Origin of the sequence: Methylobacterium sp. UNC378MF, from assembly GCF_900103195.1 — a bacterium.
Classification (GTDB): Bacteria; Pseudomonadota; Alphaproteobacteria; order Rhizobiales; family Beijerinckiaceae; genus Methylobacterium.
The window spans coordinates 1-112,128 of sequence record NZ_FMWU01000013.1 but is presented as its reverse complement, the minus strand read 5'-3'; the positions used below and the strand labels follow the sequence as shown (position 1 = coordinate 112,128).

Here is a 112,128-nt window from a genome sequence, read left to right as displayed (position 1 = left end):
CGCATCGCCCTGCAAAGGCGGCTCCGGGGCGATTCCTTCGACTTCTGGCGGCCCGAGCGGGTCCTGCGGGCGCTGAACGGCGAGGCCCTCGCGCTGGTCGAGGCGGTGGGACTCTCGGACTTCGCCGACGTGCTGGCGGTCGAACTCTCCTACGGTCGCAAGCGCGCGCTGGAGATCGCCACGACGCTCGCCCTCGATCCCGAGATGCTGCTCCTCGACGAGCCGATGGCCGGCATGGGCCACGAGGATGTGGACCGGACTGCGGCCCTCATCCGGCGGGTCTCGAAGGACCGAACCATCCTGATGGTCGAACACAACCTCTCGGTGGTCGCCTCCCTGTCAGACCGCATCACCGTCCTGGCCCGCGGGCAGGTGCTGGCGGAGGGCGATTACGCCACCGTCTCGAAGGATCCGCGCGTGGTCGAAGCGTATATCGGGGCGGGACATGCCTGAGGCGGCGCTGAAGACGGTCGTGCCGGCCGCCGCAACCGGCTCGCTCCTCACGGTCCGCGGATTGGAGGGCTGGTACGGCGAGAGCCACGTCCTCCACGGCATCGACATCGATGTCCGGGCGGGCGAGGTGATCACGCTGCTCGGGCGCAACGGCGCGGGCAAGACCACGACGCTTCGGGCGATCATCGGCATCCTCGGCAAGCGCGCCGGCTCGGTCGTCTATGAGGGCGTCGAGACCATCCGCATGGCCTCGCGCAACATCGCCCGCCTCGGGCTCGGCTATGTGCCGGAGGAGCGCGGCATCTTCGCGAGCCTCACGGTCCACGAGAACCTGATGCTGCCGCCGCGGGTGAAGCCGGGGGGCATGTCGGTGGCGGAGATTCACCAGCTCTTCCCAAACCTGAAGGAGCGCGCTGGCAGCCAGGGCACCAAGCTCTCCGGCGGCGAGCAGCAGATGCTGGCGATCGGGCGCATCCTGCGGACCGGCGCCAAGCTGATCCTCCTCGACGAGCCGACCGAAGGTCTTGCACCGGTTATCGTCCAGCAGATCGGCCGGACCATCCAGCAATTGAAGACACAGGGCTACACCATCGTGTTGGTGGAGCAGAACTTCCGCTTCGCCCAGACCTTGGCGGACCGGCATTTTGTGATCGAGCAGGGGCGGGTGGTCGACATGATCCCCAATGCCGAGCTTGACGCCAATATCGACAAGCTGCACGCCTATCTCGGCGTCTAACGAGATGACCGAGATCTGTTCAAACAGCGGATCACGGTCGATGGGGACGCCGTCATTCCGGGGCTTGCCGCAGGCGAGAGCCCGGAATCCAGAAAAACCGCGGGCTCGGAGTGTCGCGCAACGAACATATCCGGCGGCGGCTCTGGATCCCGGGCTCCGCTGCGCGGCCCCGAAATGACGGTGACGGTTATCTGCTTGATAATACGGCAACGTAATACGTTTCAATAACTCCCCCGTCAGTCCGAATACCGGGCCGGCGCGAATGGGTGCATAAGTTCAAGGATGGAAACGAACATGTTCGGACGTATCGCCCGGCCTGTGACCCTCGCCGCCCTCGCTGGAGCCCTGACGATGGGCACCGCAGCGGCCCAGACGAACGTGAAGATCGGCATCCTCGGCGACCGCTCGGGCGCCTATTCAGACATCAGCGGCGAGGGCTCGGTGGTGGCCGCCAAGCTCGCGGTCGAGGATTTCAAGCCGGAACAGCACGGGCTGAAGGTCGAGATCGTCTCCGCCGACCACCAGAACAAGCCGGATGTCGGCGCTGCCATCGCCCGGCAGTGGTACGACCGCGACGCCGTCGACATGATCACCGACGGCGTGACCTCCTCGGTGGCGCTCGCCATCAGCCAGGTCACCAAGGAGAAGAACAAGGTCTTCGTTGATACCGGCGCCGGCACGGCTGATCTGACCGGCCCGCAATGCACGCCGAACACGATCCACTGGGTCTACGACACGGTGGCGCTCGCCAACGGTACCGGCGGCGCCATGGTGAAGCGCGGCGGCAACACGTGGTTCTTCCTCACCGCCGACTACGTCTTCGGTCAGACGCTCCAGCGCGACACCAGCGCGGTCATTGCCAAGAATGGCGGCAAGGTTGTGGGTTCGGTCAAGACCCCGTTCCCGACCTCGGATTTCTCGTCCTTCCTGCTGCAGGCGCAGGGGTCGGGCGCCAAGGTGATCGGGCTTGCCAATGCCGGCACCGACACGATCAACTCGATCAAGCAGGCGGGCGAATTCGGCATCACCGAGGGCGGGCAGGCGCTCGCCGGCCTCCTGGTCTTCTCCTCGGACGTCCACTCGCTCGGCACCAAGGTCGCGCAGGGCCTCGTGCTCACCGAGCCGTTCTATTGGGACCTGAACGACCAGACCCGTGCCTTCTCGGACCGGTTCGCCAAGCAGATGAAGGGCGGTTCGAAGCCCACCGCCAACCATGCCGGCGTCTATTCCGACGTACTCCACTACCTGAAGGCGGTAGCCGAGCTGAAGTCAACGGCGGATGGCGCTGCTACGGTCGCCAAGATGAAGGCGATGCCGACTGACGATCCGCTGTTCGGCAAGGGCGTGATCCGCGCCGACGGTCGCAAGATCCACGACATGTACCTGTTCGAGGTCAAGAAGCCCGCCGAGTCGAAGGGCGAGTGGGACCTCTACAAGAAGCTCGAGACCATCCCCGGCGATCAGGTCTTCCGCCCGCTCAACGAGGGCAATTGCCCCCTCGTGAAAGGCTGAGCATGCGATCGGGGCGCGGAGAACGGCCATGACCACGATCTTCGGTGTGCCGACGCAGGCTCTGTTCGGACAGCTGCTGCTCGGCCTGATCAACGGGTCGTTCTACGCGATCCTGTCGCTCGGGCTCGCGATCATCTTCGGGCTCCTGAACATCATCAACTTCGCCCACGGCGCGCTCTACATGATGGGCGCGTTCGTGGCCTGGATGCTGCTCACCTATTTCGGCCTCGGCTACTGGTGGGCGCTGGGCCTCGCGCCGCTCGTGGTGGGTGCCTTCGGCATCGTGCTGGAGCGGGTGCTCATCGCCCGGCTCTACAAGCTCGACCACCTCTACGGGTTGCTGCTGACCTTCGGGTTGGCGCTGATCATCCAGGGCCTCTTCCGCAACCAGTACGGCGTCTCGGGTTTGCCCTACGCGATCCCGGCCGAGCTGTCCGGCGGCCAGCGCCTGCCCTTCATGTTCCTGCCGAACTACCGGGCCTGGGTGGTGGTCGCCTCGCTGACCGTCTGCATCGCCACCTGGCTGGTCATCGAGAAGACCAAGCTCGGCGCCTATCTCCGGGCCGCTACCGAGAACCCGACCCTGGTCCAGGCCTTCGGCGTGAACGTGCCGCTGTTCCTGACGCTGACCTACGGGTTCGGCGTGGCGCTCGCTGGCTTTGCAGGGGTGCTGGCCGCCCCGATCTACTCGGTGAACCCCAATATGGGCGCCGACATCATCATCGTGGTCTTCGCCGTGGTGGTGATCGGCGGCATGGGCTCGATCATCGGCTCGGTGATCACGGGCTTCGCCCTGGGCCTCGTCGAGGGGCTGACCAAGGTGTTCTATCCGGAGGCCTCGGCCACCGTGATCTTCGTGATCATGGTGCTGGTGCTGCTCGTCAAACCCGCCGGCCTGTTCGGGCGCACGGCCTGACCGCGAACTGAGGCTCACACATGGCCGACACCGCCGCCCTCGACGCCGCCCCGATCGCCGCCGCTTTGCCGACGACCCGGGACGACAAGGCGCTCCACCGCCTGATCTTCGTCGGCATTGCCGTGCTGCTGATCGCGGCGCCGCTGGTCCTCTACCCCGTCTACCTGATGAAGGTGCTGTGCTTCGCGCTGTTCGCGCTCGCCTTCAACCTTCTGCTCGGCTACGGCGGCCTGCTCTCCTTCGGCCACGCCGCCTATTTCGGCATGGCGAGCTACCTCTGCGCCTACACGGCCAAGAGCTTGGGTTTCACACCCGAGCTCGCGATCCTCTCCGGGACGGTCACGGCCGCGCTTCTGGGGCTGGTCTTCGGCGCGCTGGCGATCCGCCGTCAGGGGATTTACTTCTCGATGATCACCCTGGCGCTCGCCCAGATGGTGTTCTTCTTCTCCCTGCAGGCGAAGTTCACCGGCGGCGAGGACGGGATCCAGGCTGTCCCCCGCGGCGCCCTGTTCGGCATGTTCAGCCTTGCGGACGACCGGGCGATGTACGCGGTCGTCGCCGTGGTGTTCATGGCCGGCATGCTGCTGATCTACCGGATCATCCACTCGCCCTTCGGGCAGGTGCTGAAGGCGATCCGCGACAACGAGCCGAGGGCGATCTCGCTGGGCTATCGGGCAAATCAATACAAGCTCGCGGTGTTCGTACTCTCGGCGACGCTGGCCGGGCTCGCCGGCTCCACCAAGGCGATCGTGTTCCAGCTCGCGTCGCTGACCGACGTCCACTGGTCGATGTCGGGCGAGGTGGTGCTGATGACGCTGGTAGGCGGCATGGGAACGGTGTTCGGGCCGATCGTTGGCGCGCTGGTGATCGTCACCATGGAGACCTACCTCGCGCAGTTCGGTGCCTGGGTGACGATCATCCAGGGTTGCGTCTTCGTGCTGTGCGTGCTGCTGTTCCGCGAGGGCATCGTCGGCCTCATCGCCAAGCTGATCCGCAGACCGCTCTAGGCGGGCGCGCGATCTGCGGTGGGCGGCACGCAGGCGCGCCGACTGCGCCGACACCGTTTCAGGCTTCGTGACCCATTCGCTTTTGCCCGATCGGGACGCGCTTGCGGGCGCGGATCGCCACGAAGGCATCGCGTGGCTCTGCGGCAACGCGACCGCCGCCCTATTCGGCGGCGAATGAAGTCCAGCCGGATACGGTGAGCTTTCGTTAACCATCTCCGCCCACCCTGACGGCCTCACGCTGGGAGAGGCCGCCATGACGCAGGACCAGACGCTCAGCATCGACGATCCCGCCCTGGACTGCCCGGTGGCGCCGGATGTCGTCGGCCGCCTGATCAAGGCCGATCCGGAGGGCGCTACGTTCCTCCTGGATGGCATCCCCGAGGCGACGCGGGCGCGCCTCGCGGTCTGGCTCTACGGCCGCAGCCACACCCACGCGATCGGCGTGCGGGTCGCGGCGACCTGCGACGGCGTCACCCTCCGGCGGACGGCGGGCCTCGTCGGGACCGTCCTCTACGACCTGTCCCGCCGACCTCAGGCGCTGGCGAGCCACCCGACACGGGGCGCCGTCGGACGGATTTCCCTCGGCGGATCGCGGCGTCGCGCCTGACGGACCGCGCGGCGCGATTGGATCGCCGCCGCGCAGGGACTATTCTTCGGAACGATGTCCGCCTCCGTGTCCTGCCCTTTATCCGCGCCGTCCGTCCGCCGCCTCGAGCCTGTACTGGTTGATCGCATCGCCGCGGGCGAAGTGGTCGAGCGACCGGCCTCGGCCGTGAAGGAACTCGTCGAGAACGCCATCGATGCCGGGGCCCGGACCATCGAGGTCACCGTCGAGGCCGGCGGGCGCCGGCTGATCCGCGTTGTCGATGACGGCCGCGGCATGACGCCGGAGGACCTCGACCTCGCGGTCGAGCGGCATGCCACCTCCAAGCTTCCAGGCGGCGACCTCACGGCGATCGCCACCCTCGGCTTCCGCGGCGAGGCCCTGCCGTCGATCGGCGCTGTGTCGCGGCTCGCCATCGTCACCCGGACTCCGGAGGCCGAGGCCGGCGCGAGTCTGACGGTCGAGGCAGGCCTGAAGGGTCAGGTCCGACCGGCACCGGCGCAGCGCGGTACCCGGATCGAGGTGACCGAACTCTTCGCCGCGACACCGGCGCGGCTCAAGTTCCTGAAATCGGACCGGGCCGAGAACACCGCCGTCGCCGAAACCCTGCGCCGGCTCGCCGCGACGCAGCCCGGAATCCGGTTCACCTTGCGGGCCGATGCCGGTCAACCGCTGGTTCTGCCGGCTGAATCCGGGGCCGAAGCGGAACTGCGCCGGCTCGCGGCGGTGCTGGGACAGGACTTCCTCGCCAATGCCCTCCCGATCTCCCTGGCGCGAGAGGGCTTCGCGGTCACCGGTCATGTCGGCTTGCCGACCTATCATCGCGGCGCGGCGACCCATATTCACCTCGCGGTCAACGGGCGCCCGGTGCGCGATCGGCTTCTGCTCGGGGCCATTCGCGGCGCCTACGCCGACACCCTGGCCTCCGACCGGCATCCGGTGCTCGGCCTCGCCATCGCCTGCGATCCCGAACTGGTCGACGTCAACGTCCACCCGGCCAAGACCGAGGTGCGCTTCCGTGAGCCTGGTCTCGTGCGGGCCCTGGTGGTGAGCGCTATCCACGATGCCCTGCGCCGGGGCGGCGCCCGCTCGGCCACCACTGGCGCAGCCCGGACCCTCGACGCGCTGCGACCGGCGGGGCCCGTGCTCGCGACCCATAGCGGCGCAGCAACGCCGAGCCTGTTCCGGCCGACGCGTCCGAGCCTGTTTCCGGCCGGCGCGCCCTCGGTGGCGGCACCGCCGGGTTATCGTCAGCCGGCCGCGTGGCATCCGACACCGCAACAGGCCTGGGCGGACGCCGCCGGCCTCGGCGAGGCCGCGCAGGCCGTGTATGCGGGATCCGAGCCCGCCGAGGCGGTCGCCCCGCCGCAGGCGGATACCCGCAGGGCCGGTGAGGCGGCGGAAGCTCTCGATCATCCCCTCGGTGCCGCACGCACGCAGATCCATGAGACCTACATCCTCGCTCAGACCCGCGACGGGCTCGTGATCGTCGATCAGCACGCTGCCCATGAGCGCCTCGTCTACGAGCGGATGAAGGCCGAGCGGGAAGCGGGCGGCATCGCCCGCCAGGGACTCCTGATCCCCGACGTCGTCGAGATGAGCCCGGAGGAAGCCGACCGGCTCGTCGCGGCCGCTCCGGACCTCGACCGGCTCGGGCTCGCCATCGAGGCCTTCGGACCGGGGGCGGTGCTGGTGCGCGAGGTGCCGGCCGCGCTGATCGGCGCCTCGACGCGCCATCTCGTCACCGATATCCTCGATGCCCTGGAGGCCAGCGGCGACGAGGAGGGCGGCGCACCGGCCGCGGAGGGCGGCCCGCTCGGGCGCCGCCTCGACGCTGTCCTGTCGCGCATGAGCTGCCACGGTTCGATCCGCGCCGGGCGGCGCCTGCGGCCGGAGGAAATGAACGCCCTCCTGCGCGAGATGGAAGCGACGCCCAATTCCGGACAGTGCAATCACGGTCGCCCCACCTCGATCGAGCTGAAGCTCGCCGACATCGAGCGTCTGTTCGGACGTCGATGACACGACCGCGCCGCCGATGCGGCTGGCGGACCGGGCGGAGCCGGTTCACAACAGGGGTTGAAGCCTCGGCGTGACGATCGAGGGATTGGCTGTCCGGGATCGACGGCCCGCGCATGGGAGGCGCAGAGCCATGACCGACATCATCATCACAGACGCGCGCTGCGTCGCCGAGGCGACACGGAGCACGGTGCCGTCCGCCGCGGCGGAGCGCTGAGATGGCAAGCCCGTTCGATCTCGCCGGCCGCCACATTCTCATCACTGGCGCTTCGAGCGGCCTGGGTCGTCACTTCGCCGAAACCTTGGCGCGCGCGGGTGCGCGCCTGTCGCTCGGTGCCCGCCGGTCCGACGCCCTCGCCGAAACCGTCGTCGGCGTTGCGTCCCGGGGCGGAGAGGGCCACGCCGTCGTCATGGATGTCACCGATGCCGCGAGCATCGAGCGGGCGCTCGACGCCGCGGAGGCGCACTTCGGACCCGTGGCTGTGCTGGTGAACAATGCCGGCGTGACGGCGACCAAGCCGGCCCTCGATCTCGACCAGTCCGAGTGGGACGCGGTGCTCGACACCAATCTCAAGGGCGTCTGGCAGGTGGCCCAGGCAACCGGCCGGCGCATGGTCCGGCACGGCACGGGAGGCAGCATCGTCAACATCGCGTCGATCCTGGGGCTGCGGGTCACCGGCGGGCTCGCGCCCTACGCCGCTTCCAAAGCCGCGGTCGTGCAGCTCACAAAGAGCCTGGCGCTCGAATGGGCCCGTTACGGGATCCGGGTGAACGCCCTCGCGCCGGGCTACATCAAGACCGAGCTGAACGACGCCTTCTTCGAATCCGACGCCGGCAGGGCGCTGATCAAGCGCATCCCACAGCGCCGGCTCGGGGAGGCGGCCGAACTCGATGGACCGCTCCTGCTCCTCGCCTCGGAGGCCGGCGCCTACATGACCGGCAGCGTCGTCGCGGTCGATGGCGGCCACCTCGTCTCCGGCCTCTAGAGACCGCTCCGGGATTGACCCTGTCCGGGCAGGCGCTCGTCAGAGGGCCCGCGCCTGCTCGCGCAGAACGAATTTCTGGATCTTGCCGGTCGAGGTCTTCGGTAGCGGCCCGAACACCACCGTCTTCGGCACCTTGAACCGCGCCATGTGCTCGCGGCAGAACGCGATCAGCTCCTGGTCGCTCGGCACGGCCGCGCCGGGCTTCACCTCCAGGAACGCGCAGGGGCTCTCGCCCCAGGTCGGGTCCGGCCGCGCCACGACGGCGGCCAGCATCACCGCCGGGTGGCGCATCAGCACCTCCTCCACCTCGAGGCTGGAGATGTTCTCGCCGCCCGAGATGATGATGTCCTTCGCGCGATCCTTGATCTCCACCGATCCGTCGGCGTGCCAGACTGCGAGGTCGCCGGTCCGGTACCAGCCGCCGGCCAGCGCCTGTTCGGTGGCGGACGGGTTCCCGAGATAGCCCTTCATCACCGTGTTGCCGCGCAGACGGATCTCCCCGACCGTCGTGCCGTCCTGCGGCACCGGCGCGTCGGTTGCAGGATCAGCCACGCTCACCGCCTCGAGCGTCGCCAACGGCACGCCCTGGCGGGCCATGCGTGCGTAGCGCTCGGTGTCGGTAAGATCGGTCCAGTCCGGCTGCGCCAGACAGACCGTCGCGGGTCCGTAACTCTCGGTGGCGCCATAGAGGTGGGTTACCTGAAAGCCCAGCTCCTCCATGGTGCGGATGATCGTCGAGGATGGGGCCGCGCCGCCGACGGCGCAGCGCACGCGCTGCGGGAGCGGCACGCGGTCCTGCGCCGGCGCATGCGCGATCATCGACAGGACGATCGGAGCCCCGCAGAGATGCGTCACCCCGTGCTCGGCGATCAGCCGGAAGATCGCCGCCGGCTCGACCCTGCGCAGGCAGACCTGCGTGGCGCAGGCCGCGACGCACGCCCAGGGATAGGACCAGCCGCTGCAATGGAACATCGGCAGCGTCCAGAGATACACGCTCTCGGCGGTCAGGCCGAACGTGACGGCGTTCCCGAGCGCCTGTAGGTAGCCGCCGCGATGGCTGTAGACTGCACCCTTCGGGTCGCCCGTCGTCCCGGACGTGTAGAGCAGGCAGAGCGACTGCCACTCGTCCTCCGGACCGGCCCAGGCATAGTTCGGATCGCCCTCGGCCAGCAGCGCATCGTAGGACAGGGCACCGTCGATGCCGGTGTCGCCGATCGCCACCACCAGGATGGACTCTGCGAGGTCTCCGAGCGCCCGCGCGGCCAGCGCCGCATACTCGGCCTCGACGATGAGCGCCCTGGCGCCGCCGTGCCTGAGCGAGAACGCGATCGTTGCGGGGTCGAGGCGGGTGTTGAGCGGGTTGAGCACCGCGCCCAGCATCGGCACGGCGAAGTGCGCCTCGACCATCTCGGGCACGTTCGGCGACAGGATCGCCACGGTGTCGAGGTGTCCGATCCCCCGGCCTGCGAGACCGGCCGCGAGGCGCCGGCAGCGCGCATAGAGTTCCGCATAGGTGAGACGCCGGGTGCCGTCGATCACCGCCGTCCTGGCGCCGTCGGCGGCGGCGGCGCGCGCCAGGAGGCTTACGGGGGTCAAGGGGACGTAGTTGGCCGGCCGGCGGCCGAGCCCGACCTCGAACGGATGATCGCGGGCCTCGGTGGGGATCGGACGGGTCTCCGTCATCATGCTGCCTTCTGATCGGGCGGCGGGCGTGGCGTGCGCTCCGCGCGACGATGATTTCGCGGACGTCGCGCCTGTCAATCGCGGGTCCCGTGACCGTGTGGGCCGCGCGCGAATTCTGTTACCCGTCGCGGTTGACGGGACGACGGCCCTGGCGGATGCCCGTGGTCCTGCCCGGGCCGTCCGGGCCGGGTAAGATCGGCCGATCCGCAGGAGACGATAATGGGCAACGACAACCTGCCGATGGTCGCCGACGAGACCGGCCGCGCCATGGCCGAGAGCGGTGTCGCCCGGGCGCGCGAGGCGTATGAACGTTTGGCCGAGGCCGGCGAGATGGCGCTCAACGCCTTCGAGGCTTCGCTTGCACAAAGTTTCGAGGGCTGGCGCTCGGTGATGGGCTCCAGCCGCGAGACCGCGCACCAGCTGACCGACAGCAACGTGGCTGGCGCCCGCAGGATGCGCGAGCAGTGGGACGCGGCCGGCGCGCGGCTCTACAACGCCTTCGAGGACAACGCCGTCCATGCCATGGCGGCGATGCGCGAGATCGGCCATCGGATGCTGGTGGCCTCCGACACCAATGTTCGGGCAGGCCTCGATTTCGCGGACCGCATCGCCAAGGCGGCCGACGCCCGTGAGGTGGCGGCGCTGAACATCGCGTTCCTGCAGGAGCAGTCGCGCCGCCTTACCGACCAGATGGTCGACCTCCATCAGACGACCAGCCGCCTTGCCCGCGAGGCCGCCGCGCGCACGGAGACCCCGTGACCGCTGGCGAGGGGCCGGCTGCCGGACCCGACACGATGCCGCGGCTCGATGCTCTGAGCCGCGCGGATGTGCCGTTCCGGACCGGCCATTTCCAGGCCTATGCCCCCCACGACTTCCACCGCATTGCCTACGTCGAATGGGGCGATCCGGGCAGCCCGCACGTCGTCGTCTGCGTCCACGGCCTCAGTCGCCAGGGCCGCGATTTCGACGCGCTCGGTTATCGGCTGGCGAAGCTCGGTTACCGGGTGATCTGCCCGGACCTGCCCGGGCGCGGCCTCAGCGGATGGTTGAAGGACCCCGAACGCTACGGCCTGCCGCAATACGCCGCCGACATGGCGGCGCTCATCGCGCATCTGCGGGTTCCCGGGAAGATCGACTGGGTCGGCACCTCCCTGGGTGGCCTGACCGGCATGGTCCTGGCCGCGGCCGCCCGCTCGCCGATCCGTCGGATGGTCATCAACGACATCGGTCCGTTCCTGCCCTGGGCGCCGATCCGCGAAATCGGCTCGCGCCTGCGCGACGCGCCACGCCTCCACCATAACCTCGCCTCGGGCGAGTCGCGCCTGCGTACGGTGCTGGGCGCCTTCGGGCCGCTCACCGACGAGCAGTGGCGCCACATCGCCCGGTACAGCTTCTTCCAGGAGCCGAACGGCGCCTGGCGGCCCCATTACGATCCCGGTATCGGCGACGCGTTCCGGCCCGGGCGGGTCTACAGTGTCAGCATGTGGCGCGACTGGGACGCCATCACATGCCCCGTCCTGCTGCTCCGCGGCGAGCATTCGGAACTGCTTCTCGCCTCGACCGCCGACGAAATGACCCGGCGAGGTCCGCCCACGCGACGCGTCGAGATCCCCGATTGCGGCCATGCGCCCGCCCTTCTGGACGACGACCAGTTGCGAATCGTCAGTGATTGGCTTGGCCCCGCGGCATGAAAAGGCCACCGCCGAACGGCTGCGAAGACCGAGGCGACCTGCAAGCCTTCGCACTGCATTCACAGCGATCGACGGAGCAGGCGCGAATCTCAGTTAGGCAATCCAATAGCGTGTTGCAGTGTTCAAAAGTGAAGCTCCCGCGGATTGCAATCACATTTATTTGATCGTCCGCGGTATTTGAGTTGTTTCCCGCATGGGCATTGAGCCGCCGGCGCCGCGGTCTTCCGGACCTAAGATTTCGAAAGCGTAACCATTCGTTGCACGCGCGGCTGACCTGTGGCACTAACAGATGTCAGGTCTGGATCTTGGCCGCGCAATGTTGCACCTGTCGGTTGTGAGTGGCGCCCCGGATCCGGGCGAGCAAGCCTGCAGACAGCAAGAACATCCGGACTACCAACTATGGCCAACCCAACCCCCAAGCCGAAGCAGACGACAGCCATCGATCACGGGGTCGGCAGCCGCATCGCGTTCCTACGAGCGGCCAACGGGCTCAGTCAGTCCGCCCTGGCGAGCGCGCTGGGCGTCAGCTTCCAGCAGGTCCAGAAATACGAGACCGGCAAGAACCGTGTCGGTGCCGGCCGGCTGCAGGCGATCGCCGAGCGGCTCGGCGTGCCGGTCTCGAGCTTCTTCGACCCCGAGCCCGAGGCGACCACCGAAAACGGTCCCGCGTTGCTGCGCGTTTCCGGCGCCGTCGAACTGCTCCGGGCCTACAATCAGATTGCCGACGACCAGATGCGCCGCGACGTGCTCTCGCTCGTGAAATCGGCTGCGCGGATCAGCCAGTCCCGGTCGGCGGACGAAACGGCACCACAGGCAACCGGCGCAGCGCGGAATTCCTGATACAGGGCTTCGCGGCCGCCAACCCGGCATCCGCGTCAGTCAGGCGGGACGATGGCCGAAATCCCGACGCTCGTGACCAATCTTCTGGTCGATCTGCCGCTGCGCGGGGACGAAGAACTCGTATCGGTTCAGGTCTCCGGTCCGGGTCTGCGGGTAGAGCGCATCGTCTCGACCGGTCAGGCGAGCCCACCGGGCTTCCATTACGATCAGCCGCACGCGGAATGGGTCGTCATCCTGACGGGTTCGGCCGAACTGCGATTCGCCGACGAGACGGCTCCGCGTCGCCTCGTCGCCGGCGATGCCGTGCTGATCGCGCCGCACCGCCGGCATCGGGTCGAGTGGACCGACACCCCGACCGTCTGGCTCGCGATCCATTTCGGCGCCGACCTGGACGCGACGGCTCCGGTACCGGCCGAGCAACCCTAGCCACTGCTCACACGGCGAACCGGGCGATCGCCACCGCCGTGTCGCCGTAGATGCGCCGCTCCAGCTCGTCGAAACCCGCAGGCCAGTCGAGGCGTACGGCTTCGGTCTCCTCGACCACGATGAGGGCTCCCGGAGCGAGCCACGCACCCTCGGCGGCGCTCTTCAGGGCTCGGGGCGCCAAGTCTCGGCCGTAGGGCGGATCGCAGAAGACCAGCGAGAAGGTGCCCGCCGTCGCGGCCGGACCCAGGCGCGTTGCGTCCCGGCGGAACAGACGCGTCACACCCTCAGCGCCCAGCGCCTCGATGTTGGCGCGGATCACCGCGCGGGCCTCGGCGCCTTCATCGACGAGCAACGCGTAGGTGGCACCCCGCGAGAGGGCCTCGAAGCCGAGGGCGCCCGTGCCGGCGAACAGGTCGAGGACGCGGGCGCCGGTCACGGCGCCGTCATAGGCGTGCGTCAGCACGTTGAACAACGCTTCACGCAGCCGATCCGATGTCGGCCGTATGGCGTCGGTGCGCGGCGTGGCGAGCCTGCGGCCCCGCCACGCGCCGCCGACGATCCTCACCGCGTGCCGCGTGGCGGCCGGCCGCCACCGCCGGGCTTGGCTCCGCCGCGCGGAGCACCGGGACGGCCTCCCGGACGTCCGCCGCCCGCGCCCGGCCCATTTCCGGGTCCTCTGCCGGGTCCCTTGCCGCCGAAGCCGCCTGGCTTGCCGCCAGGGCGGGCGCCTCCGGGCCGTGGGCCGCCGGCTTTGGGTCCACCGAAGGCAGGCTTGCCGCCAGCAGGGGCCGGCCTCTGACCGCGGAATCCCTCGGGCTTCCGAGAGGCCCCCTGGGCTGAGCCGGAGTCGAACGGACGCTCGCGGCGATCGCCGGGTTTTCCGGTGCGGCGCTCATCAAAGCGAGCGTCGTCGCGCATGCCGTCGTGACGCGCCGTGTCCCGGCGCGGCCGCTCACCGGCGCCGCGCTCCGCGCGCGGACCGGAGTTCCGTTCCGGCCGATCCATGCCAGCCTTGTCGGCGAAGCGGCGCCGAGGCCTTTCGGCGGGGGCGGCCTCGGCGGGCGTTGCCGCGAGACGCTCGACCACCACCCGTCGCTCGCCGGCGCGGATCGATCCGACCCGCTCGCGGCCGCGTTCCGCCGCAGATGCCTGCGCGGCCCTTGGATCTGCGCCGCGACGGGGTATGCGCGTGCCCCGGGGTTTCGCGGCACCCTCATCGCGCCACGTCGAATTCCGAGGCCCGGAACCGCTGCCGCCTGTCGAGACCCGAGGCGCCGGTGCGGGGCGCGCCGCATCGCGACGGGCCGGAGTCTGCTTTGTGGCGCGGGCTTCCCGATCCCCCGAAGGGGCGCCGCCGAAAGGCGCGATCGGATCGCGCACCGGGCTGTCGAAATCCACGCCGGCCTGCTCGGCGAGGCTCTTGCCGAGCTGGTCCTTGAGCACGCGCGTGCGCACCTCCTCCACCAAGCCGACCTCCAGGTCGCCGAGCTGGAAGGGCCCGAAGGAGAGCCGGATCAGACGGTTCACCGAGAGCCCGAGATGCTCGAGGATGCGCTTGACCTCGCGGTTCTTGCCTTCGCGGAGACCGAGCGTCAGCCAGACATTGTCGCCCTGGACCCGGTCGAGGGTAGCCTCCACGGGACCGTATTCCATCCCGTCGATGGTGACGCCCCTGGCAAGCTTGTCGAGCTGCGCCTGGTCGGTGTCGCCGTGCGCACGGACCCGGTACCGGCGCAGCCACCCCGTATCGGGATGCGCGATGACCTTGGCGAGGCCACCGTCGTTGGTGAGGAGCAGCAACCCCTCGGTGTTGATGTCGAGGCGTCCGACCGCCACGACCCGGGGCAGATCCTCGGGAAGCACGTCGAACACGGTCTGCCGACCCTCCGGATCCCGGGCCGTCGTCACGAGACCGCGCGGCTTATGGAAAATCCACAGCCGGCTGCGTTCCCGCGACGGCATAGGCTCGCCGTCGATCAGAATCCGGTCGTTCTCGGTGACGTTGAGGGCCGGCGACGTCAGGATCTCACCGTTGACGCTGACCCGGCCCGCCAGGATCATCGTCTCGGCATCGCGCCGCGAGGCGACGCCGGCACGGGCCATCGCCTTCGCGATGCGCTCGCCGGGCGGGGTCTCGATCAGATTCTCTTCGTCTGTCGGCGGATCGGGCTCAGTCTGCGGCGACTTTCGCGCAGTCTTCTTCGCGGCGGATTTCGCACCCGGCTCCCGCTCGGTATCGGCGCTCCCCGCATCAGTCGGCGGGGTCCAGCCTCCGGTACGCGTCGTTTCCGGGGCCGGACCGGCGGTCCCTTCCGGCTTATCGTCGTTCGGCAAGTCACTCATGCCTGCCGCTTATCAGAGCCGGTTCCCACAGGCGAGACGGGTCGTGAAGCGCGCCGATGGCCCCAACGCAAAGAGGCGGCCCATCAGGACCGCCTCGGAAGCGTGGAAGACGGAGATAAAACGCGGCGCCGTCAGAGCCTGGGCGAACGTCCGCGCATCACGCCGAAGACCGCAGAGATCAGGAACAGCGCAATCGCCACGAAGAAGACGATCTTGGCCGCCTCCATCGCTGTGCCGGCTATGCCGCCGAACCCGAGAAGCGCCGCTACGAGAGCGACGACGAGAAATGTGACAGCCCAGCCGATCATGGCATCCTCGCGTTATACGGGTCGGTTCAAGTCTGGAACCCGCGCGAGGCGGGTTCCGTTCCGCTCGTGCTCGGTGATCAGAGCTTGTCGGTCGCGGACTTTACCGCGCTCTTGGCATCTCCGACGGTGCCCTGAGCCTTACCCTTGAGTTCCTGGGCGGCGCCCTCGGCCTTCAGCTTGTCGTTTCCGGTCACGTCGCCGACGCCCTGCTTGGCCTTGCCGAGAGCCTCGTTGGCCGCGCCCTTGATCTTGTCGGTGGTGCTGCTCATGGCATTGTCCTCTTGTCTGGCCTGCGGCGGCGCCGCACTGGTTCCTGAAACGGTCACGGTCGGTCGAATGTTCCAGGCTGTAACATTGACTTGGATCAAGCGAGGCGCCCGCTCCGCGTCCATGGCGTCCGCGGGCTGACTACAGCGTGGCCGTCGATCCGATAGACTCTGCGGGCGGGGCGCTCCCCGGTACGTTGACTGCGCTGGATCGTGCCTTCGAGGCCGCCCGCGCCGCGGCCGCCGTCGGCGAGGTCCCCGTCGGCGCCGTAGTCGTCCGCGACGGAAAGGTGTTGGCGATCGCTCACAATCAGCCGCGGCGGCTGCACGACCCGACGGCGCATGCGGAGATCCTGGCGATCCGCGCGGCCTGTGCCGCCCTGGGCTCCGAGCGCCTCACTGGCTGCGATCTCTACGTCACCCTGGAGCCGTGCCCGATGTGCGCGGGGGCGATCTCCTTCGCGCGGATCCGGCGGTTGTACTACGGCGCAGCGGATCCGAAGGGGGGCGGCGTGGAGCACGGGCCCCGCGTCTTCGATCAGCCGACCTGTCACCACGCGCCGGAGGTCTATGGCGGGTTCCGCGAACGCGAGGCGGCGGCGTTGCTCCGGGATTTCTTCGCGCAGCGTCGCGGATGACCCCCGGGCATGCGGACATGCCACGAAGGCCTCGGAGAGAGCCTGGAGGAGGACACGATGATCCCGACCTATCGCAGAGCCCTCATCGTGGGGGCGGGTTCCGGTCTCAGCGCTTCACTTGCGCGCCTCCTCGCCGCGGACGGCTTGCGGATCGGCCTCGCCGCCCGGAACGTCGACAAGCTCGCCACTCTGGCCGCCGAGACAGGTGCGGCCGTTCATGTCTGCGACGCCAGCCGGCCCGCGGAGGTGGAGGCCCTGTTTGCCCGTCTCGAACCTGCCCTCGGCGGCACTCCGGATGTCGTCGTCTACAACGCGAGCGGCAGACTCCGTGGCCGGGTCGCCGATCTCGATCCGGTAGCGGTTGCGGAGGCTCTGATGGTCTCCGCGTATGGCGGATTCCTCGTGGCGCAAGCCGCGGCGCGGCGCATGCTGCCCCACCGCCACGGTGCGATCTTGCTCACCGGTGCTTCGGCGAGCGTGAAAGGCTTCGCCGGGTCGGCACCCTTCGCGATGGGGAAATTCGCACTGCGGGGCCTCGGCCAGAGTCTCGCGCGGGAATTGCAGCCCCAGGGCATCCACGTCGCCCACATCGTGATCGATGGGGCGATCCGCGATCCGGCCCGCGGCGGCGAGCCGCCGGAGTCGCCCGACAGCCAACTCGATCCCGACGCCATCGCCCAGGCCTATCGCGATCTCCTGCGGCAGGACCGGAGCGCCTGGACATCCGAACTGGAACTGCGGCCCTGGGTGGAGAAGTTCTGAACCGGCCTCAGGGATTGACCCGCAGGCCGAGCAGGAAGGTGTTCTCGCGAAAGCTCGATCCGGCGACCGTGCTGTCGAACTTTTGATAGATGTAAGTGCCGCGTAGGGTCAGCCAGCGGGTGAAGTGGTAGTCGAGCCGCGCAGTCGCGGAGAATCCGTTTTCGCGGATGCTGCTGCTCTGATAGTCGTTCCGGAGATAAGATCCGCCCAGGACGATCGACAGGTTCCGCAGCAGATCATGCTGCACCTCCAGCGTCGCCACCTCGGTGAGGACGCCGCTGGACCCTGGAATCGTCGTCTCGGTGACGCCGGTCGCCGCCGTGAACCGGACGGTGGTGAGCGGGCTCGCCGCCCAGACCAGGGCGGCGTTGACCAGCGGCGCGTTGATGTCGCGCAGGCTCGGATCGACATAGGTCCGATGCTGGAGACCGGCCGAAATCTCGCCCGTCACCGAGCGTGCCAGGCCGATGCTCGTGCCGAAGGCGATCGCGATGCCATCCGAATCCCGGCGCACGCCCGTGGTGTCGAAGCGCTGGTCGTAGACACGCGTGTCGCCGAGGAGATCGATGAACGGGCTGAAGTCAGGATTGACCTCGTAGGCCGTGCGCAGCTGGAGGCTGTACTGGTTCAGGTTCCGGTCCGATTGATTGACGATCGTCCCGTCGGCCAAACGCGCATTGTCGAATTCGGAGCGGTCGACGGATCCGCGCAGGGTCACCGACAGGCGGTTGAACGTCTGCGTCGCCCCCAGCGAGCCGCCATAGACCGCCAGCAGCGGTCGGCTCGTGGCCGAGGAGGCCTGGAGATTGGCGCTCGACGTGCGCTGCGTGTCGACGAGGAACCGCCCCTCCGCGTCGATGCGCAGATCCCGGTCGGCGTCGATCCGCAGGCGCACCACGCCGTCGGCCGCAGGGCGGCTCGCGGCCTCGTTCTGCGGCGTCTCCAGGTATGAGCCGCGGAGCGAGCCCTGCAGCGAGCTGGACGACCAGTTGCTCCGGAAGTCGACCGTGGCATCGGTTCGCAGCGCGACGGAGCCCTTGGCGATCTGCCGGCTGGTCTGATCCGGGTTGGAATCGTAGCCGACGCTCTGCGCGAACGTCGGGAGAACCGTGAAGGTCCCGATCTGATAGCCGATCGGTGCGTAGGCAGGATCGGTGGGGATCGCGCGCGCCAGGTCCGTCCCGAGGATGAAGCCGGGGGTGAGAAGGCCGAGGGCCGGCGCGATGGATTGGAAGGGCAGGATCGGCCGGATCGGCGTCAGCGGCTGCGGGTTCGGGACGCCGACGACCGCCTGCTGCACGACCGGCGTCAACCGGAGCGACGGGGGCGGGATCTGCGTCACATCCTGGGTCACTCGCCGGGTGGCGGTGCCGATCCGGCGCGGCGGAGCGGCCCGGGTGCGCAGGAGCGTCGACGGCGCGAGGTTGGCCGGCGCCGTCGAGGTTCCGCCCGTCCGCCGCCCTCCCGTAGTGACGCGGGTATCGAGCTGGGACTGGCCGGGCTGCCCCGGAACTTGTGTCGGGATCGGGGGCGACAGCGGGGATCGGAGGCTGTCGCCCCCGGTCCGCTCGCCGCCCGTCGTGTCCCCGCCGAGTGCGCTGCGGCCCTGATCGCGGCTCAGACCGTCAGGAATGCTCCGCTTGAGGGTGGGTAGCCCGTTCGGCGCCGTGTCCTGACCGATGCCGGGATTGTCGGGCTGGCCGGTGACGGGGCTGGTCGCATCGAAGCGCTGGGCCACCGCAGGCGTCGCGAGCATGATGCTCAGGGACGCGACGGCGAGCCGCATCGTCTCCCGTTCCCGCCGGTCAGCCGCCGTCCGCACCTGATCCCGGTCTCCGCCAACGTCCCCGGGGCCAAGGACCGGAGATCACAGGTCCCGCCGACCTAGAACAGGCCGGCGGCATGGTTAATGAACCCTAGCGCCGGCATGGTTAATGCACCGTCAACGACGGCATTGCCGCCACGTTCGGCCGCAGGGATTCAATCTCGCCTGTGCAATGCGAATACGATTGAGAGTTTCCGTATACTATGCTACGAAGATGGAGAATTCGATCGCATCCGAGAGGGATTGATCGGTCAGAACAATTGTAACTCTTGAGGTTTTCCGTGGGTGAGAACGCTGGGACCGAGCATAGCCCGTCGATCGGGCTTGCCGTGGATATCGTGGCCGCTTACGTGTCGAACAACTCTGTGCCTGCGTCGGAACTTCCCGGATTGATCGGCGGTATCCATGCGGCATTGAACAGTCTGACAACTCAAGGTCGCGTGACGAACTCGATTGTCGAGAAATTGAGCCCGTCACAGATCCGCAAATCGATCACGAATGATCATCTTGTCAGCTTCGAGGACGGGAAGCCCTACAAGACGCTGCGTCGCCACCTGACGCTGCGAGGCCTGACTCCCGAGGCCTACCGCGAAAAGTGGGGGCTGCCGCGGGACTATCCGATGACGGCGGCAAGCTACTCGGCGCAGAGATCGGAATTGGCCCGGGCTCTCGGCCTGGGGCAGCAGCGCCGCAAGAGCCGCGGAGGACCGGCGCCGGCACCGGAGGTGACCGCTGCACCCGCTCCGAAATCGCGGAGCCGGAAGAAGGCTCCGGCCGAGTAAGTCTGCCGAGCGCGGCGATCGCTTTCGATCAGATCGCCTTGGACCGTGTCTCGCACCTGCGCCCCTCTCGCACCTTTGGCCGAGCGGAGCGTGGGTGCTTTCGCGCACCGCTCTGGATCGAGCCGGTTCGGTGGTCGCGCTCCGCTGCCGGCCATATCGACGCGCCGCAGACTTCATTTCAACCTGAGCGCCGTGTGGCCGCCGCAGGACGGGCTGGATCAACACTGGGTTGCGCGCCTCCGGTTCGACGCGGCCGATCGCACGGAGCGTATCGGCACCGGCTGATCCACACGCTGCGAATCCGCGTGTCGTCCTCGATCAGAGATCCTCTGCGCGCTGAGACACGGCGCGAGTGCGGGTTGCACGTCGCGCTGCGCCCTCCCTCTGCGTGTCGCGCAACTGTGCGCCGCGCCGTCGGCGCTATCCTTCGGCGGACGCGCTGCGATGCTGCTCCGCACCATCGGATCTCCGCCCGCGCCGAAGGACTTTCCCGTGCCGCCTCTGCCGATCCTCGCCCTCGCCGTCGCCTCGTTCGGGATCGGCACCACCGAATTCGTGATCATGGGGCTGCTTCCGGAGGTCGCGCAGAGCTTCGGCGTCACCATCCCGCAGGCCGGGTATCTGGTCTCCGGCTATGCCATGGGCGTGGTCGTGGGGGCCCCGATCGTGGCGATCGCCACCGCGGGTTTGCCGCGCAAGACTGCGCTCCTGGCGCTGATGGCCGTGTTCCTGGCGGGCAATCTCGGTTGCGCGCTGGCACCGAGCTACGGCCTGCTGATGGCGGCGCGGATCCTCACGGCCTTCGCCCATGGGGCGTTCTTCGGGATCGGTGCCGTAGTCGCGCGGGATCTCGTGCCGCGGGAGAAGCGCACGCAGGCGGTCTCGCTGATGTTCGCGGGCCTGACCCTCGCCAACGTGCTCGGTGTGCCGCTCGGCACCGCCCTCGGGCAGGTCGCGGGGTGGCGCTCCACCTTCTGGGCCGTGGTCGGAATCGGCCTCGCGGCCGGACTCGCGATCCAGCTCTGCGTGCCCGATGGGCTTCCAGGGACGCGCGGGCGGCTCGTCAGCGAGTTCCGGGCGCTCGGCCGCTGGCCGGTCCTGCGGCCGATGCTGATCTCGACCCTGTCATCGGTGAGCTTCTTCACCGTCTTCACCTACATCACGCCGTTTCTGACCGGCGTGACCGGGTTCACGCCGCAGGGCGTGACCGGCGTGCTGTTTGCCGCCGGCATGGGACTGACCATCGGCAATCTCGCGGGCGGCCATCTGGCCGACCGGGGCCCGATGTCCACCATCATCGGCAGCTTCCTGGGCATCGTCGCGGCCCTTCTCGTGCTGGCCGCAGTCGCGCACCACCCGGCCCTGACGGTGGCGGTGCTCATCCTCTGGTCGGGGCTGGTCTTCGCCCTGGTCTCGCCCCTGCAGATCTGGGTCGTGGAAGCCGCAAGCGACGCGCCGAACCTTGCCTCCACGCTGAACCAGGGTGCGTTCAACCTCGGCAATGCCACCGGCGCCTGGATCGGCGGCGCGGCGCTGACCCTCGGGGCCGGCTATGGCCAGCTTCCGCTGATCGCCGCCGCGGTGTCGCTCGCCGGGCTCGGTCTGGTGCTCACCGCACTCAGCCGCGAGCGTCGGGGCCTCGCCTCGGCCTCCGCGCCCGGCGCCTGATCGGTCAATCGGTCCGGACCAGGTCGCCCAGCAGACTCGCGGCCACCGTCGCCTTGGAGACCGTGAGGCCGGAGGCACTGATCGCGTCCACCGCCTCGCGGATCCTGGCCAGCGGGGCGCCGCGCGCCTTGATCCAGGCCTTCACCGCATCGGGCCCGGCGCCGAGATCCGCCACCACCTCGGCGGTCAGCTTCCGGTGGGCGGCGGCGATGCCGGCTCCCGCGCGCTCCAGGGCGACGCGGTCGAACGTGTCGGCCACCGGCACGGTGCGCGCCGCAGCGGCGAGGTCGTCGAGACGGAAGGCGTGTTCCAGCGCGAAATGAGTCGCCGCGACCTCCTCGACCGGTCGGCCACTCGCCTCCGCGACCCGAACGATATCGGGCGCGGAGACCAAGGCGGTGAGCGAGGCGAGCCGCCGGGCCTGGGCTTTGGCCATGCCATGTCCGGTCAACTCTGCCTCCCGGTCGCCGATCGTCGTCAGGGCTTCGTCGCCGAGGACCTTGGGCAGGGCCGCCTCCACGGCCGCGATGCCGTCCCGATAGCGGGCGACCACCGGCGCGAGTCCGCCGGTCAGGTCGAGATTGCGGATGAACCACACGATCCGGTTCGTCAGCAGATCCTGCACCTCCGCATAAAGGTCGAGCTGCCCCTGGCCGGAAACGCGGCCCGCGAGCCCGTCGATGGCGAGGTTCAGCTCCATCAGGCCGAAGGCGTCGCGGGTCACCGCGTAGGCCTTGGCGATGGTCGCGGCGTCGGCCCCGGTGCCGTCGACCAGGCGGGTCACCAGCGACGGGCCGCCGCGATTGACGATGATGTTAGCGAGTGCCGTGGCGATGATCTCGCGGCGCAGACGGTGCCCCTTGACAGCGTCCGGGAAGCGCTCGCGCAGCGCCTTCGGGAAGTAGCGCTGCAGCTCCCGGTCGAAATACGGGTCATTCGGGACGGCGCTCTCGAGGATTGCGTCGTGCAGCGACAGCTTCGCGTAGGCGAGCAGGACGGCGTATTCCGGCCGGGTCAGCCCCTCGTTCCGCCGCATGCGCTCGGCGAGGGTGCCGTCCTCCGGCAGGAACTCCACCGACCGGTCGAGTCGGCCCTCCGCCTCCAGCGCTTGCATCGTCCGCATGGCAAAGCCGGTCTCGCCCAGCCCGCTGCGCTGGGCAAGGGACAGGGCGAGCGTCTGGAGTTCGTTGTTGCGGAGGACCAAGCGTCCGACCTCGTCGGTCATGTCGGCGAGCAGGGCGTTGCGCGCCGCGTAGCTCAGCCGGCCGTCGCGCTCCGGAATCATCAGAGCGATCTTGATGTTCACCTCGACGTCCGAAGTGTTGACGCCGGCCGAGTTGTCGATGGCGTCGGTGTTGAGGCGGACGCCCGCGCGCGCGGCCTCGACGCGCCCGCGCTGCGTGAGGCCGAGATTGGCGCCTTCGCCGACGACCTTCGCGCGCAGCTCCGGGCCGGTGATGCGCAGGGCATCATTGGCGCGGTCGCCGGCATCCTCGTCGGTCTCGGTGGTGGCCCGGACATAGGTGCCGATGCCGCCGAACCAGAGCAGGTCGGCGGGCGCCTTCAGGATCGCCTGCATCAGCTCAGTGGGCGTCGCCTCGGCCCGTTCGAAGCCCAGCGCCGACCGGATCGCCTGCGACAGCGGTACGGTCTTCAGGCTGCGCGAGAATAAGCCGCCGCCCTCCGAGATCAGGCTCCGGTCGTAATCCGCCCAGGACGACCGCCCCAGATCGAACAGCCGCCGACGCTCGGCGAAGCTCGCCGCCGGATCCGGATTCGGATCAAGGAAGATGTCCCGGTGGTCGAAGGCCGCGATGAGGCGGATGCTCTCCGAGAGCAGCATGCCGTTGCCGAACACATCGCCCGACATGTCGCCGACGCCGACCGTGGTGATCGGGTCGGTCTGCACGTCGATGTCGATCTCACGGAAATGGCGGCGCACCGCCTCCCAGGCGCCGCGGGCGGTGATGCCCATGCCCTTGTGGTCGTAGCCCTGGCTGCCGCCGGACGCGAAGGCGTCGCCCAGCCAGTGGCCCTTTTCCAGCGAGAGGGCGTTGGCGATGTCCGAGAAGGTGGCGGTGCCCTTGTCGGCGGCGACCACGAGATAGGCATCGTCTGGATCGTGCCGCACCGTGTCGGGCGGGGGCACGATAGCGTTGTCGACGATGTTGTCGGTGAGTTCGAGAAGGGTGCGGATGAAGATCCGGTAGCTCTCGGTGCCCTCTTGCATCCAGGCGGCCCGATCAGAGGCCGGCGGCAGCCGCTTCGGGAAGAAGCCGCCCTTGGCGCCCACCGGCACGATCACGGCGTTCTTGACCTGCTGGGCCTTCACGAGACCGAGGATTTCGGTGCGGAAATCCTCCGGCCGGTCGGACCAGCGCAGACCGCCGCGGGCGACGTAGCCGAAGCGCAGGTGCACGCCCTCCACCCGCGGCGAATAGACGAAGATCTCGAAGAACGGCCGCGGCAACGGCATCGCCGTCACCTTCGCGCAGGCAAACTTGAAGCTGATCGTCTCCCGCGGCTGCCCGTCCGCCCCAGTCTGGAAGAAGTTGGTCCGCACCGCGGCCTCGACGAGGTTGACGAACCGGCGCAGGATCCGGTCGTCATCGAGGCTGGTGACCTCGGCGAGCGCCGTCTCGATGCCGGCGCGGACCTGCGCCTCCCGCGCCGCTCGATCGCCGGTGACGGCCGGGTCGAACCGGGCACCGAACAGCGCGACGATCGCGCGGGCGACCCCGGCGTGGCGGCTCAGCGTGCCGGCGAGGTAGTCCTGGCCGTAGCGGATCCGCAGCTGCCGCAGGTAGCGACCGAGCGCTCGGAGCAGGGCCGCCTCGCGCCAGGGGAGGGCGGCCTCCAGAACGAGGCGGTTGTAGCCGTCGGATTCGGCCGCACCATCCGCGATGGCGAGCATCGCGGCTTCGAGCGGTCGCTCCAGTGCCCCGAGATCGATCGCTGCGCCGGAGGCGCGCTCGATCAGCATGTCGTGCAGCCAGATCCGGGCTGACTCCTCCGCCCCCGCCGGCGCAATCCGGTAGGTGCGTTCGTTGATGACGCGGAAGCCGAGATTTTCGAGCACCGGTACACGATCGGACAGGGCGATGGCGGTCCCGCGCGAGAACACCTTCAGGCGGACCTGCCCGTCAGCATCGCTGGGCCGGCGTCCGAGATGGACCGCGCGCGGCTGCATCTCGCCGAGGCTGTCCAGAATCGCCACGTCGGCGACGGCGACCTCCGGCTGGAAGTTGTCACGGTATGCGGCGGAGAACGCGTCGCCGTAGCGCGCGGCCAGCTGGCGCGCCCGGTCGCCGCCCTGGGTCTCGGCCAGCGCCGCCCGCAGCGCATCACCCCACGTCCGGACCAGGGCGACGATCCCGGCTTCGAGAGACGCGGGATCGTGCTCCGGGCCTCCCTGATCGGGCAGGCCGATGATGTAGTGGATTCGGGCTAGCGAGCCTTCCGGATAGTCGGGATAGGCAGCGCTGAGCTGCCCGCCGTAGGTCTCGGCGAGATAGCTGCCGATCCGGGTCCGCACCCCAGAATCGTAGCGGTCCTTCGGAACGTAGACGAGCAGCGAGACGAAGCGACCGAAGCGGTCCGGACGGGACAGCACGCGGACGCGTGGCCGGTCGGCGAGGGCGGCGATGGCGAGGGTGAACCGGTAGAGCCGGTCGATGTCGATCTGGAAGAGTTCGTCCCGTGGGTAGCTCTCCAGCACGGCCAGGAGGCTGCGGCCCGCATGGCTCGTCGGGTCGAGGCCGGCGCGACGGACGACGGCTTCCACCTTCCGGCGCAGGACGGGTATTTCGCGGGCCGGGCTCGTATAGGCCGAGGCGGTGAACAGCCCGACGATCCGCACCTCGCCCGACAGCTTGCCGAGGCCGGAGAACAGCTTGACGCCGACATAGTCCAGGAAGGCCGACCGATGGACCCGGGACTTCACGCTCGCCTTGGTGATGATCAGTGGCTGCGGCTCTTCCAGGAAGGCGAGGATTTCCGGCGTGTAATCCACCGGGGTGTTGCCCCGGCGCAGAGGCGTCGCGCCGGGATCGCGGAGAACGCCGAGGCTCGACCCATCGACCAAGGGATGCGCGTCGCCGGCGATGCCGTGCTCCTGCATGCCGAGGATCAGGAACTGGCCGTCCGTCAGCCATTCGAGGAAGGCCCGCGCCTCTTCGGTTTCCGGCTCCGGCACCGGAGTCGGCGTCCGACCCAGATCCGCCGCGAGGTCGCTGAGGCGCGCCAGCATGGCGTTGTGATCGTCGCTCGCCAGGGCGACGTCCCGGTAGACCGCGTCGAGGGCGTTGAGGAGCCGCTCGCCGGTCTCGGCTGCCAAACGGTCGAGATGGATGTGGATGAAGCTCTCGCGCGCCAGACTCCCGTGCGCGTCCGCGGTCGTCTCCCCGACCACCCGGATGAGCCCGCCGGCGCCGTCCCGCTCCACGCCGAGGATCGGATGCGCGACGAGCTGCGGGGCGAGGCCCTGCTCGGTCAGTTCGGCCAGGGTCGAGTCCAGCAGGAACGGGCGGTTGTCATTGACCACCTCGAGAATCGTCGTCTCGCGCGCCCGTCCGTCGCGCAGGAACTCGCTGTCGCTCAGGCGCATCCGCGCCGGGTCGCCGGGGCTGCGGGGTTCTGACAGAAAGGCCCGGGCGCGGGCGGCGAGGTCTGCGAGGACCGCGGGGTCGTAGGGCGCCAGATCCTCCGGTGTCACGCGTCCGTACAGGTCGCGGACGAATCCGCCCGGTCCCCCTTGCTCGGTGACGATGTCGGCGGCCGCCTCGATCAGCCCGGTGCGGGCTGTCTTCTGCTCCGAGGAGGACAACGCCGTCGCGGTCTCGAGTGTCATCGCGCTTCTCCCGAACCGGGTCACTCGCCCAAGCGATAGCACCGTGGCCGGACGTGTCGATGATGCCGCCCGCTTGTTTCCGGGCCAACGGGTGTCGATCGATGCGAACCGTCAGCTTCAGCTTGCCCCCGGGAGCATGCGTGCATATACACCTATGCCATGAGTGGTCCTCCCCCCGAGCCGTGCACCTGCTCCGCCCTGCGTCGTGCGACGCGGGCGCTGACGGCGACCTACGACGCGGCACTGAAGCCGACCGGGCTTCGCGTCACGCAATTCGCGATTCTGCGCCATCTGGATCGGCTCGGGCCGGTTCCGGTCACCCGCCTCGCCGCCGAGGCGGCGCTGGAGCGGACCACGATGGGGCGCAACCTGGATCCGCTCAAGCGGCGCGGGCTCGTATCGGTCACCCCCGGCGAGGCGGATCCGCGCGAGCGCCGCGTGTCCTTGACCGATTCCGGGCGCGCGGCGCTCGGGGCTGCGACACCCTACTGGCGCGAGGCGCAGACGCGCATCAATGCCCGGGTCGATCCCGCAACCGTCTCCGCCATGGCGGAAGCCCTGATCTCCGCCGCCTGACCGATCCGCCCCGTTTCCGGAGCCCGTCCATGACCACCCTCACCGAGACGCGCCCCGGGTCGCGCGTGCATTATGCCTGGATCGTCGTGGCGATCACCTTCGTGGTGCTGCTCGTCGGCGCCGGCGTCCGCGCCACCCCGAGCGTCCTGATCGTGCCGTGGGAGCGGGAATTCGGCTGGTCCGCCGCCACGATCAGCGTCGGGATCGCACTCAACATCTTCCTGTACGGGATGATCGGCCCCTTCGCGGTGGCGATCATCGAGCGGTTCGGCCTGCGCCGCTCGGTCTGCACGGCGCTGCTGATCCTGGCGATCGGCACCGCCGCCACCAGCCTGATGACCGCACCCTGGCAGATGGTTCTGCTCTGGGGCCTCGTCGTCGGATCCGGATCCGGGATGGTCGCCAACGTCCTCGGCGCCACCGTCGCGGGGCGCTGGTTCGCCAAGCGCCGTGGCCTCGTGCTCGGCATGCTGACGGCGAGCAGCGCCACGGGCCAGCTCGTGTTCCTGCCGATGCTGGCCTCGCTCGCGGTGGGACAGGGCTGGCGCTCCGTCTCGCTGGTGGTCGCGGCGGCAACCCTTGCTCTGATCCCGCTGGCAGCCCTGTTCCTGCGCGACCGGCCGGCGGATCTCGGCCTGCCCCGCTACGGCGAGGCGTCGGTGACGCCGACGCCGGTCCTCACCGAGAATCCCGCCGTCCGGGCGCTGCGCGGCCTGCGGGTGGGTCTGCGCTCCCGGGATTTCTGGCTGCTCGCCGGGACGTTCTTCATCTGCGGCGCCTCGACCAACGGCCTGATCGGCACCCACCTGATCCCGGCCTGCATCGACCACGGCATCGCCGAGGTCACGGCGGCCGGTCTGCTGGCGCTGATGGGCATCTGCGACCTGATCGGCACGACCGCCTCCGGCTGGCTCACCGACCGGTTCGATTCGCGTAAGCTGCTGGCTTGGTACTACGGCTTGCGCGGCCTCTCGCTGATCTTCCTGCCCTATTCCTTCGACTACAGCTTCTACGGCCTGTCGCTGTTCGCGGTGTTCTACGGGCTCGACTGGATCGCCACGGTGCCGCCCACCGTCCAGCTCGCGGGCAAGTCCTTCGGCGAGGAGAACGCCGCGTTGATGTTCGGCTGGATCGCGGCCGCCCACCAGATCGGCGCGGCCTCGGCGGCCTGGCTCGCCGGCATGATCCGGACCGACACCGGCACCTATCTCGGCGCCTTCGTGTCGGCGGGCCTCCTGTGCCTCGTCGCGGCGCTGATGGCGGCCTTCGTGGGCCGCAAGCCCGCCGAGCCGGTCCTGCGCCCGCTGCCGGCCTGAACTGCGCCGGGCGGGCGCGGTTGTCACATGTGTGCCGCGAAGGACGAGCCCTGATCGGCCAATCCCAGCGCATCCCGAGAACCCGCTTTGACCATCGCGATCCGGCCCGTACCACCCGTCCAAGAGGTCCGTACGCTGCGACCCTGGTCGGGCCCGGGCTTTGCCGAGTTCGTCGCCATCATCGCTCTGATGATGGCGGTGACGGCGATCTCCATCGACAACCTGCTGCCGGCTTTCCCGGCGATCGAGGCGCGCTTCTCCGTGCCGGATCCCAACCGGCTGCAGCTCCTCGTCTACGTCTACATGATCGGCTTCGGCTTCGCGCAGATCGTCTACGGGCCGGTCTCGGACGCGCTCGGGCGAAGGCCGGTGCTGCTCGCAAGCCTCGCCGTCTATACGGTCGGCTGCGGCCTCGCCATGGTGGCGCCGAGTTTCGGCTGGCTGCTCGCCGCGCGGATCATCCAGGGCGTGGGGGCGGCCGGTGGGCGCGTGCTGTCGGTCGCGATCGTGCGCGACCGGTTCGCCGGCCGCGAGATGGCGAGCGTGATGTCGCTCACCATGATGGTGTTCCTGATCGTACCGATGATCGCGCCCGCGATCGGCGGGATGATGCTGGCCCTGGGATCCTGGGTCTACGTCTTCGTCTCGATGCTGGTCCTGGCCTTCTGGCTGACCCTCTGGTTCTCCCTGCGGATGCCCGAGACCCTGCACCCAGAATACCGCCGGCCGCTCTCGCCGGCCGCGACCTGGGAGGCGATCCGGCTCACGCTCAGGACGCGCGTCGCCATCGGCTACACCACCGCGCTCGGCCTGATGACCGGCTGCATCATGGGCTACGTGGGCTCCGCCCAGCAGGTATTCGACACCGGCCTGTACCATCTCGGCCCACTCTTCCCTCTGGCCTTCGGGCTGGTGGCGGGTTCCATGGGCGTGGCGACGCTGATCAACGCCCGTGTCGTCCGGCGGATCGGCATGCGGGCGATGTCCCACGGCGGGATCATCGCCTTCCTGGTGGTCGCGCTGGTGCAGGTCGGCGTCGGCTTCGCCTATCAGGGCCGTCCGCCGCTGGCCCTGTTCCTGGCGCTCCTGGCGTTGAATCAGTTCTTGATGAGCTTCGCGATGCCGAACTTCAACGCGCTGGCGCTGGAGCCCCTCGGCGCCATCGCGGGCACGGCGTCGTCGTTCCTCGGCTTCTACACGACGATCCTCGGCGCCCTCTGCGGCTTCCTGATCGGGCAGGCCTTCGACGGCACGGTGCTGCCGGTGGCGATCGGCTACGCGGGTCTGGGCGGTCTGGCGCTGCTGGTGGTGGCCTGGACCGAGAGGGGCCGATTGTTCCGCGGCGGGGTGGGCGGCTGAGGCGTCGGGCTTAACGCGGTCTTCAGCGGGAAACGGTCAAGCTCCGGGCTTCAACCCAGCTGACCGGACCCGCCCATGATCGCCCGCGTCCAGGACGGAACCCTCCTCGCTGCGCGTGTGCTGCTTGCCGCCGCGCTGCTGCCCACCGGAATCGCGCGGGCGCTCAACGTCTCAGGCTTCGCTCTCACGCTTGCCGGCAGCGGCATGCCAGCCCCAAACGGCGTCGCCACCGCCGCCGTGGTGGTTCAGGTCTTCGGACCGCTGGCACTGATCCTCGGCGTGCTGCCGCGATTGACCGGCCTGGCGCTCGCCGCCTTCGCGGCCGTGACGGCCTTCGTGCTCCACCCGTTCTGGCACTTCGTCGGTCCGGCCGCGGTCGCCGAGCGCACGCTGATGCTGGCCGATCTCGGGCTGGCGGGCGGTTTCCTGATCTACGCCCTGATGGGCCCCGGCGCGTGGAGCTGGCAGGGCTGGCGGGCCGGTGTCCCGGCCGCGGCGTCGAGCGCCAAGGCCACCGCCGGAAAGGCCTCGGCGAAGGGCAACGCCGCGCGGGGCGGCGGCAAGCGTCCGACCGGACGCGCGCCTGCACGCGCGGCGGCCTGATCAGCCGTGCCGCGGCCTCATCGCGGCGGACGGAGCCGCCGTCGCGGCGACGGTCTTGCGCCCGGAAATCTCCGCGCCGGCATCCGCCGCCAGCTTGCGGAAGCCCAGCACGGAAGCCGCCGAGATCATCGCCACGGCGAAGAAGGCCGGCCCGAAATCGGCGGCCTCGATCTGCGTCCGCCCGTGCCAGGCGGCCGTTCCCTCCAGCGCCAGCGCGCCGAGCGTGACGCCGAGGCTCAGCGACAGCTGCTGGCAGACGCTGGCGAAGCTGGTGGCCGCGCTCATCTCGCGGGATTCGAGATCCGCATACGCGATGGCGTTGACGCAGGTGAACTGGATCGAGCGCGAACAGCCGCCGACAAACAGCAGGGCCACCATGATCCAGTGCGATGTCTGCGCGGTGTAGAACCCGTTGACCGCCAGAAAGAGGGAGGCGACCAGCGCGTTCCAGACCATCAGGGTCCGGAAGCCGGTGCGGCGGAGGATCTTCGGCGCCAGGGTCTTCACGAACATCGCGCCGGCCGCCGCCGCGAAGGTGATCAGTCCGGAATGCAGGGCGTCGAGGCCGAAACCGACCTGCAGCATCAAGGGCAACAGGAACGGGATCGCGCCGGTTCCGATCCGGAACAGGCTGCCGCCGATCACCGCGACCCGGAAGGTCGGCCGCTCCATCAAGTCGAGCCGCACGATCGGGTGGGCGACCCGCCTGCCATGCGCCCAGTAGAGCGGCAGCAGGACCGCGCCCGCGGAGAGGCAGCCCCACGAGACGGAGCCGGGCAGCAGGTGGCGGCCCAGCGAGGCGAGTCCGAGCATCAGCGCAGCGAGCCCGGTGCCGAGCAGGACGAAGCCGAGGATGTCGAGGGGCGGTCGCTCGGGCTCGCGCACATCCTCGAAATACAGGCTCGCCAGCACGATTCCGGCACAGCCGATCGGCAGGTTGATGAAGAAGATCCACCGCCAGTCGAACCAGGTGGTGATCAGGCCGCCGACGGGCGGTCCCAGCACCGGGCCGACGAGGGCCGGGAAGGTCAGGTAGGCCAGCGCTGTGACCAGCTGCGATTTCGGCACGCTGCGCAGCACGACGAGGCGCCCGACCGGCACCATCATGGCGCCGCCCATCCCCTGGAGGAACCGCGCGGCGACGAACCATGCCAGCCCATTGGCGGCCGCGCAGGCGAGCGAGCCGGCCATGAACACGACCAGGGCGACACGGAAAACCGTCCGCGATCCGTAGCGGTCGGCCATCCAGCCGCTCACCGGGATGAAGATTGCGAGGCTGACCAGGTAGGAGGTCAGGGCGAGCTTAAGGGCGATCGGATCCTCGTTCAGGCTCGCCGCGATGCTGGGCAGCGCCGTGGCGATCACCGTCGAATCGGTGTTCTCCATGAACAGAGCGGTGGCGACCGTCAGCGGGACGATCCAGAACGGTCTTTGAGCGGTCGCAGGCATCAGACAGCAGACGCGTGTCGCGCCGCGACGGTTGCACGGCCGTGCAGCCACCTCGCACCCTCGTGTTTCGCGATTGTATCCCTCCTGCAACAGACGTTGAACGCCTGACGGAGCCCACCTTTTTTGCGGGTGCTCCAATGGCTACGTTTCCATCACGCGACCGTGAAGCCGCTCCAGCCGGCCCGGGGCCGGGCCCACGAGGAAATGATGCAGTCCAGCCCCAGCAAGATCCGCTCCGTGCCGCGGATCGCCGCCGGCGTCGCCCTTCTCTCGATGGTGGCCGCCTGCGGCACCGTCCTGCTCAACGACCGCGGCTCCCTCACGCGCTACGATCGGCTGAAGTCCAGCGATCAGGTCGCTTCGGCCTCGCGGATTTTCGTCGACCAGCCGGCTTTGGCGAAGGCCCGCACGGTGCGGATCATCCCGACCGCGTTCCACGCCGACGTGGCCGGGGCCGCGCCGCTGACGCCGGCCGAGCGCCGCCTCATCGCCAACGCTGCAGACCGGGCGCTCTGCTACGACCTGTCGCTGAAATACGACATCGTGACGAGCCGCGATGCCGACCTGACGGTGCGGGCGCAGGTCACCCGCGTCGATCCCACGGATCTCCTCGGCGCCGGCGCCACAATTGCGGGCTCGGCCGGCGTCACGGTGGCGTCGCAGCTCGGCCTGAGCTTCGCCGAGGGCGTCGGCCGCGTCCCGATTCCGCGGGTGCCGATCGGCCTCGGCAGCCTGACCGTGGAGGCCGAGGCACTGGACCGGCGGCGCGAGCAGCGGGCCGCCATGGTCTGGGGCGGAGCGGCCAATTCCTTCACCAGCCAGCCGCGCTTCTCCCAGGCCAGCGACGCCTACGATCTCGCCGGCGAGTTCGGCCAGGATTTCGGCTACATGCTGGCGACGGGCGAGGATCCGTTCACGGCGCCCAACACGCTTCCGACCTGGGACCGTATCCGCATCACCACGCTCGGCGAGGCGCCTCTCGACCCGGATTGCGAAGCCTTCGGCCGCGCCCCCGGGATCGACGGGATGCTCGGCGACTATATCGGCCTGCCGCCCGAATATACCGACAAGGGGCCTGCCACGCCGGCGATGCGCTGAAGCGCCCTCGGCATTCCGCGTCGTCGCGAGCGCTCCTCGCCAGAGGGTCGCTCCACACCGCGTCATGGCGCTGCGCTCGTGACGAACGCCGAGGGACGCGTCGACCCTGGGGGCCTCGGCGTCCGAAGGCGCCGTCCCGCGGTCCGACCAAGCGTGGATAAGCACCGAGCCATGCACGTTTTGGCATTGCGACGCATCAACCGCGCATTGGCGCCGTCACGGAGCCCGTGATACTGGCACTTGCCAACCCGATCCCGCAGCGCGAACCCCACGCGCTGCCGTCCGAGGAAAGTTGGCACATGGCCCGAGTAGAAACCGCATCGATCATCGAGGGCCTGACCTTCGACGATGTGCTCCTGCGGCCCGCCGCCTCCTCGGTGATGCCCACCGAGGTGAGCGTGGCCTCCCGGCTCACCCGCACGATCCCTCTGAACCTGCCGATCCTGGCTTCCGCCATGGACACGGTGACGGAAGCCCCGATGGCCATCGCCATGGCGGCCAATGGCGGCATGGGCGTCATCCACCGCAACCTGGAGCCGGCGGAGCAGGCCGAGCAGGTCCGCCTCGTCAAGAAGTACGAGTCCGGCATGGTGATGAACCCCATCACCATCCACCCCGACGAGACCTTGGCCGACGCCTTCGAGGTGATGAAGCTCAATCGCATCTCCGGGATTCCGGTGGTCGAGCGCGGCCCGAACGGCTCGCGCGGCAAGCTGGTCGGCATCCTGACCAACCGCGACGTCCGCTTCGCCACCAACTCCGCCCAGCCGGTCGCCGAGCTGATGACCCGCGACCGTCTGATCACGGTCCGCGAGGGCGTGACGCAGGACGAAGCCAAGCGCCTGCTCCACCAGTTCCGGATCGAGAAGCTGCTGGTCGTCGATGACCATTACCGCTGCATCGGCCTGATCACCGTCAAGGACATCGAGAAGCGCGTCGCCTACCCGAACGCCGTCAAGGACGAGCAGGGCCGCCTGCGGGTCGCCGCCGCCACGACGACGGGCGACAGCGGCTTCGAGCGGGCCGAGCGCCTGATCGATGCCGGCTGCGACGTCATCGTGGTCGACACCGCCCACGGCCACTCGATCAAGGTGCTCGACGCCGTCGCACGGGTGAAGCAGCTCTCGAACGCCGTGCAGGTCATCGCCGGCAACGTCGCGACGCGGGACGGGGCCAAGGCGCTGATCGATGCCGGCGCCGATGCCATCAAGGTCGGCATCGGGCCGGGCTCGATCTGCACCACCCGCATCGTCGCGGGTGTCGGCGTGCCGCAGCTCACCGCCCTCATGGAGGCCGTCGAGGCGGCGGGCGAGGCCGACATCCCGGTGATCGCCGACGGCGGCATCAAGTATTCCGGCGACCTCGCCAAGGCGATCGCCGCCGGCGCCTCCGTGGCGATGCTCGGCTCGCTTCTCGCCGGCACCGACGAGGCGCCCGGCGAGGTGTTCCTCTACCAGGGCCGCTCCTACAAATCGTACCGCGGCATGGGCTCGGTGGGCGCCATGGCCCGCGGCTCGGCCGACCGCTACTTCCAGGCCGAGGTGAACGACACCCACAAGCTCGTGCCGGAAGGGATCGAGGGTCAGGTGCCCTACAAGGGACCGGTCGGCAACGTCTTGCACCAGCTCGCCGGCGGCCTGCGTGCCGCCATGGGCTATGTCGGCGGCGCCACGATCCCCGAGTTCCAGGAGCGGGCACAGTTCATCCGCATCACCAATGCCGGCCTGCGCGAGAGCCACGTCCACGACGTGACGATCACCCGCGAGAGCCCGAACTATCCGTCGCGGACCTGAGGGATCGATGCGCACGCTGATCGTCGGGGCCGGCGCGACCGGAGGCTATTACGGAGCGCGTCTCGCCGAGTCGGGCGCAGACGTGACCTTCCTGGTCCGGCCGGCGCGGGCCGCGAAGCTCGCCGCGGACGGCCTGAACGTCCGCTCGCCGCTCGGTGACCTGCATCTGGCCGATCCGCCCACTGTCACGGCCGATCATCTGGCGGGGGCCGGCCGGTTCGATCTGGTCCTGCTGTCGTGCAAGGCCTACGACCTCGACAGCGCGGTTTCGGATCTGGCGCCGGCGGTGGGCGAGGGCACCGCGATCCTGCCGGTGCTGAACGGCATGTCGCATCTCGACGTGCTCGACGCCCGCTTCGGCGCCGAGCGCGTCCTCGGTGGCTCCTGCGCCATCGCGGCGACGCTCGCGCCGGACGGCGCGATCCGTCACATGAGCGAATTGTGCAGCATCACCTACGGCGAGCGCGACGGCTCGCGCTCGGCCCGCATCGAGTCGGTGGATGCCCTGATGCGCGGGCTCAAGTTCCAGCCGCGCCTGAGCGACGTGATCCTGCAGGAGATGTGGGAGAAGTGGGTGTTCCTGGCGACGCTGGCCGGGGCGACGACCCTGATGCGCGCCGCGGTCGGCGACATCGTGGCGGCACCCGAGGGTACCGCGCTGATTGCAGCCCTGCATGCCGAGTGCACGGCCGTGGCCGCTTCGAGCGGCTTCGCCCCGCGGGCGGTCGTGGCCGAGCGGGCGCGGGCTCAGCTGACCGCTGCCGGATCCACCTTCACGGCCTCGATGCTGCGCGACATCGAGAACAAGGGGCGGATCGAGGCGGATCACGTGATCGGCGACCTGATCGCGCGCGGCCGGCGGCAGGTGCCGGAGGCGGTGTTCCCGCTCCTGACCGCCGTCTATACCGGCCTCAAGGCCTACGAGGCCCGACGGGCACGGGAGGCGGCTTGAGCCGCCGCCCCGTGCTGACGTCTTAGTAGCGGCCGGGCGGCGGTGCGGGCGGCGTGCCGTATTCCAGCTGCGTCTTGGCGTCGACCCGCGGGCGCGGTGGCGGCGTCAGGTCCGGCTGGGCCGCGGGCGCGCTCGCACAGGCGGCAAGGGTGGCGGTAACCAGGGCCGCGAGGGCGAGGCGAAGGGTTGACGTCATGGGCTGGGGTACTCCCGGTACGCGCCCGGAGACGGACCGCTCTGGTCCGAGACGGGCGGATGCCATACGACACGCGGCAGTCCACACGACGGACCACCCGCAGCACGGTCTGCGCCGCGAAGGTGCAGGAAGCTCGGCCGTATCGTGGCGGCATCGTGGGCCAAGCGTGGCCGTTTCGCGTCCGCGCTGACGCATTCCGAAGGATCCGACCCCTGACCCCCGCCGCTCGCTGCTCCGCCGCCATCGAAGTCCTGACCGATATCGCCGAGCGCCGTCGGCCCGCCGCGGACGCCCTCAAGGATTGGGGCCTCGCCCATCGCTTCGCGGGTTCGGGCGACCGAGCGGGCATCGCCAGCCTCGTCTACGACGCCCTGCGGCGCCGGGCATCGGCGGCCTGGATCATGGGCGCGGACACACCGCGCGCCATCCTGATCGGGACCCTGCGCCTCCAGCAGGGGCTCGCCGCGGCTTCGGTCGCGGCCTTGTTCACGGGCGAGCGCTTCGCGCCGCCCCCCCTCAGCGACGACGAGCGCTTACGCCTCGACGGGGGGACGCTGCAGGATGCGCCTCCGGAGGTGGCGGGCGACGCCCCGGCCTTCGTGCTCCCGGACCTCGCGGCCTTGCTCGGCGACGACCTCATCCCGGAGCTGAAGGCGCTGGCCCGGCGCGCGCCCCTCGATATCCGCGTCAACGCCCTGCGCGGCGGCCGCGATGCGATCCTGCCGGCGCTCGCCGCCTTCGACGCGGCCCCGACGCCGCACGCGCCGGCGGGTTTGCGCGTTCCGATCGGCGCAGACGGGCGCGGTCCGGCGCTGCACGTGGAAGCGGAGTTCCTCGAGGGCTGGTACGAGATCCAGGACGAGGGCTCGCAGCTCGCCGCGCTTCTGGCCGCGCCCCGGGCCGGTGAGACGATCGTCGATCTCTGCGCCGGCGGCGGCGGCAAGACCTTGGCGCTTGCGGCCGAGACCGGGAACGGTGCCCGCCTGATCGCCACCGACGGCGACCCGCGCCGCCTGGCGCCGATCCATGAGCGCCTGCGCCGGTCCGGTGCGCAGGCCGAGGTGCGGACCCCGCGCAGCGGCAAGGCGCGGGCCGACATCCTTGAGGATCTCGACGGCAAAGTCGATCGGGTCGTGGTCGACGCCCCCTGCACCGGCTCCGGTACGTGGCGCAGGAACCCGGACGCCAAATGGCGTCTGCGGCCCGGAAGCCTCGCGCTGCGCACCGCCGAGCAGGCCCAGGTCCTCGATCGGGCGGCGCGGCTCGTCCGGCCCGGCGGCCGGATCGTCTACATCACCTGCTCGCTGCTGGCGGCGGAGAACGACGCGGCTGTACAGGCCTTGGTGTCCGGTTGGCGTGGCCGCTTCGACGTCGTTCCCCCGGACGACGTGCTGGCGGCGGGGCCGGATTCGCTGCGGGCGGCCGTGCGGACAACCGCCCATGGGGTGCAGATGAGCCCGCTCCGGACCGGGACCGACGGCTTCTACGTCGCGGTCATCGCGCGAAAGGCCTGAGGCGCGCGGACGCGGCGGAACCCGCGACGAAGCCTTTGGCGTTGGACCGGCGCTCCCGCGGGAGCTGGGCCGTCTGCGGACGGCTCCGATCGCAGCTCGATCCGGGAGATGCCCTTGCGCCTCGACCGCCGTTTCCTGCTCGCCGGCCTCGGAAGCGTTCTGGGATCCCGCAGCGCCCGTGCTGAACGCCCCACGGGAACGGAACCGCAGCCGTCACCGCAGGAGGCGGTCCGGGCGCTCCCGCGCAGCCTGCCGGGCGCGGATCTGGCAGTGATCGATCTGTGGCCCGGCGAAATACCGGGCGGTGGCGACGGACCGGACGCGGACAATTTCCGCTACGTCGAGGGACGATACGGCGATGTCACCCGGGTGTCGCGGCCATGCCTGCTGGTCATGCGGCCGGCCAATCCCAGCGGTGCCGCGATGATCGTCGCCGCGGGCGGCGGCTACCAGTCCATTGCCCTCGGCAACGAGGGCGTGCCGGTCGGGCGGGTCCTCAATGCCGCCGGCATCACGGTCTTCCTCCTCGTCTATCGCCTGCCCGCGGAGGGTTGGGGTGCGGGGCCGGACGCGCCGCGGCAGGACGCACAGCGCGCCCTCCGGCTGGTCCGGGCGCGGGGTGCGGAGTTCGGCATCGATCCCGGCCGCGTCGGCGTCCTCGGCTTCTCGGCGGGCGGGCACCTGATGGGCGAGACCGCGGTCGGCAGTGCCCGAAATCTGTACGCCGGCGTGGATGCCGCCGATGAGCAACCCATCCGTCCGGTGCTGGCCGGATTGATCTATCCGGTCATCACCATGCGCAAGCCGTTCGACCGGACTGCCACGCGCCGCATCCTCGTGGGCGACGAGGTCACGCCCGCCGAGATGAAGACCTACTCGGTGGACCTTCAGGTCGGGCCGGAGACGCCACCGACCTTCCTGGTCCAGGCGATCGACGATCCCGTCGCCGTCGCCGACCACCCGCTGCTCATGTTCTCGGCCCTGCGGAAGGCGCGGGTGCCGGCCGAACTGCACCTGTTCGAGCGCGGCGGCCACGGATTCGGCCTCGGCGCGCCGGGGACGCCCGCGGCGGCTTGGCCAGGCCTGTTCCTGGCCTGGATCCGCCTTCACGGCTTCCTGCGCACCTGAGCCTTCAGCCCTCGCGGGATTGCAGCCGCTGCAGCTTGGCCACCTTCGGCCGGCTGGTGCGGAACTGACCCCGCTCCACGGCGACGAAGACCACGATCGCGATGGCGACGGTCGTCAGCCACCAGACGGACGTGAGGCCGACGCTCAGGCAGGCCACCGTGAAGGCGGCGGCGAAGCAGCCCATCGCGCCCGGCACCAGCGCCGGACCGTCCCGCCCGGCCCGGCGGATCGAGGCGTAGAGTGCGAAGGCGGCGGCCAGCGCGCCGACGATTCCGAGCTCGTACCAGAACTCGAAGAGCGCGGTTGTCGGAGCATTGGCCGGGAGGAGGCCGATCAGACGCCCGCGCAGCGCCGTCTCGAAACCGTGCCCGGTGATCAGCCGTACCGGATCTGCCGTGACCACCTTTTGCCAGCTCTTGAGCGACAGCACCGCGGGCGCGAGCGGCCCGAGGAGGGCGGCTCCCACGGGCCGCGCCAGGAAAGGCAGCAGCGGCGCGGCGGCCAGCAGAGCGGTCGACAGGAAAGCGGTGAGCATCACGCCGAGCCGCGGCCGGTAGCTCGTCACCGCGAAGGCGATGGCGCCCACCGACAGGGCGGCGATCTGGGTCCCGTCGGGCTGGACCGTGAGGGCGAGGGCGACCAGCAACGCCAGGCCGAGCGCTTCGCGATCGCGGCGCCGGGAGCGCAGCCACGCCAGCGCCGGCCAGAGCAGCAGGATCAGCAGGACCAGTCCGCGATCCAGCGCACCGTCATCCTCGACGCCGGACGGGCCCAAATGGGCACCGAACAGCCCGAGCACGATCGCTACGATCGCCCCCGCCACGACGCCCAGCGGCAGCAGGTAGAGGTTCGCCGAGCGCATCCGGTCGGGAAGAGCCAGGTAGCCAAGGAGTGCGAGGCCGATCGTCGCGCCCAGGTTGGCCAGCCGCTCCAGGGCCGGCCCGAGGAAGGGGGTCCAGATCAGCGACAGCGCCGACCACAGAACGACCAGCATGCCCGCCAGGAAGGCCGGAGCGGTCAGAAGGCGGTAGGTCGAAGGGCGGACCGGGCGCTGGCGCCGGTCGATGACACTCGCGATGATCAGCAGGATCACGGCAATCGGTGCAAGGATCACCGAGGCGCGGCGTGCGACCTGCGCCAGGACCGGGAGAACGACGAACAGGCCGAAGAAGCCGATGCGGCGCAGCAGAGCGGCGGCGTCGAGCGCCGGATCGATGGTGGTGGAGGTCGACGCGCGCGGCATCTTGCGCCTTCTCCCGGACCGGGACGGCCGGATCCCTGCTCGATACGCAAGGCTCGCGCAAGCCGCTGTAGACGTTGCGCCACACTCTCGGCTGCACGAACCGCGCTCAGGCGACGCGCGCGGTTTCGCGGGGGCGCCGACGCACCGCCCGCCGGCCGACATCCGAGGCGACTCGCCAGCCGCCCCACGCGACGAAGAACCCGATCAGCCCTGCTGCGAGGCCGTCGGCGCTGGTGGGGACGGCCGGGCTGAAATCGCGATAGGCCGCCTCGGCCACCGGCAGGTCCGGATCGCGCAGCATCGCCACGACTCGCCCGAGGGGGCTCGTCGCCGAGGCCAGGGCCTGTTGCTGAGCACTCAGACGGGCGAGGCGCGCGATGTCCGCCTGGGCTGCGTCGCCGCGGCGGGCGACCAGCTGATCCGGGTTGGCGCGGAGCCGATCGACGGCCCCGTCGCGGGTCGTACCGGACGCCTGCGCGTCGGATTCGAGCACCGCCACCTGCCGGCGCAGTTCGTCGGCGGCACCGCCGAGCCGCTGCGCGTATTGCTGGGCGAATTCGGGGGCCTGCGCGGCCACGACGCCGCCCAGCAGGCCGAGCGCCAGCCCGAAGGTGCGGAACACGCGAAACATGTCTGGCCTCCGGCGCGGGAATCGACCTCCGACAAAGAGCATGCGCGCGGCCACGGTTCCAGCCGGGACCGCGACAGGTCTCAGCCCGGAAGCGTCAGCAGGCCCGCCTTGCCGTCGGCGCATCCGAACAGCAGCCGGCCGCCGCGCCCGTCCCAGGCCAGCGCCGTCACGCCGCTCCCCGGAATGGCTGGCCGCACCAGAAGCTCGGCCGCATCGTTGAAGCGGACGAGCAGAATGCAGCCGTCCTCGTAGCCCATGGCCAGCACCGGTGCCTTCGGGTGGAACGCGACCCGCGAGACCCGGGCGGGACGGACACCGCATTCCCGCGGCGCCTTGCCGGTCGGGCCCTCCTTGGAGTCGAAGGGCCACACGATTGCCGCTTCCGCGCCGCTGGTCGCGAGCCAGTGCCCGTCCGACGACCAGGAGATCGAACGGACCTTGCCGGGATAGCCCGACATCCTCATGTGGCCGCGGTCCGGCTGCAGGCGCCAGCCATGCAGGCTGTTCTCCTGCATGGTGGACACCACGAAGCGGCCGTCGGGCGACCATGTCACGTCGATATGCGAACCCTTCCAGCCGATCACCTCGGCAGGCGTCTCCAGGTTCGGGTACCAGAGGCTGACCCCATTGTAATGGGCGATACCGAGCCGATACCCTTTGGGCGCGAAAACGAGGCCACGTGCGGAGGAGGGGGCCTCGAAGGTCTTCTCACGGCCCTTCGGGTCGCGGGCCACGACAATGCGGCCGGCCGACCAGGCGACGGCGCCGTCGGGATGGACGGCCAGCGCGTCGATCCAGGCGCCGCCCTTGGCTATGGCGATCTGCTCCAGCGTTCCGTCTTTGCGGATCGCCACCACGCGGCCGTCGTCGCCGCCGGTGACCAGCCGGTCGCCACACCCGGTTGCGACGAGGATTCCGCTGTCAGGATGGGTCGTGACCCGGGACAAACCGTCTTCCCGCGCCAGGGCGACGGTGCCGTCGCTCAACGCCAGGGCAGGCACATCCTTCAGGAAATGCGCCGCGAGCACGTGCTCGCCGGGCTCCAGCGCGGCGACGTGACTGGTGAGGGAGGGATTGCTGACAGGGCTGCTCATGTTGGGGGGACATTTGCGGCCGGCGGCGCGGTGCGCAAGACCAGGAGAGCGGTAATCAACGCCAGGCCGCCCGTGATCGCCGCCGGGGTGATCAGCGCGTACAGGCCGAATTGCTGATAGGCGTGGGCGCCCATCAGGGCGCCGACCAGCAGCGACACCCAGACCAGAGCGTCGCCGATCCAGCCCAAAGGATTACCGGTACGGGTGAGCGCCTGGGCGATCTTCTGACCCAGGCTGAACAGCGCGCCGGTGACGAAGGTCGTCCCGGCCCGGAACCCTGTGACCTGCGTCAGGACCGCGTTCTGCGACCCCATCGCCACCGCGATGAAGAAGGCCGCGAGGCCGAGTTCCGGCGATGCGAGGCCGAGCCCGAGGCCGGCGAGGATCAGCAGCGCTTCGTAGGCGAGCACCGTGGGCGTCGCCCAGCGGGCGGGAACCAGGATCGCCAGTCCACTCCCGAGGACCGAGCCCGTGAGGAAGGCGAAGATCAGGATCGCGGGCAGGACCATGCGGTGCAGCTCGACCTGCGCCCCGAGAACGGCGAGCTGTGTGGTGTTGCCGCTCATGAAGGACGTGTAGAGCCCGCCGAGCCGCACGAAGCCCAGGGCGTCGACGTATCCGGCCAGCCCGGTGAGGAGCAGGCCGGTCCCGAGCTGCCACGGGCGCTTCACTGTCCGACCCTCGCGAGGCAGCCCGGTAAGGCTTCGTTAACCATTCCGGAGACTTCGTTGACGGATGCCGGACGGCGGTTAACGCGCCGCTCACCGAACCCGAGCAATTCGATGCAATCACGGTGAACGCCGCGTCGGAAGGGGCCGTTGCCCCAACGATCCGGCTCGGGGACATCGTGCCCCCGCCGGGTGAGTGGGAGTTGCGTCATGGTTCCGTTCGCCGCTTTCGTCTGCCCGTCCCCGCCCGCCCCGGACCGGGCCGTCGCCACGATCCTGGTGGTCGAGGACGAGCCGACCGTATGCGAGCTGGCCGCCGAAGCGCTCCTCGATGAAGGGTATCGGGTGCTCACGGCCGCGGACGCTTGGGAGGCCGAGGCGATCCTCGCTCGGGAGAGCGTCGATCTGCTCTTCACCGATATCGACCTGGCCCGCAACACGGATGGCCTGTCGCTGGCCCGCTGCGCCCGCAGGCTCTCGCCCGGCCTCCCGGTCGTCTACACCTCCGGGGGGCGGGCCTCGCTCCCGCCCTGCGAGGCGGTTCCGGGCTCGGTCTTCGTGCCGAAACCCTACCGTCCGAGCCAACTCGTGGCGCTGACGCAGGATGTTCTGCGCGCCACGCTCCTTCACGCCGTCTGAACCGGACCTCCGAGGATACCCGCCATGGGGCGCACCCTTCCCGCACTCGGCCTCGCGATCGCCGTTCTGGTCGCTGCACCGCCGGCCCGGGCCGCCTGCGACGTGAAGGGCGCGCAGATCGAGGAGGCGATCGCCAAGAAGAGCGAATTGCGCGCGGATGCCAACGCCCAGCTGGTGCGCGACCTGCGGACCCTGCGCGATGCCGCGATCGTCCTCGAGAGCTACAAGTTCCCCGGCGAGTGCGAGGTTCTGCTCGGGATCGTGCGGTCGTTGCTCGCCAATCCGAGCAAGACCATCGAACAGAGTGGCGACACCGACGAGGAGAAGGCCGAGGACCTGATCGAGGCGCGCGAGCCCAAGGACGCGGCCGGCGCGCCGAAGGCGAAGTAGCGGCGCGATTCAAGCGCGCAGGGATCGGGCCGGGCTGATCGGTTCTTCCGGCCGGGATCGGGCTCCGACAAGCTGCCGTGTCGCCCGTGGAAGGGCGCCCCGGGGCCGTCAGCGCTCCTCGCCGGCGCTGGCCCCGATCTTGGCGCGCGCCAAGGCCCGGCTGAGCTTGGCGGCGATCTGCTCGCGCAGCACGTCGGCCATCTCGATATCGACGAGGCGCCAGCTCAGTCCGCGCAGCCGCAGCCGGATTCGCGTGCGCTCGGCGCGGGAGGCCTCGGGCGGGATCGGGATCACCACCGCGCGGAACCCCCGCATCTCCAGCGCCGCGTAATACGGCATCAGCCGCCCGAGGCTGCGGATCGCCAGACCTTCGGGGCGGGCGCCGGCCGGCCGTTCCACGTCGAGCTTGTCGGGCCAGCCATTGGCCAGGAGATCGATCACCGTCTCCGGCGTGACCATCGTTTCCGCGAGCGCCAAGGCAAGGCCGTAGGCGGCGTCGTTGAGGCGCTGGCGGTCGCGGGGTTCCAGATCCGGGTCGCTCTCGGACGCCATGCGCATCGCCGCGGTGATCTGCCGGACCAGCGACAGGCGCAGCGTCCGGAAGTTCACGTGGCTCTCAACATAGGCCGCATCGTGCCGACGGACCGCCTGCGCGAGGTCGTAGAGCGACCAGAGCGGACTCATCGTGAAGGCGAGCCACGCGAGGGCCAGGGCGAGCGGGACCGCGAGCCAGCGCACGGCCTCAGTGTCCCGTCCGCGCGATCATGTCCGCACCGTCCACTGATCGAGGCCGGCAAAGGCCGCGACGACGCGCTCGTAGACCGGTCGCTTGAAGGGAACGATCAGATCCGGAAGCTCGGAGAAATGCGCCCAGCGCCACGCGTCGAACTCCGCCTTGTGGCCGCCGCCGCCGGGGTTGAGCACGTCGATCTGTTCCTCGCTGCCGACGAAGCCGTAGGCGAACCATTTCTGCGTCTGGCCGCGGTAGCGACCCTTCCAGGCCTGCTTCATCACGGCGGGCGGCAGATCGTAGGCGAGCCAGTCCGGGATCTCTGCGAGGAGTCTCACGGCATCCGGCGGAACATTGGTTTCCTCGTAGAGCTCGCGGCGCGCGGCGGCCTCGGCATCCTCGCCGGGATCGATGCCGCCCTGCGGCATCTGCCACATATGCGGACCGGCGACGTGTTCGGGGCCGGCATCCTTCGTGCGCCGCCCGACGAAGACCCCGCCCGAGGGCGCGATCAGGGCGATGCCCACGCAGGGGCGGTAGGGCAGGGCAGTGCCCGGGTCCGAATCCTTCACCATCGCGGAAACCATAGGTCAGGGGTGGGGGAGGCGGCAACGTCGCCCCAGTCTTCACCGGCCCCGGAGGATCGGGATCTACTTGCGCTGACTTTGGATCCGCGCGCTCTCAATCAGCCGTCGAGACCCGCTTGTCGCGACCGCCGCGAAGCGCAACGCTTGCCGGGACCAGGCGCAGGCCACGGGCATCGATCTCCCTCGCCCAGCGCGCGATTCGGTCGACACTGAGCGCCGCTCCGCTCGCGGAGACGAGGACGAAGCCGTTGGCGCGGGCCCGAGCCTCCGCCTGGGCGAGGGCAGCGTCGATGGCATCGGCGCGCGGCGTCGCGTCGAGGACGAGCTCGGCGCGGACGATCGGGGTCTTGCCCTTGTTGCCGGGCGGGGCCGCAGCCCTCGGGGTCGTGCCATCGTCGAGGAACCCGAGGCCGCGCGCGCCGATTTCGCGCAGGATCGGCTCGAAGGCCGCATCGACCATCAGCTTGGATCCCATGAAGTTCGCCACGCCGACATAACCGGGAAAGCGGGCCATCGCCCAGGCGAGGCGGTCGGCATTCTCCGGTCCCTTCAGAGCGGTCAACAGGGTCTGCGGCCCCGGGTCGCTGTCGGGGTAATCGAACGGTTCCATGGGCAGCTGGAGGAAGATTTCGTGGCCGGCATCCCGCGCGCGCGCAGCAGAGCGCTCGGCCTCGCCGCCATAGGGCAGAAAGGCGAGACTGACGGCCGCGGGCAGGCGCGCGATGGCGCCGGCGGTGGCGGCTTGGCCGACGCCGAGCCCCGTCACCACGATCGCGATGCGCGGCCCGGTGCCGGGTTCCTCGGGGCGGGCGTAGACGTCAAGGGCGCGGACGCGACTCTCGCCGAGCTTCGGCATGATGCCGTGGCGACCGGATTCGCTGATCCGCGGATCCGGGGCCGGGGCGAGTCTCGGGGCGTTCGGCGGCGGCACGCGGATCACCACGGCCTCGCTCGGTGCGCTGCCAGGCGGGCGCACCACCGTCACGCCGGATGCGGTCTCGATCTCCTCGGCGCTGCGCTGAAGCGGCGCCGTTCCCGGAGCCGTGGTGATCGCGTCCGGCTGTGCTGGGACGGGAGCCTGTGCGGTCGGGCGGACCGCAGGCTCGCGCATCGTGATCGCGACCTGTACCCGGGGCTCACCGCCCAGCGGATCGCCGAGCGCCACGATCAGGCCGGCCGACACGACGAAGCCGCCCGCGATCGCGGCGGCGGCGATCCGGGGCCGGCGGGCAGCCGCGATCAGCCGCCCGAACCGGCTTGCGGGCTGCGCCGGCGCCGCCTCGGGCACCCCGAGGGGGCGCGTGAGGATATCGTCGGTGGACTCGGTCAAGCGGCTCTCGATGCGGGATCACACTTGCAGCGCCGGTCGGCGCGCGCCAATCCTTCCTTCCATTGCCGTCGAGTATGGTTAACGTTCCGCTAATGCCTGATTCCGGAACGGGAAATCCCGCCCGGCGGTGAGCCGGGCGGGATCTGGTTATTCTCGATCCATCGTGGGTGGGGTCAGTTCGGCAGGCTGGGCTTCTGCTGCGCCGCCGGCGTGCCATTGGCCGCGCCCTTCTGGATGCCGTGCAGGAAGTCCACGGCCGAGATCAGCTGCTTGTCCTTGGCGGGATCCGGCGGAACATAGGCGGAGGAGCCGCCGCGCTCGTCGGTATCCTTCTGCTTCAGGTGGCCCTTCAGGCCCGCCTCGCCCTTGGTCTCGTCCTTGCCCTTCAGTTCGTCCGGAACATCCTGCGTGACCTCGACGTCCGGCTCGATTCCCTTGGCCTGGATCGAGCGGCCCGACGGCGTGTAGTAGCGCGCCGTTGTCAGGCGCAGGGCACCGGAGCCGCCGAGCGGGATGATCGACTGCACCGAGCCCTTGCCGAAGGAGCGCGTGCCCATGATGGTCGCGCGCTTGTGATCCTGAAGGGCGCCGGCCACGATCTCGGACGCCGAGGCGGAGCCGCCATTGACCAGCACGACGATGGGCTTGCCCTTGGTCAGGTCGCCGGCCTTGGCGGAAAACCGCTGGGTCTCGTCCGGGTTGCGGCCGCGGGTCGAGACGATCTCGCCGCGATCCAGGAAGGCGTCCGACACCATCACCGCCTGATCGAGCAGGCCGCCTGGGTTGTTGCGCAGGTCGACGATGTAGCCCTTGATCTTGTCGGCCCCGATCTCGCCCGTCAGCTTGTCGATCGCCGCCCGCATCCCGTCGAAGGTCTGCTCGTTGAACTGGGTCAGGCGGATATAGGCGACGTCGCCGCCCTCGACCTTGGAGCGCACCGGCTTGATCTTGATCACGTCGCGGGTGAGCGTGACGTCGATCGGGTCCTTCGACTCCTTGCGCGAGATCTTGAGCTTAACGCTCGAGTTCACCGGGCCGCGCATCTTGTCGACCGCCTGGTTCAGGGTGAGGCCCTGGACCTGATCGTCGTCGATCTGCGTGATGACGTCGTTGGCGAGGAGGCCGGCCTTTGCGGCCGGGGTATCGTCAATCGGCGTGACGACCTTGATCAGGCCGTCCTCCATGGTGACCTCGATGCCGAGACCACCAAACTCGCCCCGGGTGGTGGTCTGCATGTCGCGGAACGCCTTGGCGTCCATGTAGCTCGAATGCGGATCGAGGGAGGTCAGCATGCCGTTGACGGCCGCCTCGATCATTTTCGACTCGTCGGGCTTCTCGACGTAGTCGGTGCGGACCTTCTCGAACACATCGCCGAACAGGCTCAGCTGACGGTAGGTCTCGGCCGACGCTGCGACGGCCCGCGGACCCGACAGGAAGTCGGTCTGGGTGGCCACCATCGAGGTGCCGGCACCCAGGAAGGCGCCGAGCATGATCAGGGAAGTCTTGCGCATCAGCCGCGAACCTTCTCGCCAAGTACCGTATTGTTCGGGCTCTTCGCCCACCACGGCTCCGGATCGATGGAGCCGCCGTCCTTCTTGAACTCGACGTACAGGGTGGGATCACCCTCGGATCCGCCGGGACCCGCGCCCTTGTCGCCCATGCTGCCGACCGGTTCACCCGCGAGCACGAATTGACCGACCTCGACGCTGATCTGATCCATGCCCGCGAGCAGAAGATAGTAGCCGTCGCCCGCGTTGATGATCAAGAGTTGCCCATAGGACCGAAACGGGCCGGCGAACTGCACCCAGCCGTCGGCCGGCGAAGAGACTGACGCCTTCGGACGGGTGGTGAACGACACCCCCCGCGTCGTTCCGCCATTGCCGTCGGGCTGGTTGAAGCCGCGCGCGACGCGACCACTCACCGGCCGCGGCACTTCGCCCCGCGCCTCGGCGAAATGCACTTTGGGTGCCAGCCTGGCAGGATCGCGGAAACCCGCCGCGGCGAAGCGCTCCTGCGTGACGCGCACCTCCCGCTCGGCCGCGGCCTTGGCCTCTTCGGCGGAGCGCTTCGCTGCCGCAACTTCCGCCTCCGTGCGGTCGAGCAGATCTTTCAGGCTCTTGGCTTGAGCGCCGAGTTCGGTGGCGCGCCGGCGCTCGGCCGTGAGGCCGCTCTCGACCTCGGCCTGACGGGCGCGACGGGCCGCGACCAGCGCCTGCAGGCGCTGCTGCTCCCGCGCCCAGCCGGCGAGGTCGTTGGACAGACCCTCTTTGTCCTGCGCGATCAAACCGCGCAGCCTGATCATTTCCGCGAGATCGGCCGCCAGCGTGTCGACCTCGCCGCGCAGTTCCGGCACCACCGCACCGAGCAGCATGGAGGTCCGAATCGCGGCGAGCACGTCCTCGGGGGACACCAGTACGGCCGGCGGCGGCCGGCGACCCATGCGCTGGAGCGCCGCCAGAATCTCGGCGACGACGCCGCGTCGACCCTGCAGCGAGTGCCGGATCGCCGCCTCGCTCTCGCTCATCGCCTTCAGGCGCTCTTCCAGGCGGCTCAGGCGGTCTTCGGTCGCCTGTGCCTGCCGGTTCGCATCGAGGAGGGCGGCATCGAGCTTCGCCCGGTCGGATCCGATCGCCGCAATCTCGGTCTCGAACTGGGCGCGCTGACCGGCGCTGGCGGCGAGCGCGTCCTGAACGCGCTTCAGATTCTCCGCACGGCGCTCGCGCTCCTCGTTGGCGCGCTGAATAGCTTCGGGATCGGTGGGCTTGGGGGCCTCCGCGTGCGCCGTCCCGGCGAACGAGACCAGGACCATCAGGGCGAGTACCGGCAGCGCCCGTCGTGATGCCTGGCTCGGCTCGGCTCCAATCTCGGAAATCGCCACGGCCGATCAGCCCGCCTCACCGCGATGATACGGGTGTCCGGCCAGGATGGTGAGGCTGCGGTAGAGCTGTTCGAGGGCGAGCACGCGCACGAGTCCGTGGGGCAGGGTTGCGGCCCCGAAGGACAGGATCAACTCCGCCCGCGTCCGAATTGAGGCGTCCAGACCGTCCGGCCCGCCGATCGCCACGACCAGAGCCGGGCGGGACGCATCGCGCCACGCAGCGACACGGTCGGCCAAAGCGTCGCTGCCGAGATCGGCCCGGCCGCGCTCGTCATAGGCGACCAGCACACCGCCGGGGGGCAGAAGGGCCCCGAGCGCCGTGCCTTCCTCGGCGCAGCGGTCGAGGGCGCGGCGGGCACGTGATTCCGGGATCTCGACACTGTCGCAGGTCGAGAAGCCGAGGCCGCGACCGAGTTGCGCGGCGCGGTCGCGATATCGTGACGCGAGCTCACGCTCCGGTCCCGCCTTCAACCGTCCGACCGCGGCCAGGACCAAGCGCACGGGGCGCGATCCGTCCTAGCCGGCCGCGATCCCGACCGGGCGGTCGGCGCCCCACATCTTCTCGAGATTGTAGAAGCCTCGGACCTCGGGACGGAAGATGTGCACGAGCACGTCGCCGGCATCGATCAGCACCCAGTCGCAGGCCGGCATGCCTTCGACCCGGGCATTGCCGAAGCCGCGATTCTTCATCTCCTGGATGATCTTGTCGGCGATCGAGCCGACATGCCGTTGCGAGCGGCCCGATGCGATGATCATCGTGTCGGCGAGCGAGGTCTTGCCGGCCAGATCGATCGCGATCGTCTCCTCGGCCTTCATGTCGTCGAGACATTCGAGCGCAAGGGCCTTCAGGTCGTCCGAGCGCGCCTGACCGGCTTCGCCCGGGGCCTGGACGGGGGTACGGATCATCTCCGTGCGACTGATCTCGGGCAGAGTCCTGGTTCCTCGTTCTGCCGCACCGCGCCATCGGGCGTTGCGGGATTCTATGAAATTGGCGGTATCGGGCGTCGATTGCAACCGCGCCGGCGGGAGTTGCGGTGTCCCGGGCCCGATCCGTGCGCGGATCTGCGTGGATGACAGGGGCGAGCGGGGCCCGTGCAGGAATATCCAGGCCGGCGGCGGACGCAGCGCGAGGGTCGATACCGCTCGCTCGGGAATCCGGGCGCCGGCCAGGCGCCGCGCCGCCCGCGCGCTGAGTGGCGTCATGGTGAAGCCGGGGCGGTCGATCACGGCGATCGGCATCAGCTCTGCGATCTCGGCGAAGCCTTTCCAGCGGTGGAAGGTGGCGAGCGAATCGGCCCCCATGATCCAGACGAAGTGAACGCCCGGATACCGGCGCGTGAGAAAGCGCAGGGTCTGGACTGTGAAGCGGACGCCCAGAGCCGCCTCGAAGCCCGTGACGGCGATTCGGGGATGCCGGGCGATGCGCCGCGCCTGCACGCACCGCTCTTCCACGGAGGGGAGGCTGCTCCGGTTCTTCAGCGGGTTCCCGGGGCTGACCAGCCACCAGACCCGGTCGAGGCCGAGCCGACGCAGCGCCGAGAGGGTGACGTGCCGGTGGCCCAGATGGGCGGGGTTGAAGGACCCGCCGTAGAGGCCGATCCGCATGCCCGGGGCGCACGGCGGCAGGATCAGCCGCACGCCGGACCTTCCACTCGGGTCACGGACGGGTCTGGCCGTTGCCGTGAACGCGATATTTGAACGTGGTCAGCTGCTCGACACCCACCGGTCCGCGCGCATGCATCCGCCCCGTGGCGATGCCGATCTCGGCCCCGAACCCGAACTCGCCGCCATCCGCGAATTGCGTGGAGGCGTTGTGCGTCACGATGGCGGAATCGACTTCGGCCAGGAAACGGGTGGCCTCGGCATTGTCCTCGGTGATGATCGCGTCGGTGTGATGCGATCCATACGTCTCGATATGCTCGATGGCGGCCCCGATCCCGTCGACCACGCGCACCGCGATGATCGCATCGAGATACTCGGTGTGCCAATCCTCCTCGGAGGCGGCCGTCACCCGCGGATCGACCGCACGGGTCTCGGCATCGCCGCGGACGGCACAGCCGGCATCGAGCAGCGCGCGGACGAGCGGTGCGAGATGCGTCGCCGCGCAGGCGCGATCGACCAGCAGGGTCTCGGCGGCGCCGCAGACGCTGGTTCGGCGCATCTTGCTGTTGAGCAGCACGGAGCGGGCCATGTCGAGGTCCGCCGCCGCGGCGACGTAGACATGGTTGATCCCGTCGAGATGCGCGAAAACCGGTACCCGCGCCTCGGCCTGGACGCGCTCCACGAGGCCGCGCCCGCCCCGGGGAACGATCACGTCGACGCAGCCGTCGAGGCCGGCGAGCATCAGCCCGACCGCGGCGCGGTCGCGGGTCGGCACCAGCTGGATGGCGTCCTCCGGCAGGCCCGCATCCGCGAGACCGCGGCTCATGGCCCGCGCGATCGCCATGGCGCTGCGATGGCTGTCCGAGCCGGCCCGGAGGATCGCGGCATTGCCGGCCTTGAGGCAGAGCGCGCCCGCATCCGCGGTCACGTTCGGGCGCGCCTCGAAGATCACCCCGACGACGCCGAGCGGCACCGCGATGCGCTCGATGAGCAGGCCGTTCGGCCGCTCGATGGCGGCCAGCTGCCGCCCGACCGGATCGGCGAGCGAGCCCACCTTCTCGACGGCATCGGCGATCCCGGCAAGGCGCCCTGGGTCGAGGGTGAGGCGGTCGATCAGCGCGGCGCTCTGGCCGGCGCTCCGGGCGGCGGCCACGTCCCGCGCGTTCTCGCTCAGGATCTCGTCCCGGCTCGCCCGGATCCGCTCCGCGATCAGCTTGAGCGCCACGTCCTTGGTCCGCGCCGAGGCCAGCGCCATGCGCCGCGCCGCCGAACGGGCGCGGCGGCCGATCGCGGCCATCTGCTCCGGCAGCGCATCGGCCTCGGCGAAGTCCGATCTCAGGTTCAGGACGGGCACGCTGGCGTCCTCGGTTGTCGGCGGCCGAACAGGCGGCCAGAACGGGGATGAGCGCCGTATTTGCACATCGGGCGCTGTTCCGACAAGAGTGCTCGGCCTGGAATGATGACGATGATTGCGACCAAAATTCGTAAATAGATTAGCTTAGATCGACGATCTCTAGAACAATGCCAAGTCATCGCGGTGCACCATCCAGGCGCGGCCGGGATAATTGAGCAGATCGGGAATGCGCGCGCTCGGATGACCGATGATCAGGGCGGCCTCGGCGCTGTCATACGCCACCAGGCCGCGGCCGAGGATCCGACCCTCCGGATCGCGGATCATGACGGCGTCGCCGCGGGAGAAGCTGCCCTCGATCGCACGAACGCCCACCGGCAGAAGGCTGGCGCCGCTGCGCAAGGCCTGCTCGGCTCCGGCATCGATCGTGAGGGTGCCGCGCGGCTCCAGGGAGCCGGCGATCCAGGTTTTCCGGGCGGCCGTGGGCGTGGAACCGGAGAGGAACCACGTGCAGCGCGCGCCGTCCCGGACCGCCTTGAGTGGGTTCTTCCCGCGCCCATCGGCAATCACCAAGTGGGTGCCGCCAGAGGCCGCGATCTTGGCGGCCTCGACCTTGGTGCGCATGCCGCCCCGCGACAGTTCCGAGGCCGGTCCTCCGGCCATCGCCTCGATCTCCGGGGTGATGCGATCGACGATGGCGAGGTGGCGCGCCGCCGGATCGCTCTTGGGCGGGGCGGTGTAGAGACCGTCGATATCCGAGAACAGAACCAGCACGTCGGCATCGATCATGGTGGCGACCCGGGCCGCGAGCCGGTCGTTGTCGCCGTAGCGGATCTCGGAGGTCGCCACCGTGTCGTTCTCGTTCACGACCGGGACGGCGCGCATCTCCAGAAGCTTCAGCACGGTCGCGCGGGCGTTGAGGTAGCGGCGGCGCTCCTCAGTATCCTGGGGAGTCACCAGGATCTGCCCCGCGACGATGCCGTGATGGCCCAAAGCCTCGGCCCAGTGGCGCGCGAGGGTGATCTGTCCGACCGAGGCCGCGCCCTGGCTCTCCTCCAGTCGCAGCGGGCCCGGCGGCAGGCCGAGCACGGTCCGTCCGAGGGCGATGCTGCCGGAGGACACCACCAGCACGTCGACTCCCCGGCCGTGCAGCTCTGCGATGTCCTCGGCCAGCGCCGCGAGCCAGGCATGGCGCAGGCGGCCGGCGGCGCGATCGACCAGCAGGGCCGAGCCGACCTTGATCACCACACGGCGGAATTCTTCGAGGGCAGGGATCATGATTCTTGCGGGGACGCGCGTTCCGGGCGGGTTTGAACCAAGACCGGCCCGTTGAACAGCCGCGCGAGGACATGGGTCGCCGCGCTCGTCCGGATCGACGGCCACAGATCTCGACGCTCGGGATGGCTGGGCCGAGCGACACGTGAGAGCGGGCGGTCTCCACCGCCACGCCTCGAAGCCGGTCCGCCGGCTACGGCTGCCAGGCGGCCTCCGGCTTCCGTTCCGCCTCGGCGCTCGCATCGATCTCCGTCTGGAGCGCCCGCAAGGCCTCGGGCACGCCTTTTCGGCTCGCCGAGGACAGGACCAGGGGCGCGCGGCCGGCGGCGCGCTTCAGCTTGGCGACCTGGCTCTTCAGGGTTTCGGCATCGAGCGCGTCGGCCTTGGAGAGCGCCACGATCTCGGGCTTGTCAGCGAGGCCGTTGCCATAAGCTTCGATCTCGCCGCGCACCAGCTTGTAGGCCTTGCCGGCATGCTCGCTGGTGCCGTCGACGAGGTGCAGCAGCACCCGGCAGCGCTCCACGTGAGCGAGGAACCGGTCGCCGAGGCCGACGCCCTCGTGCGCGCCCTCGATCAGGCCCGGGATGTCGGCGAGCACGAATTCGCGGCCATCGGAGCGCACGACGCCGAGGCCGGGATGCAGGGTCGTGAACGGGTAATCGGCGATCTTCGGCTTGGCGGCCGTGACGCTGGCGAGGAACGTCGACTTGCCGGCATTCGGAAGCCCGACGAGGCCGGCATCGGCGATCAGCTTGAGCCGCAGCCAGATCCACATCTCCTGGCCTTCCTGGCCGGGATTGGCATGTTTCGGAGCGCGATTCGTGGAGGTCGTGAAGTAGGCGTTGCCGAAACCGCCATTGCCGCCCTTGGCCAGCCTGATCCTCTGGCCGACCTCGGTCAGGTCGGCGAGCAGGGTCTCGCCGTCCTCGGCGAAGATCTGCGTGCCGGCCGGCACCTTCAGGACCGTGTCCGCACCGTTGGCGCCGTGGCAGTTCGAGCCCATGCCGTGCTCGCCCTTCCGTGCCTTGAAGTGCTGCTGGTACCGGTAGTCGATCAGGGTGTTGAGCCCCTCGACGCATTCCACCCAGACGTCGCCGCCGCGGCCGCCGTCTCCGCCGTTCGGACCGCCGAACTCGATAAACTTCTCCCGCCGGAACGAGACGCAGCCGGGGCCGCCGTCACCGGAGCGGACATAGACCTTGGCTTCGTCGAGGAATTTCACGGCTCTTCTCGTCTTTGGCAGGCCTCGGCGCACCGGGGCCGCCGCAGGATACAGGGTGCAGGATATATGGGGATGCCGGCGCGTCCGAGCCCGCCCCCGGCGCCTCCACAGGGTCGGAGGCGCCCGGGGGCGGGCCGCATCAGCACGCCATCGCGAGTTCCGGGGCCGGCTCGACCGCAGCCGCGCGTGACATCCAGGCGTCACGGTCGAGGCCGAAGAGATCCATCTCCCGGTCACCGCCGCGGGCCGGGCAGGCCCGCAGGGCACGCCCGGCCCGGCGGAAGCCGGTCTTCTCCAGGACCCGCCGCGAGGCCGGGTTGTCCGGCAACGCATGGGCCTGGAGGCGCTCGCCCCCGGCATAGGCAAAATAGGCGTCGGCGAGCGCCTGGACCGCTTCGGCTGTCAGCCCGTCGCCCCACCAGGGGCGACCGAGCCAGTATCCGAGATGGGGTGCCGCCGCCTCGCCAGACAGCCCGACCAACCCGATCAGCGTCGCGGGGGCTGAGCGCTGGGTGATCGCCAGCGTCAGACCGGTGCCGGCGGCGTTGCCGCTGCGCACCTTGAGCACGAAGGGTTCGACGTCGCGCCGTTCGAGGGGGTGCGGGATCCGGGCCGTCATCTCGGCCACCTCCGGCTCGCCCGCCCAGCGCAGCATCGCCGGAATGTCCTTGGCGGTGGGCCAGCGCAGCCACAGCCGGCGCGTCTCGATCCGGAAGACGTCATCACGGGTCAGATCGGGGAACATCGTGCCCTCGCAGGGCGGCATTCCCGGCTCCGGGGCACCGCCTCAAGACGACGAAGGGGAGGATGGCGTCCCATCCTCCCCGGTGTTCCGTCCGAACCGGCCCGTCAGGGGCTCGGCAACGACGTCTCCGGTCCGGTGTGGGACACCGGGCGGGACGCCAGCTTCGCCTCAAAGGCGCCCGCCTGTTATTCCGCGGCCTCGGCCAGCGGTGCTACGGCCACGAAGGCGCGCCCGCGGCGCGTCTCGAAGCGGACATGGCCCGGTACCAGCGCGAAGAGCGTATGGTCCTTGCCCATGCCGACATTGGCGCCGGGATGCCATTTGGTGCCGCGCTGACGCACGATGATGTTGCCCGGAATCACGGCTTCCGAGCCGAACTTCTTGACGCCGAGGCGCCGGCCTTCCGAGTCGCGACCGTTGCGGGACGAGCCGCCTGCCTTTTTGTGTGCCATGGGATGAACTCCGAATTCTGATTGGCTTGGATGCGGTCGCGGATCGGATCCTCAGGGACCCTGACGCGCCCAGCGTCTGGCGTGCGTCAGGCCGAAATGCCGGTGATGCGCACGACCGTGTGGTCCTGCCGGTGACCGCGCTTGCGGCGCGAGTTCTGCCGACGGCGCTTCTTGAAGGCGATGACCTTCTTGTCGCGGCCGTGGCGCACGATCTCGCCGGTGACGCTGATGCCCGAGAGGGTCGGGGCGCCGACCTGGGTCGCGCCCGCGCCGTCGGCGAACAGGAGGACCTCGCCGAAGGTCACGGCCTCGCCGGCCTCGCCTGCCAGGGAGGCGATGGTGATGGTGTCGTTGGCGGCGACGCGGTACTGCTTACCGCCCGTCTTGATGACTGCGAACATCGTTCTCTCGTGTTCTCGAACGGCCTCCGGGGCGGCTGCCCCTGGACCGGCTTCTTGTTTGAAGTCATTGCGCGGACTTTGAGCCCGGACAACGCGAAACGCGCGGACCCCAGCTGAGGCCGCGCGCCATGCGGGGTCACTACGGGCGCGCCGCTTCCGTGTCAATCCGCGCCGCCGTGCCGGGGCATATTCACCGGATCCGGGCGCCGGTGGCCAGGACGCCCTTGGCCACGGTGCCGTCCGGACCGAAAGCCGCCAGCGCCGCGGAGCACCAGGCCTCGCGGCCATCGGCGGCGAGCTGCTGGCGCACCTGCGTGGCGCGGGTCCGCAGCTTCTCCTCCAACATCGCCTCCTGGCCGGCATTGACCCGGGCGGCGAGACGGAGCGTCGTGAGCTGGCCGGCCCTCACCTGCACGCCCGGACAGGCCTGCTCGGCGATGATCGTGGTGGCCGCCGCCGCCGCGTAATTGTCCAGGGGCGAGGTTGCCACGGTCGGCGCCGACGAGGGAGGGGGCGGCGCAGGCACCTGCGCCGCGGCTTCGCCCGCGAAGCTCATCGCCAGGGCAAGGCCAAGGATACCGACACGCCGCACGGTTCAGGCCTCCACGATGGCGCCGACCTGCGCGGTGATGCGCCCGTCATGCTCGGGATGGCGACGGCAGGTGCCCCTCGGGAGAAGCATGGTCATGTGGGTCCATCCCTTCGCTGCAGCGGCGCGACGGCGGCTGCCTACACCCCCGGCGACAGGCCGTCACCCGACCCACTCGCGTGCAGGCAGAGGCCCCCATATGGAAGCGGCGTTCTCGGCGCGTCGGCCCCCCGCGCCGGTCGCTGCGAACCATCTTTCCGCAGTGCCGAAGGCGAGCCCGGAATCCGGAGCCGCTACCGGTGCCCGTGCATGGCGCATCGGCGCGTCTGGATCCCGGATCCCGCTATGCAGCCCCGGAATGACAGGGAGACGCGGCTGCGGGCGTGCTCGGTCGTTCCAGAATCCCCGGTTCCGGCCGCGATGGATGGACCTTCCAGATGTCAGGGCGCGGCCTTGAACTCGCCCTCGATGCGCAGGCTGACCTCGTCGCCGAGTTGCGGCAGGTAGGCGTTGATGCCGAAATCCGAGCGCTTGATGACCGCGCGGCCGTCGAACCCCACCGTGTAGCGCTGATCCACCGGATGGATGCCGGCCTGGTTGAACGTGGCGTCGATCGCGAACGGCCGGACGGTGCCGCGCAGGTTCAGGTCTCCGCTGATCCGCGCCGTCGTCGGACTGGTCGGCTCGACCTTGGTGGCCGTGAAGGTGGCGTTCGGGAACTTGGCCGTGTCGAAGAAATCGGGTGCCGCGAGGTGCTCGTTCAGCCGCGTGCTGCCGGTCAGCACCCCGCTCAGCGGCACGGTCACTTCGAGCCGGCTCTTATCCGGGGCCTTCGGGTCGAGCTGGAGCGTGCCGTTCAGGCCGGTGAGCTGACCGTAATAGGTCGAGTAGCCGAGATGGGAGACCGACCACGTGATCTTGCCGTGGTCCGGATCGAGCACGTAGCTCCCCGGCCGGACCTGCGTCGGATCCGCGCTGGGCGCTACCGGAGCGGGCGGGGCGGCCGGATTGTCCGCCGCCGCGGCTGCGCCGAGGCTCAGCAGGCCGAACAAGGCAAGATGTCGCGCACGCATGGTCGTCCCCCCCCGTGACCGGCCAAGCTCGGCCGGCGCGGCGCCCGTGATTTCATGATCTCCCTGCGCGCTCAAGCACGTCTGGCGGAGGCCGCCGCGGTTCTGTAGGCAACCCGGGACAGCGGCGGGCGTGGCATGATCGGCAAACTCAGGGGCGTCGTGGACTCGTTCGGCGAGGATTTCGTGATCCTCGACGTCTCGGGCGTCGGCTACATCGTGCATTGCTCGGCGCGGACGCTCCAGCGCATGCCCAAGGCCGGCGAGCCCGCGGAGCTGTCGATCGAAACCCATGTCCGCGAGGACATGATCCGCCTCTACGGATTCCGCTCGGACGCCGAGCGGGAGTGGTTCCGCCTGCTCCAGACCGTGCAGGGCGTCGGCGCCCGCGTGGCGCTGGGTGTGCTGTCGGTCCTCGAACCCGAGGCGCTGGCGGCCGCGATCGCCACCGGCGACAAGGGTGCGATCAGCCGCGCGCCCGGGGTCGGGCCGCGACTGGCCGCGCGGCTCGCCGCCGAACTCAAGGACAAGGCCCCGGCCTTCGCGCCCATCGACCCGGCCCTGGTCGCCCTCACCGGCGCCGTGGAGGAGGGCGCCGCGCCCCGGCCGGTGGCGGATGCCGTCTCCGCCCTCGTCAATCTCGGCTATCCGCAGGTTCAGGCCGCCGCCGCCATCGCGGCCGCCCTCAAGGGCGCGGGGGAGGGTGCCGAGGCCAAGGTTCTGATCCGGCTCGGCCTGCGTGAACTCGCCCGCTGACCCGCGGCGCGGCACGACCGTGACTCCGATGCGACTCCGGCGCGACCTTTGGGGCGCACTTTGATCGCACGCACTTGACCCGCCGGAGCGGGGGTGCCATGTCGACCGCAACCGGTAAAGTATTGAAAAGCCAACTACTTTTCAATTCTTCTAAACTGGAACGGGTGCCCGGGACGGTCGTCGACGACCGCGGCGGGCGCGGGGATGACGGGATTTGCGGCGCGCATGATCGTCTGTTCTTGTAACGTCATATCGGACGGCGCGGTCCGCGGCTGCCTTTCGCCTGGCCCGGGCTGCCCGCGTACGCCCGCGCAGGTGTATGCGTGCCTCGGCTGCAGCCCGAAATGCGGACGCTGCGCCCGCACGATCCGGGCCATCATGCAGACCGCGCTGGGCGAAGCGCCGGCGGTGGAAGGCAGCCATGCTTGCTCGACGACTTGCGCCAGCGCGTGTAGTTTGGTGAAGTTCCAAACTGCGGATGAGGGAGTCGCTGCCTGATGCTTCTACCCCCCGCCTGAGATCACGGTAAGGAGTACGGGGGCATGAAGGGCGACACCAAGGTCATCGAGTATCTGAACCGAGGCCTGCGCAGCGAGCTGACGGCCGTCAGCCAGTACTGGCTGCATTTCCGCATGCTCAATGACTGGGGCTACGTCGAGCTGGCGAAGTTCTGGCGCAAGGAATCGATCGAGGAGATGAACCACGCGGACCGGTTCATCGACCGGATCCTGTTCCTCGACGGGTTCCCGAACCTGCAGGAGCTCGACCCGCTGCGGATCGGCCAGAACGTCCAGGAGATCCTGGAATCCGATCTCGCCGCCGAGAACGAGGCGCGCAGCCTCTACCTCGAAGCCGCGAAGTACTGCGACTCGATCAACGACCGCGTGTCCAAGCGCCTGTTCGAGGATCTGGCCGAGGACGAGGAGGGCCACATCGACTTCCTCGAGACCCAGCTGGAACTGATCAAGCAGATCGGCCTGCCGCTCTACGCGCAGAAACATATCGGCGGGCTCGAGCAGATCGCCCCCGAGAAGGAGTGAGAGCGCCCGGGCTCCCGCCGCCCGCACGGCGGAGCTGGAGCCCGGACAGCGAGGCGAACAGGGGCGGGGCCGCCGCGGCCCGGTCCCTGCGCATGAATATGGCAAGCTGGGGAACGGAATGCGGCTCGTGGTGGTCGGCGCCGACGGGCGCATGGGGCGGATGCTGATCCGCGCGGTGGCGCAGGCCGAGGGCTGCACGCTCTCCGCGGCAATCGAGCGCGCGGGATCCCCGGCGCTCGGACAGGACGCCGGCGTGCTCGCCGGGCTGCCGCCCCTCGACGTGCCCGTCACCGACGACGCTCTCACGGCCTTCGCGGCCGCCGACGGCGTCCTCGACTTCACCGCGCCGGCCGCCACGGTGGCCTTCGCCGAGCTGGCCGCTCAGGCGCGCATCGTCCACGTCGTCGGCACGACCGGCCTGTCGGAGGACGACTTCGCCAGGTTAAAGGCGGCCTCCTACCACGCCCGCATCGTGCAGTCGGGCAACATGTCGCTCGGCATCAACCTGATGGCTGCCCTGGTCAGCCGGGTCGCCAAGGCCCTCGGCGACGAGTTCGACATCGAAATCTGCGAGATGCACCACCGGATGAAGGTGGACGCGCCCTCAGGCACCGCGCTGATGCTGGGCGAGGCCGCCGCGGAGGGCCGCGGCGTCGACCTGAAGGCGGTCCGGGTCTCCACCCGGGACGGGCATACCGGCGCCCGCCGGCCCGGCGATATCGGCTTCGCCACCCTCCGGGGCGGCAGCGTCGTGGGAGACCACAGCGTGATCTTCGCCGGCACCGGCGAGAGCCTGACGATCAGCCACCACGCCGCCGACCGGGGCCTGTTCGCCGCCGGCGCCGTCAAGGCCGCGCTCTGGGCGCATCCCAAGCCGCCGGGACTCTACACAATGACCGACGTGCTCGGCCTGTGACCGGCGGCGCGGCCTCGATGGAGCGGCTGCTCGTCCTCGTCCGGCACGGCCAGAGCGAGTGGAACCGCCAGAACCTGTTCACGGGCTGGCGCGACCCGGACCTGACCGAGCGCGGCGTCGCCGAGGCCCGGGCGGCCGGGCGCGAGTTGAGGCGGGATGGCTACGGCTTCGACGTGGCCTTCACCTCCGAGCTGATCCGGGCGCAGCATACCTGCGCGCTAATTCTGGAGGAGATGGGCCTCTCCGATATCCCGATCCTGCGCGAGCGCGCGTTGAACGAACGCGATTACGGCGATCTCTCCGGCCTCAACAAGGACGAGGCCCGCGCCCGCTGGGGCGACGCGCAGGTCCACGCCTGGCGCCGGGGCTACGACGTGCGGCCGCCCGGCGGCGAGAGCCTGAAGGACACGGCCGCGCGGGTGCTGCCCTGCTACGTTGCGGCGATCCTGCCGCGCGTGATGGCTGGCCGGCGGGTCCTGGTGGCGGCCCACGGCAACTCGCTGCGCGCCCTGGTGATGGTGCTCGACGGCCTGACCGAGGCGCAGGTGCCGGATCTTCAGATCCGGACCGGCGTGCCGCTGGTCTACCGCCTGAACGCCGACACCACGGTTGCGTCGAAGTCCGTGCTGGAGCAGGACATCGACGCGGGCCGCTGAGTGGCGACGGAACTCGCTCCCGGCCTGATCCACCATCCGGGCTACCTCGGCGCGGCCGCCCGCGCGCGGCTCGCCGCCGAGATCGCCGCGATCCTCGCCGAGGCGCCACCCGTGACGCCGCGGATGCCCCGCACGGGCAAGCCGTTCTCGGTGCGGATGTCGAATGCCGGCCCCCTCGGCTGGGTCTCGGACGTCGCTGGCTACCGCTACCAGCCCGACCATCCCGAGACTGGTCGGCCCTGGCCGGCCCTGCCGCCGACTGCTCGCGCGGCCTGGGCGGCGCTGGCGGCCTATCCGGCGCCGCCGGAAGCCTGCCTCATCAACCTCTACGCGCCGGGCACCCGCATGGGTCTCCACCAGGATCGCGACGAGGCCGATCTCGCCGCGCCGGTCCTGTCGCTGTCCCTCGGCGCGGCGGCACTGTTCCGCTACGGCGGCCTGAGCCGGTCGGACTCGACCCGCTCGATCCGGCTGCAGGCCGGCGACGCGCTGGTAATGGGCGGCGCCTCCCGGCTGGTCTTCCACGGCATCGACCGGCTCTACCCGGACGGCGACCTGCTGGCGGCGGACGCGCCCGCGTTCCTGCCGCCGGGCGGCCGCTGCAACCTCACCCTGCGGCGCGTCACGGTGCCGGCCGCGCCATGACGCGCGAACGAGACCCGGACCGGGCGCCGTCCGCGGTCCCGGGCGGCCGCGCCAGCCCGGCCTTGCACTGGCCGGCGCTCGCGGGCTTCGTCGCGGACAAGGCCCGCCTTCGGGAGGCGGCCCTGGCGCGGCGGCGTCAGGGCTGGGCTGCACGAGTTCGTCCCTTCCGGGCTCAAGCAGGGCTGGGCCTGCCTGTTCGCCGCCCTCGCGGCCGCCGCGATCATCGATGGCAGCGGGCTCGTTCAAACCCCGACCCTGGACGCCTTCCGCGTGACCCTGCCGGGCCAGCTTTTCCTCGGCTCGATCTTCTCCCGGTGGAATCTCTGCGCCAACGTCCTCGGGATCGGCTCCGCCGCCGGGTTTGCCGGTTTCTCTTCATCGTGATGGCAGGCGCGCCGCGTTGCCGGCTTGACAGAACAGGTCGCCCGGCAGACCCATCGCGTGCGGACTAACCCCAAGTTGGATCCACCAGGAGAACCGGTTTTCGATGCGGATGCGCAACCTGACGCTGCGTCTCGGACGGGTTCTGTGCGCAGCCGCGCTGGCGGCCAGCCTCGGCTCGGCCGCCCGGGCCGGCGATCCTGTCTATCCCGCGGGCTCGCGCTTCGGCTTCGACCCGCCCGCTGACATGTCGCTGTCGCGGCGCTTCTCGGGCTTCGAGCGGAAGGAGGGCGGCGCGACCGTGTCGGTCGTCGAGTTGCCCCCGAACGCTTTCGCGGAACTCGTCAGCGGCTTCACCGACGCCAACCTGCTGAGCCAGGGCTTCGCGGTCGAGAAGCGCGAGGAGGTGAAGATCGGCGACAACGAGGGCATGCTCTACACCGGTGAGCAGCCCGCCGATCCCGGCTCGTCCGCGCCGGCGATCCGGAAGTGGATCCTCGTGGTCGGCACGCCGACGGTGACCGGGCTGATCATCGCCCAGGCGCTGCCCGACGCCGAGACCGAGGCGTCGATGCGCAAGATGGTGACGGGCGTCACCCTCCGGCCGGCCCTGTCGCTGACCCAGCAGGTCGACGCGCTGCCCTTCCGCATCGCCGACATGGCGGGCTTCCGGCCGGTGCGGGTGATGGCCGGCAACTCGGTCCTCCTCACCAGCGGGCCCAAGGACCAGATGCAGAATCTGGAGCAGCCGATCCTCGTCCTGGCGCAGGCGGTGCAGCAGCCGCCCGGGGCGGAGCAACGGGACGGTTTCGCCCGCGCCGCCCTGGCCTCGAACCAGACCATGAAGGACTTCGTCATCGAGCGGGCGCAGAGCTACCGCTCGAACGGCGTCGACTGGCACGAGATCGTGGCCCGCGCCCTCGATCAGCCGACCAACCAGCCCGTGGTGGTCATGCAGACCATCCGGTTCGCACCGGATGGCTATCTTCGCGCCCTCGGCGTCGTGCGGCAGGATCAGCGCGACGGCGTCCTCGCCAAGTTCCGCCAGGTGGTGGACAGCCTCCAAGTAAAGTAGCGCCTCACCAGACGGCGGCCTGCCCGTCGCGGCGCGGGTCGCTCGCCGCCACGTAGCCCTCGACGGCCGGATCGCCCATCCGCCAGATGAACTGGCCGGCACCGAAATCCTGGTAGCTGTCCTCGATCACCTCAAGCCGGTGGCCGAGGGCCTTAAGGCGCTCCAGCGTCGGTCCCGGCATCGCCGCTTCGACGTTGATGTCGAGACCCTCGTTCACCCGCCAGCGGGGCGCGTCGCAGGCCGCCTGCGGGTTCTGGCCGTGGTCGATCATCCGCACCAGGGTCTGGACGTGCCCCTGGGGCTGCATGTTGCCGCCCATCACGCCGAAGCTCATCACCGGGGCGCCGTCCTTCGTGAGGAAGCCCGGGATGATGGTGTGGAACGGGCGCTTGCCGGGCGCCACCACGTTCGGACTCTCCGGATCGAGCACGAAGCCGTAGCCGCGATTCTGCAGGGAGATGCCCCAGCCCGGAATGACGACGCCCGAGCCGAAGCCCATGAAGTTCGACTGGATGAAGCTCACCATCATGCCGGATTCGTCGGCCGCGGTGAGGTAGATCGTCCCGCCCGCTGGCGGCTTGCCCGGCCCGAAGACCTGGGCTCGGTTCCGGTCGATCAGCTTGGCGCGCTCGGCGAGGTAGGCGGGGTCGAGCATGGCCTCCGGCGTCACCTCCATCCCGCGCGGGTCGGCGACGTACCGGTAGGTGTCGCTGAAGGCGAGCTTCATCGCCTCGATCTGCAGGTGCTGCGCGTCCGGCCCGTCCACCGGCAGGCCGCCGAGGTCGAACTGCTCGAGGATGCCGAGCGCGATCTGCGCCGCGATGCCCTGGCCGTTCGGCGGGATCTCGTGCAGCGTGTACCCGTGGTAATCCTTCGCGGTCGGCGTCACCCATTCGGGGCGGAACGCCGAGAGGTCTGCGGCCGTCATCGCGCCGCCGTGGGCCTGCGCGTGCGCGGCGATCGCCTCGGCGATCTCGCCCCGGTAGAAGGCCTCGCCCTTCGTTTCGCCGATCAGCCGCAGGGTCTTCTCGGCACCGGGGAACGTTACCAGCTCGCCGACATCCGGCGCCCGACCCCGCGGCAGGAAGAACTCGGAGAAGCCCGGCTGGCGGGTGATCGCGTCGATTCGGGCCGCGGCCGCCCATTTCTGCTGGACCACGATCGGCGCCAGGTAGCCGCGCTCGGCGATGCGGATCGCGGGCTGCATCAGGTCAGCGAAGGGGAGGCGGCCGAAGCGCTCGCTCAGTGCTGCCCAGGCGCCGACCGCGCCCGGCACGGTGACGGAATCCCAACCGCGCATCGGCGGCCGTTCGGCGGCGCCGTACTTCTTCAGGAAGTAGTCGCGGCTCCAGGCGGCCGGAGCCCCGCCGGAGGCGTTGAGGCCGTGCAGCGCCTTCCCGTCCCACAGGATGCAGAAGGCGTCGGAGCCGAGGCCGTTGCTGCACGGCTCGGTGACGGTCTTGGCGGCCGCCGTGGCGATCGCGGCGTCGACCGCGTTGCCGCCGGCCTGGAGCATCTGAATGCCGGCCTGCGCCGCCAGCGCGTGCGAGGTCGCAACGCAGTTGCGCCCGAACATCGGCATCCGCAGCGACGGATATCCGGTCACCCAGTCGAACGGCTTCATGGCACAGTTCCCGGCCTCGGCAGCCCACGCGCTCCCGCGGCCCCTGGCATACAGGATATCCGGCCTCGGTGAAGGCGCGGCCGGGCTGGACCGCCAACGAAAAACGCGGGCCCGAGGACCCGCGCTTCGCGAACGGTATGCTGCCTGGCGGGTCGCCTCAGTAGGGGCGGCCGTAGAGCGGCGAGGTGGGATCCAGTCGGTCGACGAAGGACAGGTCGACGTTGCGGATCGCCGAGGAGCGGGCGCCGATGAACGGCCCGTTGGTGATCGGGTCCGGCAGGATGCCGCGGCCGAAGCGATCCGTCGGACCATAGGGCGGGGTCAGCTGGTTCGACGCCGCGATCAGGTAGGGATTGAGAGCCGGGTTGCGCGAGCCGCCGGCACCCGGAACGTTCGAGGTCAGCGGCACGTTGCCGGCGTCCAGCCAGCTGCGCGGGCGAACGCGGATCGGCAGCGGCCGGCTGACCCGGTAGATCGGGCCGGGCACGTAGCCATCCTGGGCCTGGGCGGGCGCGGAGGCCAGAGCGCCGAGGCCGGTGGCGGCGACGACGCCGAGAAGGGCGATCTTAAGCGAGCGCATGGCCAACCTTGTCCTTGAATGCCATCAGTATGGCGGCCGAAGCTTAACAGTTCGCCGCCTTTGACGATAAGACGCTTGGGCGAGGCTGTTGTTCCGCAATTATGGCTGAGCTTGTGCGTTTTGCCACACTCCAGCCTCATTTTTATTTCGCGGCCGCCGTATTAGCGATCCGACCCGTCCGGGAGGCTCTGTCCCAGCCGTCGCCGGGCACGCGCCTGCCGGATCGGGCGCGGCCCCGAACGCCGCCGTTGTGTCGGCATCCGCGAGATCGACGAGGCTCAGCGCGTCGAGCATGCAGCCGATCGCCTGCGGCTCCGGCGGGCGCGCCAGGGGGGCGCAGAGCCACCCGTCGAGCTGGAACGGCGCGTCGCGGGTGACGAAGCCGGTGCAGGTCCGCTGCGACGGGCCCGCGAAGGTCACGTCCAGGGTCTCGACCGCGCCGAACTTGGTGCGGATCTGGCCGCGCGCGCCGGTCCGTGCGACCGCCAGAGCGGGCCGGTCGAGGGCCGGACCGTTCGCAGCGCGCCGGGCCATCAGGACGAAAAGCGTCGGCGGTGCGCCGGACTGAGGTCCGCGAGTGAGCTGGACCCGCAGGGCCGGCGCCTCGATCGCCGCGACGTCGCCGCGAGTGAGCGTGTCCTCGCGTAGCCCGGTCCGCGGATCGACCCGGGCGGTGACGCGCACCGGATCGAGCCCCGGCTCCGCGAGACCGAACTGGGCGATCGCGGCCGCGGGCGGCGCCGGCGAGGCCTTAACGGAGGGGACGAAGGGGGTTTCCGCGGCCGGCGGAGCGAGCGCCGGGATCTCGCCGGGCCAGCGGGGGAGGGCCCAGAGCAGGGCGATCGCCGCTGAGGCAAGGGCGATGCGCAGGCCCAGAGAGGCCGGGGAGCCCGGCGCGTCCGGCGCGCGCGCGTCCCGGCCGCCCGGGATTCCGAACCCGATCCGATCGACGAGGGGCGCTGTTCCGGTCAGGAGCGTTCTCCGTAGCGACCGCGGGCCGCGGGATGGGCGGCCAGGATCGCGCCGAAGGATTGAATTCCCTTTCCGTGCCGGCGGCCGTCGCCGGGTTTCCGGCCGCAGGGTGAATCGAGTGTTGCGCCCTCGGCGGCCTTGACAGCGCGCGCCCATGCGCGCCTTGCTCGACCCGGCCGTCGCCCCCACCTCCGCGGAGGACGGGGTCTGCGGCCGAGCCCGTTTGGCGGGCTCGTCCGGCACGAACGATCCTTCGGCCGATTGCACTGGCACAGGCGCGGCACCCGGATCGGTCGGGGTTTTCCGCGCGGAGACGAGAGATGGGTTACAAGGTCGCCGTCGTCGGCGCCACGGGCAACGTGGGCCGCGAGATGCTCGATATCCTGGCCGAGCGGGCTTTCCCCGCCGACGAGGTCGTGGCGCTGGCCTCGCGCCGCAGCCAGGGTCAGGAAGTCTCCTACGGCGACAAGACGCTCAAGGTCAAAACGCTGGACACGTACGACTTCTCTGACACCGACATCTGCCTCATGTCGGCAGGCGGCGAGACCTCGAAGGAGTGGTCACCGCGGATCGGCCAGCAGGGCTGCGTCGTGATCGATAACTCCTCGGCATTCCGCTACGACGCCGACGTGCCGCTGATCGTGCCCGAGGTGAATGCCGACGCGATCGTGGGCTTCAGCAAGCGCAACATCATCGCCAACCCGAACTGCTCGACCGCGCAGCTGGTCGTCGCGCTCAAGCCGCTGCACGAGGCGGCGACGATCAAGCGCGTCGTCGTGTCGACCTACCAGTCGGTCTCCGGCGCCGGCAAGGAGGCGATGGACGAGCTGTTCAACCAGACCCGCGCCGTGTTCACCGCCGGCGAGATCAAGCAGGGCGGCAAATTCACCAAGCGCATCGCCTTCAACGTCATCCCCCACATCGATGTGTTCATGGAGGATGGCTACACGAAGGAAGAGTGGAAGATGGTCGCCGAGACCAAGAAGATGCTCGACCCGAAGATCAAGCTGACGGCGACCGCCGTCCGCGTCCCGGTCTTCATCGGCCACGCCGAGGCGGTCAACGTCGAGTTCGAGCGTCCGCTCTCCCCCGAGAAGGCCACCGAGATCCTGCGCGCCGCCCCCGGCGTGCTTGTGATCGATAAGCGCGAGAACGGCGGCTACATGACGCCCCACGAGGCGGCCGGCGAGGACGCGACCTACATCTCGCGCATCCGCGAGGACGCGACGGTGGAGAACGGCCTGAACTTCTGGTGCGTCTCGGACAACCTGCGCAAGGGCGCGGCGCTGAACACCGTTCAGATCGCCGAGGTGCTGGTCAACCGCAAGCTGCTGAACCGCGCCAAGCGCGCGGCCTGAGACCGTTCCCCTCCCGCCGGGAGGGGATCCTTCCGGGGGGGCCTTGGGACACGAATCCTGGGATCCGTCACGCGTCTGTCATCGTTCGGGCTCACGCCGCGGACCGGATCACTCGGAGATTCGGTATGCGGCGCGCCCTCGTTTCCTGCCTCGTCGGCCTGAGCATCGCCGGGCCGGCCCGCGCCGAGCCGCAGCCCCGCAACGTCGTGCTGTTCATCGCCGACGGGCTGCGCGATGGACTCGTCAGCGCCGCGACCACGCCGGCCATGGACGGCCTGATGAAGGCCGGGGTGCGGTTCACCAACACCCACTCTCTGTTCCCGACCTTCACCATGCCGAACGCCACCGCCATGGCGACGGGCCACATGCTGGGCGATACCGGCCAGTTCGGGAACACGATCTACACCGCCTTCCCGGTCCCCGGGCCGGGCGAGAGCCTCACGCCGTTCCTGGAGAGCGATCCGGTCCTGGGCGACGTCGACGCGCATTTCGCCGGTAACTACCTCAACGAGGAGACGATCCTGCGGGCGGCCCACGCCCGGGGCTTCTCGACCGCCAGCATCGGCAAGCTCGGGCCCTCGCTGGTCTTCGACCATACGGCGCGCTCCGGGCAGGACAGCGTCCTGGTCGACGACAGTACGGGCCGGACAGGCGGCATCCCGCTCGGCGACGAACTCGGCACGCGCCTGAACGCGGCCGGCCTCCCGCTGCAGGCGCCGACGCGGGGCGCCAACGGCCAGGCCGGAACCGACGAGGTGCCCGGGACGCTCGCCGCCAACGTCGAGCAGCAGGCCTACTTCACCGCCGTGGCGACCAAGGCCGTCCTGCCGCTGTTCAAGGCCCGCGGGACGCCGTTCGTGCTCGTCTACTGGTCGCGCGATCCCGACGGAACGCAGCATAACCAGGGCGACAGTCTCGGGCGGCTGGTGCCGGGGATCAACGGGCCGACCAGTCTCGCGGCGATCCGCAACGCCGATTCCAACCTGGCCGCGCTGAAGGCGCAGGGCCTCGCTGAGAGCACCGACGTGATCGTCACCTCCGATCACGGCTTCTCGACTATCTCGAAGGAGAGCGCGACCAGCTTCGCCGCGTCGCAGAGCTATCGCGGCGTCCCCAAGGGCCAGCTTCCGCCGGGCTTCCTCGCCGTCGACCTCGCGCACGACCTCGGGCTCGGCCTGTTCGATCCGGACGCTAAGGGCGCGAAGCTCGGTCCCGACGCCTTCCCGAGCCGCGCCAACGGCCTGATCGGCGCCGATCCGGCCAAGCCTGCGGTCGTGGTCGCGGCCAACGGCGGCTCGGATCTGGTCTACCTGCCGGAGGGCGACCGAGCGCTGGCGCGGCGCGTGGTCGAGGCGCTGTCCCGCCAGGACTACGTGAGCGGCCTGTTCGTCAGCGCGGCGCTCGGCCCGATCCCGGGGACGCTGCCGCTGTCGGCGATCGCCCTCGACGGGTCGGCGCTCACGCCGATGCCGGCCATCGTGGTCAATTTCCGGAGCTTCTCGACCGGCTGCGCCGATCCGACCACCTGCGGGGTCGAGGTCTCCGACACCGGGCTGCAGCAGGGGCAGGGCATGCACGGCAGCTTCTCCCGCGCCGATACCCGCAACGTCATGGGTGCGATGGGGCCGAGCTTCCGGGCCGGCCTGCGGAGCCCGGTGCCGGCGAGCAACGCCGATCTCGGCAAGACGATCGCCCAGCTCCTAGGCCTGACGATTCCCGGCAAGGGCCGGCTGGTCGGACGCGTCCTGACCGAGGCGCTGGCGAATGGCGGCACACCGACCTTCGCCCGGGCGGAGCTGCGCTCGGAGCCGGACGCGGCCGGCCACGTCACGGTGCTCGCCTACCAGACGGTGGGCGAGACCCGCTACTGGGATGCCGCCGGCTACCCCGGCCGCACCCTCGGCCTCGACGTGCCGGCCTCTCCGGCCGCCGCGGAGGCCCACTGAGCGTCACATGGTCCTGCCCGCGAGGCGGAGCGCGTGGAGGGCGCCATCTCTCGCACGCCCATCCTGACTGCCCGGGTCAGCGGGCCTCGACGAGGGGCTCCCGCGAGCCGCACGATCCGAGTCGGGCTTCGTCGATGCCCCCGCCGCGGTCCCGCACCCCCGGACGATGGCCGCAGTGGGGATGAACCGGGCTTCCGCCCGGTCCGACTACGCCATGCCGAGGGCCTGCATGTAGAGTTCGAGGATCGCCTCCTGCTCCTGGCGCTCGCTGTGGTCCTGCTTGCGGATGCGCAGGATCGTGCGAACGGCCTTCGCGTCGAAGCCCCGACCCTTCAGCTCGGCGAACACCTCCTTGATGTCGCCCATGATGCCGGCCTTCTCTTCCTCGAGACGCTCCAGGCGCTCGATGAACTGCTTCAGCTCGTCCGCGGCCACACCCTCGGCCGACGAGACGTCGCCGCCGGGCCGCTGCGCGGCGGTGGGCATCGAATGGGCGTTCATGGGGCTCTCCCGAATGCACGGCGCGGTTGCGCCCTGGACCCGTGGTTAACGGGCCGGCCTTACCGGAAGCTTAGCCGATTCGCCGCACTCCGGTCGCCGCCTCAATGATCCTTGGGCTGCGCGGCCGCGAAGCCCGCCTGCTGCTCCGGACTCGCCTCCGTCTGGAAGCGCGCCTTCCATTCGGCGTAGGGCATCCCGTAGACCGCCTCGCGGCTCTCGTCCTTGGTCAGCGCCACGCCCGTCTCGTCGGCGGCATCCTTGAGCCAGTTCGACAGGCAGTTCCGGCAGAAGCCCGCCAGGTTCATCAGGTCGATGTTCTGCACATCCGTCCGGTTGCGCAGATGCGTGACCAGGCGGCGAAACACCGCCGCCTCGAGTTCCGTCTGGGTCCGGGGATCGATCTCGCTCATCGGTCGCACTCTCTTCAGGTCGGGCAGGCCGCTCCCGATTTCGGGACCGGCCGCACGGAGATCAAGCCGCGAGCAGCGGGCGCAGGACGCGGGCGAAGCGCGCGGCCCATTCCGCCTGCCCGTCCGCTCCGGCGATCAGGTCCTGGCGGATCTCCACAAGGGCGTTCGCGAGGCCGCGCACGGTGGCGTGGCGGTCGATCGTGTCGCCCGGCAGGCCGCCGCCGTAGGGCTGGTTGTCGCCGACGGTGAGCCCGGCCGGATCAGCCTCCAGGGCGCGGATGAGCGGGCGGGCGAAGCGGTCGTCGCGGTCGTACAGGATTCCGACCTGCCAGGGCCGCGCGATGCCGCGCCAGTATGGCGTGAAGCTGTGCATGGTCAGGAGCACGGGCGGCCGGCCGGACGCCTGGGCGGCCGCGATCGCCTCGTCGATAGCCGCGTCGAACGGCGCGTAGAAGCGGGCGATCCGGGCCTGCTTGCCAGCCTCGTCGATCCGGGCGTTGCCTGGCACCACGGCGCCGTCGGACAGGCGCATCACCAGAGTCGGATCGGCGCGCCCGCGATTCGGGTCGATGATGAGGCGGGAGAAGTTCGTGAGGATCGCCGGGGCGCCGAGCTGCGCCGCGAGGCTGCGCGTCACTGCCGCCGCGCCGATGTCGTACGCGATGTGCCGGGCGTATTCCGACGCGGGGACGCCGAGTGCGATATCCGGCGGCACGAAGTTCGAGGCGTGGTCGCAGGCGATGACGAGGCCACAGGCGGGATCGCCGGGTAGGATCTCGCAGGGATGCGCCGGCGGGACGGCCGCTTCTGTCTCCGATCGGGTCACGGGGCTCCGAGGTCTTCAGATCTGTGCGAGGGCGCCGATGGCGCTTGCCGTCGCGCGGCCGCTCGGGCAGATCACCTATCAAGGATCGTGCGTTCACGGCAAGAAACGGGCCCGCCGCCCAGGGAAGAAACGGGCGGGGATCGCGCGACACAATGGAGAGAGGAGCCCGTTCGACGCCATGACCGAGACCGTTCCGCCCGTCACCGACGCGGCCAACCGGGACCAGCGCGCACTCCTCGATTCGATCCTCACGGCCGCGATCCGCGCCGCCCATCCGGATCTCTGCCTGCCGCCGCACCTGCCGGAGCCGAGCCCGGGGCGTCTGATCATCCTGGCCGCCGGCAAGGCCGCCGGCAGCATGAGCGCCGTGGCGAGCCGCTTCTACCGCCAGAAGCACGGGCTCGGTGACGACCGGATCGTCGGCCTCGCGGTGGCGCGCCACGGCTACGGGCAAGACGCGCCGGGCATCCACATGGTCGAGGCGGGTCACCCCGTCCCCGACGAGGCCGGCATCTCGGCGACCCGGGAGGCGCTGCGGCTCGCCACCGAGGCCGGGCCGGACGACGAGGTCCTGGTGCTGCTCTCGGGTGGCGGCTCGGCCAACTGGATCGCCCCGGCCGGCGACCTGACCCTCGTCGAGAAGCAGGCGATCACCCGGGCGATGCTCCGCTCCGGCGCGCCGATCGGCGAGATCAACACGGTGCGCAAGCACATCTCGCGGATCAAGGGTGGCCGGCTCGCCCTCGCGGCCCGCAACGCCCGGCGCGTGCTGACCCTGGCGATCTCCGACGTGCCCTTCGACGATCCGGCGGTGATCGCCTCCGGGCCGACCGTGCCCGACCCGTCGACCCTGGCGGATGCCCGGGCCATCTGCGAGAAGCGCGGCATCCCGCTGCCCGAGGAGGCGGTGCGCCTCCTCAACGACCCGAACAACGAGACGCCCAAGGCCGGCGATCCCGCCTTCGCCCGGGCCGAGTACCGCATCATTGCCCGGCCGATCGACGCCCTGAACGCCGCCGCCGAGGCGGCCCGGGCCGCCGGCTACGAGCCGATTCTTCTGGGCGCCGATCTGGAGGGTGAGGCCCGCGAGGTCGCGGCCGAGCACGCGGTCGAGGCGAAGCGCCACAAGGCGGCGGGCCGGCGCGTCGCGCTGATCTCCGGCGGCGAGCTGACCGTCACCATCCGCGGCGAGGGCCACGGCGGCCCGAACCAGGAATACGCCCTGGCGCTGGCGGTGGCGCTTGACGGAGAGCCCGGCATCTTCGGGATCAGCGCCGACACCGATGGGACCGACGGCGGACGGGGCCTCGCCACCGACCCGGCGGGCGGTCTCGTCGACCCGACGACCTTGGAGCGGGCCCGGGCCGCCGGCCTCGACCCGGCCGCGATGCTGGAGCAGAACGACTCCACCGCCTTCTTCGCGGCCCTCGGCGATCTCGTGAACCCCGGTCCGACCTGTACCAATGTCAACGATTGCCGCATCATCCTCGTCAACTAGGTCCGGCGTCTCGGCGGCTCAGCTCCTCCCGGCAGTCACGGTCCTCGGCCTCGCGCTCCTCGCCGCGAGTCCCGCCAGAGCGGACCTGCGTCTGTGCAACCAGACTGCCAGCAAGGTCGGGATCTCGCTGGGCTACCGCGACCCCCAGGGCTGGGTGACGGAGGGCTGGTGGGACTTGGCGCCGAAGGCCTGCGAGACGCTGCTCAAGGGCGCGCTGGCGGCACGGTTCTACTACGTCTTCGCGGTCGATTACACGCGCGGCGGCGAGTGGAGCGGCCGTTCGCTCATGTGCACCCGCGATTCGGAGTTCACGATTCGCGGCATCGAGGATTGTCTCGCCCGCGGCTACGACCGGAACGGCTTCTTCGAAGTCGATACCGGCGAGCAGAAGAGCTGGACCATCCAGCTCACCGATCCCAACCGGGCTGACGCGCCGGCGAAACCGTAATGTGAAGGCGGCGGCCGAGACTTCAGCCTTGACGTTGTCCGGCACGGGATGCTCACAGCCGATCTGCGCTCTTCGAGCCAGATCTTCGAACCGCCGGCGCTCGACGCTGCGCGGCAACGAACAACCGGAGGAATACGCTTGAAACGGTCACGCCGCACGAAGATCGTCGCCACCCTCGGTCCGGCCTCCGATTCGCCGGAGATGATCGAGCGGCTGTTCCGCGCGGGCGTGGACGTGTTCAGGCTCAACATGAGCCACCTGCCGCGCGAGAAGCTTCCCGAGAAGGTGGAGGCGATCCGCACCATCGAGCGCGAGGCCAAGCGGCCGATCGGCATCCTGGTCGACCTGCAGGGGCCGAAGCTGCGGCTCGGCACCTTCGCGGAGGGCGCCGCGATGATCGAGGCCGGCGCGACCTTCGTGCTCGACGGCGACCCGACGCCGGGCGATGCCGCCCGCTGCCACCTGCCGCATCCCGAGATCCTCGAGGCGCTGGAGCCTGGCCACGCCATCCTGCTCGACGACGGCAAGCTGCGGCTGACCGTAGTCGAGACGTCGCACAACCGGGCCGTGACCCGCGTCGAGGTCGGCGGCCGGATCTCCAACCGGAAGGGCGTGTCCCTGCCGCACACCGTGATCCCGGTGCCGGCCATGACCGATAAGGATCGGGCGGATCTCGATGCCGGCCTGAATGCCGGCGCCGACTGGATCGCCGTGTCCTTCGTCCAGCGGCCCGAGGACGTGGCCGAGGTGAAGAAGGTCTGCGCCGGGCGCGCCCTGGTCATGGCCAAGATCGAGAAGCCGCAGGCGCTGGCACGCCTCGACGAGATCATCGAGATCTCCGACGGGCTGATGGTCGCCCGCGGGGATCTCGGCGTTGAGATGCCCCTGGAGCAGGTCCCGGGCGTGCAGAAACGGATCACCCGCGGCGCCCGGCGCTACGGCAAGCCGGTGGTCGTGGCAACCCAGATGCTCGAATCGATGATCACCGCGCCTGTCCCGACCCGCGCCGAGGTCTCAGACGTCGCCACGGCGGTCTACGAGGGGGCCGACGCCGTGATGCTCTCCGCGGAGAGCGCCTCGGGCGCCCACCCGATCGGGGCCGTCGAGACCATGAACCGCATCGCCGAGCAGGTGGAGCGGGACGCGATCTACTGGTCGATCATCCGGGCGCAGAGCGCGACTCCCGACGAGACGGCGGCCGACGCCATCGCGGCGGCGGCCCACCAGATGGTCGACGCGCTGAGCCTCGACGCGATCATGGCCTGGACCAATTCCGGCTCCACGGCCCTGCGGCTGTCGCGCGAGCGCCCGAACGCCACCGTGATCGCGCTGACGCCCCGGCGTGAGACCGCCCGGCGCCTCGCCATGGCGTGGGGCACGCACCCGATCGTCACCAAGGACGCCAGCGACGTGGACGACATGTCGTTCCGCGCCGCCAAGTTCGCCGTGCGCGAGAAGTTCGCCGCGGTGGGCGACCGGGTGATCGTCGTGGCCGGTCTGCCGTTCGGCACGCCGGGCGCCACCAACCTCGTGCGGCTGACCTTCATCACCCGCGAGCACGCTGAGAAGGCGTAACGCGGGATCTGATCCCCGGCACTGCGTGGTGCCGGGGCGTCGCTCGGGATCCGGAGGCGCCGAAGGCGCCCAGCAATGGCATGGGCGGCGGTCCTGGGTCCCCGGCTCGCCTGACGGCGCCCTGGAATGACCGCGGAAACGACGAATGGGGCGAATCGCCGTGCCCGGTCGCCCGGCGCCTCAATGCGCGACGGTCGGCTCCCGACCGGTCGTGCCCGTCGTACCGGCCAGCCGGGTGATCTCCTCCGTCAGACGCTCGGCGGCCACATATTGGAGCATGTGACCGATGCCCGGCAGCAGCACGAGCCGCGCGCCCGGGATCGCTCGCGCGAGTGGCACCGCCTGCGTGTCGGCGCGGACGATCGGGTCGGCTTCGCCGGAGATCACCAGGGTGGGTATACGAATCTCGCCGTAGCGGGGACTCTGCGCTGCGAGGGCGTGCGACAGGCCGAGCAGATCCTGGACGTTGGCAAGTAGGGTGTCCGGTCGCAGGACCAGTTCCGACCGAGCCCGTGCCGGGTAATCCGCCTGCGGAGGTTGCGGCTGGAAGACTCGCCGCGCCGCCACGGGCAGAAAATGCTGCGCCAGAGGCGGACCGACCGTCCGACTGAGCAGCCACGCCACCGGCGGCTTGACCACGATACGCCAGTACCAAGGCAGATCCTTCACGCGGTCCGGCATCGGCATCGCCACGGGCGCAGCGAGGGCGAGGGCCGAGACCCGTTCCGGGTGATCGAGGGCAAGGGCGAGGGCGAGCGCGCCGGCCCAGGAATGGCCGAAGACGATCGCCGGGCCGACACCCAGGCGCTGCAGCGCTTCCGCGATCATCCCGGCCTGCACGGACGGGGCCGCGGCGTCACCTCCGGCGATCCGATCGCTCCAGCCGGAGCCCGGCCGGTCAAAGGCGATGACCCGGAAGCCCTGCGCGGCCAAGCGACGCCCGACGCCCTCCATCGGATCGGACGCGTTGGCCGAGGCTCCGTGTAGGATCACGATGGGCGGCCCGTCGGCCGGGCCGTCCTGCAGAGTCGCGAGCCGCCCACCGCCGATCGCGACGAACGGTCCCGCAGGCGGATTAGCATGGCCGACCCGGACCGTGATCACCAAGGTCGCCAGCGCGCCGACTGCCAGGACGAGGCTGGTCAGGGCGAGCGGTAATGCCAGGACGGTGAGGAGGACAGCGATCACCCGGGTCACAGGTCGCGGCCGTCGACCTCCGGAGTGAGACGGTTGATCGCCTCGCCGATTTTCTCCATCTGCGGGTACAGTGCCCGCGCCCGCCGGAAGGCGGCCAGGGCCCGCGCCTTGTCGTCGATCGATTCGTAGATCCGGCCCATCGCGGCCCAGGCCTCGAAGTGGCGCGGCTCCAGCACCAGGGCCCGCTGCAGATTCGCCAAGGCGTCGTCCTTGTCGGACAGAAGCCAGAACACCGTCGCGCGTCGGTTCCAGCCCTCAGACCAGTTCGGTTCGAGGACGGTGACGCGATCCATCAACTCGGCGGCCAGGTCGAAGTCGTGGGCGGTGACGGCCTGACGGGCCCGGTCGGTGAGGAGGTCGGCGGTCGGACTGCCGGACCCGGCCATGCGCCGCTCGATGAGCTGGGCGACGCCCTTGGCTTCCGCGGGATCCTCGCTGGCGCGGAGGCGCGCGAACAGATCGTCGAGGCTCGGTGGCTTTGGCACCGGCTTCGCCTCGGGAGCGGCGCGACCGGGACGCGCCGTGTCCGGCGCCGCCTGCACCACCGAAGCTTGCACGGCGAGGATCGACAGGCAGACCAGGGCGACGGGGAGGCGGCTCGGCATCATGCGGCCAGACTGTGCGTCAGGCCCGCATCCGTCAACGTGCCGCGGTGCCGCGCGCATGCGGAAACGGCCGCACCCATTCGGGTACGGCCATCCCCCTGATCGAAACGGTCCGGACCCGACGCGGCCGGGCGGGGCCGTCTCAGCCCTGGCGGGCTTTGAAGCGCTTCTGGGTCTTGTTGATCACATAGACCCGGCCCTTGCGACGCACGAGCTGGTTGTCGCGGTGGCGGCCACGCAGGGACTTGAGGGAGTTGCGAATCTTCATCGGTCTCTCGAGCCCGGAGGGCCGTCCATGGGTAAGATATCGGGAACGTGGTCGCGAGGCGGGACGCGATGTCGCGTCCAGCGATCACGGCTCACGCATCGCGGGGTGGCGCGGCCATATCAGGATTCGCCCCGCGAAGGCAAGGCGCGGCGGGCCATCGTGCCGCCCGCGCGCCTCAATGAATCCTGTCGAGGTCCGGCACCGCCGGCGCGACCGCAAGTTGCCGGCCAATCTCGTGCAACAGCAGGTCGAGCAGCGGCTTCAGACGCTCGAAGCCCGGTCGGGGCAGACCATCCTCGGCGGCGCCGTACAGAGCCAGCGCCATTTCGGCGATACGGTCGATGCCCCCCGCTGCCACATCAGTTGCGCAGAACGCGGCTTCGTCCAGGAAGCCGTCCCGGCTGCACGCGCTCACGTCAATGACGATCCCATGGGCTTCGCCAACGATGCCCTGCGCGTTCCGGATGAAGCGGCCGCGCGCCAGGACCCAGCGGATCTCGCCGGGCTGCGGCACTGTTCGGTACTGCGCGATGTACAGACCACCCTGTCGGCGAAGGTCGTCGATAATCGATCCGATCCGCCGCTGATCCTCAGGGTGGATCCGCTCCAAGAACGCTGCGAAGGTGGTCCCGCTGCCATTCCTGGTCCTGGGCAGACCCAGGATCGTCGCGGCGACGGCATCGCATCGGAGAACGTCGTCGGTGATGTGCCAGGTCCAAGTCCCGACATCAGAGGCAGCCAGCGCGCGCGCCACATTGCTGCCGCTCCGCCGCTTCGTGCGCACGTCGACGCCCACAGGCTCGGTCTCCAGCCATGTCCCGTTGGTCTGCCCAGACCACTTTTCTGGTCGACACAATACGGAGATCACAGATGCTGCACAACGCGCGGGGCGGGCCGGGCAGAGCTGTATCGTTGCGGTTACCGCTTGATCATGGTCGATGGTAAACGCCTGTCGGCGTGCTTTTCGCGAGGACATGTCCGCGCATGAATTTTAGGAGCGCGCCTCGGCCCGGCGCCTTGGCCAGGGCTAAGGCTCCTGGAGCGCGTAGATCCGGAAGACGTAATCGTTTGGCCTATGGTCGGCGGCAGGATCCGGGGGCAGCCATTCCGCGCGCCCGGGGCTCGGCGGCGTCAGGCTCTCGGGGATGTCGGCGAGATTCGCCCGGGACACCGTGTTGTCCAGGGCCGCCTTCAGCCCTGACAGGACTGCGCCGATCGCACCGGGGATCTTCTCGAGCATCGCCGCCTCATCCCCCGCGTTGCCAGCGGCGAGAGGCGCAATCCGTTCAAGCAGACCGCTCGGCCGCGACCATATAGTTCACTGCCTTGTCGTGGCTAATGCGCCAGCTGTCGGTAAGCGGGTTGTAGACGACACCTACCGTGTCGGTGACAGCGAGGCCGCCCGCCCGGACGGCGCGGGCGAGTTCCTCTGGCGTCACGAATTTCTGCCAGTCATGCGTGCCCCGCGGAAGCCAGCCGAGCACGTATTCGGCTCCGACGATGGCGAGCGCGAAGGAGCGCAGCGTCCGGTTGAGCGTAGCCCCGAACAGCAACCCGCCGGGTTTCACCGCCGCGCAGGCGGTCCGCACAAAGGCCGGCATGTCGGAGACGTGCTCCACCACTTCCATGATCAGCACCGCGTCAAAGCTCTCGCCGCCGGCGACCACCGCCTCGATAGTCTGCCCACGATAATCAACCGGCACGCCTGCCGCCTCGGCATGGGCCTTGGCCACCGCGATGTTCTGCTCAGCCGGATCGAGCCCGGTCACGCGCGCGCCGAGCCGGGCCAGGGGCTCCGACAGGACGCCGCCGCCGCAGCCGACGTCGCAGACCGACAATCCCTCCAGTGGGAAGGGTGCGCGCGGATCACGCCCGAATCGCCGGCAGAGCGCATCGCGGATATAGGCAAGCCGCACCGGGTTGAACCGGTGCAGGACGCGCATCGGGCCGGTCTCGTCCCACCACGTGGCGGCCAGCGCGTCGAAACGCGCGACCTCGTCGCGGTCGACGAACCCCTCCGCGACCGGATCCGTGGCTGCCCTGTCCATGCGCGTCCCGTCCTGATGCCGGCGTCGCCTCGACCCGGCCCCGCCCGTCAATTCGGTACGGCCGGGCGGGCAGGATCCGCCGCGATGCGTCGTGCCGGCGCTCTAGCATGGAGACGGCACGGAAGTCGCCGCGGCGCGCAGGCGCCATGCTCGGCCGGTTGTTGACACTCTACCGAGCCGCTTGTACCCGCCGGGCACCGTCCGGACAGGGCTGCAGCGGTCCGTCCAATCGCCACCGGGAACCTGCGACCGAGAGACAATGCCCCGTCTGGTGATGAAATTTGGCGGCACCTCCGTCGCCAACGTCGACCGCATCCGCAACGTGGCGCGTCACGTCGCGCGCGAGGTGACGGCCGGATACGACGTCGCGGTGATCGTGTCGGCCATGTCGGGCAAGACCAACGAACTGGTCGACTGGGTCAAGGACGCAAACCCGCTCTACGACCCGCGCGAGTACGACGCCGTCGTGGCCTCGGGCGAACTCGTCACCGCCGGCCTCCTGGCGATCGCGCTGCAGAAGGACGGGATCAAGGCTCGCTCCTGGCAGGGCTGGCAGATCCCGGTCGTAACCTCGGACGCGCACGGTTCGGCCCGGATCGCCGAGATCGATCCGAAGAACCTCGAGGCGGGTTTCGCCAAGGGCGAGGTCGCGGTGATCGCCGGCTTTCAGGGCGTCCACGCGGAGACCGGCCGGGTCACGACCCTGGGCCGCGGCGGCTCCGACACCTCGGCTGTGGCGATCGCGGCCGCGATCGGGGCCGAGCGCTGCGACATCTACACGGACGTGGACGGGGTCTACACGACCGATCCGCGCATCGTGCCGAAGGCTCGCCGCATGGAGCGGGTGACCTTCGAGGAAATGCTGGAGATGGCCTCCCTCGGCGCCAAGGTGCTGCAGGTCCGCTCGGTGGAGCTCGCCATGGTCCACCGGGTGCCGACCACGGTTCGGTCCTCCTTCGATTCGCCGGACGCCGCGCGCCCGGGCACCCTCATCTGCGACGAGGACGATATCGTGGAACAGCAGATCATCACCGGGATCGCCTTCTCCCGGGACGAGGCGCAGATCACCCTGCGCCGGGTCAAGGACAGCCCCGGCGTGGCCGCCGCCATCTTCGGGCCGCTGGCCGACGCCAACATCAACGTCGACATGATCATCCAGACCGTGTCGGGCGACCAATCGACCACCGACATGACCTTCACGGTGCCGGCCTCGGAGTATCAGCGCTCGCGCGCCATCCTCGACGAGGCGCGCACGCAGATCGGCTACGCCCAGATTGAAGGCGCCACCGACGTAGTGAAGGTGTCGGCGATCGGCGTCGGCATGCGCAGCCATGCGGGCGTCGCCGCCAAGGCGTTCCGGGCGCTGGCCGAGAAGGGCATCAACATCCGCGCGATCACCACTTCGGAGATCAAGTTCTCCGTGCTGATCGACGCTGCCTATACGGAGCTTGCCGTGCGCACGCTTCACTCGCTATACGGCCTGGATCAGGCTTGAGCCTGTGACGACGCGGGTTCGAGCGGGTCGCGTGGTGTGAACTGAACAGTCACGGGCTGATTCGTCGATCCCAGAGCGCATCTGGGACCAGCGGTCCGGCCCATCCGGCGCCGGCCGTCCCTGGTTTGGCGCCAAGGTTGCAGGGTGGTCGACGCCAAGGCCGCTCACCGACGCTGGAACGACGAAAAGATGCCCGCTGCGCCCGGAGGCCCGCGCCTGCTGCTGCGCCGCCTCCGCGAAGCGATGGCGGAGCCGGTCAGCCCCCAGGCACGCCTCGACCGCATCGTCGTCCTGATCGCCGCCAATGTGGTGGCCGAGGTCTGCTCGGTCTACGTGCTGCGCGATGACAACACCCTCGAACTGTTCGCGACCGAAGGTCTGAACCGCGAGGCGGTGCACCAGACCCGCATGCGCACCGACGAGGGCCTCGTCGGCCTCATCGCCCGCACGGCGGAGCCGCTGTCTCTCTCTGATGCCCAGAACCATCCGGCCTTCTCGTACCGGCCGGAGACCGGCGAAGAGGCCTATCATGCGTTCCTGGGCGTGCCGCTGCTGCGCGCCGGCAACACCCTCGGCGTCCTGACCGTCCAGAACAAGACCTATCGCGTCTACTCCGAGGAGGAGATCGAGGCGCTCCAGACCACCGCCATGGTGCTCTCGGAGATGATCGCATCGGGCGAGCTCGAGGGTCTGGCGCCCGATGCCGGCACCGCCGCCCGGCGCCCGGTCCTCGCCCGCGGCATCGCCCTCGCGGACGGGATCGGCCTCGGCTACGTGGTGCTGCACGAGCCGCGCGTCGTCGTGAAGACGCTGATCGCCGAGAATGTCGAGCGCGAGGTGGCGCGGCTCGACGCGGCGATCGAGGAGGTGCGCTCGGCGATCGACGCCCTGGTGGAGCGCGGCGACCGGATCGGGACCGCGGAGAGCCGCGAGGTGCTCGAGACCGTCCGGATGTTCGCCCACGACAAGGGCTGGCTCCGGCGGATGCGCGAGGCCGTGGCCTCTGGCCTCACCGCCGAGGCCGCCGTCGAGCGGGTCCAGTCGGACAATCGCGCCCGGATGATGCGCCAGTCCGACCCGTATCTGCGCGAGCGGCTGCACGATCTCGACGACCTCGCCAATCGCGTCCTGCGCACCCTGATCGGCCCCGAGGCGGCCGGCGCGCTGGTGCTGCCCGAGAACGCCATCTTGGTGGCGCGCACCATGGGGCCTGCCGCGCTTCTCGACTACGAGGCTTCGACGCTGCGCGGCATCGTCTTGGAGGAGGGCGGTCCGACGAGCCACGTGGCGATCGTCGCCCGGGCGCTCGGCATCCCGGCGGTGGGCGAGGTCGAGAATGCGACCGCTCTCTGCGACGCGGGCGACGCCATTATCGTCGACGGCGTGGCCGGCGAGATCCATGTCCGGCCCGGCCCCGAGGTCGAGGCTGCCTATGCCGAGATGGTGCGCCTGCGCGCCCGCCGGCAGGAGCAGTACCGGGCGCTGCGCGACGTCCCGGCCCAGACCCGTGACGGCGTGCGGGTCGGCCTGCACCTCAATGCCGGCCTGCTGGTGGATTTCAGCCACCTTCAAGAGACGGGCGCGGAAGGAGTCGGTCTGTTCCGCACCGAGCTGCAGTTCATGGTGGCGCAGCGCATGCCGTCGGCGGCCGAGCAGGAGGAGCTGTACCGCAAGGTCTTTGCCGCCTCGGCGGGAAAGTCCGTCACGGTCCGCACCCTCGACATCGGCGGCGACAAGATCCTGCCCTACATGGCCAAGCTGGAGGAGGAGAATCCGGCACTTGGCTGGCGGGCGATCCGCATCGGCCTCGATCGGCCGGCCCTGCTGCGGATGCAGCTTCGGGCACTGCTGAAAGCCGCTGACGGCGATCCGCTCAAGATCATGTTCCCGATGGTCGCCACGGTGGACGAGTTCGTGCGCGCTCGCGGCATCGTCGAGCGCGAGAAGGCCTATCTGAAACGCCACGGCTACCGGCTTCCCACCGATTGCCGACTCGGTGCGATGATCGAGGTGCCCTCGCTCCTGTTCCAGATCGACGAGATCGCGCGGGAGGCCGATTTCCTGTCGGTCGGCTCGAACGACCTGATGCAGTTCTTGTTCGCGGTGGACCGGGAGAATCGGCGGGTCGCGGACCGCTTCGATCCGCTGAGCGTCGCCGCTCTCCGTGCCTTCCGGCTGATCGCCGACCGGGCCAACGCGGCCTCCTGTCCGGTGACGGTCTGCGGCGAGATCGGCGGCCGTCCCTTAGACGCCATGGCGTTGATCGGCCTCGGCTACCGGCAGCTGTCGATGTCCCCGGCGGCCATCGGTCCGGTCAAGGCCATGGTGCTGAGCCTCGACGCGCGCGCCGTCGCCGAACTCATCGACGTCGAGATGGAACGGATGCACGACGGCGATTCCCTTCGCCCGGCGCTCACGGCCTTCGCGCACGCGCACGGCATCCCTATCTAAGCGGGCTAAGCGCGGACGCGACCCTTGCCGAACATTCGGCCAGGGTTGTACGGCAACGCCACGACGTTTTCGGTCGATGCGCCACGGCTTCCGCTCTCGAACGGACGAGGCGTGGTTTTGGGGGACGTCCTGCCGGGTCATACATCCTCCAAGCCACGCGTCTCCGCCCCGGAGACGAGACCCGCGCCCGTCTCGGAACGGCGCGCGTAGACTTGCAGAAACACGGGCGATGATCCCCTTTCCCACCGAGCGCCTCGACGCCATCCTGGCGCGGCACGACATCGTGACCGCGCAACTCGCCTCCGGCGAGATCGATCCGGAGACGGTGGTCCAGCTCTCTCGCGAGCTGTCCGACCTGGATCCCGTCGTTTCGGCAATCCGCGCCTATCGCGCGGCCCTGGAGAATCTCGCGGGCGTCGAGGCCCTGATCGACGAGCCGGGCACGGATCCGGAGATGCGGGCGCTCGCCGCCGATGAGAAGCCGGAGGCGCAGGAGGCGCTCGAAGCCGCGCATCGGGCCCTCCAGCTGCTGCTCCTGCCGAAGGATGCCGCCGACGAGAAGAGCGCCATCCTGGAAGTCCGTGCCGGCACCGGCGGCGACGAGGCGGCCCTCTTCGCCGGCGACCTGTTTCGCATGTACGCGAAATATGCCGAGTCGAAGGGCTGGCGGGTCGAGGTGATCTCCGAGAGCGAGGGCACGGTCGGCGGCTTCCGCGAGGTCGTGGCCGAGGTGAAGGGCCGGGGTGTCTTCGCGCGCCTCAAGTTCGAGAGCGGCGCACACCGGGTGCAGAGGGTACCCGATACCGAGACGCAGGGGCGGATCCACACCTCCGCCGCCACTGTGGCGGTGCTCCCCGAGGCGGAGGAGGTCGATATCCACGTCAACGACGCGGATTTGAAGATTGACACGATGCGGGCGCAGGGCGCCGGCGGCCAGCACGTCAACAAGACGGAATCCGCGATCCGCATCACCCATCTGCCGACCGGCATCGTGGTGTTCGTCCAAGAGGAGCGGTCGCAGCACAAGAACCGGGCACGCGCCATGGCGCTCCTGCGCGCCCGCCTCTACGACGCCGAGCGCAGCGCCAAGGATTCGGCTCGGGCTGCGGATCGCAAGGCGCAAGTCGGCTCCGGCGATCGCAGCGAGCGGATCCGCACCTACAACTTCCCGCAAGGCCGAGTGACCGATCACCGGATAAACCTGACCCTCTACAAACTCGAGGAGGTGATGGCCGGGACCGCCCTGGACGAAGTGGTCGATGCCCTGATCACTGAGCACCAAGCGGAGCTGCTGGCCGCCGAGGGCATGGTCTGAGGTCATGTCGTGACGTCGGTCTCCATGCAGAACCTGTCGCGTCGCGAGGCGCTGCGCGCGTGCACGACCTGCCTGTATGCCGGCGGCGTCGGTGAAGCTGCAGGCGACGCCCGGTTCCTCCTGCTCGGCATCCTCGGCCTGGAGACGCGCGACCTTCTGATCGAAGGCGACCGCCTCGTCAGTGCGGACGAAGCCGTTGCCCTCGAAGCGGCGCTCGCCCGGCGGCTCGCCGGCGAGCCGGTCGCCCGCATCCTCGGCGCCTGGGAATTTTGGGGCCTGCCGTTTCGGCTCGGGCCCGACACCCTGGTGCCGCGCCCGGACACCGAGATCCTGGTCGAGGTCGCGCTGGCGGCCGTTCCCGACCGGAGAGCACCGCTACGCTGCCTGGACCTCGGGACCGGCACGGGCTGTATCCTCACAGCCCTCCTGTCCGAGATGCCTCAGGCTCGCGGGGTCGGACTCGACCGCTCGGAAGGTGCCCTGCGCGTTGCCCGGGACAACGCCGCCGCGAACGGCCTCGGCGAGCGAGCCAACTTCGTGGTTGGGGATTGGTGCGATGCCGTGCGAGGGACGTTCGATCTCGTTGTCGCGAACCCGCCCTATATCGCACATGATGTGATCGCGACCCTCGATCGCGAGGTGCGCGCCCACGATCCCGCGACCGCCCTGGACGGGGGCGCGGACGGCCTCGACGCCTACCGGCGGATCCTCGACGGCGCAGGTGCGCGACTTGCATCGGGCGGCACGCTCGTCCTGGAGATCGGCTACGATCAGGCGGCGGCGGTGCAGGACCTCGCGCGGGCGGCAGGATACCGGGAGCGTGGATTGGCCCGCGATCTGGCCGGTCATGACCGGGTCCTCAGTTTCGATCGGCCGGGGGGGCTTTTCTCCGGCCACAGGGATGCCTAAGTCTGAGTCGACCATCCCGGCATCGAAAAATTGCTTGTTGCATCAACCGGGGAACGCTAAAGTCGGCTTGAAGATCGCGAACCGTCCGTTAAGACGGACGGCTGTAAGGTCGGTGGTGACTATGGGTCGCCGATTGGTTCGCTGGTCCCCCTACACCGTCGAACCAGAACGCGCCGGTACCAGCGCGGCGGTACGACATATTCGAACCTGACAATCGACTAAGGATCGGCGACCGTCTGCGGACGCTCGGTTCAAGGGATGGTCAGGCAGACGCGCGAACCGTGTAACGGTTGCACGCGCGGCGCCGCCGGATGCGCTTGGCCGGACTGCGCTACCCGATCAGACCGGGCGCCTCCGTAGACAGTCGTTTGCGTGAACGAGGGTCATTACAGACCGATGAGACCAAACCAGAATCGACGGATGCGCGGCCGGAACCGGCCGAAGGGTCCGAATCCGCTGACGCGCTCCTACGAATCCAACGGTCCCGACGTCAAAATCCGCGGCACTGCGCAGCACATCGCCGACAAGTACGCGCAGCTCGCACGCGATGCTTTGGCGGCCGGTGATCCAGTTGCGGCCGAAAACTACTTCCAGCACGGCGAGCACTATTTCCGGATCGTGTCCGGCGCCCAGGATCAAGGCAGGCCGGCCAATACGGGCGGATATGCCAGTCGTCCCTATGATGATGACATGGAAGAGGGCGACGAGGAGGGCCAGGGCAACGGCGGTTCGCAGAACGGTCACGCCTATAACGGCTACGACGATAACGATCCCGGCCAGCAGCCGCAGCCCTACGAGAACCGTTCGGACGCCAACCAGGATGGCCGTCAGGGCCGCGACCGGTTCCAGAACCGCGATCAGCGCCGTTTCGACAACAACGGGCGCCAGGATTATCGGCGTCAGGACCAGCCGCGTCAGGACTACCAGCGACAGGATTATCAGCGGCCGGATTATCGTCAGGAAAACCGGCAAGAGAATCGGCAGGACAACCGGCAGGATCGTCAGGATTATGGCCGTCCGGATTACCGGCAGGAGCGTCAGGACGGCCGACAGGACCGCCAGGACAATCGGCCGGACAATCGGCAAGAGACGCGTCAGGACAGTCGCAGCGACCAGAGTCGGTACGATAACGGCCGCGGCGAGGCCCCGCGGTCGGAGACCCGGCAGGAGGATCGTCCGGCGAGTCGGCCGGAGCGGGCTCCCCGCGGTGAGGCCGTGCGTCAGGGTGAGGCTGCACCACGTCGTGAGCGTCGGCGCGAGGCTGCGCCCGTCGTGGAGGCCGAGGAGCCGAGCGGCCTGCCGGCGTTCCTGATGGCGCCCGCGCGTCCCGCCCCTGCGGCCGAACCGTCGACGGCTCCTGAGCCCGAGGTTTCGGCCGAGGAGGCGCCAGCCGCCAAGCCCCGTCGCCGTCGCCGTCCGCGCTTCGAGAGCGCCGCGGAAGAGGGGGGCGCCACGACGCCGGCGGCGGACGTGCCGACCGAGTGAGCGTAGGCCGCAAGCCGCCGTTCGAAGAGGCCGTTCCGGGTAACCGGGGCGGCCTTTTTCGTGGCCGAGCCGGCGCCGAACGGCCTTCCGATCCGGGTAGGGCTGCACCCGGCGGATCAGACGGTGCCGCCAGCCGATCTCGCCGAACGGCGCAATGTCCCAGTCCCTGGTCACCGCTGCGGGCATTTGCCCGAGCCCGAACATCAGATCGAAACGGCCCGTGATTTGGCCGCGCCGGTCTTCCTCGCGCTGTAGCGTGTCGGTGATCAGACAGACCCGCTCGACGCGGCCGGGAAGGGCGTCCCGGGGCGCAAAACGGGTCTCGATGAGTTCCCGCCCTAAGCCGGGCCGCGGCGTCGCGGAAGCGGGCTTTGTGGGCCGCGATCGGGACGATCGAAAGCTGGGAGAGCAGATTTGTTGCGTCGATCAGGTCGGCGCCCGTGCAGGGCCCCCCGATGGCTTGGCGACGCCCGCGCCGGTCTCGGCAATCATCAACGCGAAATTCAGGTCCCGGCGGGTGACGATCCGGGCCAGCGACGGATGGATGGCATTCACCAGGCCGACCTGGTCGAGCAGGCGAGCGAGGTCGTCCAGCGGCACGTCGTCGAGCAGACCGGATCCGAGCACCACCGCGTGCCGACGCTGACACGTCACCTCCGCCGTGATCCCGCTCCGCACCGGCGCGAGACGCGGCACCTAGGCCGCCCGGCAGCGACGCGAGCGGCTATGGAGCGGGCCGTTCTGCCGGACATCGCCGAGCCGGCGCCGGGCTGATGATCGACAGAGTCGGGGCGAGCAGCATCGCCGTGCGGCTCAATCCTCGTCGGAGGAGGCAGCCGCGGCCGGCGTTCCGCGATAGCCGGTCGCCAGGACGTAGAGTTCGCTCGAATCGGCGCGGCTCGCGGCGGGCTTGACGTGGCGGACCGCAGCGAAATCGCGCTTCAGGTCGTTCAGCAGAGCGCCCTCGGTGCCGCCCTGGAGCACCTTGGCGAGATATGCGCCCCCGGGGCCGAGGATCTCGCGGGCGAATTCTGCCGCCGTCTCGGCGAGGCCGATGATGCGCAAATGGTCGGTCTTCTTGTGGCCAGTGGCGTTGGCGGCCATGTCCGACATCACGAGATCGGCCGGGCCGCCGAGCATGCCGGTCAGGCGGGCGGGGGCCTCGGGATCGAGGAAGTCCAGGGTGATGAACTCGACCCCGGCCATGGGCTCGATCTCCAGAAGATCGATGCCCACGATTCGACCGGACGGTCCGACCACCCGCGCGGCCACCTGCGACCAGCCCCCTGGCGCGGCGCCGAGATCGACGATCTTTTGGCCGGCCCTCAGGAGCTTGTAGCGCTCGTCGATCTCCAGCAGCTTGTAGGCCGCCCGCGACCGATAGCCCTCGCGCTTGGCGCGCGCCACGTAGGGATCGTTGAGCTGGCGCTCGAGCCAGCGCTTCTGGGACAGGGTCCGACCGCGGCCGGTCTTCACCCGCTGCTTCAGTTCGCCCCGGACGCCCCCGCCTGAACTCGCACCGCCGCGCCGGTCGCTCATCGCGCCGCCCTCATCTGACCGCCTTCCGGTTCCAGACGCCGTCCTCCCGCATCATGTTCATCAGCAATCCTTCGCGCAGGCCGCGATCGGCGATGCGCAGGCGCTCCGACGGGAACGCACGGCGGATCGCCTCCAGAATGGCGCAGCCCGCGAGGACAAGGTCTGCCCGGTCGCGGCCGATGCAGGGATTGTCCGCGCGCTGTTCCAGCCGTGTGTCAAGCAGGTCGTCGATGGCGGTGGAGACCGCGTCATCGCTCATCCACAGGCCGTCGACACGCCGACGCTCGTAGCGCGCAAGCCGCAGATGCATTGCCGCGATGGTCGTGACCGTTCCTGAGGTGCCGAGGAGGTGGAAGTTCGGCGCAGTCGCGGCCGCCGCCGCCCGGATCGCGAAGGCGGAGAGCTTTTCGGCCACTTCCTCGACCATGCCCTCGAACATGCGGCGCGTCACCTCGGCGCCGCCATGGCGCTCAGCCAAGGTCACCACGCCCACCGGCAGCGAGTCCCAGGCCCGGATGCGCAACGTGGGGTCGGTCGACGGGTTGGCGGCCGCACCGTCGAGCCACGCGATCTCGGTCGAACCGCCGCCGATGTCGAAGATGATCACCGATTCGGCCAGCGGATCCGCGAGCGCGGCGCAGCCGGTGACCGCGAGATAAGCCTCGGTCTGCCGGTCGACGATCTCGAGGTCGAGGCCGACGCCGCGGCGCACGCGTTCCACGAAGGCGGCCCCGTTCACCGCGAGGCGGCAGGCCTCCGTGGCGATGATCTTGGCCCGCTGCACACCGCGAGCCTCCATCTTGGAGCGGCAGATCCGCAGGGCCTCGACGGTGCGCTCGATCGCCGCCTCGCTCAGCCGGTCTGATGTACCGAGGCCCTCACCGAGGCGGACGATACGCGAGAACGCGTCGATGACCCGGAAGCCGCTGAAGGTCGGCTCCGCGACCAGCAAACGGCAATTGTTGGTGCCGAGGTCGAGCGCCGCGTAGGCGGCGCGCCGACGCTCGCGGCCCGCCACCGGGACGGGCGACGGGGCTGGCGTCTGAAGCGTCACCGCGCCGGTCTGGATTCGGGACGGCGCGGCCGCGGCGGTCTCGTCCCTCATCGGCGCGGCCGTCGATCCTTCGGGTCGGCCTTGAGCAGCGCGCTCGGCCTTTGTTGATCTGTGACCCTACAGGCTCGGTGAGGAACTGCAACGCCCCATCGCGGTCGCGGTCAGGCCACGGCCTTCATGGCGCTGGCCCGACGCGGGATCGGGCGCAGCAGGCTCTTCACCTGCGAGTACGGGCGCGGCCGGTTGATCACCTCGTCGAGGCGCGACCACAAGGTCTTCGGCGAGAATGGCTTGGCGATGATCTCGTTGACGCCGAGCGCCACGGCGCGGTCGACGACGTTGCGACGCGGTTGGGCCAGCATCAGGATGATCGGAATCGTCGGACAGGGGGAGGTGGTGGGCGTGCGCGCGAGCCGGATGAACTCCTCGCCCGACAGGATCGACAGGTCCCAGTCGATGATGCTGATGTCGGGCTTGCTCTCCGCCAGCACGCCAAGGGCCTCGGCTCCGTCCGGCGCCTCCAGCACGCGCTTGATGCCGACGCGCATCAGCATGTCGCGCACGATTCGGCGAATGTAGAGGCTCTCGTCGACAACGAGTGCCGAGAGATCGGGGAAAGTCGGGGTCGCGATCATGGCCGGCTGGCTCTGCGGGGCGCAGCGCCGAGTGTAGCCAGACAGCCTTTGCGTTTCGCTAACGCCTTCTCTCGAATGAGAAAGGACTGGTCCGGTGACTGCGGCGGATTCCGATGTTTGCCGCGAGAAAGTAACGAAACCGGCGCGTCTGAGCCAAGAAGGTCCTTGCGGTCAAGGCCCGATTGCGTCAGGACTGGGGCGTTATTCTTGGTTACCGCGACCTGGGGTAATGATAGTGCGGGGCGTGGGCTGTCTGGGATGGCGCGCACGCGGTATTCGAGACAAGGGCGGCGGACGGTTTTTGCGAGCTTTCTATGGGACGTGGTCGTGATTTCAGGGGGCCGCAGAAGCGCGGCTTCGACGAGAGTGGCGAGCCGAGATGGCCTGATCAGGCTCCCCCGAGCGGCGGATATGGCGGCGGCGGCTTCGGGGGCGGTGGTGGCGGCGGGTTCGGCGGCGGCGGTTTCGACCGCGGTCCGTCGCGCGGCGCGGCACCGGTTGCGTCCGGACCGGAGCGCGATGCGACGGTCAAGTGGTTCAACAAGGAGAAGGGCTTCGGCTTCGTCGAACTCGGTGACGGTTCGGGCGACGCCTTCCTCCACATCCGCGCCGTCGAAGCGGCCGGCCACGATGACCTGCAGCCGGGTACCCGGCTGACGGTCACGACAGCTCAGGGCCAGAAGGGTCCGCAGGTCACCAGCGTCACCAGCGTCGACACCTCCACGGCCGAGGCACCTGCGCCCCGGCGCGAGTTCCGTCCGCGCACCGGTGGTTACGGTGCCGGTGGTGCGGGCGGCGGCTACGGCGACCGCAGTGGCGGCTACGGCGATCGTGGTGGTGGCGGTGGTTACGGCGGTGGCGGCGGTGGTGGCCGCTTCGCCGGCGGCCCGTCGGTCGAGATGAGCGGCACCGTGAAGTGGTACGATCCCGCCAAGGGGTTCGGCTTCGTCTCCGTCAACGACGGCGGCAAGGACGTGTTCGTGCACCGCTCTGCCCTGTCCCGCGCGGGTCTCGATTCGCTGGCCGAGGGCCAGCAGGTCACCCTGGGCGTGGTTGAGGGTCAGAAGGGCCGCGAGGCCCAGAGCATCAACGTCGAGGATTGAGGATGTTGCGGCGGTCGCTTTGCCGCCGCGTTCCACGAGAAGAGTGTCAGGCGGCGGCTCCTCCCGGGGCAGCCGCCTTTCTCGTTCCTGGATGGCCGATGCGTCGCCTGCTGCTGTCCACGGCTCTGCTCATGCTGGCGGGTAATGCCCGAGCGGAAGACTTCACGGGCTTCTACGCTGGCATCAATGCAGGCTACGGCTGGGGACGCGCGCGCAATGGGCCCACGGGAGCCGGTCCGGCTGCCGCAGCCGCCCCAGCCTCTGCCAAGCCGGACCTCGGAGCCGATCTGCCGCCAAGCGCCCGGAGCGCGGCCGTGGCGATTCGCAGATCCGATCGGGCTGGTCCGTCCGGAGCGGGCGGCCGTTAAGACGACCAGCCGATGGTGACGAGGTCGTGGCCGGCCCGACCGTCATGCGCCTACCTAACCACCTCTTTTCACACTGGAATCGTTCCGGAACATAGCCGTTGCGCGCCGACCGGCGCCGCTGGTAGGTCGCGGCATGGGCTCACGGGAACGAGAGGTGGCGCCATGAGCGCCCGCACCACGCCAATGCTGGCAGATCGTGCGGCGGTAGCCGGGCGAGTGCTCCTGGCGGCGCTTGGTGGCTACACGGTCGCCGCGCTCGCCAGCGCGCTGCTGGCCCTCATCCTGCCCGGTCCCAGGGCCGAAGCGGTGTCCGCCGGGACGTTGGCGAGCTTCGCCATCATGGCGGCAGCCGTGATCTGGGTCTTCGCCGCCCGGACATTGATGCGGGCGGCCCTTGTCCTCGGCCTGACGGCCCTGCTGCTGACCGGAGCCCTGTGGCTCGCGGGTGCTTTCGTCCCAGGCGGTGCCGCTTGAGCCGGGCGCGGAGCTTCCGCCAGTCGATGGCGTGGCTGCACACATGGTCCGGCCTCGTGGTCGGGTGGGTGCTGTTCGCGATCTTCGTCACCGGGACCGCCAGCTACTACCGCACCGACATCTCGCATTGGATGCGGCCTGAACTATCCGATTCGAGCTCCGATCCAGCGGCTGCGGCGACGCGTGCCGGCGCCTTTCTACAGAAAGCCATGCCGAACGCGGCCGGCTGGTCGGTCAGGCTGCCGAATGCCGAGAATCCGGCGGTCGAGGTCTATTGGTGGCCGCATCCAGGCGGCCCCTATCATCACGCACTCCTCGATCCGGCGACCGGTGAGCCTGCGCGGGTTCGCGACACCCGCGGCGGCGATTTCCTGTATCGGTTCCACTTCGAACTGAGCCTGCCACCAATCTGGGGACGCTGGATTGTCTCGGTCTGCGCGATGATCCTGTTGATTGCGCTGATCTCCGGGATCGTGACCCACCGGCGCATCTTCGCCGATTTCTTCACGTTCCGGCGCGACCGCTCGGCCCAGCGAGGGTGGCTCGACGCTCACAACGTGATGGGCGTGCTGGCGCTGCCCTTCCATCTGATGATCGTCTACACGGGCCTCGTCACACTGTCGGCGATGCTGATGCCCTGGGGGATGAAGGCCGTCTACGGCAACGACCCGCTTCGCTACTACGCAGAAGCCGGCCTGGCGACCCCGGGCGTGGCCCCGGCCGGGCGCCCCGGCACGCCGCTGCCGCTGGGCGAGCTCGTCGCCCGCGCCGCGGCGGCCGGCGGCGCGGTGCCCGAGGTGATGCTGGTCACCCGGCCGGGTGACGCCGGTGCCACCGTGACGGCGTACTTCGAAGAGCCGATGGGGCTCGCGCATCTTCACCCGCAGATCGCCTACGGCGCCGATACCGGCTCGGAGATCGCCCGAGTTGGCGAACCCGGTGCCGCGACCCGGACCGGGGCCGTGATGGCCGGGCTGCACGAGGCGCATTTTGCCGCCGCTCCCCTACGCCTCTTGTTCTTCCTCTGCGGCCTGATGGGCGCGGCTACGGTGGCGAGCGGGCTCGTCCTCTGGACCGTGGCACGGGCGCCTCGGGGCGCCGATCCGGAAGGATTCGGCCTGCGGCTCGTACGGCTTCTCAACATCGGCACCATCGCGGGCTTGCCGGTCGGTCTCGCCGCTTATTTCCTGGCCAATCGTCTGTTGCCCCTCGGGCTTGAGGCGCGGGCCGATTGGGAGATCCGCGTCTTCTTCGCAGCCTGGATCACCGCCGCGATCGCCGCGTCCCTGTATCCGCGGCGGCGAGCGTGGTCGGTAGCCCTTGCCGTACCGGCTTGCGCCTTCCTGGTCATTCCCGTGATCGACGCTGTCCTGGTGGGCCAGCCACGCTTCCTGGCCTTCGATGCCGCAATGGCGGTGGTGGGGCTGGCCCTCGTTGCCGGTTCCCGGCTTGCGGCACGGCCGCGACCGGCGGAGTCGCGACTTGTGGAGGCGAACCTGTCCCGGACGGTCGAAGCATGACATTTGCCGCGCTGATCCTCAGCCTTCTCCTGAGCTTCTCGGGTTTCGCCGCCTTGGCCTTGAGCCTCGACCGGCATCATCGGGCAGCCTACCGCGCGGGCGTGCCGAAGCGGCGCGTCGTAAGCCTGCGGATGGCCGGCTGGTGTGGCCTCGGCCTTTCCTTCGCGGCAGCCATCGCGGCCGCGGGCTGGAATTTCGGGCCCGTCCAGTGGATCGGATCACTCACCGGGGCCGCCCTGGCCGTAGTGGCGATCATCGCTTATCGGCCAAGCTGGCTGCGCAACGCTGCCCTGGCGGCCCTGCCGTTCGCGGCCGCGGCACTGCCACTCGCCCTACTCGGATAGGCGCTACAGCTGAATCTTCGCAGTATTCGTTGAACCGTCACGCTGCAGGACCATGCGCACGGCCTTCGTCACAGCGCCCGGGGGCCGGAATACGATCAGGTTGAATGTCCCCGACGGCACCGATCTCCTGGATAATTGTCCGCTCGCGATGACGGCGGGAAGCGCGTAGGATCTCGACACTCGCGCACTGGCCAAAAGTCCACCTTGATTCGGCAGGCCAAAAGCCATTGGCTGCGAACAGAGCGGAAGCGGATGCGGCCCCCAATGTCAGGTCGCCCGAGCGCCAGCTTAAGCCCAAGAGCCGCGGTTCGCGAGGCCGGGGCCTATGGAGGGAACACAGCGATGAACAAGCCGGAATTCCTCGGCGACGCCAAGGTCAAGTCGCCCTTCTCGGCCCGTTACGAGAACTTCATCGGCGGCCAGTGGGTCGCTCCCGCGGCGGGCCGCTACTTCGAGAACACCTCCCCGATCACGGGTAAGGTGGTGTGCGAGGTGGCCCGCTCCGACGCGCAGGATGTCGAGAAGGCGCTCGACGCCGCCCATGCGGCCAAGGAAGCCTGGGGGCGCACGGCGCCGGCCGAGCGCGCCCGCATCCTCCTCAAGATGGCCGACCGGATGGAGGAGAACCTCGATCTGATCGCGCTCGCCGAGACCTGGGACAACGGCAAGCCGATCCGTGAGACCACCAACGCCGACATCCCGCTGGCCATCGACCATTTTCGCTACTTTGCGGGCTGCGTGCGGGCGCAGGAGGGCTCGATCTCCGAGATCGACCACGACACGGTCGCCTACCATTTCCACGAGCCGCTCGGCGTCGTCGGCCAGATCATCCCGTGGAACTTCCCGATCCTGATGGCGGTGTGGAAACTCGCCCCGGCGCTCGCCGCCGGCAATTGCGTGGTCCTGAAGCCCGCCGAGCAGACCCCGGCCTCCGTGCTGGTGCTGATGGAGATCATCGGCGACCTGCTGCCGCCGGGCGTTCTCAACATCGTCAACGGCTTCGGCCTCGAGGCCGGCAAGCCGCTCGCCTCCTCGCCGCGGATCGCCAAGATCGCTTTCACGGGTGAGACGACCACGGGCCGCCTCATCATGCAGTACGCGTCGCAGAACCTGATCCCGGTGACGCTGGAGCTCGGCGGCAAGTCGCCGAACATCTTCTTCGCCGACGTCGCGAACGAGGACGACGACTTCTTCGACAAGGCCCTCGAGGGCTTCACGATGTTCGCCCTCAACCAGGGCGAGGTCTGCACCTGCCCGAGCCGCGCGCTCGTGCACGAATCGATCTACGACCGATTCATGGAGCGCGCGTTGAAGCGCGTCGAGGCGATCACGCAGGGTTCGCCGCTGGATCCGGCTACGATGATCGGTGCCCAGGCCTCGGGCGAGCAGATGGAGAAGATCCTCTCCTACATCGACATCGGCCGGCAGGAGGGCGCCCAGCTGCTCACCGGCGGCGAGCGCAACGTCAAGGACGGCGAGTTCGCCGAGGGCTTCTACGTGAAGCCGACCGTGTTCCGCGGCCACAACAAGATGCGCATCTTCCAGGAGGAGATCTTCGGGCCGGTCCTGTCGGTCACGACCTTCAAGGACGATGCCGAGGCGCTCTCTATCGCGAACGACACGCTCTACGGCCTCGGCGCCGGCGTGTGGACCCGCGACGGGACCCGCGCCTACCGCTTCGGCCGGGCGATCCAGGCCGGCCGGGTCTGGACGAACTGCTACCACGCCTATCCGGCCCATGCGGCCTTCGGCGGCTACAAGCAGTCCGGCATCGGCCGCGAGACTCACAAAATGATGCTCGACCACTACCAGCAGACCAAAAACATGCTGGTCAGCTACTCGGCCAAGAAGCTCGGATTCTTCTGAGGTTCTTTCCGGGTTAACCCCCGAAGCAACTTCAGCCCCGGCCTTGCGGCCGGGGCTTTTTCGATTCCAGATCGCCGTGCTCAACACGGGCCGCCCCTTTCGGAAAAGGGCATTGACGATCGCGCTCTGGAGGCCGCGGGCCCGGTATCGACGCTGACGCTGGGCATGTGGTCCAGCGGAGTTTCCAGGCCCGCGAAGCCCATGAGCTTGGCAGGCGCGACGTTGGGGTCCCAGCGGCAGGGCGCGCGTGCTCCACGCTCAGGGACCGGCGGGGCTGGGCCCGGAGAACAAGCCATGCGGCGGCCGCGGTCGGTCAGGCCGAGCTGAGCAGGATGAGGACGAAGCAGACGGCACCGGTCCGACCGACCGGGACGGGCACGTCCGGTCCGCTTGGGCGGCGCATACAGCGCTCCGTCGACGCGAACACGCCCTTCGGCGTCAGCGGAAGTGCGAACGATCGACCGTGGAAAACCGCAGGTGACCACGCATATTCAGACAACGACTGCGGAGGATGACATGAGTTCGGATCAGGCCTTGGACGACAACGTCGCGCAGCAGGCCGGCGCCGACGGAACGCCCCTGCGGGTTACCGCCACACCCGCGGCCCTCGCACTGATCGACGAGCTGCGGGGCGAGTACGGGCCGGTCATGTTTCACCAGTCGGGCGGCTGCTGCGACGGGTCCTCGCCGATGTGCTACCCCGTCGGGGACTTCGTCGTCGGTGACGGCGACGTCAATCTCGGCACCGTCGGCGGCGCGGACTTCTTCATCAGCCGGTCGCAGTTCGAGGTCTGGAAGCACACGCATCTGATCCTCGACGTCGTGCCGGGACGCGGCGGCATGTTCTCCTTGGAAAACGGGCGTGAGAAGCGTTTTCATATTCGCTCGCGCCTGTTCTCGGACGCCGAGAATCGGGCGCTCGAGGGGGCATGCAAGCTCTGAGAGGAGGGGGCCGCGATGGCGACCGTGAAGCTCTGGTCTGACGCTGAGGCCGAAGCCGAACCGCGTGTAAGTGCGGTCTTCGCCGACATCCGGGCGACCCGCGGCTCCGACTTCATCAACAACTTCTGGCGCGGCCTCGCCAATGATCCGGCATTGCTCGAACGGACATGGTCGACGCTGAAGACCGTCATGGGGGCGGGGAGCCTGGATCCCCTGACCAAGGAGCTGGTCTACATCGCGGTCTCGATCGCCAATGGCTGTCCGTACTGCATCCATTCCCACACCGCGGCGGCGCGAGCCAAGGGCTTGACGGCAGAGCAGCACGGCGAGTTCCTGGCCGTGGTCGGGATGGCCAACCAGACCAACGCGCTGGTCAACGGCATGCAGATCCCAGTCGATTCCGCCTTCAGAGTGGAGGAAGGTTCATGAGTTCCGGATCCGACACGGAGACACAGGGGTTCCGGGTGGTGCACGAGAGTGCACCGTTCCGGGGCAAGCAGGGGCACATCTATCGTCCGGCGGTCTCTGCCGAAGCTGTGGGCGCGAAGGCGCTGCACATGCAGCTCCTGGAGATCCCCCCCGGCGAGCGTGCCCACGCCCACAAGCACGAATCCCACGAGACGGCGATCTACGTGCTGTCTGGCGTGTCGGGCTGCTTCTGGGGTGAGCGTCTGGAGAACCACGCGATCGCGGGGGCCGGCGAGTTCGTCTACATCGCCGCCGACGTACCGCATCTGCCCTACAATCGGAGCCAGACCGAGCCGGTCACCGCGGTGATTGCCCGGACAGACCCGAACGAGCAGGAGAGCGTCGTCCTGCTGCCGCATCTCGAGGCCGGCGTCGACTGGTCGAAGGCCGAGGGATAGCGGCTCAGCGCTGCTCGATCCGCTCGTTGGCAAGTCGCTCGGCGCGTGTGCGCTCGTCGGCAGAGAGGCCGGACAGAGTCTGGTCCAGCCAAGCATCGGACAAGCCCTGTCCGGCCGCAGCGAGATTCCAGGCCGCGGCCTCCACGGGGTTCTTGGCTACGCCGCGGCCGACCGCGTAGAGCCGCGCGACGCGGTTCTGCGCGATGGCGTTGCCGCGCGATGCCGCGTGCAGGAAGTAGCGGGCGGCCGCGCGCTCGTCCTTCGTAACGCCGGTGCCATTGAACAGCAGGATCGCGTATTCCACCTCGCTGGCGAGATCGCCATTATCGGCTCCGCGCCGGAACCAGGCCGCAGCCTTGGACGGGTCCTTCGGCAGGCCGCGGCCCTGCAGGTAGAGCACGCCCAGATCGTGCTGAGCGGGGCCGATCTCGGCCTCGGCCGCCTTGCGGAACTGCGTGGCGGCCGCTGCCTCGTCGGCGGTGGCTCCGGTACCGATCAGGATCAGGCCGAGATTGTAGGCGGCGGTCGGCGAGCCGTGGGAAGTCGCCTGTTCCAGCCAGCGACGCCCAGCCTTCGGATCCTTCGGCATGCCGCGGCCGTCGAGGGCCATCAGCCCGAGGGACGCCATGGCCGACGCGTCGTTCTGCGCTGCGGCCAGGCGGTACCAGTCGGCCGCCTTCACCGGATCCTGCTTCACGCCGAGGCCCTGATTGTACAATTCCCCGAGCAGCGTCATGGCGGCGGCATCCTTCGGATTCGCCTCGATGCGCTTGGTCGCCTCTCGGAAGGCGGTGACGTACTGGCCCCTTTGATAGGCTCCGTAGGCGAGGTCCGGCGGCTGGCTGCCCGGCGGCGGCACGGCGCCCCGCGTGTAGTTCGGCGTGTACGGGCTCGGCAGTTCCGGCATCGGCTTCTTGCCGGTCTGCGCCGTCGAGCCGATCGACCCGGGGGGCGGCGTTCCGGCCGGGTCGGCCGGCCCAGAAGCAGCCCAGGCTGGCAGGGCCAACACGGTGGCTCCGACGAAAGCCACAACGTGGTGCGCGATACGGCGCCTCACGCGGCCGCCTCCCGAACAGCCTGCTGAGCCCTTGCGACGGCGCCCGGATCCGGCAGCCACAAGCCGCTCTCCAATCCGACGAACTCCGCACCGGTTGCGCCGAGCGGCGCAATCTCCTCTGCGGCGGCCGCGACCGCCACGCAGGGCGTCTCGAAGATCTCGGCCCACCAGGAGGCACGGGCGCGCACGGTCTCCGCGTCGGGCGCCACGCCGTCCGGGTAGAGGCCACCGAACATCAGGTAATCGACCCCGACCTCTCCGGCCTCCATGGCGGCGTGCTTGGTCTCCAGGCCTCCGGCGCCGAGAATACGCCCATCCCGCAGCTGGCCGCGCAAATCCTTCAGATCGCGGGGCTTGTCGACGTGGATGCCGTCGGCACCGCCGCGGACCGCCACGGTCGCGAGGTCACCCAAGAAGCCCGGGCAAGCCACGACCAGGGCTGCACCGTGTTCCTGGGCAACCGGAGCTACCAACTTGACGCGCGCCGTCAGCGCGCGCTCGTCGGTGGCCGCAAGGCGCAGGATCACGGCGGCGACTTCGCCGGCTTCGCAGGCGGCCTTCAAGGCTGCCACGAAATCCGCGATGCCATCCGCCTCGAGGCCGTGTGGCCCGAGCAGGGCGAGACGGGCGATGTTGCTCATCGAAGTTGACAACCCGCGTTCTATCGCGCGCCGATCTTCGGATCGAGAGAGCCGCTGGCGTAGCGCTTCGCCATCTCGGCGACGGAGATCGGCCGGATCTTCGAGCCCTTGCCGGCGGTGTTGAACTCCTCGAAGCGCTGCTTGCAGAGCTTCGTCATCGCTTCCATGGCGGGCTTCAGATACTTGCGCGGGTCGAATTCCGAAGGGTTCTCGGTGAGCACCTTCCGGATCTGGCCGGTCATCGCCATGCGGTTGTCGGTGTCGATGTTGATCTTGCGCACGCCGTGCTTGATGCCGCGCTGGATCTCCTCGACCGGGACGCCCCAGGTCGGCTTCATCTGACCGCCGTACCGGTTGATGATGTCCTGCAGGTCCTGCGGCACCGACGAGGAGCCGTGCATGACGAGGTGGGTCGTCGGCAGGCGGCGGTGGATCTCCTCGATCACGTTCATCGCCAGCACCTCACCGTCGGGCTTGCGGGTGAACTTGTAGGCGCCGTGGCTGGTACCCATGGCCACCGCCAGCGCATCGACCTTCGTGGCCTCGACGAACTTCACCGCCTCGTCCGGATCGGTGAGGAGCTGGTCGTGGCTCAGCGTGCCCTCGGCGCCGTGGCCGTCCTCGGCCTCGCCCTGGCCGCTCTCCAGGGACCCGAGCACGCCCAGTTCGCCCTCGACCGAGACGCCGGCCCAGTGGGCCATCTTGGTGACGTTGCGCGTGATCTCGACGTTGTAATTGTAGTCGGCCGGGGTCTTGCCATCGGCCTTCAGCGAGCCGTCCATCATCACGGAGGTGAAGCCGTACTGGATGGCGGTGGCGCAGGTCGCTTCGTTGTTACCGTGGTCGAGATGCATGCAGACCGGGATGTGCGGGTAGATCTCGACAAGGCCGTCGATCAGCTTGGCCAGCACGACGTCGTTCGCGTAGGCGCGGGCGCCGCGACTCGCCTGGAGGATCACCGGCGCGTCGGCGGCGTCGGCCGCCGCCATGATGGCGAGCCCCTGCTCCATGTTGTTCAGGTTGAAGGCGGGCACGCCGTACTCGTATTCAGCGGCGTGATCGAGGAGCTGCCGGAGGGTGATGCGTGCCATCGTGCGTGTCTTCCCGTTTCCCGTTTGGTCGTCCGCCCGATCGCCGGAGGTGCCGTCAGGCCCTCAGCTGAGCTGTATCGTGTCGCTCTGCCGAGTGCCTTGCTTTCGGTCAATCTCCCACACGGCGCAGGGCATTCTTTCGGCGGATGATCCTCAGCCGGTCCGGCCCGCTAACCCGCGCGTCGAAGTCGCCCGCTCTGGCCCGCATCGTCACGAGCATTCCCGCCGCGTTCCTGCGATCGTTGCGCGTGCCGAGATCGGGGCGATCGGTCCGTGCCTCAAGTCTATCGAAGCGCGCCGCCGTCTTCGCCCTCGGATCTGCAAGGATCGTCTGAATGCCCTTCAGGATCTCGAATCTCGCGTTCTCCACGTCGTGCCCCATCGACCCGGCTCCCGGCTGAAGACGGCCGGCAATATAGATAGGGCCATGCCGCCGGGGGAGGAGAGCAAAGCGGCCGTCTCAGCCCTTCGCCCGCAGCGCCTCGACGCCCGGGAGGGCCTTGCCCTCGAGCCACTCGAGGAAGGCGCCGCCGGCTGTCGAGACGTAGGTGAAGTCCTGCGCCACCCCGGCATGGTTGAGCGCGGCCACGGTGTCGCCACCGCCCGCTACCGAGACGAGCTGGCCGTCCTTCGTCCGCGCGGCAGCGTGCTTGGCGGCGGCCACGGTGGCGGCGTCGAACGGGGCGAGCTCGAAGGCGCCCAGCGGGCCGTTCCAAACGAGGGTTTTGGCCCCGTCGATGGCCGCGTTGATCTCGGCGACCGAGCGCGGTCCGGCATCAAGGATCATGCTCGCGTCCGGCACGGCATCCACCGGCACGGTCTCGTGGGGGGCCTGCGCCTTGAACTCGGTCGCGGCGATCGCGTCGACCGGTAGGATGATCCGGCAGCCGGCCTTCTCGGCCGCCGCCAGGATCCGCGTGGCGGTCCCGGCGAGATCCTTCTCGCAGAGGGACTTGCCGATCCCCTTGCCCTGCGCGTGCAGGAAGGTGTTGGCCATGCCGCCGCCGATAACCAGCATGTCGACCTTGGCGACGAGGTTCTCCAGGAGATCGATCTTGGAGGAGACCTTGGCGCCGCCGACCAGCGCGATCACCGGGCGCTGCGGCGATTCCAGGCCCTTGGTCAGCGCGTCGAGTTCGGCCTGCATCTCGCGGCCGGCATAGGCCGGCAGCCGGTGCGCCAGACCCTCGGTGGACGCGTGGGCGCGGTGGGCCGCCGAGAAGGCCTCGTTGACGTAGACATCACCGTTCGCCGCCAGGGCGTCTGCGAAGGCCGCATCGTTCTTCTCCTCGCCCGGATGGTAGCGGGTGTTTTCGAGGAGGAGGACGTCGCCGTCCTTCAGGGCCGCGACGGCCTCCGCGGCCGCGTCGCCGACGCAGTCCGCCGCGAAGGCGACGTCGCGCCCGAGGGCGGCGCTCAGCGCCGGAACCACTGGCTCCAGCGAGTCCTTCGGCTCGCGCTTGCCCTTCGGTCGGCCGAAATGGGCGAGAAGGATCACCTTGGCGCCCTGCGCGGCGACTTCACGGATCGTCGGCGCGACGCGCTCGATCCGGGTCGCGTCGGTCACCCGGCCGTTCTCCATGGGCACGTTCAGGTCGACGCGCATGAGGACCCGCTTGCCCGTGAGGGAGCCGGCGTCGTCGAGGGTGCGGAAGGCGCTCATGCGGTCTGGTGCGGTCCTGTGCGAGGTGAGGGCGGTTACTGAGCGGTGGTGCCGATGGTAGCCCGCTGCGGCAGCAGGCGGTCGAGATTGAGCCGCTGGACGGCGACCATCAGAACCACCGTCAGGATAGCCGTGATGACGGCGGTGAGGACGAGGGCGCCGGTCCCGGGCAGGCGCCGGGTGCGCTCGGCGAGGCCGCGCATCTCCGTCCGGAGCGCCGCGAGGTCGGACTGGCGCGCGGATTCGTTCATCCGGTTCGCGGCGTTCTCGACCTTGTCCTCGACCCGGGACAGCAGCGCCTCGGAGCGGGCGTACTTGTCCTCGATGCGCGAGCACTTGTCCTCGATTCGCGCGAGCTGGTCGAAGAGCTGGTTTGCCGGGAGCGCGTGCGACGGGACCGCGGAGGCGGCGGTCGGTGCCACGGCGGGTGTGGTGGGCGGCGGCGGAGCCGGCCTGGGGGTGGGCGGCGCGGCAGCCAGTCCGCTCGACGTGCCCTGCGAAGCGTCGGTCATCCCTGGAGAGTCCCTGGTTCGAAGATAGGCCGTCCGAAGAGTGGTGCGGCCGCCGACCTCTCAGGAGGCGGCGACCGCTGCAGTCCGGCTCAGATGAGCTTGGCCATCGCCACGGCGGTGTCGGCCATGCGGTTCGAGAAGCCCCACTCGTTGTCGTACCACGTCAGGATGCGCACCAGCACGCCGTCCATGACCTTGGTCTGGTCGAGGTGGAAGGTCGAGGAATGCGGATCGTGGTTGAAGTCGATCGAGACGTTCGGCCGGTCGGTGACGCCGAGGACGCCCTTGAGCGGGCCGGCCGCGGCGGCCTTGATGGCGTCGTTGATTTCCTGGACCGTGGTGGCGCGCTTGGCCGTGAAGACGAGGTCGACTGCCGAGACGTTCGGGGTCGGCACGCGGATCGCGGTGCCGTCGAGCTTGCCCTTGAGCTCCGGCAGCACGAGGCCGACCGCCTTCGCGGCACCGGTCGAGGTCGGGATCATCGAGAGCGCCGCGGCGCGGGCCCGGTAGAGATCCTTGTGCATCTGATCCAGCGACGGCTGGTCGTTTGTGTAGGAGTGGATCGTGGTCATGAAGCCGCGCTCGATGCCGACGGCCTCGTCCAGCACCTTCGCCACCGGGGCGAGGCAGTTCGTGGTGCAGGACGCGTTCGAGACCACAAGGTGCTCGCTCGACAGCTTGTCGTGATTCACGCCGTAGACCACCGTCAGGTCGGCGCCATCGGCCGGGGCCGAGACGAGGACGCGCTTGGCGCCGGCGTCGAGATGGGCCTTCGCCTTGTCCTTCGAGGTGAAGATGCCGGTGCATTCGAGCGCGATATCGACGCCGAGGTCGCGATGGGGCAGCTCCGCCGGGTTGCGCACGGCCGTGACCTTGATGCGCTTGCCGTTCACCACCAGGAACTCGCCGTCGACCGCGACCTCGCCGGGGAAGCGACCGTGCACGGAGTCGAAGCGGAGCAGGTGGGCGTTGGTCTCCACCGGGCCGAGATCGTTGATCGCCACGACCTCGATGTCGTTGCGCCCCGCCTCGGCGATTGCGCGCAGGACGTTGCGGCCGATGCGTCCGAACCCGTTGATGGCAACCTTCGTCACGGCGTGACTCCTTCCTGATGCGGCTCGCCGCGCGCCGGACCTGGAATCGGTCCGCAGAGCGGTCTCGGCGGCCCGTCATACCGTCCAGGCCGGGCCGGGCGGATCTGGGCGGGCGGATTTGAACCTGCGATGAACCGGACCGGGAGAGGCCGGGCTTCGACGCCCGTGACCGTCGGATCGGACGGTGCCGGCTGAGGCCTCGGAACTGTCGCGGACCGGCCCTCCGGCATGTCTCGCGCGGTCCCTCTTCGGGATCGCGCGGCTGTCTAGCATGGCGCCTCGACCTGTCAAACGCATCGCCATGACAAAGACCTTCGTTCCACCGACCAATAAGCAAGGATCGCGACGATCCATTCGGTGAACGGCCGGAGCGGGGATCGTTCGCGATTTCGCGCTGGAATTTCGCCTGCATTCGGCGGAAAGCTTCAGGTCGAGGTAGACGAAGACCCATGGCCGACGAGACCGAGACCCGTTCCATCGACGACGCGCTCAGCCGGCTCGAAGCGGCGATCAACCGCCTCGATGCCGTCGTCCAGCATCGCCTCGACGCCGACGCCGAGCCCGACGACCGGGATGCGGAACTCGCCCTCATGGATGAGGATCGAGCTCGCCTCGCCGCAGCCCTCGATGCGGCGAGCGCCCGGCTCGCCACGGTCACGGCGGCCACCGGGGAGGTCGGCCACCGGCTCGACCGTGCGATCGAGTCCGTCCAGGATGTCCTCGGACGCGTCTGAGCCCAGCGGAGCCACCCTTGCCGCAGATCAACGTGACCATCGACGGCCGCAGCTACCGTATGGCGTGCGGCGCGGGGGAGGAGGCGCACCTCACCGGGCTCGCCGCGACCCTCGACGGGCGCATCGCCGAGATGCGCAAGAGCTTCGGCGAGATCGGCGACATGCGCCTGCAGGTCATGGCGGCGCTGACCATCGCCGACGAGCTCGCGGAGCTGCGCTCGCGGATCGCGGCGCTGGAAGGCAACGTCGCGGAGCTGCGCGCCGCCGCCGAGACTGCGGAGCGGGGGCGGGCGGAGGATGCCGAGCGGGCGGCGTTCGGGATCGGTCGGGCCGCCGAGCATATCGGGAGGCTCGCCGACGCGCTGAGCGCGTCGGCGCCGAGGACCTGATGCCCGGCGTGCAGATGCGGGTGGAGACGCGCGGCCGTTGAAGCGGCCGCTCGGAGGTAGTCTTGGGCGAGCCGTGTCTGAATGGACCGCAGCCGCAATGCCCGTCGTTCCCGGCCGCATCGAGGCCGAGGACGCCATGCTGTTGACGGTGCGCGGCCGTCGCGCAGCTCCGCCCAAGGTGCGGGCCGGGCGGCCGCGCGGAAGTCCTCAGCGCGGCCCACGCCGACGCCTCACTCCATCCCGGCGATGTAGCGCCCCAGCGCCGCGGCTGCCCGGAGCATGTGGGCGCGCATGCGCCGGGCGGCCGTTTCGCCGTCGCCTTCCGCGATCGCCGACAGGATTTCACCGTGCTCCTCCCGGGAGCGGCGGATCCGGTCGGCGTGGCGCAGCTGGGTGCGCCGGAAGGCAGCGAGACGCTCGCGGATCGCCAGCGCCTGCTCCGCCATGAATCCGTTATGGGTCGCGGTGTAGAGCGCCTCGTGGAAGACGCGGTTGAACCGGTCGTAGGCGTCGACATCGCCCGCCTCGACCGACGCGGCGGATGCCTCGTGGAGTTCCATGAGCTGCCCCCGTTCCAGGGGCGTCATCCGGTAGGTGGCGAGCCGGGCGCACATCGCCTCTATCTCGGCGGTGGTCTCGAACATGTCGGCGATCCGCTGCGGCGTCAGGCGCGCCACCACCACGCCCCGGCGGGGCCGCATCTCCACGAGCCCCGAGGCCGCGAGCTGACGCAGCGCCTCCCGGACGGGCGTGCGCGACGCGCCGTAGCGATCGGCCAGGTTCTGCTCGTCGAGTGCCGTGCCGGCCGCGATCGTCCCCGACGCGATGGCGTCGGTGAGCGCGTCGCGGATCCGGTCCGAGAGCAGCCCGCTGTCGATCTTCTGAAAGTCCCCGTGCATCCGCCGTTCCTCAATCATCCCGTGAGCGGCGCCTGCCAGTCCTCGGGAAGACGAGGCGCAACCATACCCTAATCGGCGGGCACGAATCCGCATTTCGACCGGCGCGCCGGAATGCTGCCGCGTCTGCCGATCAGGGACCGCACCGTCAGCGCGCCGCAGGGGACGAGTTTCGGATCGGTCGCCGCGAGGCCGCCCGCAGCCCGGCTGACCGTGCCCATTCGGCGAGGCCCTTCCTCCCGCCCGTGTAAGGCCCGCCGACATAAACGAGCACCAGCCCAAGCACGATCAGGATGGTGGAGCCGTGGACGCGGCCGTTGGTGAGATGCTTGGCGGTTAAGTTCGAGACGAGGATCAGCGCACCGACCACCGCGAAGGCGGCCATGAGACTCTGCTCAACGAAGACGTGCTCGACTCCGTGCCCGATGTCGTGTCCCAGGGCGTTCAGCCCGTCCTGGCAGCGGGCTCGGCGCCGCCGCCGATCACGCGGAGCCGCCGTGCTCCACGGCGCCGATGCCTGGATCGCACCGGCCAGTCCGGCTGACCAGGGCGACAGCACCCAAGCACAGGACCAGGGAGCCGGCCGCAGCGATGAGCAGGATCATGGCGATGACGATGCCGCCGACTTAGGCCTTTACGTGCAGAGCGGGGCCGAGAAGATCACCGAGATAGAGGCCCATACGCGTGCAGTCGGCGAGCAGGGCGACACTGTGGGCGATCATCGGCGTTGCCCCTTCATGGGGGCGTCTTCTCCGAACCCATTCAGCGGCCGTAGGGACGCAAGCCGGATGGAGGGCCTCCTTCCCGGTTGGCCTGCTGGATGGCGCCTTAAGTATGCAAGACGCTGACTGGACGGTGATTACGTATGCGATTTACCGGGTGAGGCCGGTTTAAAAATACCGGTTTGGCCGCTATGTATCGTTTGGTACACCGATGGGAGCACGCGGATGGGCGAGTGGCGCGGTGAGGGGAAGGCGCGCGACGCGCGCATCGCGGCGGGGCGCGCCCATGCGGATGGCAAGGTCGTGCCGGCTGCGGCCGTCGTAGATCTGCTGGAAGCGATCCTGCAGCCCGGTGATCGTGTCTGCCTCGAGGGTGACAACCAGAAGCAGGCCGACTGCCTTGCCCGCGGCCTGAGCGCCTGCGACCCCGACAAGATCCACGACCTGCACATGGTCCAGTCGGGGATCGTGCTGCCCGAGCATCTCGACGTGTTCGAGACGGGGATCGCGAAGCGGCTCGACTACTCGTATTCCGGTCCGCAGGGCGCCCGCATAGCCAAAATGCTCTATGGCGGCCAGATCGAGCTCGGGGCCGTCCATACCTACCTGGAGCTGTTCGCCCGCTACTTCGTCGACCTGACGCCCAACGTGGCTCTGATCGCGGGCGTCTCCGCCGACCGCGACGGCAACTTGTATACGGGGCCGAATACCGAGGACACGCCGACCGTCGTGGAGGCGACCGCCTTCAAGAACGGCGTCGTGGTCGCGCAGGTCAACGCGATTGTCGATACCGTCCCGCGGGTCGACATCCCGGGCGACCGGATCGACTTCGTGGTCGAGGCCGACAAGCCGTTCTATGTGGAGCCGCTCTTCACCCGCGATCCGGCTGCGATGACCGAGACGCAGATCCTGATCGCCATGATGGCGATCAAGGGGATCTACGCCGAGTACGGCGTCAAGCGGCTTAACCACGGCATCGGGTTCGGGACGGCGGCGATCGAGCTGCTGCTGCCGACCTACGGCGAGAAACTCGGCCTCAAGGGGAAAATCGCCACCCACTGGGCGCTCAACCCGCACCCGACCCTGATCCCGGCAATCGAATCCGGCTGGGTCAAGCAGATCCACTGCTTCGGCTCGGAAGTCGGGATGGACCGCTACATCCGCGAGCGGACCGACATCTTCTTCACCGGCGCGGACGGGAGCCTGCGCTCGAACCGGGCCTTCTGCCAGACCGCCGGCCTCTACGCCTGCGACATGTTCATCGGCGCGACGCTTCAGATCGACCTGATGGGCCATTCCTCGACCATAACCCAGTCACGGGTGGCGGGGTTCGGCGGGGCGCCGAACATGGGCTCGGACCCTCACGGCCGCCGCCATCCTTCCGATGCCTGGATGAAGGCCGGCCGAGAGGGCCAGATCGTCGGCGATCCCGCGCTGATGCGCGGGCGCAAGCTCGTGGTGCAGCTGGTCGAAACCTTCGGCGAAAAGCTGGTTCCGACTTTCGTGGAGAAGCTCGACGCTCTCGAGCTGGCGAAGTCCATCGGTCTCGAGCTGGCGCCGGTCATGATCTACGCCGACGACGTGACCCACATCGTCACCGAGGAGGGCATCGCGAATCTGCTGCTCTGCCGGGACGCCGACGAGCGCGAGCAGGCGATCCGGGGCGTGGCCGGCTACACCGAGGTCGGTCGCGGCCGCGACCGGGCGAAGGTCGAGGAGCTGCGCGCCCGGGGCGTCATCCGTCGCCCAGAGGATCTCGGCATCGAGCCTCTGGACGCCGACCGCGCGCTGCTCGCGGCGAAGTCGATCAAGGATCTCGTGCATTGGTCCGGCGGGCTCTACGAGCCGCCGGCCCGGTTCCGGAACTGGTGAGCGGCGCGCGATGAAGGGTCCTCTCTCAAGGAGCCGGCGATGGAAACTCTGACCTTCCGCCACACCACCAAGAAGCCGCTGGCCGGCTCGGTGCCGCACGCGATCACCGGCGTCGTGGCGTCCGGCAACCTCGAGATCTTGCTCGAGCGGGTTCTGCCGCCGGATGCCTGCGAGGTGGCCATCGAAACCCCGATCGCCGGCTACGGCGACGTTTGGGAGGCGGTGGTGGCCGATTTCGTCGCCCGGGCGCAGCCCGGGGGTCTTCGCATCAGCATCAATGACGGCGGCGCCCGCCCCGACACCGTGTCGCTGCGCCTGCTCCAGGGCGCGCGGCTGATGGAGGCCTGACCATGGCTGGCAACCGCGCCGCGAGCATCGATCCGGACAGCCTGAGTTGGTACGAGGCCACCGCCCGCCAGCGCGTGCTTGCGCTCACCGATCCGGGAAGCTTCCGCGAGTTCCTGCCGCCGACGGAGCGGCGCATGAGCCCGCACCTGCCGCTCTTCGATCTGCCCCGCGCCTTCGACGACGGCATCGTCGTCGGCCGCGCGCGGCTCGACGGTGCCCCGATCCTGATCGCTGCCCAGGAGGGGCGCTTCATGGGCGGCGCCTTCGGCGAGGTCCACGGGGCCAAGCTGGTCGGCCTGCTGCGGGCGGCCCTCGAGCTGAAGCCGAAGGCGGTGCTGATCCTGTTCGACACCGGTGGCGTCCGCCTGCAGGAGGCCAATGCCGGGGAGACGGCCATCGCCGAGACCATGCGCGCCATCGTCGACGCCCGCGCGGCCGGCATCCCGGTCATCGGGCTGATCGGCGGCCGGGCCGGCTGCTACGGAGGCGGCGGCCTGATTGCCGGTACCTGCTCGCGGCTCGCCGTGTCGGAGGGCGGCCGCATCTCGGTGTCCGGGCCTGAAGTGATTGAGACCAACAAGGGCGCGGAGGAGTTCGATTCCCGCGACCGGGCATTGGTCTGGCGGACCATGGGCGGCAAGCACCGCCGCCTCACCGGGGGCGCCGACGCCTTCTGCGCCGACACAGTCTCGGCCTTCCGCAAGGCCGCCCTCGCTCTCGTCGGGCGCGCGCCGGCCTTCGACCTGCAGACTCTGGAGGCCGAGCAGGCGCGCCTGGAAGCCCGGATCGACCAGTTCGGAGACTGCCGCGACGCCGCCGATGTCTGGGCGCGCCTCGGCGTGAACGATCCCGAATCCGTGCCGGCCATGGACACGGGGGCCTTCGACGAGACCGTGGCCCGCAGCCCGGAGGCCGATCATGACGCTCGCTGAGATCCTCGCCTCCCTGTTCCCGCAGGGCCACGCGGTCGCGGTGCGCGACGGCCTCGTGACCGGCACCGGTCCCTTCGCGGGCGGCCAGATGCACGTGGTGGGCGTCGACGGCGACACGCCCCTCGGCGTCGACGGGGCGCTCGTCCTTTCGCGCGTCGTGCTCGACGCCGTGCGGGCTAGCGACCGCGCGCCGATCCTCGTGGCGGTGGATTCCGACAGCCAGCGCATGAGCCGCCGCGACGAACTGCTGGGCCTCAACGAATGCCTCGCGCATCTCGCCAAGGCGATCCTCCTGGCCGACCGCTCCGGCCACCCGACGATCGGGCTGATCTACGGTCACTCGGCCGCGGGCGCCTTCATCGCTACGGCGCTCGCCACGCGAGTCCTGGCGGCTTTGCCTGGGGCGCATCCGAGCGTGATGGATCTGCCGTCCGTCGCCCGTGTGACCAAGCTGCCCCTCGACAAGCTGAAGGACATGGCGAAGTCGACGCCCGTCTTCGCGCCAGGACTCGACAACATGGTGGCGACCGGCGCGGTCCACGTCGTTCTGGAGCCAAACCTCTCCCTGGAAGCGCAGATCCGCGCGCTGATCGACGGGATGAGCGCGGGTGATGTACGGGACCGGCTCGGCGAGGAGCGGGGCGGCCGCCCGGTGGCGCGCGCCATCGCGGCCGCGATCGCCGATCAGGCCCGCCTTGGCTGAGACCTTTCAACGCCACGACCTCGTTCACGTCGACCCAGCGGCATGGACGGCCTGTCTGGCGAACCGATCCGATCTACGCGATGTCCCGCACCTGAAGGGATGGGCCGAGGCCGGCCGACCCGTGATCGTTCGCCGGCGGGCCCCGGGGGAGGGGGGCGACGCGGTTCCGCTCGGCCTGCCGCTGCCGCCCGCGGACGGCAAGCGACGGATTGGGCTCTCGTTGCCCCCGACTGCGCTGTCTCGCGCGCCCATGGTCAGCCTCGCCGACGCAGCCGCTCAGGCACCGATTCCATGGGGCTCGACCCTTGCGACGCTGACGGCGCTCGGCCAGCGGCACGAGATCGTGCCGCGGCCCTTCGGCAGCCTCCTTTGGCAGGCCGTCACGGGCCTGACCTACCTGAGCGCAACCTCCGACCTCGATGTGCTCTGGCGTTGCCGACTGCCGGTGCCGCTGAGCCTGCTCGACGGAATCGCCGCCGCGGCGGAGACGGCGCCGATGGGCATCGACGGGGAGATCCTGGTGCCGGACGGCGCCGGTCTGCACTGGCGCGAGCTGCGCGACGCACCGGTGGATGGATCGGTGCTCGCCAAGAGCCTGGATCGGCTGGCCCTGAGACCCGTCGCCGGACTGCGCGCCCGCAGGCCCGCATGACTCTGGCGCTCCTCCTCTCCGGCCAAGGCGGCCAGCATCCCGCGATGTTCGACTTTACGGCCGATCACCCGGCAGCCCAGGACGTATTCGCCGCCGCCAGGCCGCTTCTCGACGGTGCTGACCCGCGCGATCTGGCCCGAAAGGGCGGCGGCGACCTCCATGCGAATCGCACGGGCCAGATCCTGTGCTGCGTCTCCGCCCTGACGGCGTGGCGCGCGCTCGGTGGAGGGCCATCCGACCGCATGATCGTGGCCGGCTACAGCATCGGCGATCTCGCGGCATGGGGCGTTGCTGGACGCCTCGACTTCGCAGACGTGCTTGCTCTGGCCGCCCGACGCGCGGAGGCCATGGATGCCGCCTCCGGCGCGGGGTTCGGGCTCGCGGGCGTGCGGGGCCTGAGGCTCGACGCGCTCGAAGGCCTCGCCGCCCGGCACAATTGCCATCTCGCCATCCGCAACGCGGCCGATAGCGGCGTCGTCGGCGGCCGGCTTGGATCCCTCGAGGCGCTGTGCCGGGAGGCAGCCGGCTCGGGCGCGCAGCGAGCCGTGATCCTTCCCGTCCGCACGCCTTCACACACGCCCCTGCTGAACGCCGCGACGGCGGCTTTTCGGGAGGCGCTCGCCGCCGCGCCGCCGCGCCGCCCGCCGCCAAGCGCGCCGCGGCTCCTCAGCGGCCTGGACGGTGCCGCGGTGTTCCGCGACGTGGAGGGACGGGAGAAGCTGGCCCTGCAGATCTCGCGGACGATCGACTGGGCAGCCTGCCTGGAGGCCTGTCGGGAATACGGCGCCGATCGCGTGCTCGAACTCGGGCCCGGCCATGCCCTCGCCACCATGGCGCGGGTTGCGCTTCCGGAGGCGCGCGTTCATGCGATGGAGGAATTCCGCTCAGTCATGGGCGTGACAGACTGGCTCGCGCGACCTTAGCCGTGCGGCGCTTCTTCTGCGGAGGCTCGTGCCGCTGTAGCGCTAGTCTGGTGATGTAGGAATCGCTCCTCGGACCCTTGCGACAATACTGATGTTGAGACCTCGCCTTGACGCGTAGGCCGCCGCGGTCGTAGCAGCCGGGCATCTTCGGAACGGGACGGGTTCATGACGGCCAAGCGAGCGCTGATCACGGGTGTGACGGGCCAGGACGGTGCGTATCTGGCGCAGCTGCTCCTGCAGAAGGGCTACGCCGTCACCGGCATCGTGCGCCGCTCCAGCCATGCCGGCGTGTTCGATCACCGGCTGAAGTGGCTCGGCATCCTCGACGATGTCGAGCTGGTCGACGGCAACCTGCTCGACCAATCCGCCCTGCTGCGCATCGTCCAGGCCGCCAAGCCCGACGAGATCTACAATCTCGCCGCCCAGTCCTTCGTCACCTCGTCCTGGCAGCAGCCGCTGCTCACCGGGCAGGTGACGGGCTTGGGCGCCGCGCACATGCTGGAATGCCTGCGCTCGGCCGCCCCTCAGGCGCGCTACTACCAGGCCTCGACCTCGGAGATGTTCGGCCTGATCCAGGAGGCCAAGCAGAGCGAGTCGACGCCGTTCTACCCGCGCTCGCCCTACGGCGTGGCCAAGCTCTACGCGCACTGGATGACCATCAACTACCGTGAGAGCTTCGGGCTGCACGCGTCGAACGGGATCCTGTTCAACCACGAGAGCCCGCTGCGCGGCGTCGAGTTCGTCACCCGCAAGGTCACGGACGCGGTGGCGCGGATCAAGCTGGGCCAGCAGAAGGAGCTGCGGCTGGGCAACATCGACGCCAAGCGCGACTGGGGCCACGCCCGCGACTACGTGAAGGCGATGTGGTTGATGCTGCAGCAGGACCGCCCGGACGATTATGTGATCGCCACCGGCCGGACCACGACGGTGCGGGACATGTGCGCGATCGCGTTCAAGCATGTCGGGCTCAACATCGACGACCATCTGGTCATCGACCCGGCCTTGTTCCGGCCGGC

At 69.6% G+C, this 112,128-nt stretch carries 115 protein-coding genes and 1 pseudogene (1 of these 116 only partly in view); 62 read left to right on the top strand and 54 right to left on the bottom strand.

Features of this window, described 5'->3' with window-relative positions:
• The 8 genes from BLT59_RS15295 to BLT59_RS15260 form a co-directional block, all read left to right on the top strand.
• A protein-coding gene (locus BLT59_RS15295; RefSeq protein WP_091781654.1) for an ABC transporter ATP-binding protein crosses the window boundary here: on the top strand, positions 1-453 show its 3' portion. Its footprint begins 306 nt before the window's first position; only the last 453 of its 759 coding nucleotides appear in the window; the start codon falls outside the window, past its left edge; it ends in the stop codon at positions 451-453.
• Positions 446-1,189 carry an ABC transporter ATP-binding protein gene (locus BLT59_RS15290; RefSeq protein WP_091781651.1) on the top strand — a complete coding sequence of 248 codons (744 nt, stop codon included), beginning with the start codon at positions 446-448 and terminating at the stop codon, positions 1,187-1,189. The genes BLT59_RS15295 and BLT59_RS15290 overlap by 8 nt, the downstream gene beginning before the upstream one ends.
• 294 nt (positions 1,190-1,483) lie before the next feature.
• Positions 1,484-2,701, top strand: coding sequence for an ABC transporter substrate-binding protein (locus BLT59_RS15285; RefSeq protein WP_091781647.1), 1,218 nt, complete (start codon positions 1,484-1,486; stop codon positions 2,699-2,701).
• 28 nt (positions 2,702-2,729) lie between these two features.
• Positions 2,730-3,617, top strand: a complete 888-nt coding sequence (locus BLT59_RS15280) for a branched-chain amino acid ABC transporter permease (protein ID WP_091781645.1) — start codon at positions 2,730-2,732, stop codon at positions 3,615-3,617.
• Between the two features lie 20 nt (positions 3,618-3,637).
• Positions 3,638-4,624, top strand: coding sequence for a branched-chain amino acid ABC transporter permease (locus BLT59_RS15275; RefSeq protein WP_091781642.1), 987 nt, complete (start codon positions 3,638-3,640; stop codon positions 4,622-4,624).
• A gap of 253 nt (positions 4,625-4,877) precedes the next feature.
• On the top strand, positions 4,878-5,231 hold the full coding sequence (locus BLT59_RS15270) for a hypothetical protein (RefSeq protein ID WP_091781639.1): 354 nt from the start codon (positions 4,878-4,880) through the stop codon (positions 5,229-5,231).
• 54 nt (positions 5,232-5,285) lie between these two features.
• On the top strand, positions 5,286-7,247 hold the full coding sequence (gene mutL / locus BLT59_RS15265; protein ID WP_091781635.1) for a DNA mismatch repair endonuclease MutL: 1,962 nt from the start codon (positions 5,286-5,288) through the stop codon (positions 7,245-7,247).
• 215 nt (positions 7,248-7,462) lie between these two features.
• Positions 7,463-8,230 carry an SDR family NAD(P)-dependent oxidoreductase gene (locus tag BLT59_RS15260; protein ID WP_091781632.1) on the top strand — a complete coding sequence of 256 codons (768 nt, stop codon included), beginning with the start codon at positions 7,463-7,465 and terminating at the stop codon, positions 8,228-8,230.
• Between the two features lie 39 nt (positions 8,231-8,269).
• On the opposite strand, the gene BLT59_RS15255 is transcribed toward BLT59_RS15260, so the two are convergent.
• The gene (locus BLT59_RS15255) at positions 8,270-9,913 is read right to left on the bottom strand and encodes an AMP-binding protein (RefSeq protein WP_091781867.1); all 1,644 of its coding nucleotides are present in this window, start codon (positions 9,911-9,913) and stop codon (positions 8,270-8,272) included.
• Positions 9,914-10,132: 219 nt separating this feature from the next.
• On the opposite strand from BLT59_RS15255, the gene BLT59_RS15250 reads away from it, so the two are divergent.
• From BLT59_RS15250 to BLT59_RS15235, 4 genes are all read left to right on the top strand, one after another.
• Positions 10,133-10,672, top strand: a complete 540-nt coding sequence (locus BLT59_RS15250) for a phasin family protein (protein WP_091781628.1) — start codon at positions 10,133-10,135, stop codon at positions 10,670-10,672.
• Positions 10,669-11,604, top strand: coding sequence for an alpha/beta fold hydrolase (locus BLT59_RS15245; protein WP_244514001.1), 936 nt, complete (start codon positions 10,669-10,671; stop codon positions 11,602-11,604). Before BLT59_RS15250 ends, BLT59_RS15245 begins: the two co-directional genes overlap by 4 nt.
• Before the next feature lie 399 nt (positions 11,605-12,003).
• Positions 12,004-12,444 carry a helix-turn-helix domain-containing protein gene (locus tag BLT59_RS15240; protein WP_091781622.1) on the top strand — a complete coding sequence of 147 codons (441 nt, stop codon included), beginning with the start codon at positions 12,004-12,006 and terminating at the stop codon, positions 12,442-12,444.
• Positions 12,445-12,495: 51 nt separating this feature from the next.
• Positions 12,496-12,870, top strand: a complete 375-nt coding sequence (locus tag BLT59_RS15235) for a cupin domain-containing protein (protein ID WP_091781619.1) — start codon at positions 12,496-12,498, stop codon at positions 12,868-12,870.
• Between the two features lie 7 nt (positions 12,871-12,877).
• Here BLT59_RS15235 and rsmD read toward each other — a convergent pair whose 3' ends face one another.
• The 4 genes from rsmD to BLT59_RS15215 form a co-directional block, all read right to left on the bottom strand.
• Positions 12,878-13,435, bottom strand: a complete 558-nt coding sequence (rsmD, locus tag BLT59_RS15230; RefSeq protein ID WP_091781617.1) for a 16S rRNA (guanine(966)-N(2))-methyltransferase RsmD — start codon at positions 13,433-13,435, stop codon at positions 12,878-12,880.
• A complete protein-coding gene (locus tag BLT59_RS15225) occupies positions 13,432-15,213 on the bottom strand; it encodes a pseudouridine synthase (protein ID WP_091781614.1) in 1,782 nt (593 codons plus the stop codon). Before BLT59_RS15225 ends, rsmD begins: the two co-directional genes overlap by 4 nt.
• A 131-nt stretch (positions 15,214-15,344) precedes the next feature.
• On the bottom strand, positions 15,345-15,521 hold the full coding sequence (locus BLT59_RS15220; RefSeq protein ID WP_012317097.1) for a DUF1328 domain-containing protein: 177 nt from the start codon (positions 15,519-15,521) through the stop codon (positions 15,345-15,347).
• Between the two features lie 77 nt (positions 15,522-15,598).
• Positions 15,599-15,790 (bottom strand): CsbD family protein, encoded by a 192-nt coding sequence (locus tag BLT59_RS15215; protein ID WP_091781611.1) that lies wholly within the window; start codon positions 15,788-15,790, stop codon positions 15,599-15,601.
• 194 nt (positions 15,791-15,984) lie between these two features.
• Here BLT59_RS15215 and BLT59_RS15210 point away from each other — a divergent pair, with 194 nt between their 5' ends.
• Together BLT59_RS15210 and BLT59_RS15205 are read left to right on the top strand one after the other, a co-directional pair.
• Positions 15,985-16,425, top strand: a complete 441-nt coding sequence (locus BLT59_RS15210) for a nucleoside deaminase (protein ID WP_244514000.1) — start codon at positions 15,985-15,987, stop codon at positions 16,423-16,425.
• A gap of 57 nt (positions 16,426-16,482) precedes the next feature.
• Positions 16,483-17,187: an SDR family oxidoreductase gene (locus BLT59_RS15205; RefSeq protein WP_091781861.1), complete on the top strand. Its 705-nt coding sequence runs from the start codon at positions 16,483-16,485 to the stop codon at positions 17,185-17,187.
• A gap of 7 nt (positions 17,188-17,194) precedes the next feature.
• Here BLT59_RS15205 and BLT59_RS15200 read toward each other — a convergent pair whose 3' ends face one another.
• Positions 17,195-18,973: an outer membrane beta-barrel protein gene (locus BLT59_RS15200; RefSeq protein WP_091781608.1), complete on the bottom strand. Its 1,779-nt coding sequence runs from the start codon at positions 18,971-18,973 to the stop codon at positions 17,195-17,197.
• Between the two features lie 320 nt (positions 18,974-19,293).
• On the opposite strand from BLT59_RS15200, the gene BLT59_RS15195 reads away from it, so the two are divergent.
• The gene (locus BLT59_RS15195) at positions 19,294-19,794 is read left to right on the top strand and encodes a Ros/MucR family transcriptional regulator (protein WP_091781605.1); all 501 of its coding nucleotides are present in this window, start codon (positions 19,294-19,296) and stop codon (positions 19,792-19,794) included.
• Positions 19,795-20,286: 492 nt separating this feature from the next.
• Positions 20,287-21,462 (top strand): MFS transporter, encoded by a 1,176-nt coding sequence (locus tag BLT59_RS15190; protein WP_091781857.1) that lies wholly within the window; start codon positions 20,287-20,289, stop codon positions 21,460-21,462.
• Between the two features lie 4 nt (positions 21,463-21,466).
• On the opposite strand, the gene BLT59_RS15185 is transcribed toward BLT59_RS15190, so the two are convergent.
• A complete protein-coding gene (locus BLT59_RS15185; protein WP_091781602.1) occupies positions 21,467-26,311 on the bottom strand; it encodes an NAD-glutamate dehydrogenase in 4,845 nt (1,614 codons plus the stop codon).
• A 159-nt stretch (positions 26,312-26,470) separates the two neighbouring features.
• Between BLT59_RS15185 and BLT59_RS15180 the strand changes: the two genes are divergently transcribed.
• From BLT59_RS15180 to BLT59_RS15165, 4 genes are all read left to right on the top strand, one after another.
• A complete protein-coding gene (locus tag BLT59_RS15180; RefSeq protein WP_091781599.1) occupies positions 26,471-26,887 on the top strand; it encodes a MarR family winged helix-turn-helix transcriptional regulator in 417 nt (138 codons plus the stop codon).
• Positions 26,888-26,916: 29 nt separating this feature from the next.
• On the top strand, positions 26,917-28,203 hold the full coding sequence (locus BLT59_RS15175; RefSeq protein WP_091781596.1) for an MFS transporter: 1,287 nt from the start codon (positions 26,917-26,919) through the stop codon (positions 28,201-28,203).
• Between the two features lie 192 nt (positions 28,204-28,395).
• Complete coding sequence (locus tag BLT59_RS15170) at positions 28,396-29,562, top strand: multidrug effflux MFS transporter (protein ID WP_091781854.1); 1,167 nt, start codon at positions 28,396-28,398, stop codon at positions 29,560-29,562.
• 75 nt (positions 29,563-29,637) lie between these two features.
• Positions 29,638-30,165: a DoxX family membrane protein gene (locus BLT59_RS15165; RefSeq protein WP_091781593.1), complete on the top strand. Its 528-nt coding sequence runs from the start codon at positions 29,638-29,640 to the stop codon at positions 30,163-30,165.
• On the opposite strand, the gene BLT59_RS15160 is transcribed toward BLT59_RS15165, so the two are convergent.
• Positions 30,166-31,614 carry an MFS transporter gene (locus BLT59_RS15160; protein ID WP_091781589.1) on the bottom strand — a complete coding sequence of 483 codons (1,449 nt, stop codon included), beginning with the start codon at positions 31,612-31,614 and terminating at the stop codon, positions 30,166-30,168. It abuts the gene before it with no gap.
• A gap of 207 nt (positions 31,615-31,821) precedes the next feature.
• On the opposite strand from BLT59_RS15160, the gene BLT59_RS15155 reads away from it, so the two are divergent.
• From BLT59_RS15155 to panE, 3 genes are all read left to right on the top strand, one after another.
• Positions 31,822-32,712 (top strand): DUF3313 domain-containing protein, encoded by an 891-nt coding sequence (locus tag BLT59_RS15155; protein WP_091781851.1) that lies wholly within the window; start codon positions 31,822-31,824, stop codon positions 32,710-32,712.
• Positions 32,713-33,011: 299 nt separating this feature from the next.
• A complete protein-coding gene (gene guaB / locus BLT59_RS15150; RefSeq protein WP_091781586.1) occupies positions 33,012-34,505 on the top strand; it encodes an IMP dehydrogenase in 1,494 nt (497 codons plus the stop codon).
• A gap of 7 nt (positions 34,506-34,512) precedes the next feature.
• Positions 34,513-35,457, top strand: coding sequence for a 2-dehydropantoate 2-reductase (gene panE, locus BLT59_RS15145; protein ID WP_091781583.1), 945 nt, complete (start codon positions 34,513-34,515; stop codon positions 35,455-35,457).
• A 22-nt stretch (positions 35,458-35,479) separates the two neighbouring features.
• Here the strand turns inward: panE and BLT59_RS31300 are convergent, their stop codons facing one another.
• On the bottom strand, positions 35,480-35,653 hold the full coding sequence (locus tag BLT59_RS31300) for a hypothetical protein (RefSeq protein WP_175544019.1): 174 nt from the start codon (positions 35,651-35,653) through the stop codon (positions 35,480-35,482).
• 212 nt (positions 35,654-35,865) lie between these two features.
• Between BLT59_RS31300 and BLT59_RS15140 the strand changes: the two genes are divergently transcribed.
• Together BLT59_RS15140 and BLT59_RS15135 are read left to right on the top strand one after the other, a co-directional pair.
• Positions 35,866-37,167, top strand: coding sequence for an RsmB/NOP family class I SAM-dependent RNA methyltransferase (locus tag BLT59_RS15140; protein WP_091781848.1), 1,302 nt, complete (start codon positions 35,866-35,868; stop codon positions 37,165-37,167).
• Positions 37,168-37,281: 114 nt separating this feature from the next.
• Positions 37,282-38,295: an alpha/beta hydrolase gene (locus BLT59_RS15135; protein WP_091781845.1), complete on the top strand. Its 1,014-nt coding sequence runs from the start codon at positions 37,282-37,284 to the stop codon at positions 38,293-38,295.
• 4 nt (positions 38,296-38,299) lie between these two features.
• Here BLT59_RS15135 and BLT59_RS15130 read toward each other — a convergent pair whose 3' ends face one another.
• The 4 genes from BLT59_RS15130 to BLT59_RS15115 form a co-directional block, all read right to left on the bottom strand.
• Positions 38,300-39,538: a peptide ABC transporter permease gene (locus BLT59_RS15130; RefSeq protein WP_091781580.1), complete on the bottom strand. Its 1,239-nt coding sequence runs from the start codon at positions 39,536-39,538 to the stop codon at positions 38,300-38,302.
• 106 nt (positions 39,539-39,644) lie between these two features.
• Complete coding sequence (locus tag BLT59_RS15125) at positions 39,645-40,169, bottom strand: DUF2937 family protein (RefSeq protein WP_091781578.1); 525 nt, start codon at positions 40,167-40,169, stop codon at positions 39,645-39,647.
• 80 nt (positions 40,170-40,249) lie between these two features.
• Entirely contained in the window at positions 40,250-41,263 is a 1,014-nt protein-coding gene (locus BLT59_RS15120; RefSeq protein WP_091781575.1) for a WD40 repeat domain-containing protein, read from the bottom strand.
• The gene (locus BLT59_RS15115; RefSeq protein WP_091781572.1) at positions 41,260-41,934 is read right to left on the bottom strand and encodes a YoaK family protein; all 675 of its coding nucleotides are present in this window, start codon (positions 41,932-41,934) and stop codon (positions 41,260-41,262) included. Before BLT59_RS15115 ends, BLT59_RS15120 begins: the two co-directional genes overlap by 4 nt.
• Positions 41,935-42,141: 207 nt before the next feature.
• On the opposite strand from BLT59_RS15115, the gene BLT59_RS15110 reads away from it, so the two are divergent.
• Together BLT59_RS15110 and BLT59_RS15105 are read left to right on the top strand one after the other, a co-directional pair.
• Complete coding sequence (locus BLT59_RS15110; protein ID WP_091781569.1) at positions 42,142-42,570, top strand: response regulator; 429 nt, start codon at positions 42,142-42,144, stop codon at positions 42,568-42,570.
• A gap of 24 nt (positions 42,571-42,594) precedes the next feature.
• A complete protein-coding gene (locus BLT59_RS15105; RefSeq protein WP_091781566.1) occupies positions 42,595-42,960 on the top strand; it encodes a photosystem reaction center subunit H in 366 nt (121 codons plus the stop codon).
• Between the two features lie 108 nt (positions 42,961-43,068).
• Here BLT59_RS15105 and BLT59_RS15100 read toward each other — a convergent pair whose 3' ends face one another.
• From BLT59_RS15100 to BLT59_RS15025, 16 genes and pseudogenes are all read right to left on the bottom strand, one after another.
• Entirely contained in the window at positions 43,069-43,698 is a 630-nt protein-coding gene (locus BLT59_RS15100; RefSeq protein WP_091781563.1) for a DUF2939 domain-containing protein, read from the bottom strand.
• A 24-nt stretch (positions 43,699-43,722) separates the two neighbouring features.
• A complete protein-coding gene (locus tag BLT59_RS15095) occupies positions 43,723-44,277 on the bottom strand; it encodes an RNA pyrophosphohydrolase (protein WP_091781560.1) in 555 nt (184 codons plus the stop codon).
• 94 nt (positions 44,278-44,371) lie between these two features.
• Positions 44,372-45,607: a divergent polysaccharide deacetylase family protein gene (locus BLT59_RS15090; RefSeq protein ID WP_091781557.1), complete on the bottom strand. Its 1,236-nt coding sequence runs from the start codon at positions 45,605-45,607 to the stop codon at positions 44,372-44,374.
• 173 nt (positions 45,608-45,780) lie between these two features.
• Positions 45,781-47,118, bottom strand: a complete 1,338-nt coding sequence (locus BLT59_RS15085; RefSeq protein ID WP_091781554.1) for a S41 family peptidase — start codon at positions 47,116-47,118, stop codon at positions 45,781-45,783.
• The gene (locus BLT59_RS15080) at positions 47,118-48,416 is read right to left on the bottom strand and encodes a murein hydrolase activator EnvC family protein (RefSeq protein WP_244513999.1); all 1,299 of its coding nucleotides are present in this window, start codon (positions 48,414-48,416) and stop codon (positions 47,118-47,120) included. Before BLT59_RS15080 ends, BLT59_RS15085 begins: the two co-directional genes overlap by 1 nt.
• A gap of 75 nt (positions 48,417-48,491) precedes the next feature.
• Positions 48,492-48,986, bottom strand: a complete 495-nt coding sequence (rlmH, locus tag BLT59_RS15075) for a 23S rRNA (pseudouridine(1915)-N(3))-methyltransferase RlmH (RefSeq protein ID WP_091781551.1) — start codon at positions 48,984-48,986, stop codon at positions 48,492-48,494.
• 15 nt (positions 48,987-49,001) lie between these two features.
• Complete coding sequence (gene rsfS / locus BLT59_RS15070) at positions 49,002-49,391, bottom strand: ribosome silencing factor (RefSeq protein WP_091781838.1); 390 nt, start codon at positions 49,389-49,391, stop codon at positions 49,002-49,004.
• A 144-nt stretch (positions 49,392-49,535) separates the two neighbouring features.
• Positions 49,536-50,123: pseudogene (locus BLT59_RS15065) on the bottom strand (nicotinate-nucleotide adenylyltransferase); the annotation flags it as partial.
• Positions 50,124-50,142: 19 nt separating this feature from the next.
• Positions 50,143-51,441: a glutamate-5-semialdehyde dehydrogenase gene (locus BLT59_RS15060; RefSeq protein ID WP_091781548.1), complete on the bottom strand. Its 1,299-nt coding sequence runs from the start codon at positions 51,439-51,441 to the stop codon at positions 50,143-50,145.
• Positions 51,442-51,600: 159 nt separating this feature from the next.
• Entirely contained in the window at positions 51,601-52,716 is a 1,116-nt protein-coding gene (proB, locus tag BLT59_RS15055) for a glutamate 5-kinase (protein ID WP_091781546.1), read from the bottom strand.
• A gap of 190 nt (positions 52,717-52,906) precedes the next feature.
• Positions 52,907-53,935: a GTPase ObgE gene (gene obgE / locus BLT59_RS15050; RefSeq protein WP_091781543.1), complete on the bottom strand. Its 1,029-nt coding sequence runs from the start codon at positions 53,933-53,935 to the stop codon at positions 52,907-52,909.
• 139 nt (positions 53,936-54,074) lie between these two features.
• Positions 54,075-54,680, bottom strand: coding sequence for a GNAT family N-acetyltransferase (locus BLT59_RS15045; RefSeq protein WP_091781835.1), 606 nt, complete (start codon positions 54,678-54,680; stop codon positions 54,075-54,077).
• A 185-nt stretch (positions 54,681-54,865) separates the two neighbouring features.
• Complete coding sequence (rpmA, locus tag BLT59_RS15040) at positions 54,866-55,132, bottom strand: 50S ribosomal protein L27 (RefSeq protein WP_091781540.1); 267 nt, start codon at positions 55,130-55,132, stop codon at positions 54,866-54,868.
• 86 nt (positions 55,133-55,218) lie between these two features.
• On the bottom strand, positions 55,219-55,533 hold the full coding sequence (gene rplU / locus BLT59_RS15035; RefSeq protein ID WP_010683509.1) for a 50S ribosomal protein L21: 315 nt from the start codon (positions 55,531-55,533) through the stop codon (positions 55,219-55,221).
• 190 nt (positions 55,534-55,723) lie between these two features.
• Positions 55,724-56,125, bottom strand: coding sequence for a hypothetical protein (locus BLT59_RS15030; protein ID WP_244513998.1), 402 nt, complete (start codon positions 56,123-56,125; stop codon positions 55,724-55,726).
• Positions 56,126-56,562: 437 nt separating this feature from the next.
• A complete protein-coding gene (locus tag BLT59_RS15025) occupies positions 56,563-57,195 on the bottom strand; it encodes a YceI family protein (protein WP_091781537.1) in 633 nt (210 codons plus the stop codon).
• Between the two features lie 135 nt (positions 57,196-57,330).
• Here BLT59_RS15025 and ruvA point away from each other — a divergent pair, with 135 nt between their 5' ends.
• The 8 genes from ruvA to BLT59_RS14985 all read left to right on the top strand — a co-directional run bounded on the left by ruvA (position 57,331) and on the right by BLT59_RS14985 (position 62,661).
• A complete protein-coding gene (ruvA, locus tag BLT59_RS15020; RefSeq protein WP_091781535.1) occupies positions 57,331-57,948 on the top strand; it encodes a Holliday junction branch migration protein RuvA in 618 nt (205 codons plus the stop codon).
• Positions 57,949-58,173: 225 nt separating this feature from the next.
• A complete protein-coding gene (locus BLT59_RS31850; protein ID WP_091781532.1) occupies positions 58,174-58,446 on the top strand; it encodes a (2Fe-2S)-binding protein in 273 nt (90 codons plus the stop codon).
• A gap of 44 nt (positions 58,447-58,490) precedes the next feature.
• Complete coding sequence (gene bfr, locus BLT59_RS15010) at positions 58,491-58,988, top strand: bacterioferritin (protein ID WP_012317139.1); 498 nt, start codon at positions 58,491-58,493, stop codon at positions 58,986-58,988.
• A 118-nt stretch (positions 58,989-59,106) separates the two neighbouring features.
• The gene (dapB, locus tag BLT59_RS15005; RefSeq protein ID WP_091781529.1) at positions 59,107-59,904 is read left to right on the top strand and encodes a 4-hydroxy-tetrahydrodipicolinate reductase; all 798 of its coding nucleotides are present in this window, start codon (positions 59,107-59,109) and stop codon (positions 59,902-59,904) included.
• A gap of 17 nt (positions 59,905-59,921) precedes the next feature.
• On the top strand, positions 59,922-60,560 hold the full coding sequence (locus tag BLT59_RS15000; protein ID WP_091781829.1) for a 2,3-bisphosphoglycerate-dependent phosphoglycerate mutase: 639 nt from the start codon (positions 59,922-59,924) through the stop codon (positions 60,558-60,560).
• On the top strand, positions 60,561-61,205 hold the full coding sequence (locus BLT59_RS14995) for an alpha-ketoglutarate-dependent dioxygenase AlkB (protein ID WP_091781526.1): 645 nt from the start codon (positions 60,561-60,563) through the stop codon (positions 61,203-61,205).
• Between the two features lie 147 nt (positions 61,206-61,352).
• A complete protein-coding gene (locus BLT59_RS31845) occupies positions 61,353-61,589 on the top strand; it encodes a DUF2809 domain-containing protein (protein WP_348272288.1) in 237 nt (78 codons plus the stop codon).
• A 103-nt stretch (positions 61,590-61,692) separates the two neighbouring features.
• Positions 61,693-62,661 (top strand): hypothetical protein, encoded by a 969-nt coding sequence (locus tag BLT59_RS14985; RefSeq protein WP_091781523.1) that lies wholly within the window; start codon positions 61,693-61,695, stop codon positions 62,659-62,661.
• Positions 62,662-62,665: 4 nt separating this feature from the next.
• Here the strand turns inward: BLT59_RS14985 and BLT59_RS14980 are convergent, their stop codons facing one another.
• From BLT59_RS14980 to BLT59_RS14970, 3 genes are all read right to left on the bottom strand, one after another.
• Positions 62,666-64,285, bottom strand: coding sequence for a gamma-glutamyltransferase family protein (locus BLT59_RS14980; protein WP_091781520.1), 1,620 nt, complete (start codon positions 64,283-64,285; stop codon positions 62,666-62,668).
• A 157-nt stretch (positions 64,286-64,442) separates the two neighbouring features.
• Complete coding sequence (locus BLT59_RS14975) at positions 64,443-64,865, bottom strand: hypothetical protein (RefSeq protein ID WP_020091493.1); 423 nt, start codon at positions 64,863-64,865, stop codon at positions 64,443-64,445.
• A 99-nt stretch (positions 64,866-64,964) separates the two neighbouring features.
• Positions 64,965-65,549: a hypothetical protein gene (locus BLT59_RS14970; protein WP_244513997.1), complete on the bottom strand. Its 585-nt coding sequence runs from the start codon at positions 65,547-65,549 to the stop codon at positions 64,965-64,967.
• Between the two features lie 608 nt (positions 65,550-66,157).
• Here BLT59_RS14970 and BLT59_RS14965 point away from each other — a divergent pair.
• Together BLT59_RS14965 and BLT59_RS14960 are read left to right on the top strand one after the other, a co-directional pair.
• Positions 66,158-67,195, top strand: a complete 1,038-nt coding sequence (locus BLT59_RS14965; RefSeq protein ID WP_091781517.1) for an aspartate-semialdehyde dehydrogenase — start codon at positions 66,158-66,160, stop codon at positions 67,193-67,195.
• A gap of 125 nt (positions 67,196-67,320) precedes the next feature.
• Entirely contained in the window at positions 67,321-69,141 is a 1,821-nt protein-coding gene (locus BLT59_RS14960) for an alkaline phosphatase family protein (RefSeq protein ID WP_091781514.1), read from the top strand.
• Positions 69,142-69,348: 207 nt separating this feature from the next.
• On the opposite strand, the gene BLT59_RS14955 is transcribed toward BLT59_RS14960, so the two are convergent.
• The 3 genes from BLT59_RS14955 to BLT59_RS14945 all read right to left on the bottom strand — a co-directional run bounded on the left by BLT59_RS14955 (position 69,349) and on the right by BLT59_RS14945 (position 70,878).
• Entirely contained in the window at positions 69,349-69,627 is a 279-nt protein-coding gene (locus BLT59_RS14955) for a DUF2312 domain-containing protein (RefSeq protein ID WP_026604676.1), read from the bottom strand.
• 116 nt (positions 69,628-69,743) lie between these two features.
• Positions 69,744-70,052, bottom strand: a complete 309-nt coding sequence (locus tag BLT59_RS14950; RefSeq protein ID WP_091781511.1) for a DUF1244 domain-containing protein — start codon at positions 70,050-70,052, stop codon at positions 69,744-69,746.
• Between the two features lie 61 nt (positions 70,053-70,113).
• Positions 70,114-70,878: an N-formylglutamate amidohydrolase gene (locus tag BLT59_RS14945; RefSeq protein ID WP_091781508.1), complete on the bottom strand. Its 765-nt coding sequence runs from the start codon at positions 70,876-70,878 to the stop codon at positions 70,114-70,116.
• 178 nt (positions 70,879-71,056) lie between these two features.
• Between BLT59_RS14945 and BLT59_RS14940 the strand changes: the two genes are divergently transcribed.
• The 3 genes from BLT59_RS14940 to pyk all read left to right on the top strand — a co-directional run bounded on the left by BLT59_RS14940 (position 71,057) and on the right by pyk (position 74,399).
• On the top strand, positions 71,057-72,376 hold the full coding sequence (locus tag BLT59_RS14940; protein WP_091781505.1) for a glycerate kinase type-2 family protein: 1,320 nt from the start codon (positions 71,057-71,059) through the stop codon (positions 72,374-72,376).
• Positions 72,342-72,824 (top strand): DUF1036 domain-containing protein, encoded by a 483-nt coding sequence (locus BLT59_RS14935; protein WP_091781502.1) that lies wholly within the window; start codon positions 72,342-72,344, stop codon positions 72,822-72,824. Before BLT59_RS14940 ends, BLT59_RS14935 begins: the two co-directional genes overlap by 35 nt.
• A gap of 138 nt (positions 72,825-72,962) precedes the next feature.
• Positions 72,963-74,399 (top strand): pyruvate kinase, encoded by a 1,437-nt coding sequence (pyk, locus tag BLT59_RS14930; RefSeq protein ID WP_091781499.1) that lies wholly within the window; start codon positions 72,963-72,965, stop codon positions 74,397-74,399.
• A 180-nt stretch (positions 74,400-74,579) separates the two neighbouring features.
• Here pyk and BLT59_RS14925 read toward each other — a convergent pair whose 3' ends face one another.
• The 6 genes from BLT59_RS14925 to ubiG all read right to left on the bottom strand — a co-directional run bounded on the left by BLT59_RS14925 (position 74,580) and on the right by ubiG (position 78,517).
• Entirely contained in the window at positions 74,580-75,596 is a 1,017-nt protein-coding gene (locus BLT59_RS14925; protein ID WP_091781496.1) for an alpha/beta hydrolase, read from the bottom strand.
• A complete protein-coding gene (locus tag BLT59_RS14920) occupies positions 75,593-76,204 on the bottom strand; it encodes a hypothetical protein (RefSeq protein WP_091781492.1) in 612 nt (203 codons plus the stop codon). The genes BLT59_RS14925 and BLT59_RS14920 overlap by 4 nt, the downstream gene beginning before the upstream one ends.
• 139 nt (positions 76,205-76,343) lie before the next feature.
• Positions 76,344-76,469: a type B 50S ribosomal protein L36 gene (gene ykgO, locus BLT59_RS14915; protein ID WP_003601867.1), complete on the bottom strand. Its 126-nt coding sequence runs from the start codon at positions 76,467-76,469 to the stop codon at positions 76,344-76,346.
• Between the two features lie 175 nt (positions 76,470-76,644).
• The gene (locus BLT59_RS14910; RefSeq protein WP_091781489.1) at positions 76,645-77,265 is read right to left on the bottom strand and encodes a PAS domain-containing protein; all 621 of its coding nucleotides are present in this window, start codon (positions 77,263-77,265) and stop codon (positions 76,645-76,647) included.
• A 231-nt stretch (positions 77,266-77,496) separates the two neighbouring features.
• Entirely contained in the window at positions 77,497-77,709 is a 213-nt protein-coding gene (locus tag BLT59_RS14905; protein WP_244513996.1) for a hypothetical protein, read from the bottom strand.
• Positions 77,710-77,755: 46 nt separating this feature from the next.
• Positions 77,756-78,517 (bottom strand): bifunctional 2-polyprenyl-6-hydroxyphenol methylase/3-demethylubiquinol 3-O-methyltransferase UbiG, encoded by a 762-nt coding sequence (gene ubiG / locus BLT59_RS14900; RefSeq protein ID WP_091781486.1) that lies wholly within the window; start codon positions 78,515-78,517, stop codon positions 77,756-77,758.
• Positions 78,518-78,776: 259 nt separating this feature from the next.
• Between ubiG and BLT59_RS14895 the strand changes: the two genes are divergently transcribed.
• From BLT59_RS14895 to BLT59_RS14875, 5 genes are all read left to right on the top strand, one after another.
• A complete protein-coding gene (locus tag BLT59_RS14895) occupies positions 78,777-80,012 on the top strand; it encodes an aspartate kinase (RefSeq protein WP_091781483.1) in 1,236 nt (411 codons plus the stop codon).
• A gap of 189 nt (positions 80,013-80,201) precedes the next feature.
• Positions 80,202-82,463 (top strand): phosphoenolpyruvate--protein phosphotransferase, encoded by a 2,262-nt coding sequence (gene ptsP, locus BLT59_RS14890; RefSeq protein ID WP_091781480.1) that lies wholly within the window; start codon positions 80,202-80,204, stop codon positions 82,461-82,463.
• A 229-nt stretch (positions 82,464-82,692) separates the two neighbouring features.
• Positions 82,693-83,778 (top strand): peptide chain release factor 1, encoded by a 1,086-nt coding sequence (gene prfA / locus BLT59_RS14885; protein ID WP_091781476.1) that lies wholly within the window; start codon positions 82,693-82,695, stop codon positions 83,776-83,778.
• A gap of 9 nt (positions 83,779-83,787) precedes the next feature.
• A complete protein-coding gene (gene prmC / locus BLT59_RS14880) occupies positions 83,788-84,687 on the top strand; it encodes a peptide chain release factor N(5)-glutamine methyltransferase (protein ID WP_091781473.1) in 900 nt (299 codons plus the stop codon).
• A gap of 420 nt (positions 84,688-85,107) precedes the next feature.
• On the top strand, positions 85,108-86,172 hold the full coding sequence (locus BLT59_RS14875) for a DUF4167 domain-containing protein (RefSeq protein ID WP_091781822.1): 1,065 nt from the start codon (positions 85,108-85,110) through the stop codon (positions 86,170-86,172).
• Positions 86,173-86,598: 426 nt separating this feature from the next.
• On the opposite strand, the gene BLT59_RS31295 is transcribed toward BLT59_RS14875, so the two are convergent.
• The 4 genes from BLT59_RS31295 to BLT59_RS14855 all read right to left on the bottom strand — a co-directional run bounded on the left by BLT59_RS31295 (position 86,599) and on the right by BLT59_RS14855 (position 89,400).
• Positions 86,599-86,826 carry a hypothetical protein gene (locus tag BLT59_RS31295; protein WP_175544018.1) on the bottom strand — a complete coding sequence of 76 codons (228 nt, stop codon included), beginning with the start codon at positions 86,824-86,826 and terminating at the stop codon, positions 86,599-86,601.
• A 159-nt stretch (positions 86,827-86,985) separates the two neighbouring features.
• Positions 86,986-87,711 (bottom strand): RlmE family RNA methyltransferase, encoded by a 726-nt coding sequence (locus tag BLT59_RS14865; protein ID WP_091781470.1) that lies wholly within the window; start codon positions 87,709-87,711, stop codon positions 86,986-86,988.
• 10 nt (positions 87,712-87,721) lie between these two features.
• Positions 87,722-88,816 (bottom strand): Ppx/GppA phosphatase family protein, encoded by a 1,095-nt coding sequence (locus BLT59_RS14860; RefSeq protein ID WP_091781467.1) that lies wholly within the window; start codon positions 88,814-88,816, stop codon positions 87,722-87,724.
• 110 nt (positions 88,817-88,926) lie between these two features.
• Entirely contained in the window at positions 88,927-89,400 is a 474-nt protein-coding gene (locus BLT59_RS14855; RefSeq protein WP_012317168.1) for a response regulator, read from the bottom strand.
• A gap of 314 nt (positions 89,401-89,714) precedes the next feature.
• On the opposite strand from BLT59_RS14855, the gene BLT59_RS32165 reads away from it, so the two are divergent.
• The 8 genes from BLT59_RS32165 to BLT59_RS14810 all read left to right on the top strand — a co-directional run bounded on the left by BLT59_RS32165 (position 89,715) and on the right by BLT59_RS14810 (position 96,883).
• Complete coding sequence (locus BLT59_RS32165) at positions 89,715-90,503, top strand: cold-shock protein (protein ID WP_091781464.1); 789 nt, start codon at positions 89,715-89,717, stop codon at positions 90,501-90,503.
• A gap of 530 nt (positions 90,504-91,033) precedes the next feature.
• Positions 91,034-91,345, top strand: a complete 312-nt coding sequence (locus tag BLT59_RS14840; protein WP_091781459.1) for an iron transporter — start codon at positions 91,034-91,036, stop codon at positions 91,343-91,345.
• 26 nt (positions 91,346-91,371) lie between these two features.
• The gene (locus tag BLT59_RS14835) at positions 91,372-92,865 is read left to right on the top strand and encodes a PepSY-associated TM helix domain-containing protein (protein ID WP_091781456.1); all 1,494 of its coding nucleotides are present in this window, start codon (positions 91,372-91,374) and stop codon (positions 92,863-92,865) included.
• The gene (locus tag BLT59_RS14830; protein ID WP_091781453.1) at positions 92,862-93,209 is read left to right on the top strand and encodes a DUF3325 domain-containing protein; all 348 of its coding nucleotides are present in this window, start codon (positions 92,862-92,864) and stop codon (positions 93,207-93,209) included. The genes BLT59_RS14835 and BLT59_RS14830 overlap by 4 nt, the downstream gene beginning before the upstream one ends.
• 342 nt (positions 93,210-93,551) lie before the next feature.
• Entirely contained in the window at positions 93,552-95,075 is a 1,524-nt protein-coding gene (adh, locus tag BLT59_RS14825) for an aldehyde dehydrogenase (RefSeq protein ID WP_091781450.1), read from the top strand.
• A 516-nt stretch (positions 95,076-95,591) separates the two neighbouring features.
• Entirely contained in the window at positions 95,592-96,017 is a 426-nt protein-coding gene (locus BLT59_RS14820; protein WP_091781447.1) for a DUF779 domain-containing protein, read from the top strand.
• A 15-nt stretch (positions 96,018-96,032) separates the two neighbouring features.
• Positions 96,033-96,446 (top strand): carboxymuconolactone decarboxylase family protein, encoded by a 414-nt coding sequence (locus BLT59_RS14815; protein ID WP_091781444.1) that lies wholly within the window; start codon positions 96,033-96,035, stop codon positions 96,444-96,446.
• Entirely contained in the window at positions 96,443-96,883 is a 441-nt protein-coding gene (locus tag BLT59_RS14810; RefSeq protein ID WP_091781441.1) for a cupin domain-containing protein, read from the top strand. Before BLT59_RS14815 ends, BLT59_RS14810 begins: the two co-directional genes overlap by 4 nt.
• A 4-nt stretch (positions 96,884-96,887) precedes the next feature.
• On the opposite strand, the gene BLT59_RS14805 is transcribed toward BLT59_RS14810, so the two are convergent.
• From BLT59_RS14805 to gap, 7 genes are all read right to left on the bottom strand, one after another.
• Positions 96,888-97,940: a tetratricopeptide repeat protein gene (locus BLT59_RS14805; protein WP_244513995.1), complete on the bottom strand. Its 1,053-nt coding sequence runs from the start codon at positions 97,938-97,940 to the stop codon at positions 96,888-96,890.
• Positions 97,937-98,581 (bottom strand): thiamine phosphate synthase, encoded by a 645-nt coding sequence (locus BLT59_RS14800; protein WP_091781438.1) that lies wholly within the window; start codon positions 98,579-98,581, stop codon positions 97,937-97,939. Before BLT59_RS14800 ends, BLT59_RS14805 begins: the two co-directional genes overlap by 4 nt.
• A gap of 20 nt (positions 98,582-98,601) precedes the next feature.
• Positions 98,602-99,672, bottom strand: a complete 1,071-nt coding sequence (fba, locus tag BLT59_RS14795; RefSeq protein ID WP_091781435.1) for a class II fructose-bisphosphate aldolase — start codon at positions 99,670-99,672, stop codon at positions 98,602-98,604.
• Positions 99,673-99,781: 109 nt separating this feature from the next.
• Positions 99,782-100,054, bottom strand: a complete 273-nt coding sequence (locus BLT59_RS14790; RefSeq protein ID WP_091781432.1) for a hypothetical protein — start codon at positions 100,052-100,054, stop codon at positions 99,782-99,784.
• Between the two features lie 78 nt (positions 100,055-100,132).
• On the bottom strand, positions 100,133-101,335 hold the full coding sequence (locus tag BLT59_RS14785) for a phosphoglycerate kinase (RefSeq protein ID WP_091781429.1): 1,203 nt from the start codon (positions 101,333-101,335) through the stop codon (positions 100,133-100,135).
• A gap of 35 nt (positions 101,336-101,370) precedes the next feature.
• A complete protein-coding gene (locus tag BLT59_RS14780; RefSeq protein ID WP_091781426.1) occupies positions 101,371-101,847 on the bottom strand; it encodes a hypothetical protein in 477 nt (158 codons plus the stop codon).
• 89 nt (positions 101,848-101,936) lie between these two features.
• Positions 101,937-102,941 carry a type I glyceraldehyde-3-phosphate dehydrogenase gene (gene gap, locus BLT59_RS14775; RefSeq protein WP_091781424.1) on the bottom strand — a complete coding sequence of 335 codons (1,005 nt, stop codon included), beginning with the start codon at positions 102,939-102,941 and terminating at the stop codon, positions 101,937-101,939.
• A 449-nt stretch (positions 102,942-103,390) separates the two neighbouring features.
• On the opposite strand from gap, the gene BLT59_RS14770 reads away from it, so the two are divergent.
• Both BLT59_RS14770 and BLT59_RS14765 read left to right on the top strand, forming a co-directional pair.
• Positions 103,391-103,675, top strand: coding sequence for a DUF4164 family protein (locus BLT59_RS14770; RefSeq protein ID WP_091781420.1), 285 nt, complete (start codon positions 103,391-103,393; stop codon positions 103,673-103,675).
• A gap of 17 nt (positions 103,676-103,692) precedes the next feature.
• The gene (locus BLT59_RS14765) at positions 103,693-104,064 is read left to right on the top strand and encodes a cell division protein ZapA (RefSeq protein WP_091781416.1); all 372 of its coding nucleotides are present in this window, start codon (positions 103,693-103,695) and stop codon (positions 104,062-104,064) included.
• Positions 104,065-104,294: 230 nt separating this feature from the next.
• On the opposite strand, the gene BLT59_RS14760 is transcribed toward BLT59_RS14765, so the two are convergent.
• Together BLT59_RS14760 and BLT59_RS14755 are read right to left on the bottom strand one after the other, a co-directional pair.
• The gene (locus tag BLT59_RS14760; protein WP_091781413.1) at positions 104,295-104,963 is read right to left on the bottom strand and encodes a GntR family transcriptional regulator; all 669 of its coding nucleotides are present in this window, start codon (positions 104,961-104,963) and stop codon (positions 104,295-104,297) included.
• 145 nt (positions 104,964-105,108) lie between these two features.
• Positions 105,109-105,345: a hypothetical protein gene (locus BLT59_RS14755; RefSeq protein ID WP_244513994.1), complete on the bottom strand. Its 237-nt coding sequence runs from the start codon at positions 105,343-105,345 to the stop codon at positions 105,109-105,111.
• 562 nt (positions 105,346-105,907) lie between these two features.
• Between BLT59_RS14755 and mdcA the strand changes: the two genes are divergently transcribed.
• The 7 genes from mdcA to BLT59_RS14715 form a co-directional block, all read left to right on the top strand.
• Complete coding sequence (gene mdcA, locus BLT59_RS14745; RefSeq protein WP_091781410.1) at positions 105,908-107,554, top strand: malonate decarboxylase subunit alpha; 1,647 nt, start codon at positions 105,908-105,910, stop codon at positions 107,552-107,554.
• Between the two features lie 39 nt (positions 107,555-107,593).
• The gene (gene mdcC / locus BLT59_RS14740; RefSeq protein WP_091781407.1) at positions 107,594-107,902 is read left to right on the top strand and encodes a malonate decarboxylase acyl carrier protein; all 309 of its coding nucleotides are present in this window, start codon (positions 107,594-107,596) and stop codon (positions 107,900-107,902) included.
• A gap of 2 nt (positions 107,903-107,904) precedes the next feature.
• Entirely contained in the window at positions 107,905-108,834 is a 930-nt protein-coding gene (locus BLT59_RS14735) for a biotin-independent malonate decarboxylase subunit beta (protein WP_091781404.1), read from the top strand.
• Positions 108,821-109,537 (top strand): biotin-independent malonate decarboxylase subunit gamma, encoded by a 717-nt coding sequence (gene mdcE, locus BLT59_RS14730; protein WP_091781401.1) that lies wholly within the window; start codon positions 108,821-108,823, stop codon positions 109,535-109,537. Before BLT59_RS14735 ends, mdcE begins: the two co-directional genes overlap by 14 nt.
• The gene (gene mdcG / locus BLT59_RS14725; RefSeq protein WP_091781398.1) at positions 109,530-110,189 is read left to right on the top strand and encodes a malonate decarboxylase holo-[acyl-carrier-protein] synthase; all 660 of its coding nucleotides are present in this window, start codon (positions 109,530-109,532) and stop codon (positions 110,187-110,189) included. Before mdcE ends, mdcG begins: the two co-directional genes overlap by 8 nt.
• The gene (locus tag BLT59_RS14720) at positions 110,186-111,112 is read left to right on the top strand and encodes an acyltransferase domain-containing protein (protein ID WP_091781395.1); all 927 of its coding nucleotides are present in this window, start codon (positions 110,186-110,188) and stop codon (positions 111,110-111,112) included. The genes mdcG and BLT59_RS14720 overlap by 4 nt, the downstream gene beginning before the upstream one ends.
• 165 nt (positions 111,113-111,277) lie before the next feature.
• Positions 111,278-112,128 (top strand): GDP-mannose 4,6-dehydratase (locus tag BLT59_RS14715; protein WP_091781393.1); only part of this gene is annotated, 851 nt, incomplete at its 3' end.

Coding starts and splice junctions, on each gene's coding strand:
- BLT59_RS15285 (WP_091781647.1), top strand. CDS start 1,484: ATGTTCGGACGTATCGCCCGGCCTGTGACCCTCGCCGCCCTCGCTGGA.
- rplU (WP_010683509.1), bottom strand. CDS start 55,533: ATGTTCGCAGTCATCAAGACGGGCGGTAAGCAGTACCGCGTCGCCGCC.
- mdcA (WP_091781410.1), top strand. CDS start 105,908: ATGGGCGAGTGGCGCGGTGAGGGGAAGGCGCGCGACGCGCGCATCGCG.
- BLT59_RS15215 (WP_091781611.1), bottom strand. CDS start 15,790: ATGAGCAGCACCACCGACAAGATCAAGGGCGCGGCCAACGAGGCTCTC.
- proB (WP_091781546.1), bottom strand. CDS start 52,716: ATGATCCCTGCCCTCGAAGAATTCCGCCGTGTGGTGATCAAGGTCGGC.
- BLT59_RS31850 (WP_091781532.1), top strand. CDS start 58,174: ATGATCGTCTGTTCTTGTAACGTCATATCGGACGGCGCGGTCCGCGGC.
- BLT59_RS14905 (WP_244513996.1), bottom strand. CDS start 77,709: ATGCTCGAGAAGATCCCCGGTGCGATCGGCGCAGTCCTGTCAGGGCTG.
- BLT59_RS14865 (WP_091781470.1), bottom strand. CDS start 87,711: ATGAGCGACCGGCGCGGCGGTGCGAGTTCAGGCGGGGGCGTCCGGGGC.
- BLT59_RS15170 (WP_091781854.1), top strand. CDS start 28,396: ATGGCGGTGACGGCGATCTCCATCGACAACCTGCTGCCGGCTTTCCCG.
- BLT59_RS14755 (WP_244513994.1), bottom strand. CDS start 105,345: ATGGCCGCCTTCGCGGTGGTCGGTGCGCTGATCCTCGTCTCGAACTTA.
- bfr (WP_012317139.1), top strand. CDS start 58,491: ATGAAGGGCGACACCAAGGTCATCGAGTATCTGAACCGAGGCCTGCGC.
- BLT59_RS14760 (WP_091781413.1), bottom strand. CDS start 104,963: ATGCACGGGGACTTTCAGAAGATCGACAGCGGGCTGCTCTCGGACCGG.
- BLT59_RS15260 (WP_091781632.1), top strand. CDS start 7,463: ATGGCAAGCCCGTTCGATCTCGCCGGCCGCCACATTCTCATCACTGGC.
- mdcC (WP_091781407.1), top strand. CDS start 107,594: ATGGAAACTCTGACCTTCCGCCACACCACCAAGAAGCCGCTGGCCGGC.
- BLT59_RS14920 (WP_091781492.1), bottom strand. CDS start 76,204: ATGATGCCGAGCCGCCTCCCCGTCGCCCTGGTCTGCCTGTCGATCCTC.
- BLT59_RS15290 (WP_091781651.1), top strand. CDS start 446: ATGCCTGAGGCGGCGCTGAAGACGGTCGTGCCGGCCGCCGCAACCGGC.
- BLT59_RS15175 (WP_091781596.1), top strand. CDS start 26,917: ATGACCACCCTCACCGAGACGCGCCCCGGGTCGCGCGTGCATTATGCC.
- BLT59_RS15165 (WP_091781593.1), top strand. CDS start 29,638: ATGATCGCCCGCGTCCAGGACGGAACCCTCCTCGCTGCGCGTGTGCTG.
- BLT59_RS14875 (WP_091781822.1), top strand. CDS start 85,108: ATGCGCGGCCGGAACCGGCCGAAGGGTCCGAATCCGCTGACGCGCTCC.
- BLT59_RS15130 (WP_091781580.1), bottom strand. CDS start 39,538: ATGCCGCGCGCGTCGACCTCCACCACCATCGATCCGGCGCTCGACGCC.
- BLT59_RS15095 (WP_091781560.1), bottom strand. CDS start 44,277: ATGGTTTCCGCGATGGTGAAGGATTCGGACCCGGGCACTGCCCTGCCC.
- BLT59_RS15280 (WP_091781645.1), top strand. CDS start 2,730: ATGACCACGATCTTCGGTGTGCCGACGCAGGCTCTGTTCGGACAGCTG.
- BLT59_RS14780 (WP_091781426.1), bottom strand. CDS start 101,847: ATGACCGACGCTTCGCAGGGCACGTCGAGCGGACTGGCTGCCGCGCCG.
- BLT59_RS32165 (WP_091781464.1), top strand. CDS start 89,715: ATGGGACGTGGTCGTGATTTCAGGGGGCCGCAGAAGCGCGGCTTCGAC.
- BLT59_RS14770 (WP_091781420.1), top strand. CDS start 103,391: ATGGCCGACGAGACCGAGACCCGTTCCATCGACGACGCGCTCAGCCGG.
- BLT59_RS15120 (WP_091781575.1), bottom strand. CDS start 41,263: ATGAGCAGCCCTGTCAGCAATCCCTCCCTCACCAGTCACGTCGCCGCG.
- BLT59_RS15235 (WP_091781619.1), top strand. CDS start 12,496: ATGGCCGAAATCCCGACGCTCGTGACCAATCTTCTGGTCGATCTGCCG.
- BLT59_RS15025 (WP_091781537.1), bottom strand. CDS start 57,195: ATGCGTGCGCGACATCTTGCCTTGTTCGGCCTGCTGAGCCTCGGCGCA.
- dapB (WP_091781529.1), top strand. CDS start 59,107: ATGCGGCTCGTGGTGGTCGGCGCCGACGGGCGCATGGGGCGGATGCTG.
- BLT59_RS15250 (WP_091781628.1), top strand. CDS start 10,133: ATGGGCAACGACAACCTGCCGATGGTCGCCGACGAGACCGGCCGCGCC.
- ruvA (WP_091781535.1), top strand. CDS start 57,331: ATGATCGGCAAACTCAGGGGCGTCGTGGACTCGTTCGGCGAGGATTTC.
- adh (WP_091781450.1), top strand. CDS start 93,552: ATGAACAAGCCGGAATTCCTCGGCGACGCCAAGGTCAAGTCGCCCTTC.
- BLT59_RS15270 (WP_091781639.1), top strand. CDS start 4,878: ATGACGCAGGACCAGACGCTCAGCATCGACGATCCCGCCCTGGACTGC.
- BLT59_RS15160 (WP_091781589.1), bottom strand. CDS start 31,614: ATGCCTGCGACCGCTCAAAGACCGTTCTGGATCGTCCCGCTGACGGTC.
- BLT59_RS15225 (WP_091781614.1), bottom strand. CDS start 15,213: ATGAGTGACTTGCCGAACGACGATAAGCCGGAAGGGACCGCCGGTCCG.
- ptsP (WP_091781480.1), top strand. CDS start 80,202: ATGCCCGCTGCGCCCGGAGGCCCGCGCCTGCTGCTGCGCCGCCTCCGC.
- BLT59_RS15180 (WP_091781599.1), top strand. CDS start 26,471: ATGAGTGGTCCTCCCCCCGAGCCGTGCACCTGCTCCGCCCTGCGTCGT.
- BLT59_RS14980 (WP_091781520.1), bottom strand. CDS start 64,285: ATGAAGCCGTTCGACTGGGTGACCGGATATCCGTCGCTGCGGATGCCG.
- BLT59_RS14860 (WP_091781467.1), bottom strand. CDS start 88,816: ATGAGGGACGAGACCGCCGCGGCCGCGCCGTCCCGAATCCAGACCGGC.
- BLT59_RS15105 (WP_091781566.1), top strand. CDS start 42,595: ATGGGGCGCACCCTTCCCGCACTCGGCCTCGCGATCGCCGTTCTGGTC.
- BLT59_RS15185 (WP_091781602.1), bottom strand. CDS start 26,311: ATGACACTCGAGACCGCGACGGCGTTGTCCTCCTCGGAGCAGAAGACA.
- BLT59_RS14820 (WP_091781447.1), top strand. CDS start 95,592: ATGAGTTCGGATCAGGCCTTGGACGACAACGTCGCGCAGCAGGCCGGC.
- BLT59_RS15200 (WP_091781608.1), bottom strand. CDS start 18,973: ATGCGGCTCGCCGTCGCGTCCCTGAGCATCATGCTCGCGACGCCTGCG.
- BLT59_RS14800 (WP_091781438.1), bottom strand. CDS start 98,581: ATGAGCAACATCGCCCGTCTCGCCCTGCTCGGGCCACACGGCCTCGAG.
- BLT59_RS15045 (WP_091781835.1), bottom strand. CDS start 54,680: ATGTTCCCCGATCTGACCCGTGATGACGTCTTCCGGATCGAGACGCGC.
- BLT59_RS14975 (WP_020091493.1), bottom strand. CDS start 64,865: ATGCGCTCGCTTAAGATCGCCCTTCTCGGCGTCGTCGCCGCCACCGGC.
- BLT59_RS15080 (WP_244513999.1), bottom strand. CDS start 48,416: ATGGTCCTGGTCTCGTTCGCCGGGACGGCGCACGCGGAGGCCCCCAAG.
- BLT59_RS15205 (WP_091781861.1), top strand. CDS start 16,483: ATGATCCCGACCTATCGCAGAGCCCTCATCGTGGGGGCGGGTTCCGGT.
- BLT59_RS15220 (WP_012317097.1), bottom strand. CDS start 15,521: ATGATCGGCTGGGCTGTCACATTTCTCGTCGTCGCTCTCGTAGCGGCG.
- BLT59_RS15240 (WP_091781622.1), top strand. CDS start 12,004: ATGGCCAACCCAACCCCCAAGCCGAAGCAGACGACAGCCATCGATCAC.
- BLT59_RS14940 (WP_091781505.1), top strand. CDS start 71,057: ATGACCGAGACCGTTCCGCCCGTCACCGACGCGGCCAACCGGGACCAG.
- ubiG (WP_091781486.1), bottom strand. CDS start 78,517: ATGGACAGGGCAGCCACGGATCCGGTCGCGGAGGGGTTCGTCGACCGC.
- BLT59_RS15110 (WP_091781569.1), top strand. CDS start 42,142: ATGGTTCCGTTCGCCGCTTTCGTCTGCCCGTCCCCGCCCGCCCCGGAC.
- guaB (WP_091781586.1), top strand. CDS start 33,012: ATGGCCCGAGTAGAAACCGCATCGATCATCGAGGGCCTGACCTTCGAC.
- mdcE (WP_091781401.1), top strand. CDS start 108,821: ATGACGCTCGCTGAGATCCTCGCCTCCCTGTTCCCGCAGGGCCACGCG.
- BLT59_RS14840 (WP_091781459.1), top strand. CDS start 91,034: ATGAGCGCCCGCACCACGCCAATGCTGGCAGATCGTGCGGCGGTAGCC.
- BLT59_RS14965 (WP_091781517.1), top strand. CDS start 66,158: ATGGGTTACAAGGTCGCCGTCGTCGGCGCCACGGGCAACGTGGGCCGC.
- BLT59_RS14895 (WP_091781483.1), top strand. CDS start 78,777: ATGCCCCGTCTGGTGATGAAATTTGGCGGCACCTCCGTCGCCAACGTC.
- BLT59_RS15085 (WP_091781554.1), bottom strand. CDS start 47,118: ATGCGCAAGACTTCCCTGATCATGCTCGGCGCCTTCCTGGGTGCCGGC.
- BLT59_RS15275 (WP_091781642.1), top strand. CDS start 3,638: ATGGCCGACACCGCCGCCCTCGACGCCGCCCCGATCGCCGCCGCTTTG.
- BLT59_RS14955 (WP_026604676.1), bottom strand. CDS start 69,627: ATGCCCACCGCCGCGCAGCGGCCCGGCGGCGACGTCTCGTCGGCCGAG.
- BLT59_RS15155 (WP_091781851.1), top strand. CDS start 31,822: ATGCAGTCCAGCCCCAGCAAGATCCGCTCCGTGCCGCGGATCGCCGCC.
- BLT59_RS14960 (WP_091781514.1), top strand. CDS start 67,321: ATGCGGCGCGCCCTCGTTTCCTGCCTCGTCGGCCTGAGCATCGCCGGG.
- BLT59_RS14835 (WP_091781456.1), top strand. CDS start 91,372: ATGGCGTGGCTGCACACATGGTCCGGCCTCGTGGTCGGGTGGGTGCTG.
- rsfS (WP_091781838.1), bottom strand. CDS start 49,391: ATGATCCGTACCCCCGTCCAGGCCCCGGGCGAAGCCGGTCAGGCGCGC.
- BLT59_RS14815 (WP_091781444.1), top strand. CDS start 96,033: ATGGCGACCGTGAAGCTCTGGTCTGACGCTGAGGCCGAAGCCGAACCG.
- BLT59_RS14810 (WP_091781441.1), top strand. CDS start 96,443: ATGAGTTCCGGATCCGACACGGAGACACAGGGGTTCCGGGTGGTGCAC.
- BLT59_RS15125 (WP_091781578.1), bottom strand. CDS start 40,169: ATGTTTCGCGTGTTCCGCACCTTCGGGCTGGCGCTCGGCCTGCTGGGC.
- mutL (WP_091781635.1), top strand. CDS start 5,286: ATGTCCGCCTCCGTGTCCTGCCCTTTATCCGCGCCGTCCGTCCGCCGC.
- BLT59_RS15000 (WP_091781829.1), top strand. CDS start 59,922: ATGGAGCGGCTGCTCGTCCTCGTCCGGCACGGCCAGAGCGAGTGGAAC.
- BLT59_RS14790 (WP_091781432.1), bottom strand. CDS start 100,054: ATGGGGCACGACGTGGAGAACGCGAGATTCGAGATCCTGAAGGGCATT.
- BLT59_RS14985 (WP_091781523.1), top strand. CDS start 61,693: ATGCGGATGCGCAACCTGACGCTGCGTCTCGGACGGGTTCTGTGCGCA.
- BLT59_RS15255 (WP_091781867.1), bottom strand. CDS start 9,913: ATGACGGAGACCCGTCCGATCCCCACCGAGGCCCGCGATCATCCGTTC.
- BLT59_RS14785 (WP_091781429.1), bottom strand. CDS start 101,335: ATGAGCGCCTTCCGCACCCTCGACGACGCCGGCTCCCTCACGGGCAAG.
- panE (WP_091781583.1), top strand. CDS start 34,513: ATGCGCACGCTGATCGTCGGGGCCGGCGCGACCGGAGGCTATTACGGA.
- ykgO (WP_003601867.1), bottom strand. CDS start 76,469: ATGAAGATTCGCAACTCCCTCAAGTCCCTGCGTGGCCGCCACCGCGAC.
- BLT59_RS14735 (WP_091781404.1), top strand. CDS start 107,905: ATGGCTGGCAACCGCGCCGCGAGCATCGATCCGGACAGCCTGAGTTGG.
- BLT59_RS14720 (WP_091781395.1), top strand. CDS start 110,186: ATGACTCTGGCGCTCCTCCTCTCCGGCCAAGGCGGCCAGCATCCCGCG.
- BLT59_RS31300 (WP_175544019.1), bottom strand. CDS start 35,653: ATGACGTCAACCCTTCGCCTCGCCCTCGCGGCCCTGGTTACCGCCACC.
- BLT59_RS14950 (WP_091781511.1), bottom strand. CDS start 70,052: ATGAGCGAGATCGATCCCCGGACCCAGACGGAACTCGAGGCGGCGGTG.
- BLT59_RS14855 (WP_012317168.1), bottom strand. CDS start 89,400: ATGATCGCGACCCCGACTTTCCCCGATCTCTCGGCACTCGTTGTCGAC.
- prfA (WP_091781476.1), top strand. CDS start 82,693: ATGATCCCCTTTCCCACCGAGCGCCTCGACGCCATCCTGGCGCGGCAC.
- BLT59_RS14935 (WP_091781502.1), top strand. CDS start 72,342: ATGTCAACGATTGCCGCATCATCCTCGTCAACTAGGTCCGGCGTCTCG.
- fba (WP_091781435.1), bottom strand. CDS start 99,672: ATGGCACGCATCACCCTCCGGCAGCTCCTCGATCACGCCGCTGAATAC.
- rpmA (WP_091781540.1), bottom strand. CDS start 55,132: ATGGCACACAAAAAGGCAGGCGGCTCGTCCCGCAACGGTCGCGACTCG.
- BLT59_RS14830 (WP_091781453.1), top strand. CDS start 92,862: ATGACATTTGCCGCGCTGATCCTCAGCCTTCTCCTGAGCTTCTCGGGT.